The sequence below is a fragment of the Mycobacterium sp. pR1184 genome, from assembly GCF_041287235.1.
GTDB lineage: Bacteria > Actinomycetota > Actinomycetes > Mycobacteriales > Mycobacteriaceae > Mycobacterium.
Genome location: NZ_JBGGKR010000003.1, coordinates 114,987 through 230,329, shown reverse-complemented (window position 1 = coordinate 230,329; position 115,343 = coordinate 114,987). Strand labels below are relative to the sequence as shown.

General features: G+C 66.3%; 85 protein-coding genes and 4 pseudogenes (2 of these 89 cut by a window edge). 36 read left to right on the top strand and 53 right to left on the bottom strand.

The window, feature by feature from the left end; translation table 11 throughout:
• From ACAG21_RS06890 to hrcA, 9 genes and pseudogenes are all read right to left on the bottom strand, one after another.
• Positions 1-712, bottom strand: partial view of a hemolysin family protein gene (locus ACAG21_RS06890; protein WP_370495210.1) — the 5' portion only. Its footprint begins 593 nt before the window's first position; only the first 712 of its 1,305 coding nucleotides appear in the window; it begins with the start codon at positions 710-712; its stop codon lies off the left edge, out of view.
• 5 nt (positions 713-717) lie between these two features.
• On the bottom strand, positions 718-1,908 hold the full coding sequence (locus ACAG21_RS06885; RefSeq protein WP_370495478.1) for a hypothetical protein: 1,191 nt from the start codon (positions 1,906-1,908) through the stop codon (positions 718-720).
• 74 nt (positions 1,909-1,982) lie between these two features.
• Positions 1,983-2,516, bottom strand: coding sequence for an rRNA maturation RNase YbeY (gene ybeY, locus ACAG21_RS06880; RefSeq protein ID WP_096289128.1), 534 nt, complete (start codon positions 2,514-2,516; stop codon positions 1,983-1,985).
• A gap of 18 nt (positions 2,517-2,534) precedes the next feature.
• Positions 2,535-2,873: pseudogene (locus tag ACAG21_RS06875) on the bottom strand (PhoH family protein); the annotation flags it as partial.
• A gap of 264 nt (positions 2,874-3,137) precedes the next feature.
• Positions 3,138-3,440, bottom strand: a pseudogene (locus ACAG21_RS06870) (LAGLIDADG family homing endonuclease); the annotation flags it as partial.
• 504 nt (positions 3,441-3,944) lie between these two features.
• Positions 3,945-4,664, bottom strand: a pseudogene (locus tag ACAG21_RS06865) (PhoH family protein); the annotation flags it as partial.
• Between the two features lie 55 nt (positions 4,665-4,719).
• A complete protein-coding gene (locus ACAG21_RS06860) occupies positions 4,720-5,526 on the bottom strand; it encodes a 16S rRNA (uracil(1498)-N(3))-methyltransferase (RefSeq protein WP_370495209.1) in 807 nt (268 codons plus the stop codon).
• A gap of 24 nt (positions 5,527-5,550) precedes the next feature.
• A complete protein-coding gene (gene dnaJ / locus ACAG21_RS06855) occupies positions 5,551-6,693 on the bottom strand; it encodes a molecular chaperone DnaJ (RefSeq protein WP_370495208.1) in 1,143 nt (380 codons plus the stop codon).
• A gap of 59 nt (positions 6,694-6,752) precedes the next feature.
• Positions 6,753-7,784 (bottom strand): heat-inducible transcriptional repressor HrcA, encoded by a 1,032-nt coding sequence (gene hrcA / locus ACAG21_RS06850; protein WP_370495207.1) that lies wholly within the window; start codon positions 7,782-7,784, stop codon positions 6,753-6,755.
• A gap of 157 nt (positions 7,785-7,941) precedes the next feature.
• Here hrcA and ACAG21_RS06845 point away from each other — a divergent pair, with 157 nt between their 5' ends.
• From ACAG21_RS06845 to ACAG21_RS06835, 3 genes are all read left to right on the top strand, one after another.
• Complete coding sequence (locus ACAG21_RS06845; protein ID WP_370495206.1) at positions 7,942-8,283, top strand: type II toxin-antitoxin system VapB family antitoxin; 342 nt, start codon at positions 7,942-7,944, stop codon at positions 8,281-8,283.
• 82 nt (positions 8,284-8,365) lie between these two features.
• Positions 8,366-8,962 (top strand): carboxymuconolactone decarboxylase family protein, encoded by a 597-nt coding sequence (locus ACAG21_RS06840; protein WP_370495205.1) that lies wholly within the window; start codon positions 8,366-8,368, stop codon positions 8,960-8,962.
• Positions 8,959-9,819: a sigma-70 family RNA polymerase sigma factor gene (locus tag ACAG21_RS06835; RefSeq protein ID WP_370495204.1), complete on the top strand. Its 861-nt coding sequence runs from the start codon at positions 8,959-8,961 to the stop codon at positions 9,817-9,819. The genes ACAG21_RS06840 and ACAG21_RS06835 overlap by 4 nt, the downstream gene beginning before the upstream one ends.
• Here ACAG21_RS06835 and ACAG21_RS06830 read toward each other — a convergent pair.
• The 11 genes from ACAG21_RS06830 to ACAG21_RS06780 all read right to left on the bottom strand — a co-directional run bounded on the left by ACAG21_RS06830 (position 9,816) and on the right by ACAG21_RS06780 (position 30,586).
• On the bottom strand, positions 9,816-10,328 hold the full coding sequence (locus ACAG21_RS06830; protein ID WP_370495477.1) for a hypothetical protein: 513 nt from the start codon (positions 10,326-10,328) through the stop codon (positions 9,816-9,818). The genes ACAG21_RS06835 and ACAG21_RS06830 overlap by 4 nt on opposite strands.
• A 62-nt stretch (positions 10,329-10,390) precedes the next feature.
• Positions 10,391-10,906, bottom strand: a complete 516-nt coding sequence (locus ACAG21_RS06825; RefSeq protein WP_370495203.1) for a hypothetical protein — start codon at positions 10,904-10,906, stop codon at positions 10,391-10,393.
• 160 nt (positions 10,907-11,066) lie between these two features.
• Complete coding sequence (locus tag ACAG21_RS06820; protein WP_370495202.1) at positions 11,067-11,294, bottom strand: MbtH family protein; 228 nt, start codon at positions 11,292-11,294, stop codon at positions 11,067-11,069.
• The gene (gene mbtG, locus ACAG21_RS06815; RefSeq protein WP_370495201.1) at positions 11,291-12,574 is read right to left on the bottom strand and encodes an NADPH-dependent L-lysine N(6)-monooxygenase MbtG; all 1,284 of its coding nucleotides are present in this window, start codon (positions 12,572-12,574) and stop codon (positions 11,291-11,293) included. Before mbtG ends, ACAG21_RS06820 begins: the two co-directional genes overlap by 4 nt.
• A complete protein-coding gene (locus tag ACAG21_RS06810) occupies positions 12,571-16,965 on the bottom strand; it encodes an amino acid adenylation domain-containing protein (protein WP_370495200.1) in 4,395 nt (1,464 codons plus the stop codon). Before ACAG21_RS06810 ends, mbtG begins: the two co-directional genes overlap by 4 nt.
• A complete protein-coding gene (locus ACAG21_RS06805; RefSeq protein ID WP_370495199.1) occupies positions 16,962-23,540 on the bottom strand; it encodes an amino acid adenylation domain-containing protein in 6,579 nt (2,192 codons plus the stop codon). The genes ACAG21_RS06810 and ACAG21_RS06805 overlap by 4 nt, the downstream gene beginning before the upstream one ends.
• 1 nt (position 23,541) lies before the next feature.
• The gene (mbtD, locus tag ACAG21_RS06800; RefSeq protein ID WP_370495198.1) at positions 23,542-26,595 is read right to left on the bottom strand and encodes a mycobactin polyketide synthase MbtD; all 3,054 of its coding nucleotides are present in this window, start codon (positions 26,593-26,595) and stop codon (positions 23,542-23,544) included.
• Positions 26,595-27,920, bottom strand: a complete 1,326-nt coding sequence (locus ACAG21_RS06795; RefSeq protein WP_370495197.1) for a polyketide synthase — start codon at positions 27,918-27,920, stop codon at positions 26,595-26,597. Before ACAG21_RS06795 ends, mbtD begins: the two co-directional genes overlap by 1 nt.
• Entirely contained in the window at positions 27,907-28,665 is a 759-nt protein-coding gene (locus ACAG21_RS06790; RefSeq protein WP_370495196.1) for a thioesterase II family protein, read from the bottom strand. Before ACAG21_RS06790 ends, ACAG21_RS06795 begins: the two co-directional genes overlap by 14 nt.
• On the bottom strand, positions 28,652-28,888 hold the full coding sequence (locus tag ACAG21_RS06785; RefSeq protein ID WP_370495195.1) for a hypothetical protein: 237 nt from the start codon (positions 28,886-28,888) through the stop codon (positions 28,652-28,654). The genes ACAG21_RS06790 and ACAG21_RS06785 overlap by 14 nt, the downstream gene beginning before the upstream one ends.
• Positions 28,889-29,137: 249 nt before the next feature.
• Positions 29,138-30,586, bottom strand: a complete 1,449-nt coding sequence (locus tag ACAG21_RS06780; RefSeq protein WP_370495194.1) for an FAD-binding protein — start codon at positions 30,584-30,586, stop codon at positions 29,138-29,140.
• Positions 30,587-30,794: 208 nt separating this feature from the next.
• On the opposite strand from ACAG21_RS06780, the gene ACAG21_RS06775 reads away from it, so the two are divergent.
• The 3 genes from ACAG21_RS06775 to ACAG21_RS06765 all read left to right on the top strand — a co-directional run bounded on the left by ACAG21_RS06775 (position 30,795) and on the right by ACAG21_RS06765 (position 34,802).
• The gene (locus ACAG21_RS06775) at positions 30,795-31,220 is read left to right on the top strand and encodes a hypothetical protein (RefSeq protein ID WP_370495193.1); all 426 of its coding nucleotides are present in this window, start codon (positions 30,795-30,797) and stop codon (positions 31,218-31,220) included.
• A gap of 352 nt (positions 31,221-31,572) precedes the next feature.
• Positions 31,573-31,971 carry an MmpS family transport accessory protein gene (locus ACAG21_RS06770; protein ID WP_370495476.1) on the top strand — a complete coding sequence of 133 codons (399 nt, stop codon included), beginning with the start codon at positions 31,573-31,575 and terminating at the stop codon, positions 31,969-31,971.
• Positions 31,968-34,802, top strand: coding sequence for an RND family transporter (locus ACAG21_RS06765; RefSeq protein WP_370495192.1), 2,835 nt, complete (start codon positions 31,968-31,970; stop codon positions 34,800-34,802). Before ACAG21_RS06770 ends, ACAG21_RS06765 begins: the two co-directional genes overlap by 4 nt.
• Positions 34,803-34,806: 4 nt before the next feature.
• Here ACAG21_RS06765 and ACAG21_RS06760 read toward each other — a convergent pair whose 3' ends face one another.
• Together ACAG21_RS06760 and ACAG21_RS06755 are read right to left on the bottom strand one after the other, a co-directional pair.
• Complete coding sequence (locus ACAG21_RS06760; RefSeq protein WP_370495191.1) at positions 34,807-35,589, bottom strand: 3-hydroxybutyrate dehydrogenase; 783 nt, start codon at positions 35,587-35,589, stop codon at positions 34,807-34,809.
• 278 nt (positions 35,590-35,867) lie between these two features.
• Positions 35,868-36,338, bottom strand: coding sequence for a DIP1984 family protein (locus tag ACAG21_RS06755; RefSeq protein ID WP_370495190.1), 471 nt, complete (start codon positions 36,336-36,338; stop codon positions 35,868-35,870).
• 242 nt (positions 36,339-36,580) lie between these two features.
• Between ACAG21_RS06755 and ACAG21_RS06750 the strand changes: the two genes are divergently transcribed.
• The 9 genes from ACAG21_RS06750 to ACAG21_RS06710 all read left to right on the top strand — a co-directional run bounded on the left by ACAG21_RS06750 (position 36,581) and on the right by ACAG21_RS06710 (position 45,895).
• On the top strand, positions 36,581-37,033 hold the full coding sequence (locus tag ACAG21_RS06750; protein WP_370495189.1) for a nitroreductase family deazaflavin-dependent oxidoreductase: 453 nt from the start codon (positions 36,581-36,583) through the stop codon (positions 37,031-37,033).
• 135 nt (positions 37,034-37,168) lie between these two features.
• Positions 37,169-38,251, top strand: a complete 1,083-nt coding sequence (locus tag ACAG21_RS06745) for a diguanylate cyclase domain-containing protein (RefSeq protein ID WP_370495188.1) — start codon at positions 37,169-37,171, stop codon at positions 38,249-38,251.
• A gap of 96 nt (positions 38,252-38,347) precedes the next feature.
• The gene (locus tag ACAG21_RS06740) at positions 38,348-39,358 is read left to right on the top strand and encodes an alpha/beta hydrolase (RefSeq protein WP_370495187.1); all 1,011 of its coding nucleotides are present in this window, start codon (positions 38,348-38,350) and stop codon (positions 39,356-39,358) included.
• 2 nt (positions 39,359-39,360) lie between these two features.
• Positions 39,361-40,221 carry an SDR family NAD(P)-dependent oxidoreductase gene (locus ACAG21_RS06735; RefSeq protein ID WP_370495186.1) on the top strand — a complete coding sequence of 287 codons (861 nt, stop codon included), beginning with the start codon at positions 39,361-39,363 and terminating at the stop codon, positions 40,219-40,221.
• Positions 40,222-40,247: 26 nt separating this feature from the next.
• A complete protein-coding gene (locus tag ACAG21_RS06730; RefSeq protein WP_096289176.1) occupies positions 40,248-41,168 on the top strand; it encodes a reductase in 921 nt (306 codons plus the stop codon).
• The gene (locus ACAG21_RS06725) at positions 41,165-42,667 is read left to right on the top strand and encodes a flavin-containing monooxygenase (protein ID WP_370495475.1); all 1,503 of its coding nucleotides are present in this window, start codon (positions 41,165-41,167) and stop codon (positions 42,665-42,667) included. Before ACAG21_RS06730 ends, ACAG21_RS06725 begins: the two co-directional genes overlap by 4 nt.
• Positions 42,668-42,681: 14 nt before the next feature.
• Positions 42,682-43,626 carry a MerR family transcriptional regulator gene (locus tag ACAG21_RS06720; protein ID WP_370495185.1) on the top strand — a complete coding sequence of 315 codons (945 nt, stop codon included), beginning with the start codon at positions 42,682-42,684 and terminating at the stop codon, positions 43,624-43,626.
• Between the two features lie 548 nt (positions 43,627-44,174).
• Entirely contained in the window at positions 44,175-44,381 is a 207-nt protein-coding gene (locus ACAG21_RS06715) for a hypothetical protein (protein WP_096289182.1), read from the top strand.
• Between the two features lie 281 nt (positions 44,382-44,662).
• Positions 44,663-45,895, top strand: a complete 1,233-nt coding sequence (locus ACAG21_RS06710) for a sodium-dependent bicarbonate transport family permease (RefSeq protein ID WP_370495184.1) — start codon at positions 44,663-44,665, stop codon at positions 45,893-45,895.
• Positions 45,896-45,900: 5 nt separating this feature from the next.
• On the opposite strand, the gene hemW is transcribed toward ACAG21_RS06710, so the two are convergent.
• On the bottom strand, positions 45,901-47,073 hold the full coding sequence (gene hemW / locus ACAG21_RS06705) for a radical SAM family heme chaperone HemW (protein ID WP_370495183.1): 1,173 nt from the start codon (positions 47,071-47,073) through the stop codon (positions 45,901-45,903).
• 508 nt (positions 47,074-47,581) lie between these two features.
• Here hemW and ACAG21_RS06700 point away from each other — a divergent pair.
• Genes ACAG21_RS06700 through ACAG21_RS06685 form a run of 4 tightly spaced genes read left to right on the top strand, consistent with a single transcriptional unit; the run spans position 47,582 to position 51,161 of the window.
• Positions 47,582-49,252, top strand: a complete 1,671-nt coding sequence (locus ACAG21_RS06700; RefSeq protein ID WP_370495182.1) for a nitrite/sulfite reductase — start codon at positions 47,582-47,584, stop codon at positions 49,250-49,252.
• Positions 49,249-49,992, top strand: coding sequence for a phosphoadenylyl-sulfate reductase (locus ACAG21_RS06695; RefSeq protein WP_370495181.1), 744 nt, complete (start codon positions 49,249-49,251; stop codon positions 49,990-49,992). The genes ACAG21_RS06700 and ACAG21_RS06695 overlap by 4 nt, the downstream gene beginning before the upstream one ends.
• Before the next feature lie 28 nt (positions 49,993-50,020).
• Entirely contained in the window at positions 50,021-50,779 is a 759-nt protein-coding gene (locus tag ACAG21_RS06690) for a sirohydrochlorin chelatase (RefSeq protein ID WP_370495180.1), read from the top strand.
• 55 nt (positions 50,780-50,834) lie between these two features.
• Positions 50,835-51,161: a hypothetical protein gene (locus ACAG21_RS06685; RefSeq protein WP_370495179.1), complete on the top strand. Its 327-nt coding sequence runs from the start codon at positions 50,835-50,837 to the stop codon at positions 51,159-51,161.
• 3 nt (positions 51,162-51,164) lie between these two features.
• Here ACAG21_RS06685 and ACAG21_RS06680 read toward each other — a convergent pair whose 3' ends face one another.
• The 5 genes from ACAG21_RS06680 to ACAG21_RS06660 form a co-directional block, all read right to left on the bottom strand.
• Positions 51,165-52,238, bottom strand: a complete 1,074-nt coding sequence (locus ACAG21_RS06680) for a sulfate/molybdate ABC transporter ATP-binding protein (protein WP_370495178.1) — start codon at positions 52,236-52,238, stop codon at positions 51,165-51,167.
• A 15-nt stretch (positions 52,239-52,253) separates the two neighbouring features.
• A complete protein-coding gene (gene cysW / locus ACAG21_RS06675) occupies positions 52,254-53,072 on the bottom strand; it encodes a sulfate ABC transporter permease subunit CysW (protein ID WP_370495177.1) in 819 nt (272 codons plus the stop codon).
• Positions 53,069-53,950, bottom strand: coding sequence for a sulfate ABC transporter permease subunit CysT (cysT, locus tag ACAG21_RS06670; RefSeq protein ID WP_370495176.1), 882 nt, complete (start codon positions 53,948-53,950; stop codon positions 53,069-53,071). The genes cysW and cysT overlap by 4 nt, the downstream gene beginning before the upstream one ends.
• A complete protein-coding gene (locus ACAG21_RS06665) occupies positions 53,947-54,984 on the bottom strand; it encodes a sulfate ABC transporter substrate-binding protein (protein ID WP_370495175.1) in 1,038 nt (345 codons plus the stop codon). The genes cysT and ACAG21_RS06665 overlap by 4 nt, the downstream gene beginning before the upstream one ends.
• 319 nt (positions 54,985-55,303) lie before the next feature.
• Positions 55,304-55,498: a hypothetical protein gene (locus ACAG21_RS06660; protein WP_370495174.1), complete on the bottom strand. Its 195-nt coding sequence runs from the start codon at positions 55,496-55,498 to the stop codon at positions 55,304-55,306.
• A gap of 37 nt (positions 55,499-55,535) precedes the next feature.
• Between ACAG21_RS06660 and ACAG21_RS06655 the strand changes: the two genes are divergently transcribed.
• Positions 55,536-56,780, top strand: a complete 1,245-nt coding sequence (locus ACAG21_RS06655; RefSeq protein WP_370495173.1) for an FAD-dependent oxidoreductase — start codon at positions 55,536-55,538, stop codon at positions 56,778-56,780.
• Between the two features lie 203 nt (positions 56,781-56,983).
• Positions 56,984-58,894 (top strand): annotated as a pseudogene (locus ACAG21_RS06650) (glycoside hydrolase family 15 protein); the annotation flags it as partial.
• Positions 58,895-58,953: 59 nt separating this feature from the next.
• Here the strand turns inward: ACAG21_RS06650 and ACAG21_RS06645 are convergent.
• Together ACAG21_RS06645 and lepA are read right to left on the bottom strand one after the other, a co-directional pair.
• A complete protein-coding gene (locus ACAG21_RS06645) occupies positions 58,954-59,655 on the bottom strand; it encodes a sensor domain-containing protein (protein WP_370495172.1) in 702 nt (233 codons plus the stop codon).
• 42 nt (positions 59,656-59,697) lie between these two features.
• On the bottom strand, positions 59,698-61,695 hold the full coding sequence (lepA, locus tag ACAG21_RS06640) for a translation elongation factor 4 (protein WP_370495474.1): 1,998 nt from the start codon (positions 61,693-61,695) through the stop codon (positions 59,698-59,700).
• Here lepA and ACAG21_RS06635 point away from each other — a divergent pair.
• The gene (locus ACAG21_RS06635) at positions 61,672-62,274 is read left to right on the top strand and encodes a type II toxin-antitoxin system PemK/MazF family toxin (RefSeq protein WP_370495171.1); all 603 of its coding nucleotides are present in this window, start codon (positions 61,672-61,674) and stop codon (positions 62,272-62,274) included. The genes lepA and ACAG21_RS06635 overlap by 24 nt on opposite strands.
• A gap of 91 nt (positions 62,275-62,365) precedes the next feature.
• Here the strand turns inward: ACAG21_RS06635 and ACAG21_RS06630 are convergent, their stop codons facing one another.
• Positions 62,366-62,794, bottom strand: a complete 429-nt coding sequence (locus tag ACAG21_RS06630) for a CBS domain-containing protein (protein ID WP_370495170.1) — start codon at positions 62,792-62,794, stop codon at positions 62,366-62,368.
• Positions 62,795-62,943: 149 nt separating this feature from the next.
• Here ACAG21_RS06630 and ACAG21_RS06625 point away from each other — a divergent pair, with 149 nt between their 5' ends.
• The 3 genes from ACAG21_RS06625 (at position 62,944) to ACAG21_RS06615 (ending at position 66,964) form a co-directional block, all read left to right on the top strand.
• A complete protein-coding gene (locus ACAG21_RS06625) occupies positions 62,944-63,786 on the top strand; it encodes a ribonuclease Z (RefSeq protein WP_370495169.1) in 843 nt (280 codons plus the stop codon).
• A gap of 4 nt (positions 63,787-63,790) precedes the next feature.
• Positions 63,791-64,828, top strand: coding sequence for a glycosyltransferase family 9 protein (locus ACAG21_RS06620; RefSeq protein WP_370495168.1), 1,038 nt, complete (start codon positions 63,791-63,793; stop codon positions 64,826-64,828).
• 198 nt (positions 64,829-65,026) lie between these two features.
• A complete protein-coding gene (locus ACAG21_RS06615) occupies positions 65,027-66,964 on the top strand; it encodes a secretion protein EspK (protein WP_370495167.1) in 1,938 nt (645 codons plus the stop codon).
• 27 nt (positions 66,965-66,991) lie between these two features.
• Here ACAG21_RS06615 and ACAG21_RS06610 read toward each other — a convergent pair whose 3' ends face one another.
• From ACAG21_RS06610 to ACAG21_RS06575, 8 genes are all read right to left on the bottom strand, one after another.
• A complete protein-coding gene (locus ACAG21_RS06610; RefSeq protein ID WP_370495165.1) occupies positions 66,992-67,354 on the bottom strand; it encodes a YbaB/EbfC family nucleoid-associated protein in 363 nt (120 codons plus the stop codon).
• 9 nt (positions 67,355-67,363) lie between these two features.
• Positions 67,364-67,978, bottom strand: coding sequence for a hypothetical protein (locus ACAG21_RS06605; protein WP_370495164.1), 615 nt, complete (start codon positions 67,976-67,978; stop codon positions 67,364-67,366).
• A gap of 41 nt (positions 67,979-68,019) precedes the next feature.
• Positions 68,020-68,337: a type VII secretion target gene (locus ACAG21_RS06600; RefSeq protein WP_370495163.1), complete on the bottom strand. Its 318-nt coding sequence runs from the start codon at positions 68,335-68,337 to the stop codon at positions 68,020-68,022.
• Positions 68,338-68,364: 27 nt separating this feature from the next.
• Positions 68,365-69,594: an EspA/EspE family type VII secretion system effector gene (locus ACAG21_RS06595; RefSeq protein ID WP_370495162.1), complete on the bottom strand. Its 1,230-nt coding sequence runs from the start codon at positions 69,592-69,594 to the stop codon at positions 68,365-68,367.
• Positions 69,595-69,787: 193 nt separating this feature from the next.
• Entirely contained in the window at positions 69,788-71,227 is a 1,440-nt protein-coding gene (locus ACAG21_RS06590; RefSeq protein ID WP_370495161.1) for a hypothetical protein, read from the bottom strand.
• Positions 71,228-71,384: 157 nt separating this feature from the next.
• Positions 71,385-72,224, bottom strand: coding sequence for a transglutaminase domain-containing protein (locus ACAG21_RS06585; RefSeq protein WP_370495160.1), 840 nt, complete (start codon positions 72,222-72,224; stop codon positions 71,385-71,387).
• Positions 72,224-73,201: an alpha-E domain-containing protein gene (locus ACAG21_RS06580; protein ID WP_370495159.1), complete on the bottom strand. Its 978-nt coding sequence runs from the start codon at positions 73,199-73,201 to the stop codon at positions 72,224-72,226. Before ACAG21_RS06580 ends, ACAG21_RS06585 begins: the two co-directional genes overlap by 1 nt.
• Complete coding sequence (locus ACAG21_RS06575; RefSeq protein ID WP_370495473.1) at positions 73,201-74,916, bottom strand: circularly permuted type 2 ATP-grasp protein; 1,716 nt, start codon at positions 74,914-74,916, stop codon at positions 73,201-73,203. The genes ACAG21_RS06580 and ACAG21_RS06575 overlap by 1 nt, the downstream gene beginning before the upstream one ends.
• Before the next feature lie 151 nt (positions 74,917-75,067).
• Here ACAG21_RS06575 and rpsT point away from each other — a divergent pair, with 151 nt between their 5' ends.
• Positions 75,068-75,328, top strand: a complete 261-nt coding sequence (gene rpsT / locus ACAG21_RS06570) for a 30S ribosomal protein S20 (protein ID WP_025736070.1) — start codon at positions 75,068-75,070, stop codon at positions 75,326-75,328.
• Between the two features lie 8 nt (positions 75,329-75,336).
• On the opposite strand, the gene holA is transcribed toward rpsT, so the two are convergent.
• From holA to ACAG21_RS06555, 3 genes are read right to left on the bottom strand one after another with little or no spacing between them, the layout of a single operon-like run.
• Positions 75,337-76,305, bottom strand: a complete 969-nt coding sequence (holA, locus tag ACAG21_RS06565; protein WP_370495158.1) for a DNA polymerase III subunit delta — start codon at positions 76,303-76,305, stop codon at positions 75,337-75,339.
• Positions 76,302-77,864: a ComEC/Rec2 family competence protein gene (locus ACAG21_RS06560; RefSeq protein WP_370495472.1), complete on the bottom strand. Its 1,563-nt coding sequence runs from the start codon at positions 77,862-77,864 to the stop codon at positions 76,302-76,304. The genes holA and ACAG21_RS06560 overlap by 4 nt, the downstream gene beginning before the upstream one ends.
• Before the next feature lie 40 nt (positions 77,865-77,904).
• The gene (locus ACAG21_RS06555; protein WP_370495157.1) at positions 77,905-78,747 is read right to left on the bottom strand and encodes a helix-hairpin-helix domain-containing protein; all 843 of its coding nucleotides are present in this window, start codon (positions 78,745-78,747) and stop codon (positions 77,905-77,907) included.
• Positions 78,748-78,944: 197 nt separating this feature from the next.
• Between ACAG21_RS06555 and ACAG21_RS06550 the strand changes: the two genes are divergently transcribed.
• The 3 genes from ACAG21_RS06550 to ACAG21_RS06540 are packed head-to-tail and all read left to right on the top strand — an operon-like array spanning position 78,945 to position 81,657.
• Positions 78,945-80,105 carry an acyl-CoA dehydrogenase family protein gene (locus tag ACAG21_RS06550; protein WP_370495156.1) on the top strand — a complete coding sequence of 387 codons (1,161 nt, stop codon included), beginning with the start codon at positions 78,945-78,947 and terminating at the stop codon, positions 80,103-80,105.
• A 7-nt stretch (positions 80,106-80,112) separates the two neighbouring features.
• Positions 80,113-81,231 (top strand): acyl-CoA dehydrogenase family protein, encoded by a 1,119-nt coding sequence (locus tag ACAG21_RS06545; RefSeq protein WP_370495155.1) that lies wholly within the window; start codon positions 80,113-80,115, stop codon positions 81,229-81,231.
• 3 nt (positions 81,232-81,234) lie between these two features.
• Positions 81,235-81,657: a PPOX class F420-dependent oxidoreductase gene (locus tag ACAG21_RS06540; RefSeq protein WP_370495154.1), complete on the top strand. Its 423-nt coding sequence runs from the start codon at positions 81,235-81,237 to the stop codon at positions 81,655-81,657.
• Between the two features lie 7 nt (positions 81,658-81,664).
• Here the strand turns inward: ACAG21_RS06540 and ACAG21_RS06535 are convergent, their stop codons facing one another.
• Positions 81,665-92,671, bottom strand: coding sequence for a type I polyketide synthase (locus tag ACAG21_RS06535; protein ID WP_370495153.1), 11,007 nt, complete (start codon positions 92,669-92,671; stop codon positions 81,665-81,667).
• Between the two features lie 301 nt (positions 92,672-92,972).
• On the opposite strand from ACAG21_RS06535, the gene ACAG21_RS06530 reads away from it, so the two are divergent.
• The 7 genes from ACAG21_RS06530 (at position 92,973) to ACAG21_RS06500 (ending at position 105,137) form a co-directional block, all read left to right on the top strand.
• The gene (locus ACAG21_RS06530) at positions 92,973-94,394 is read left to right on the top strand and encodes a condensation domain-containing protein (RefSeq protein WP_370495152.1); all 1,422 of its coding nucleotides are present in this window, start codon (positions 92,973-92,975) and stop codon (positions 94,392-94,394) included.
• A gap of 141 nt (positions 94,395-94,535) precedes the next feature.
• A complete protein-coding gene (locus ACAG21_RS06525) occupies positions 94,536-97,523 on the top strand; it encodes an RND family transporter (RefSeq protein ID WP_370495151.1) in 2,988 nt (995 codons plus the stop codon).
• Positions 97,524-97,580: 57 nt separating this feature from the next.
• Entirely contained in the window at positions 97,581-98,696 is a 1,116-nt protein-coding gene (pe, locus tag ACAG21_RS06520; protein WP_370495150.1) for an acyltransferase PE, read from the top strand.
• 10 nt (positions 98,697-98,706) lie between these two features.
• On the top strand, positions 98,707-100,446 hold the full coding sequence (locus ACAG21_RS06515; RefSeq protein ID WP_370495149.1) for an AMP-binding protein: 1,740 nt from the start codon (positions 98,707-98,709) through the stop codon (positions 100,444-100,446).
• 70 nt (positions 100,447-100,516) lie between these two features.
• Positions 100,517-101,575 (top strand): dihydrodipicolinate reductase, encoded by a 1,059-nt coding sequence (locus ACAG21_RS06510; RefSeq protein WP_370495148.1) that lies wholly within the window; start codon positions 100,517-100,519, stop codon positions 101,573-101,575.
• 200 nt (positions 101,576-101,775) lie between these two features.
• The gene (locus tag ACAG21_RS06505; RefSeq protein ID WP_370495471.1) at positions 101,776-102,204 is read left to right on the top strand and encodes an MmpS family transport accessory protein; all 429 of its coding nucleotides are present in this window, start codon (positions 101,776-101,778) and stop codon (positions 102,202-102,204) included.
• Entirely contained in the window at positions 102,201-105,137 is a 2,937-nt protein-coding gene (locus tag ACAG21_RS06500) for an RND family transporter (protein WP_370495147.1), read from the top strand. The genes ACAG21_RS06505 and ACAG21_RS06500 overlap by 4 nt, the downstream gene beginning before the upstream one ends.
• Here the strand turns inward: ACAG21_RS06500 and ACAG21_RS06495 are convergent.
• The 10 genes from ACAG21_RS06495 to ACAG21_RS06450 all read right to left on the bottom strand — a co-directional run.
• On the bottom strand, positions 105,120-105,956 hold the full coding sequence (locus ACAG21_RS06495; RefSeq protein ID WP_370495146.1) for a DegV family protein: 837 nt from the start codon (positions 105,954-105,956) through the stop codon (positions 105,120-105,122). The genes ACAG21_RS06500 and ACAG21_RS06495 overlap by 18 nt on opposite strands.
• A 3-nt stretch (positions 105,957-105,959) precedes the next feature.
• Positions 105,960-106,697 carry a diglucosylglycerate octanoyltransferase gene (gene octT, locus ACAG21_RS06490; RefSeq protein WP_370495145.1) on the bottom strand — a complete coding sequence of 246 codons (738 nt, stop codon included), beginning with the start codon at positions 106,695-106,697 and terminating at the stop codon, positions 105,960-105,962.
• Complete coding sequence (gene gpgP / locus ACAG21_RS06485) at positions 106,687-107,361, bottom strand: glucosyl-3-phosphoglycerate phosphatase (RefSeq protein ID WP_370495144.1); 675 nt, start codon at positions 107,359-107,361, stop codon at positions 106,687-106,689. Before gpgP ends, octT begins: the two co-directional genes overlap by 11 nt.
• Positions 107,358-107,747, bottom strand: a complete 390-nt coding sequence (gene rsfS, locus ACAG21_RS06480; protein ID WP_370495143.1) for a ribosome silencing factor — start codon at positions 107,745-107,747, stop codon at positions 107,358-107,360. Before rsfS ends, gpgP begins: the two co-directional genes overlap by 4 nt.
• Positions 107,744-108,424, bottom strand: a complete 681-nt coding sequence (nadD, locus tag ACAG21_RS06475) for a nicotinate-nucleotide adenylyltransferase (RefSeq protein WP_342928158.1) — start codon at positions 108,422-108,424, stop codon at positions 107,744-107,746. The genes rsfS and nadD overlap by 4 nt, the downstream gene beginning before the upstream one ends.
• Positions 108,425-108,724: 300 nt before the next feature.
• Positions 108,725-110,173: a VWA domain-containing protein gene (locus tag ACAG21_RS06470; RefSeq protein ID WP_370495142.1), complete on the bottom strand. Its 1,449-nt coding sequence runs from the start codon at positions 110,171-110,173 to the stop codon at positions 108,725-108,727.
• Complete coding sequence (locus tag ACAG21_RS06465) at positions 110,173-111,048, bottom strand: AAA family ATPase (RefSeq protein WP_370495141.1); 876 nt, start codon at positions 111,046-111,048, stop codon at positions 110,173-110,175. Before ACAG21_RS06465 ends, ACAG21_RS06470 begins: the two co-directional genes overlap by 1 nt.
• Before the next feature lie 24 nt (positions 111,049-111,072).
• Complete coding sequence (locus ACAG21_RS06460; RefSeq protein ID WP_370495140.1) at positions 111,073-112,320, bottom strand: glutamate-5-semialdehyde dehydrogenase; 1,248 nt, start codon at positions 112,318-112,320, stop codon at positions 111,073-111,075.
• A gap of 59 nt (positions 112,321-112,379) precedes the next feature.
• Positions 112,380-113,783, bottom strand: coding sequence for a mechanosensitive ion channel domain-containing protein (locus ACAG21_RS06455; protein WP_370495139.1), 1,404 nt, complete (start codon positions 113,781-113,783; stop codon positions 112,380-112,382).
• Positions 113,783-115,343, bottom strand: partial view of an adenylate/guanylate cyclase domain-containing protein gene (locus ACAG21_RS06450; protein WP_370495138.1) — the 3' portion only. Its footprint extends 653 nt past the window's final position; the window shows 1,561 of its 2,214 coding nt (coding positions 654-2,214); its start codon lies beyond the right edge, outside the window; the stop codon is at positions 113,783-113,785. Before ACAG21_RS06450 ends, ACAG21_RS06455 begins: the two co-directional genes overlap by 1 nt.

Sequence of the window (115,343 nt, the reverse complement as noted above, 5' to 3'; positions counted from 1 at the left end):
CGATCACCGGAATTCGCGAATGTCCGCTGCGCACCGCCAAGTTGGTCGCCTGGCTGGCGAATTTGTCGCTCTCGATCCAGATCATCTCGGTGCGGGGCACCATCACCTCACGCGCCGGAGTGTCGCCGAGTTCGAACACCGACTCGATCATCCGGCGCTCGTCGGCGGCGACGACGCCGCGCTGCTGGGCCAGGTCGACCACTTCGCGCAACTCGATCTCGGACGCGAACGGACCGTTTCGCAGGCCGCGGCCGGGGGTGAGCGCGTTACCGATGACCACCAGCAGGCGACTGACCGGCATCAGCAGCGACGAAATCACCTGCAGCGGAATGGCCAACGCCAGTGAGATCGTGTACGCGTGCTGACGGCCGAGCGTGCGCGGGCCCACCCCGATGACGATGAAGCTGGTCAGCACCATGATGGTGGCGGCCCCGAAAACCGCCCAGCTCAGGCCGAAGTTGTCGTACAGAAAGACCACCAGCAGTACGGTCGCGGTGACCTCGCACGTGATGCGCAACAGCACCACCAGGTTGATGTAGCGCGGCCGGTCGGCCATCACCTTCGACAACGATCGCGCGCCGGGCCGCTCGTCGCGCACCAGCTCGGCCACCCGGGCCAGCGACACCGTGCTGATAGCCCCGTCGATGGCCGCGAAGACCCCACCGAGAATTATCAACGCGAGCGCACCGAGGAGCTGAGATATCCCGGTCAACGGTGCTAATGCCTTGGCTCGGACGCGGACTCTTTCTTGGCCTCGTCGCTCTTGGCTCGACGATTGAGCAAACCGGCGATGAGCACCACCGCCAGCACCAGCAACCCGTACCGCACCGCCCACGGCCACCAGGCTTGGGACGGCGGGGCGGGCATGGCCGGTTGGGTTTGGTCCCCGTGCACGGCCAGCGTCACCAAGAAGTCGCCGTTGTCGGTCGGCCCGAAGCCCGGCAGGGACTGGGTCTTGCTGACCCTGATCTGCACGCCGCTGGCGGGATCGGTGACCTGGCCCCAGGCCACCGTGGTGTCGTCGAGCAGGAAGCTGTCCTGGCTGCCCGCGGGTTGACTTTCGTCGCGGCCTAGCACCGCCACCTGCCCGACCTGCACGATCTGGTTGTCGGCAGGGACTTCGGCCAGGACATTCTGGTACAGCGTCGGGGGCGCGGGCGCGGCGTACTCCGGCGGCGGCGGGCCCTGCGAGTTGGGCGGCGGCACGAAGGCGCCGCCGTAGAAGCTGCCCGCGACCAGATAGCTCTCACCGACAGCGGTGAACGGGACCAGGCCCGCGGTGCCGGCATCCAGCACGATCCGGCCACCGGCCGGCAGGTACGCGTCCCGGGACGCGCCGTCATAGGTGTAGCGGAAGGTCATCGCCTGGCTGAGCGGGTTGTACAGCGTCGGACGGTGATCCTCGTCGTAGTCGACGAAGTCCCAGTGCCGCGGCCGGACCAGCACCTTGTTGTCGGCCCTGACCTGCTCGATGTTTTCGCTGTGGTTGGTGATGACGTTCTGTACCTGCTGATTGAAGTCCGTCGAGGTCGGCGGCTTCGGCGGGTCGGCGGGATTCAGGCGCGCCACCGGTGCGGCCTTGGCCGCCGCGACCGCCTGCGGGGGTGCATCCAGCTTCTTCGGCGGTGCCACCACCCCGACGTTTCGCGGCGCTCCCGGGGCCGGCGGATTGATCTTCGGGGTCTGCACCGGCGTCGGCGCCGGGCGCGTGGGACTCGGTGGCAGGGGCAGCGGCGGCGGCTCCGGGATATACACCGGGGTACTCGTCGGTGCCGGGGCCGGCCGCGGCGCCGGGGCGTTACACACGTTCGCGGTGTGATACGCCTCGACATAGAACATGCAGTGCTGGCAGGACACGGGGTTTGCCCCCTCGCCGGCGCACGGCGACGCCGCCGCCACGCCGGGCATGCTCACCAGCACCACCGCGGGTGCAAAAGCTATCGCGGCCGAAACCGCGATCCAGAGTGCTCGCTTCAAAAGGCTCAATTGTCGAAATACCTTGACTTGTCCAGCAACCGGCGGTCTCGCTCGTCCTGCCGGTCGTAGTGGTACGCCTCGACCTGGTCGGCTACCCACTCTTCGAGAAGCCGCCCCTGTAGGGCGAACATCTCCTTCTCTTCGTCATGCTCGGCGTGGTCGTAGCCGAGCAGGTGCAGCACGCCGTGAATCGTCAACAGCGCCAACTCTTGTCCGAGACTGTGGCCCGCCGCCGCGGCCTGCTCGGCGGCGAATTCCGGGCATAACACGATGTCCCCCAGCATCGACGGCCCCGGCTCCGGCGCGTCCGGACGGCCACCGGGCTCGAGCTCGTCCATCGGGAAACTCATCACGTCGGTCGGGCCGGGCAGGTCCATCCAGCGCATGTGCAGGTCGGCCATCGCCGCGGTGTCCAGCAGCACCATCGACAGCTCGGCCCCCGGATTGACGTCCATTTTGGCGATGACGAAGCGCGCGACGCTCACCAGCTCTGCTTCGGAGATGTCGATGCCGGACTCGTTGGACACTTCGATCGTCATGGCCTGCTCACCGCCCCCTCATCGGCGAGTTCGGGTTCCGGATGCCCGCCGAGCCGCCCGATTCATGCCCGAGTCGGGTTCCTCAAACCTCGCATAGGCGTCGACGATCTCCGAAACGAGCCGATGGCGCACCACATCGGCGCTGGTCAGCTCGGCGATGTAAATGTCGTCGACGTCGTCGAGGATGTCGACGGCCGACCGCAAGCCGGACCGGGCGCCGCCCGGCAGGTCGACCTGGGTCATGTCCCCGGTCACGACGATCTTGGACCCGAAGCCAAGCCGCGTGAGGAACATCTTCATCTGTTCGGCGGTGGTGTTCTGCGCCTCGTCCAGAACGATGAACGCGTTGTTGAGGGTGTTATGGGTAAGCAGAAAGTCCTCGGTGACGTACAGCGAATCTGCGGCCGCGACCCGGATGCACACGGCTTCCTCGGTGCCCGCGGATTCGATCCGATCGACGAAGCGTTTCGGCTGTCCCCCACCAGTTTCGTCGTACTTCGCCGCCTTCCGTGAGAGCCGGAACGGGACTAATCCTTCTGGCAGGCGTATGTCGAGGATGTGTGCGTCAGACCGGTGGGACACCGCTCGCCCCCTGGCCAGGCCCGGCGTGCGGCCGGCCGCAGGCCTGGTGCGGCAGTAGACGACACCGCCCAATGACTGGACAAGGAACACCACGTCGTCACGCAGCCGGTCCGAGACCGTCGTGAACTGAATGCGGCACGTCCGGCCTTGCTGAGTCACCGGACCACCATCTGAATCGAGCAACCCTTGCAACAGCGCCAGCCGCACACATGACGAATTGAGAAGATAATCCTGCGGAATGAACTTCGTGTCCGATCGCAGGCCCGCCAGCCCCAGCTGACGCAGCGCGGCCGTGACAGGGTTCACTCCCGCGCCGCGGGGACGGTTGATCTGGTTCAGCATATAGTCGACAGCCGACTTGCGTCGCACTTCGATCCCGGGAATCAGACGTCCAAGGGCTTCGGCCAATTCCGGATCAGCGGTCGCAAATGAGGGCGTCGTCGAACATGTCAGACAACCGTCGCCCAACAGTAAGCCCAGCCCATAGGGGTCAAGGGGCACGGGTTGCGATTCAAAACTCACCGGGGCGCTCAACAGTGGCAACTCGTAGCGGTGGTAATGGGCCGCGCGCAGGTTGCCAATCATCTGCTTCGTCTGCAGCACCCGCGCAGACTTGCCCCGCCGCCGGTCAGAGCGGGTGTAGACCGACCACAGATGATCGCCGGTGGCTAAGGTCGACGAATCGTCTTGCGTCCATACCCGATAGATTTCTTTGAACCCCTGCGGATACACGCCAAGAACTTCCGTCGGCTGACCATCGGAGCCGACAACGTAATCTCCCACTCGGAGTTCGCCGATAGGACGAAATCCGTTGGGGGTCAACACCCCGGTGGAAATCGGCTGCGCCCTACCCCGCATGTAGGCCAGCGGCGCCACCTCGATAACCCCGGCGGACATCAGCTTCGGAATCAGCTCGGGGTCCATCATGTCGTACAGCGCGTCATACAACGGTCGCAGGTACGGATCGATCTTCTCGCTCAGCGTGCCCGGCAAAAATCCGAGACGTTCACCGGCTTCCACCGCGGGCCGGGTCAGGATGATCCGGCTGACCTGCTTCGACTGCAGCGCGTGGACCGCCTTGGCCATGGCCAGGTAGGTCTTGCCGGTACCGGCCGGACCGACCCCGAACACGATGGTGTGGGCGTCGATGGCGTCGACATAACGCTTCTGGTTCAGCGTCTTGGGCCGGATGGTCTTGCCGCGGCGCGCCAGGATGTCGAGAGTGAGCACCTCGGCGGGTGACGCGTCGCCGGTGCCGACCAGCATCGCGACACTGTGGCGCACCACCTCGGGGGTCAGGGACTGGCCGCTGGCCACAATCGCGATCAGTTCGGAGAGCGCGCGCTCGGCCAGCGCGACGTCGGCCGGCTCACCCGAGAGGGTGACGGCGTTGCCGCGAACGTGCAGGTCCGCGGCAAGGATGCGTTCGAGGGCGCGCAGGTTCTCGTCCGACGAACCCAGCAAGCCCACGACGAGATCAGGAGGGATGTCGATGCTGCTGCGAACCTGAGCGTCGGCCTGCAGGGCCCCAGCTGCGTCAGCAGCGTTGGTCTCGCGTGGCGTCACGTGGTTTCCGGTGCCTGCCTTCTCGGCTCGTCAGGGTTTGATCGGATGTCTCAGTCTACGCCGAGGGCTCCGTCTGGTCAGCTCCGAGCGGCTCCGCCGACTCGACCTCGGCGGTTTGCTCCCATCGCGCGGTGAGCACGCCGAGTGCGCCCAACGCCACCGCGGCGGCCGTCGAAGTCCGTAGCACCTGTGGGCCCAGCCGGATCGCGACGGCGCCCGCTTCGGTCAGCAATGCGAGCTCATCCGGCGCGATACCTCCTTCGGGACCGACCACCAGTAGCAGCGAGTTCGCCCCTGCCACCGCGGCGTCCGCGATCCGCTCGGTGGCCGACTCGTGCAGGACCGCGACGGCCGCGCCGGCGGCCACCTCGTCGCGGATCCGCTGGACCAGAGCCGCCGTCGACAACACCCCGTCGACGGGTGGGACGTAGGCCCGGCGCGATTGCCGGGCCGCCGACCGGGCTACCGCACGCCAGCGGCGCAGCCCCTTCTCGACGCGGGCGCCCTGCCAGCTGGCCACGCAGCGGGCCGCCTGCCAGGCCAGGAACGCATCCGCACCGGCCTCGGTGGCCAATTCGATCGCCAACTCCGAGCGCTCGGATTTGGGCAGCGCCTGCACCACCGTCACCGGCGGCTTGCCGGGAGCGACGGTCCAGCGGTCCAGCACCCGGGCCCGTAACCCGTCGCGGCCGGATTGTTCGACCACGCAGCGGGCCAGGCTTCCGGCGCCGTCGCCGAGCACCAATTCCTCCCCGGACCGGATCCGGCGCACCGTCGCGGCGTGGAATCCCTCGTCACCGTCGACGACGGCCATCCCACCCGTGTCGGGCAGTGCTTCGACGTAGAACAGCGTCGCCACCATCTGCGGGGGCCCCTCGGATCGTGGCTAGCGCCCGGTGAAGGTCTCGCGCAGCCGGCTGAACAGCCCGCCGCCGGCGTGCGTCGAGCGGACCTCGGGCACGTCGCGGCTGCGGCGGTTCTTCAACTCGCGCAGCAGTTCGCTGTCGTGGCCGTCCAGCCGGGTGGGAACCACCACCTCGACGTGGACGTGCAGATCGCCTCGGGTCGCCGAGCGCAGCTGGGGCATCCCGTGGCCGCGCAGCGTGATGACCGAACCCGGTTGGGTGCCGGGCGGAATGGTGATCTCGCTGGTGCCATCGAGAATGGCGTTGACGCTGACGGTGGCGCCGAGCGCGGCGTCGACCATCGGCACCGAAACCGTGCAGTGCAGGTCGTCGCCGTCACGCACGAAGATGTCGTGGGCCTGCTCGTGCACCTCGACGTAGAGGTCGCCGGCCGGCCCTCCGCCGGGCCCGACCTCGCCCTGGGCGGCGAGCCTGACCCGCATGCCGTCGCCGACACCGGCGGGAATCTTGACGCTGATCTCGCGGCGGGCCCGCACCCGGCCGTCGCCCATGCATTGATGACACGGGTCGGGGATGACGACGCCGACGCCGCGACAGGTGGGACACGGTCGCGCCGTCACCATCTGGCCCAGCAGCGAGCGCTGCACCGATTGCACCTCGCCGCGACCGCCGCAGGTGTCACAGGGGATCGGCGCCGAGTCGCCGTTGGTGCCCTTGCCCTGGCACCGGTCGCACAGCACCGCGGTGTCGACGGTGACCTGTTTGGTCACGCCGGTCGCGCACTCCTCGAGGTCCAGCCGCATCCGCAGCAGCGAGTCCGAGCCAGGCCGGACCCGGCCGATCGGACCGCGCGACGTCCCGCCCCCGCTGAAGCCACCGCCGAAGAACGCCTCGAACACGTCACCCAGGCCGCCGAAGCCGCCGAAGCCGCCGCCGGCGGCGGCGTTCTCCAGCGGGTCCCCGCCGAGGTCGACGATCCGGCGTTTCTCGGGATCGCTCAGCACTTCGTAGGCGGCACTGATCTCCTTGAACTTGGCCTGCGCAGCCTCGTCAGGGTTGACGTCCGGATGCAGTTCGCGCGCCAGCTTTCGGTATGCGCGTTTGATCTCCGCGTCGCCGGCGTTTTTGCTCACGCCCAGCAGCCCGTAATAGTCGCGTGCCACGCCTGACCTTTCTTGTGCCGCGCTCTACGCGGCTGTCCACAAAACCTGATGGTGCGCGATCATCGAGCACCCAGGACTTCGCCAATATAAAGAGCAACCGCGGCCACGCTGGCGATAGTTCCCGGGTAGTCCATTCGGGTGGGACCCAGCACACCCATCCCGCCGTACACGGTGTCCATCGTGCCGTACGCGGTCGACACCATCGAAGTGCCCGCCATCTGCTCGACCGCCGTCTCGTGGCCGATGCGCACCGTCACCTTGCCGGCCTCCTGCTGAGCCGCCAGCAACCGCAGCACCACCACCTGCTCCTCGAGTGCCTCCAGGATGGAGCGCAGCGATCCGCCGAAGTCCGCGGAGTTGCGGGTCAGGTTCGCCGTACCGCCCATCAACAGGCGCTCTTCGGTGTGCTCCACCAGCGACTCCAGCAACACCGTCGCCGAGCGGCCGATCGCGTCGCCCAGCCCGCCGGCGCCGCCCAGCTGCTGAGCCAGGTCGGCCACCGCGACCGAGGCCGCGGACAGCTTCTTGCCTTCCAGCGCCTGGCCCAGGATCTCGCGCAGCTGCGAGAGCTGATGGTCGTCGATGACGTCGCCGAGCTCGACGATGCGCTGATCTACCCGCCCGGATTCGGTGATGACCACCATCAACAGCCGGGCCGGCGTCAGCGCGATCACTTCCAGATGCCGAACCGTCGAGGTCGACAACGTCGGGTACTGCACCACGGCCACCTGGCGGGTCAGCTGAGCCAACAGCCGCACCGCCCGGCGTAATACGTCGTCGAGGTCGACGCCGGATTCCAGGAAGCTCTGGATCGCCTTTCGCTCCGCCACGGACAACGGCTTGACGTCATCGATCCGGTCGACGAACTCGCGATAACCCTTCTCGGTGGGCACCCGCCCGGAGCTGGTGTGCGGCTGGGTGATGTAGCCCTCGGCTTCCAGCACCGCCATGTCGTTGCGGATGGTGGCGCTGGACACTCCGAGGTTGTGCCGTTCGACGAGCGACTTCGACCCGATGGGTTCCTTGGTCGCGACGAAGTCGGCGACGATGGCACGCAGCACCTCGAAGCGACGCTCGTCAGCACTGCCCATCGGTTGCTACCTCCTTGATCGCGTCCATTTTACGGTCTCACACCGACGCGCCGACCGCGCTGCGCGAGCGTCCACCGCGCACGTCCGGCAACTTTGCGGTTAGCCTGTTCAGCAGGTATCGGCAGGGCCTCGACGACGCATCGGAGAAGATCTACCAATGATTTTCAAGGGCGTACGAGAAGGCAAGCCCTACCCGGAACACGGGCTCTCCTACCGGGACTGGTCCCAGATACCCCCGCAGCAGATCCGGCTCGACGAATTGGTCACCACGACGACGGTCCTGGCGCTGGACCGGCTGCTCTCCGAGGACTCCACCTTTTACGGCGATCTTTTCCCGCACGCGGTGCGGTGGAAGGGCATCATCTACCTCGAGGACGGCCTGCATCGCGCGGTCCAAGCCGCGCTGCGGAATCGCACCGTGTTCCATGCCCGGGTGTACGACATGGATGTGCCGCTGAGCCAGCAGACCCAGGGATCGGGGTCGACGTTCGGGCGCTAGCCCGGTCACGTTTGTGCGCCGCCGGGTGTCGACCTAGTGAGGCCCAAACGGGTCTGCACTAGGACTATTCGGGAGGTTCGCCATGTCCCGGCTTCAGGGAGTCTCCGACCACGACGCCAGTCTGGGCGCCAAGATCGCCTTCTACTTCACCAAACGCAAGCTCGGGCGGATGGCCGGACTGGAAACGGCCGGCATGCTCGAGCCGCTGCGGATGTATGCCCACATCCCCGCACTGCTCAGCGCGATCGGCAAGCTGGAAATGGCCGAATCGAAGCTGGACATCCTGCGCCCGCGCCACCACGCGCTGGCCGAACTGAAGGCGGCGACGACGGTGCGCTGCGAGTACTGCATCGACCTGGGCTCGCAGATCGCCCGCCAGTGGGGCATCACCGACGAAGAACTGCTGGGTATGGCGAGTTACCGCGACGCCGCGTGCTTCGACGACGTCGACAAGCTGATCCTGGAGTACGCCACGGCGATGAGCCGGACCCCGGTCGAGGTGACCGACGAGCTGTTCGACGCGCTGCGCGCCCACTTCGACACCCCGCAGCTGGTCGCCCTGACCCACGTCATCAACCTGGGCAATCTGCGTGCCCGGTTCAATGTCGCGCTCGGCATCGGCTCGTCCGGCTTCTCCGGCAACCGGGTGTGCGCCCTGCCCGAATCCGGTCGCGCGTGACGGCATCACTGACGGCACGTTTCGAGGCGGCCCGGCCGCAGCTCAGCGCCATCGCCTACCGAATGCTGGGTTCGATCGACGATGCGCAGGACGCCGTGCAGGAAGCCTGGCTACGGCTGGACCGCAGCTGCGCCGAAGACATCGTCAACCTGGACGCGTGGCTGACCACGGTGGTGGCCCGCATCTGCCTGAACACGTTGCGCGACCGCCATGGCCGGCATCGCGAGGAACTCCTCGCCCAGCTGCCCGATCCGATTGTGGACACCCAGGGTGAGTTCGACCCCGAACATCGCGCGATGCTGGCCGACGCGGTGGGCCTGGCGTTGTTCGTCGTGCTGGACACCCTGGCGCCGGCGGAACGGCTGGCCTTCGTCCTGCACGACGTCTTCACCGTGCCGTTCGAGCAGATCGCACCCATCGTCGACCGCACCCCGGAAGCGACCCGCAAGCTGGCCAGCCGCGCACGCCGTCGCATCCAGGACGCGCATCCGTTTCCCGACGTCAACATCGCCGCGCAGCGCGAGGCCGTCGACGCCTTCTTCGCGGCCGGGCGCTCCGGTGACTTCGACCGGCTGGTGTCGGTGCTGCATCCCGACGTCGTGCTCCGGGGTGACTTCGGTTCCGGCGCCGGGCTTTTCCGAGCCGAGGGCGCGTCGTCGGTAGCCCGGCTGGCCGGCGGCTACGCATCCCCCGAGCGCGAGGCCCGTGCCGCCACCGTCAACGGTGCGGCCGGCGCGGTCGTGTTCGTGACCGGCCGGCCCACCGCGATCATGGCGTTCGTGGTCCGCGACGGCCTGGTCGCCGCCATCGACGTCCTGGCCGACCCGCAGCGCGTCGCAAAAGCCGTGCCCGACTAGTTGACGGCGGTCGCGGCCTGCAACAACGCCAGTGCGGCGTCGTGCTGTAGCACCCAGTTGCCGCCCTGTTGGACGAACACCAGTTGCTTGTTGACCGGTCCGGCGAACTTCGGACCCGCGATCGCCACCTGGGCGGCCGCCATATTGGGCCCGGCCGGAACGATGTTCGTCACGGTGAACGTCTCCGGGAAGTTGCCGTTGCGGTAGGCCTTACGCAGGTCGTGGTCGGCAACGTGGCCCTCGTCGGGATTGATGCCGTTTTCGACCAGGCCGACCTTGGTGGAGTAGCCGACGCCGGGGTCGGTGGCCTGGATGCACAGGTTGCTCAACTGCTCCGGCGTCGGCAGGCCCGGTCCGACCGGCGCGGGCGCGGGCGGGGGCGGGGGTTCCTGCGGCAGCGGTGCCAACGGCGCACCCACCGCGGCCAGCCGCACCTCGGTCACAGGCGCTGCCACAGCAGCGATGCCGACGGCCGCGCCGCCGAGGACGGCCAGCGCCGCCGCGCTCATAGCTACGGATTTCACATTTCCCCCTTTAGAGGCCCGGTCCAGGCCAACCTGACGGATGCTACTCACTGTCCGGCGGCTTGCAGCAGCTCCATCGCCGACGAGCGCGACAACATCCAGCTGCCCTGGTTGACGAACGTGACGTTCTGCATCACCGGGTTCGGCAGCTTGGGGCCCGAAACCGCGACATCCGCCGTGACCGATCCCGCGGCAGCCGGTGCGATGTTGGTGATGGTGAACGACAACGGCAGGTCGCCGTTCTTGGCCGCCTTCTGCAGCTTCTTGTCCGCGATGTGGGCCACGGTGCCGCTCACGCCGCCTTCGACCAGATTGCCCTTGTTCGAGAACGACACGCTGGGGTCGGCGAGGGTGTTGAGCAGCCCGGTCAGCTGGTCGGCGGTCGGAACGTCGACGGCGGGAGCCGGTACCGACGGTGGGTCCTGCGGCAACGGGGCACCGAAAGCGGCCAGCTGGACCGCGCTAACCGACGGAATGGAGGCGACCGAGGTGACGCCGGTGGCCGCGGCGCCGACGGCGCCCAGGGCTGCCACACCCGTGAGAATGGCTTTCAGAGATTTCATGATTCCCCCTTCGACGTGCAGCAACGTGACGGAATGTCACCCCACACCGCCACCTGGTGTAGATGGTGTGGTTGTGCACCTTGTGACAGATGCTACGCGGGATCACGTTGACTAATCTGTGCGCAACCTGTGTAGCAGCCCAGAATCTAGGCTTCGCGGCTTACCCCGCCGAACGGCTCCCCGAGATGGAATCACGCAGGCTCTTCGGACGGATGTCGGGCCAGTTCTGTTCGACATAGTCCAGGCATTCGGCGCGGGTCGCTTCGCCGAAGACCACCTGCCAGCCGGCCGGGACGTCGGCGAACACCGGCCACAGGCTGTGCTGTTGTTCATCGTTGACCAGCACCAAGAAGGTGCCGTTGTCGTCGTCGAACGGGTTAGTACTCATCGCTTCTCCACCATCGTCGGAAATCGGGACAGGCCAGCCGCCGGACCGACCCAGGACCCCAACACCCGGTCCGACAACAAGCCCAGACAGCTCAGGTTCGGAAAACCGGGCCCTTGGGTGAGGCCGGACAGGTTGGGCAGAAACAGCTTTGGGCTGACGTCGCTGACCGACAGGTCGTAGCCGATCCCCTCCTGCAGGCGATCAGACGCCAGCGGTCCACCCAAACCCAGCTCGAGTAGATCGAGCGCGTCCTGGCTGAACAGTGAGGTGAACCAGAGCGCGTCCGCGCCGGAACCGTCGATGACGAGATCGAATCCGTGCACCGTCTCCAGGTTTTCGCTGAACCGGTTGGTGGACAGCGTCAGCCGGATCTGCCCGTCGCGGCCCACCGCGTGGGCGACCCGGCCGCGCAGGTGGTGGATGCGGTCATCGGCCAGCAGCGCTTCCTGCACGTTCGCCGAGAAGACGCCGCGGTCGGTGCGGGCCAGCGCGTCGCGGCGCTCGTCCAGCGTCAGGGCGGTCCAGTCGGTGGGGTCGGAAAACAACGAGTTCTCGAAGAAGCTCTCGCCCCGCGTGAACAACGTCACCTGCGGCGAGATCACCGTGATCGTCGAAACCCGGTGCCGGAAAAGCTCATTGAGCATCGAGGCGGCCGTCTCACCGCCGCCGATCACCGCGACCCGCTCGGCGTTGATGCGGTCGTGCCCGGCGGCGCGATCCCAGAACTGCGCGATCGACATCATGCGCGGGTTGCCGGGCAGCAGGGACTTCTCGGCCTGACCTGGCCCGGTGATCATCAACGCGTCCGCGTGCACGGTGGTCTCGCGGGTGTGCAGCGCCCACCGGTCGCCGACGATGCCGAGCCCGTCGACCTCGCCGTGCACCACGTGCATGCCGACCTGGTCGGCGACCCAGCCCAGGTATTGGCTCCATTTGCGATGTGGCGGAGCGGGTCTGCCGCGGTCGATCCACTCGGCGAACGACGCGGTCGCGATCAGATAGGACTGCCAGCTGTACCGGGTCATCAGCTCGTCGAGCTCGCCGTTGCGGCGCGGCACCAACGCCGACCGATAGGGAAAGCCGACATCCTTTTCCGGGCTGGTTCCGAGCCGGTGTGCTCCGTCGGTCCAGCCGCCGCTCGCCTGCCAGTTCGCTCCGACTCCGGTGCGCTCGACGGCGATCACGTCGGGGACCTCGACCCCCATGTCGCGCAATGCCTTGGCCTTGGCGGCCACCGCTACCGCCTTGGCGCCGGCGCCGAGGATCGCCAGGGTGCTCATGCCACCACCTCCCGCAGTGCTTCAATCCAAAGTTGTTGCAACGCAGAGATATCCGCGTCATCGAGAATGGCGGGCAGCGCGCGCCACTGCGCGGCCAGAACACGCTGGGAATCGAAGGGCAGCACAGTGGCCATGATCGTGAGTTCGTGGCGCACCGCCAGATCGGGCTCCGGCTGCGGCGACACCCCGGCCAGCAGTTCGCGCTGCAGCTCCAGCACGGTGCCGCCGCCGGTGTGGGCCGCGCCCAGGTAGTTCAGCAGCACCTGCGGGGCGGGTAATGGGGCCAGCCGTTCAGCGGTGTCGGTGCGCAGATAGCGCAGCAGGCCGTAATCGAGTCCGTCGCCCGGAATGGCCGCCAACTGCTCCCCGACCTGCCGCGGGTCGGTGGAGGTCACCCGCACCGGATAGATCGAACTGAGCAGTCCGATCGTGTCGCCGGTGTCGGTGGTGTCGTCCACCAAACTGTCTGCGCGGCCGTGGGTTTCCAGCGCTAGCAGTGGCGGCGGCGTGGCCTGGTTTCTCAGCTGACGCCAGCGTGTCACCATCGCCGCGGTCGCGGCCACCAGCAGACGTGGCAGCGGCAGCCCGGAATTTAGCAGCCGGTGGGTGGTGTCCGCATCGGCGGCGACCATCCGGACGATCAGATCGCCGGCCCGGTCGCGAGTCGGATCCACCCGGCGGGCACCGAGATTGGGATCGTCCCCTTCGAGCTGCGCCGTCCAGAACTGCGTGGTGTCCAACTTCTCGGCACGCTCGGTCAGCGCCTCGGCCCAGCGCCGGTAGCTGGTGTGCTCCCGGATGGGCGCGGGTGCGTGACCGGTGGCCAACGCCCGCAGCGCGGCGTCCAATTCGCCGAGGACGACCCGCCACGACGCCGGATCCATTGCCAACACGTGGGCAACCAGGAGCAGCACGCTCGGTCCGGTCGGGGGGCGAAGCCAAACCGCTGCCAGCAGCACGCCGCGCTCGGGATCCAGACGTTCGACGGCCGCCGCGACGTGTCCGGGGACGACGGCCGGCAGATCACCGGAGACGGCTACCTCGTGGACGAGAGTCGCGGTGGCCTCGGTCGCAACCATCGTCATCGTGGCGCGGTCCAGTCGCGTGCGCAGCACTTCGTGCCCGGCGACGATGCTCGCCAGCGCGGCATTCAGGTGTTCGGCGCTGACATCCTCGGGCAGCCGGATGGCTTCGGTCTGCGCCAGCCGACGGGGTTCGCCGTATTCGTAGAGCCAGCGGCCGTTGGGCAGCAACGGTATCGGCCCGGCGGCTTCTTCGACATCGCTTGCGGCAGAAGAACTCTCGGCATCGATTTCCGCAGCCAGTTCCCGGATGTTGACGCAGTCGAGGATCAGTCTGGCACGCAACGCGAGCCCCCGCGCCCGCGCCGCCTGCACCACCGACAACGCCATGATGCTGTCCAGACCCAGCTGCAAGAAGTCCGCGGTGACGTCGACCCGAGGCAGGTGTAGCAGCTCCGACAGTACTTCTGCCAGAACGGTTTCCGTCGGTGTTCCGGGCTCTTCCCAGGGGGTGCTCGCGGTGTCGGCCGCATCGAATGCGCTCAGCGCGGCTTCGTCGAGTTTGCCGTTGGCCGTCAACGGGATTTCGTCGACTCCGATGATTCGTTGCGGAATCATGTAGCGCGGCAACCGGGTAGCCAGCATGGCGCGCAGCTCCACGGTCGGCGGTGTGTGCCCGTCCGAGCACACCACGTAGGCGCTCAGCCGCGCTCCGGTCTGCAGGCGCCGCACCAGAACACCGGCGTGCCGTACTGCGGGGTGCGACTCGAGCGCGGCGGCGATCTCACCCGGCTCGACCCGATAGCCGCGGATCTTCACCTGCGCGTCGGCGCGCCCCACGTATTGCAGCGAGCCGTCGGGGCCCCGGCGCACCACGTCACCGGTGCGGTACATCCGCTCGCCGGCGACGAATGGATCGGCAACGAAGCGGTGGCTCGTCTCTCCCGGGCGGCCCAGATAGCCGCGGGCCAACTGCGCGCCGGCCAGGTAGAGCTCGCCGGTGGCCCCGACGGGCACCGGACGCAGCGCGGAGTCAAGCACGTACCCGCGGGTGTGGCGAGTCGGCCTTCCGATCGACGGCTCGTCGTAATCCGCGATCGCGGCCACCACCGCCTCGACCGTGGTTTCGGTCGGGCCGTAGCAGTTGTACGCGCGCAACCGGGTTCGTGCGCACTCGCTGCGGATCAGGGTCCATGCGGACTTACCCAGCGCTTCCCCGCCCAGCGCCAGTACGGCAAGCGGAACCGTCGTCAGCAACCCGCAGGCGGTGAGTTGGGCGAACATCGACGGCGTGGTGTCGATCATGTCGACGCCGTGCTCGGCGATCGCGGCTACCAGGGCCTCGGCGTCGGTCTGGGTCCGCTCGTCGACGACGTGCACGCCGTGGCCGTCGAGCAGCGCGACCAGGGGTTGCCACGCGGCATCGAACGCGAACGACCATGCGTGCGCGATGCGCAGCGGCCGGCCCAGCCGCGCCGCCGCGGGCCGCAACACGCCGTCCAGATGATCGTCGGCATACGCGCCGAGCGCTGCGTGCGTTCCGATGACGCCCTTCGGTTCTCCCGTGGTCCCTGAGGTGAAGACGACGTACGCGGCCTGATCGGCGGACACCTCGACGGCGCGGAAATCGCCGGCCTCGTCGGCCCGCATCAGGTGTTCGTCGACAACGATCGACGCCCCGGTTTGGCGCAGAATCGACTCCACCCGCTCGGGCGGCAGCCCTGGCTCCATCGGCACGCACATCCCGCCGGCCTTGAGCACCGCGAGCACCGCGATGATGTACTCCGGGCCGCGGAAAAGCCGTATGGCCACCGGGGTTTCGGACCTCACCCCGCGCTCGGCGAGCCGGGCCGCCAGCCCGTTGGCGCGACCGTCGAGCTCGCGATAACTCAGCGTGCCGCCGGCCCAGCTGACCGCGGCGTGATCAGGCGTTGTCGCCGCGATCGCGGCGAACCGGGTGTGGATGCCTACCGCACGCGGAGCCGCTGCGCGGGCGGCCGTGACGACCTCGTCGTCGAAGAGCACGCTGACCTCACGCAACGGCCGACCCCAGCCCTGCAGCAGTCGCTCGGCGGTGGCCATCACCCGCCGGCCCAGCCGCTCGGCGGAGGTGACGCCCAGCGCGCCGTCCACCACTTCGACCAGCACCACCAGTTCGCGGCCCTCCATGTGGGCGGCGATCGCGATCGGGAAGTGTGACAGGCTCTCCAGCGCGGATGGCCGGAATGTCGCACTGCCCGCGGTCAATTCGCCCCCGGCGACCAGCCCGTCCATCGGGAAATTCTCGTAGACCAGCAGGGTGTCGAACATCTCGCCCACCCCGCCCAGGGCGCGCAGCTGTGCGTGCCCGAGATAGCCGTGTTCGCGCAGCAGCGCGGCATCGCGTTGCACGGCGCGGCATTGATCGCCTACGTCGGCGGCCGGGTCCAGTTGGACCCGCATCGGCACGGTGTTGATGAACAGACCGATCATCGTCTCGACACCGGCAAGTTCGGGCGGGCGGCCGGAGAGGGTGACTCCGAAGACCACGTCGTGGCTGTCGGTCAGCCGCGACAACACCAGGGCCCACGCCATTTGCATCAAGGTGTTGACGGTGATGCCGCGCGACCGGGTGCCTTCGACGAGCCGCTCGGCGACTTCGGGCGCCAGCCGCAGTTCGGTGGTGCGCGGCAGGCCCGCCGGCCGGCCCTCGGCCGCCTCGGCCGAGCCGAGCGCCGCGGCCAGCAGGGTGGGGCCGGCCAGGCCGGCCAGGTGTTGGCGCCAAACCTGTTGGCTGGCCTCGGGATCGCGGCTCGCGAGCCACCCGATGTAGTCCCGGTACGGCCGCGGCGCCACGGGCAGCGCCGCAGGGTCTCCCCCGGCCGCGTACAGGATCATCATCTCGTTGACGAACACCGGCAACGACCATCCGTCGATCACGATGTGGTGGGCGGTGATCACCAAACGCCATTGTGGACCGGGCAATTCGATCAGCAGGAAACGGATGGCCGGCCCGCGTTCCAAATCGAACGGTCGCCGGCGTTCGCCGACCTCCAGCGCCGGTAGTTCCCCGGGTGTGGCCGTGACAGATCGCCACGGCAGCTCGACTCGGGACGGCACGATCTGCACCGGGCGCGCAATGCCGCGACTGAAGAAGCTGGCCCGCAGGTTCGGGTGTCGGGCCAACATCTTTGTCGCACAGTCACGTAACAGCTCGACGTCGAGTACGCCGGTGATGTCCGCGGCCATGCCGATCATGTAGGGATCGTCGGCCGCTTCGCCTGCGACGAATTCGGTGAGCGTGCTCAGCGAATACAAGCCCTCTTGCAGAGGACTCAATGCCATCACGTCCTCGATGTCGGGTGCGACATCGGTTTTGGTGGCGGTCATGACGTGCCGTCGCGCGACGAGGCCCACAGCTGCGACACGGCGGCCAGGTCGTCGGCCGACAGTCCGGACGCGGCCATCGGCTCGAAGCGGGCGTCGGCCGGCGCATGGGCCTGCCCGGCGTCGGCCTCGCCTTCGCCCGCCGCGTCCACGGCGGCGGCCAACTGCGCTACGGTCGGATGCTCGAAGACCATCCGCGGGCTGACCGCCAGGCCGGCCGCGCGGGCCCGGGAGGACAGCTGAACGGACAGAATGCTGTCGCCGCCGAGGGTGAAGAAGTCGTCGTTGCGGCCGACCTCCCCCGTGGCGAGCAGTTCGGCGAACACCGTCGCCAGCGCCCGCTCGGTGTCGGTGCGCGACGGTTCGATCTGTCCGCCGGTGCTGACCGCCGGCTTCGGCAGCCCGGGCCGGTTCAGCTTGCCCGAGTCGGTCTTGGGCATCGCGTCCAGCACGGTCAGCGACGAGGGCATCATGTAGCCGGGCAGCGTCATCGCGATCCCGGCACGCACCGCGGCCGCGAAGGCGGTCTTCTCGGCATCGTCGACGATCGGCCGTTGCGGCACAACATAACCGGCCAGCGAGAGACCTCCGCGCACCTCCCAGGTACGGGCCGCCGCCGCGGCGACGCCGTCGACGGCCGCCAATGCGGATTCGACCTCGGCCAGCTCGACGCGGAAGCCGCGCACATGAACCTGGTGGTCTGCTCGGCCGACGAACTCCAGCTGACCGTCCTCGGTCCACCGGGCCAGGTCGCCACTGCGATACAGGCGCGAACCGGGTTCGGCCGCATAGGGATTGGCGATGAACCGCGTCGCGGTCAGACCGGGTCGCTTCCAGTAGCCACGGGCCAGCTGGTCACCGGCGTAATACAGTTCGCCGACGACACCGACCGGCACCGGGCGCAGCCCGTCGTCGAGCAGGTAGGCCGCACTACCCGGGACCGGCTTGCCCACCAGCGGATTCGGCAGATTAAGCGGCCCGCGCGACACCGCACCGGAGGTCTCGGTAGAGCCGATGTTGTTCAACAGCTGGATTTCCGTATTGCCCGCGCACGCGGCCATCAGGCGCTGCAGCAGCGACGTGCTCACCGGCTCGCCACCGCACACCAGCCGCGACAGGGATCGCACCACATCGGGCCGAATGTCCACCAGCGCCCAGACCAGGCTGGGCACCGCGGTCACCTGGGCCACCGAATGCCGATCCATCAGCGCCGCCAGTGCTTCGGCGTCCCGGTGCTCGGCATCGTCGGCCAGAATCATCGTGGCGCCGGCCGCCAGCCCGGCCAGCATCTCCATACCGCCCTCGAGGAAGGTGATCGAGGCCTGAGCCAAACGAATGTCGTTGGCGCAGGGCGGGTAGTGCCGCAACTGCCAATCCAACCGGGCCGACATCGATCGATGCGTGCCCACCGTACCCTTCGGCTTGCCGGTCGAGCCGGACGTGAACACCAGATACATCGGGTCGTCAGGATGCGGCACTGGTAGGTCGGGACGAGCCGTGCCGTTCTCCAGCACCGTGCGCACCTGCGGATCGTCCAGCGAAATGACTTCTACCCCAGCCACTTCCGGCGTGCTGTCCACGGCCTCCGATGTCGCCAGCACCACCGGCGGCACCACATCGTCGAGCATGAATTGCTTGCGTGCCAACGGGTAGCCCGGATCAATCGGGAAGTATCCACCACCGGCTTTCATGATGGCCACCAGCGCCACCACCATGTCGATGCCGCGCCGCGTCGAGAGCCCGACCAGCGACCCGGGTGCCACCCCGTGTTCGGCGAGCAGCGCCGCCAGGTTGTCCGAACGGCGGTGCAGCGCAGCGTAATCGAGCTGCTCGCTGCCGCAGCGCACCGCGATCCGATCGGATCCCCAATTGCGGCTGGGAGCGAGCAGCTCCGCAATGGTGCGCGGCCGGTCGGGTGGCGCCGGGGCACCGCGGCTCCACTCCTCCAGGATGCGGTGCTGCTCTTCCTCGTCGATCACCGCAACGTCGCGCAGGGTTTGATCGACGTTCTCGGCGAACTCGGTGATGATCCGGGCCAGCCAGCCGGCCAGTCGCTCGATCGTCGACCGGCTGTACAGCTCGGTGCGGTAGATGACGTCGCAGTCGTATCCGGCGCCGTCAAGACCGTCGGTGCCCAGGAAATTGACGCTGAGGTCGGCGTGCGCCATGTCGAAGATCGGGTCCAGGGAGGTACACACCGTGTCCTCGCCGTCACCGGTGGCGGGTCCCGAATCGATGACCCGGGTGGCCGGCAGGTGGTCGCGCACGTGCACGACGACCTGGAACAGGGGGTTACGCGACAGCGAGCGCACCGGGCTCACGCTGTCGACCACCCGGTCGAACGGCAGGTCCTGGTGGGCGTAGGCGGCCAGCGCCGTCTCGCGCGCCCGGGCCAGCGCTTCGCGCAGCGTCGGGTTGCCGTCCAGGTCGTTGCGCAGCACCAGGATGTTGACGAAAAAGCCGATCAGCTGGTCCAATTCGGCCTCGGTACGTCCGGCAACCGGGGTGCCCAACGGAATGTCCACGCCGCCACCGGCCTTGTGCAGCACCACGGCGACGGCCGTTTGCAGCAGCATGAATTCGGTGATGCCCATCTCGCGGCACAACTCGGCAAGCTTGGCGCGAGTGGCCGAGTCGATGCGGAACGCCACGGATTCACCCGCCCCACTGGGCACCGGCTGGCGAGCGAAGTCCGGCCGCAGCCCGGTGTCCTCGGGCATCCCGGCCAGCTGACGGGTCCAGTACTCGCGCTGTTCGGCGGCGATGGCGGATTCCTGGCCGCTGGAGTCACCCAGGAACGCGCTCTGCCATGCCGCGTAGTCGGCGTATTGCACCGGAAGCGGTGCCCAGGACGGAACCTCCCCGCTGCGGCGGGCCCGGTAGGCGGTGAGTACATCGGTGAACAGCACGCCCGCCGACCAGTGGTCGGAGGCGATGTGGTGGACCACGAACGACATCACATAGTCGCCCTGAATACCGTTGTGCAACAACGCAATCCGAATCGGCCGTTCGGCGTCGAGCTCGAAGCAGTGCTGGCGCTCTTCGTCCAGCTGTTCTTGCAGCCAGGCCTCGCTGTCCTGCTCGGCGCCATCGAAGGACGCGCGGCGGATCGCCAGATCACCGGTCGGGTTCACCACTTGGTAGGGCACGCCGTCGATTTCGATGTAGCTGGTGCGCAGGATTTCGTGACGCGCGACGACGTCGCCGATAGCGGCGATCAGCGCCTCGATATCCCACGGACCACTCAGTCGCGCGGCGAACGGAATGTTGTTGACCCAGCTGGGACCGTCGACGCGGTAGGCGAACCAGCTGCGCAGCTGCGACGCCGACAGCGGCAACGGCTCGTCGTGCGCGGTCGCGATCAGCTTGGGTCGGGATTCGACGAGCTCGCCGGACCCGAGCTGGTCGACCCGCTCGGCCAGCCGGCCCACCGTCCCCAGCTCGAAGACGTCGCGGATACCAAGCTCCACACCGCAATCCGAGCGGATCGCGGTGACCAGTCTGGTGGCGACCAGCGAGTGGCCGCCCAAATCGAAGAACGAGTCGTCGACACCCACTCGGTCGTGGCCGAGCAGCGCGGCGAACAGCGCGGCGATGCGGCGTTCGGTGGGCGTCGTCGGGTCACGATATTCGGCGGCGGCAGCGATCTCCGGTTGCGGCAGCGCGACGCGGTCGATCTTGCCGTGTGCGGTGATCGGGATCTCGTCGAGCACCACGTAGCCGGCCGGCGTCATATAGTCCGGCAGAGCGGCGGCCACTCGGGCCCGGATGCGTTCGACGTCAACGGATTCGGTGTCGCGGTCCGGCGCCGGGGTCACATAGCCGACCAGACTCTTGCCCAGTCGGGGCAGATCCACGGCGAGCACCACCGCCTGCCCGACGCTGGGGTCCACCGAGATGGCGGCGGCGATTTCACCGAGTTCGATACGGAAACCGCGGATCTTCACCTGCTCGTCGGCGCGGCCGACGAATTCGATGTCTCCGTCGGCGTTGCGGCGGGCCAGGTCACCGGAGCGGTACATCCGCCCGCCCGCGGTGTTCGGATCGGCGACGAAACGTTCGGCCGTCAGTCCCGGCCTACGGTGATATCCGTGCGCGACGTGCGTTCCGGCGATATAGATTTCGCCGATCACGCCGACCGGGACCGGCTGCAGCGCATCATCGAGCAGATACACCTGCGTGTTGATCTTCGACCGGCCGATCGGCACGATACGGGTGCCTTGGGTGCCCTGCACGGGGTAGCTGGTGCAGTTGACGACGGTCTCGGTCGGTCCGTAGAAGTTGTACAGCAGCGCATCGAAGGTGGCATGGAACTTGTCGGCGATCTCGCCCGGCAGGGCCTCGCCGCCGATCGGGACCCGCCGCAGGGTACGCCATTGGTTGACGCCCGGCAGGGAGAGAAACAGCCCGAGCAGCGATGGCACGAAGTGCATCGAGGTGATGCCTTCGCGGCGCAGCAGTTCGGTCAGGTAGCCGATGTCGCGCAGCCCGTCGGGCCTCGGAATGACAAGCCGGGCGCCCATGATCAGCGTGCCGAAGATCTCGCCCATCGACACGTCGAAGCTGGGCGAGGCGACCTGAAGCAGCGATTCCGTTGCGTCGACCTGGTATTCGTCGCCGAACCAGACGAAGTACTCGGCGATCGGCGCGTGCGGGACCGGAACGCCCTTGGGCAGCCCGGTCGAGCCGGAGGTGTAGATCAGGTAGGCCGTGTTGTGCGGGCTCAGTGGCCGAATCAGCTCGGGCGCGCTCACCGGGTAGTTCGACAGACCGGTAACCGGTTCGCGCAGCATCAGTTTGGCGTCCGCATCACCAAGGATGAACGCGATGCGATCCTGCGGGTAGGTGGGATCCACCGGCAGGTAGACACCACCGGCTTTGAGGATGCCCAGCGCCGTGACGACGAGTTCGGGCGACTTGTCCAGCAGCAGCGCGACCCGGTCCTCGGTGCCGATCCCTTGGTCGATGAGCCAGTGCGCCACTCGGTTGGACTCTTCGTCAATCTCCCGGTAGCTGTAGTCGCGGCCCTCGTAGCTGACCGCGATGGCGTCGGGCGCGGAACTCGCGCGCCGACTGACCAACTCCGGCAACGTCGCCGCCGTGGTGGTGAACTCTTCGCCCGTCGACACTCGGCGCAGCCATTCGGCGTCTTCGCCGCTCATCAGCGCGCATGCCGACAGCGTCGCGTCGGGGTTGCTCAGGACGCTGTCCAGCAAGACGACATAGTGCCGCAGCAGCTGTTGGACCAGCGGTCGATCGAGCACCTCCACGAGGTATTCGGCCTCGAGGAGTCCGCCGCCGTTCCCCGATCGCTGCAGCTCCACCATGAAACTCAGTGGCAGCTGGTTGAAGTGACCGCGCAACTCGGCGCGCGTGCATTGCACCCCCGGCGGGCAGAAGCCGGCGCCGTCGGGGTCTCGCTGCCCGAAGCTCACCCGGGTCATCCGGTCCGCGCCGTGGCGGCGATCGGGGTTGGATTCGCGCACCAGCCAATCCAGGTCGGCGCGTGAATGCGCGAAGGCACCCACGGCGCTGTCGCGGGTCTGGGCGAGCAGTGCGCGGAACGTCTGGTGGGAGTGCGGTTGGAGCCGAATCACCACGGTGTTGCCGTAGTAGCCAATGGCATCCTCGGTCCCGACGCCGCGATTGAGCACCGGGACAGCGACCAGAAAGTCGCTCGACTGCGTGTAACGCTGGACCAGTGCCGCGAAGGCGGACATCAACACCATGTACGGCGTGGCGCCGGTTTCCCGGGCCAATTCCGCAACCCGATCGACCAGGTCGGCCGGCAACCGCGTCGTCGCGCGCTGCGCACGCCAGGTGCTGGGTACCACCGAACCGTTGGGCCCCGGAAGCTCAAGTGGCTCAGGCAGGTTCGTGATCAGCGGACGCCAGTAGTCCGCGTCCTCGTCATGGCTCGCAGCGTCGGCGAAGGCCGGCTCGACCGCGGGGGTCGGCGCCGCCGGCGCGGCGGCGAATCCGTCCGGGTCGGTGTATGCGTGCGTCAGATCGGTGAAGAACGGCGTCCATGACCCGTCGTCCCACGCGATGTGGTGGGCGGTGAACAGCAGCATCAGTTCGTCGGCCGACAAGCGCGCCACGGTGACCCGCAGCGGCGAATCCTTGGCCAGGTCGAAGGGGCGGCAGAAGTCCCGCTGCGCCAGCACGTCCAGCCGCAACCGCCGCGACTGATCGGACAGATCCGACAGGTCGTGCTCGGCCCAGTCCGGCCGAAGATCCTCGCGGACCACCGGATACGGAAAGCCGTCGGCGTCGGTCTCATAGGTCGTGTGCAGCACCTGATGCCGCGCGGCCACGGCATTGACGGCGTCCCCCAGCCGCGCTACGTCGACCGTGCCGGTGACACGGTAGGAGACGCAGACGTTGAGCAGCGCGCTGTCGGGGTCGACCGACTGCACGAACCACATCCGGTGCTGACCACCAGACATGCGCGGCCCGTCGACGGTCGCCACCGGCCCCTCGGCCTCGGGCCGGGTCAGGCCGCGCTCAGCGAGCTTGCGGCGCAACAATTCCAAGCGCTTTTCGTCGAGCTGGGCACTGGCATTGGTTTGAGTCACGCTAGGAGTCCAACCTTTCTAGCATCGCGAGCGTCGAATGTTGCGCCCCGATCGCAGCGGCACCGGCATCCAACGTCGGCGGAGCTTTCGGCCCGCTGGTCGAGCCGGCGCCCAACGCATCGATCAATTCGTGGACGGTGATGCCGCCGAGCATGCGGGCCACCGGAACCGAGTTCCCCACCGTCCGGCGCAGCCGCTTGCGCAGGTCCAGCGCGAGCAACGAGTCCACACCCAGGTCGATCAGCGAGGCACTCGGGTCAATCGACGACGAATCACCCAGGTGCAACGTGGCGGCCAGCTCAGCACGCACCACGTCGGCGACCGGTTGCACAGCCGATCCGTTGTCATGCACCGAGCTTTCGCCGCCGGGGCCGCTGAACGGCGTTGGCATTCCCTGGCTTTCGAAGAAGACCGCGAGCCGGTCGAAGTCCGCGTCGAAAATCAGGGGATCGCCGTGGTAACGGTACAGACTGGCTTCGATCGCCGATTCGGGGTCCATCGCAATCAATCCCGAGCGCTCGGTGCGGGTGATCTCGTTGGCCGCCACCACACCGGCGGTCTGCCATAGGCCCCATCGAATCGCCGTGCAGTCCCGGCCGCTGGCCCGCAACTGGGCGGCCAGCACGTCGAGCATCCGGTTGGACGCCGCGTACGCCGCATGGTGGTAGCCGCCCCACACGCCAAACACCGACGAGCAGGCCAGAATCCGGCAGTCGGGCCGCGCCGGCCAGACCTCGGTCAGCAGCGCCAATCCGCGAACCTTCGCCTCACATACCTCGGCTACATCCGTGCCGGTGAGATCTTCGCGCACAACCACTTTGGCGATGCCCGCGGTGTGTATCAGCAACGATGCACCCGAGCCGGCATATTCGAGCGCGGCGGCGGACAACGCGACGCGGTCGGTGATGTCACAGCGCGGTGCCTGCACCACCGCATCATGGTTTTCGGCGAGCCGTGCCAACGTGTCGGTGTCAACGCCGTTGCGGCTCAACAAGGTCACCGTGCGTGCGCCGTGCTCGATGCAGTACCGCGCGTACCGCAGGCCGATCGCTCCGCTGCCGCCGGTGATCACCACGTTGTCCAGTGCGGCGCCGTCCAATGGCCGGCTGATTGCGGAGTCGCGGCACTCCCGGAACGTCCGAGCATAGCGTCGGGGCGGTTCGGTCCCCCGCACCGCGATCTCGGCCCCCTCGCCGATCAGTGCTTCAACGACCGCGAGCGCGGTTGCGGCGTCGACATTGCGACTGGGCAGGTCCAGGTGCCCGAAGATCTGGTCCGGGAACTCGAACCCGACGCTGCGGTGCATCGCCGCCAGGGCGGCCTGTGCGGGCGAGACGTTCGGATCCTCTCGCTCGACCTGCTCGGCACCGACGGTCAGCAACCACACGACCCGGCAACGTGGGCCGGTGATCGCGGCGTAGTCGGGCAGGCCCGCGTCGGATCGCCCGGCGATCTGCTCGATTGCGGCGAGCGCATCCAGCCGGTCGAGTTCCGGGGCGACCACCACGACGATTTCGGCCTCGCCAAGCGGTACCGCCCGGCAGCCGTCGTGCGTGGCGACGGCGTCGATCAGTTGCCGCGTCAACGCGCCCGCGGCGGCCTCGCCGAAAAACCCGATGCTGCAACCGGTTGCACCCGTCGTCGATGTCACCTGCTGCCAATCCTCGACGGCAGCGGTCAGCGTCGGCACCGCGATCGTGTCGGTCAGCGGTTCCGGCGTCGCCCACAGGTGCACCGCCCGCATCGGCGCGTTCGGGAACCTCGGCAGCGGCGCCCGGATACCGCTCGGGATGGTGTTGGCCCACGGGCTACCGGGGTCGGCCGTCGCGACGGCGGCGATATTCGCCGAAAGCGCCTCGACGATGGGTTTGTCGCGATGCCCCGACCCGACGACCACCGCCGACTCCTCGTCAACGATGGCGGCCAGCGGATAGAGCAGCGACGGGTGTGCGGACAGTTCCACGAACGTGTCGACGCCCAGCTTCTGCGCATGTCGCACCGCCCGGTCGAATCGCACCGTGCCACAGAGGTTCTCGTACCAGTACTCGGAGAAGTCGATGCCCTCGTGCACCTCGCTGCCGAACGTGGAGCCGACGAAGCGCGCCTCGCCGCGCTGGAAGCCCGAATCGGGCATCAGCTCGATCAACGGAGTCCGCAACGGCCGCAGTGCGCTGGTGTGCCCCGGATAGTCAACGGACAGTTGATGATTGAAGATGCCGCGCCGTCCCGCCAGTTGCACCGCCGCGGCCACCGCGTCGTGCTCACCGGAGACCACGGTCGACGACGGGCCGTTGACCGCGGACACTTCCAGCCAGCCGGGCGCATCGGCCAGCACGGACTCCGCCTCTTCGAGGCCGACGCCCAGCACCGCCATCGCGTACCGGCCGGTCAGCCGGTCGACGACGCTCGCGCGAGCGCCGACCAATCGGACCGCGTCGGGCAATCTGATCGTCGCGGCCACATACGCCGCCGCTACCTCACCGAGGCTGTGCCCGATGGTGACCTCGGGAACCACCCCGTAGTTTCGCCATGCCGCGGCCAGACTGACCGCGTGGGTGAACTGCGCGCCCTGGATCTGCGTGCGCGACCAGTTCTGCTCCTGCTCCTCCACCAGGTAAGGCAGCGGCGAGGGCAACCCGGCCGCGACGAACGCCTTCCCGCACTCGTCCGCGGTTTTTCGGTACGCCGGCAGCACCCGGTAGGCGTCGGCTCCCATCGCCTGCCATTGATTGCCCTGGCCCGGAAACACGAAAGCGATGCGCGGCGCCGAGCTTTTCGACGACCGGCTGATCAGGGGGTGCTCGTCGTCGCGGGCCAGCGCCGACAAGGCGTCGACGAGCTCGGCCCGGTCGGCTGCCCGCACCACCGTGCGGTGACGTCGCAGCCGCCGCAGCCGCAGCAGGGTCGACGCGACCGACGCCGCCAGATCCGGCGCGGCGTTGCCGCTGCGGTCCAAGTAGTCCAGGATCGCCGCGGCATCCCGGCGGATCAGCTCTTTGTCGTGCGAGGTGAACAGCACCGGGACACGGCCGTCGGGCAACAGGTGATCGAGCACTATGCCACCTCTGGCATGGAGACGATCAGATGCGCGTTGGTACCCGCGATCCCGAAGGCCGACGCCACGGCCGTGCGTTGTCCGGCAATGGCCGGCCACGGAGTCAGGGTCTGCGCCAGGCGTAAACCTTGCCCTTCCCAATCGATTTCATGGCTGGCCTCGTCGGCGTGCAGGGTGGCCGGTATCGCGCCGTGTTCGGCCGAGACGAGTACCTTGGCCAGCCCGAGCGCACCGGCGGCGGCCAGCGAGTGACCCAGGTTGGACTTGACCGAACCCAGCAGCGCCCCGGCGCCGGGGTCGGTGTTCCCGTAAGTTTTTGCCAGCGAACGCAATTCGGTACGATCGCCGAGCCGGGTACCGGTGCCGTGTCCCTCGATCATGCCGACTTCCTCGGGCATGATCGCGGCCCGGGTGATCGCGCGGCGGAACAGCCGGACCTGCGCGTCCTCGCTGGGGGCGGACAGGCCGGCGCTGCGACCGTCCTGGTTGACGGCGGTGGCGCGGACTTCGGCGATGATCTGCCGGCCGGCCCGCAGCGCCGCGGATTTGCGCTGCAGCACAAACATTGCCGATCCTTCGGCCCACACCGTCCCGCTGGCCTGCGCGCTGTACGGGCGGCAGTAGCCGTCGTCGGAGAGGGCGTGTTGCTTGGAGAACTCGACGAAGAAGCCCGGCGAGCCCAAGACGTTGACCCCCCCGGCCAGCGCCAGGTCACAGTCGCCGTCGTGCAGGGCGCGCACCGCGACGTGGAAGGCCACCAGCGCCGACGCGCACGAGGAGTCGAGGGTGAGCGCCGGGCCGGTCAGGCCCAGCGTGTAGGCCACCCGTCCCGAGATCACGCTCAGCGCCGTCCCGGCGAGCAGATGGCCGCTGTGCCGAGAGAACTCGGCCATCTCGGGCCCGTACCCGGTCATGGACGCGCCGACGAAGCAGCCCACATCGTGGCCGGCCAGGTCGTCGGGATTGATGCCGCTGTTCTCCAGCGCGCGCCAGGACACCCGCAGCGTCACCCGCTGCTGTGGGTCCATCGCGATTGCTTCGCGCGGTGAAATCCCGAAGAATTCGGGGTCGAATGTTGCTGCCCCGCTGAGGAATCCACCGCGGTCGTGGATCTGTTTGAATCCGCTGCGGCGCGATCCGGCGAGCAGCTCGGCGACCGACCAGCCGCGGTCGGTCGGAAACGGGCCCAGCGCCTCGCGGCCGTGGGCCAGCAGGTCCCAATAGCTGTCGGCGGTGTCGATACCGCCGGGTGCTTCGACGGCCATCCCGACGATCACCACCGGATCGGTGTCGGCGGCTTCGACCCCGTTGTCAGACATCGGCATTCACCTGTGCGGCGATCGCATCGACATGGTCGTAGAGGTAGAAGTGGCCGCCGTCATACAGCGACAACTGGAAGGACCCGGCGGTATGCCGTTCCCACTGGCGCAGCACATCGATCGCAATGCGGTGATCGTCGCGGCCGCCCAGGACGTGGATGTCGGTGCCGACGCGGATATCGGGACTGGGGTCGTAGCGATTGAAGGCCTGATAGTCGGCGCGCATCGCGGTAGTGAGCAGCTCGGAGAATTCCTCGTCGGCCAGCAGTTCGGGATCGGTACCGCCCAGGTCGGCGATCTCGGCGAGCACGCCGTCATCGCTGGTCGGCAACTCGGGCATGTCGGCGACGACACACGGCGGCGGACCGGCGGACGCCCAAAGCTTCTGCACGGCGACGTCGCGCTCTTCGGCCACCCGGGCAAACTCGAACGCCACCACGGCACCCATGCTGTGCCCGAACAGCCGCAACGGCGCGACGCTGCGCCACGGCCCGGCCTCAAAGAGCCCGAGGGCAAGGTCGTGCACGGTCTCGTGGGCAGGTTCGGCGAGCCGGTCGGCGCGTTGCGGGTACTGGACGATGTAGACGTCGCCCCCGGCAGCCAGTGCGGCGGCCAGCAGCCGGTAGCTCACGGCGGCCGCTCCGGCGTGCGGAAACACCACCGTGGCGCCATCGGTCGACTTGTGCCCGGGCACCAGCTTGACCCAGGACGGAAATGTGGAAGGCATGCTGATCAGGTCACGGAACGTCATGATGCTCACCGGATCCATGGGCGGCGTTGCCGAGGGCGATGGCCGAGTGGGCCTGGGACCCTGCCGCCACTCGCCGCGACGAGCCCGCCGGCGACGTCACCCGGAGCGAGCCCAGGCCCCGACACCGCGGGTTGCAGGCGTGCTGAACAGCATCAACACCGATGCCGACCAGTTCGGCCACCTCCGCACGGATGCTCTCCGAGTCCGCGGGGGCACGCACCACGAAAACCTCCCTGAATTAGCACAGGCTGCCCTAATTTTGTTTGGTTACCCTATCCTCTCTCCATGCGCTGTTGCTACTAAGCCCCCTCCAAGGCACCTGGGTGATCCCGGACACAGCACGGTCCCGCCGAAGGCTTTGGTGTTAGCGAGTCGCGGCGCAGCCGGCGTTTGCCCGCCGACCGGCATCCGAGTGCGGTGGCCCTGGCGTGGCTATGCGTCGTCGAGGGTGGAGTGACGGTCGCCGAAGCGGCTAGTAGTTCAACCCCGAGAACATGACCCGGCCCGGGTCGAATTTCTGCCGCACGGCCGACAGCCGGGACAGGTTCTGCCCGAAGTAGCGCGCCGGCGGCTGGTTGGCCTCGATGTAGTTCACATAGCCGCCGACCGAATACTGTTGCACCGCTTGGTGTGCCGTGCTGAGCCAGTTCGTCGCGGCCGCCGGGTCGCCGGTTTCGACGTACCACTGCACCAGCGCGGCCTGCTGACGCCACGGGTATGCGGTGGCCCCCGGCGCGACAGTCGCCAGCGCGCCGTCCAGCGCGTGCATGATCGCCAGCATCCGGCCCGCACCGCGCGGAAAAGCGTTGACCGCGGCGGCAATTCCCTGCGCGGCGGCCGGGCTGAGCGTCTGGAAGACATCTGAGCCGCCGACATAACCCAGCGGCTGCGGGTTGAGATTGTTGACGGCCAGATACCGGACCAGGTCCATGCGGTTGAAGGTGTGGTTGTCGACCCCGCTCGGCTGTAAGCCGACAGCGTGAGTGATGGCGTTCGCCACGCTGGGGCCCGATCCGGCCGGGCAGGTCGCAAGAATGCGGCACGACGTGCCCATCCCGTCGGTAGTGCTGTCGGCCAGTGCCCAGCTGTTGCGGTCCGCGGTGCGCAACCAGTTGGCCCAGCCGACAAGCACCTGCGCGAACGACTGCGCCGGGAAGTTGAGGTTCACGGCGTCGACGTCGTGGGTGGGGAACGTGTTGAAGGTGAGCGAGGTGGTCACCCCGAAATTGCCGCCCCCACCACCGCGCAGTGCCCAGAACAGATCGGGGTTGCTGTTGGCCGACGCCGTCACCGCCTGGCCGCCAGGGAGCACCACCTGCGCCGAGGTCAGCTGGTCACACAGCAGGCCGGCATGCCGGGAGTCGGCACCCATTCCACCGCCCAGCGCGTGTCCCGCGGCGCCCACCGACGGGCACGTGCCCGTCGGCAAACCCCGGCCGGCACCGGCCAGCGTCTCGTGCATGGAATACAAACTCGTCGCCGGCGTCACCGTGACCTGCCCGGTGGCCGCGTCGTAGTTGACTCCACCGGGCAGCTGACGCAGGTCAAAAACCATGGCGCCGTTAGCCGTCGACGCGCCGATGTACGAGTGTCCCCCACTGCGGGGAGCGACCTTGAGGTGATTGGCGGCGGCGAAGGCCATCGCTTTCTGCACGTCGGTCGCCGACGTCGGAGTGACTATCGCGGCCGGGGTCAAACCGTTGTAGTTGGTGTTGAAAACCTGCTTGGCCGAGCCGAATTGCGGGCTGTCCGGCAGCAGCACCTTGCCGCCAAGCGCGGACGAAAGTCCTTCCCAGCCAGTGGCATTCGGCGCAGCGCTAGCCGGGGCCGAACCGAGTCGGCTCGTCCCGAACACCGCTCCGGCGGCTAGTGCTCCGGCGGCACCACGCAGAAACGTCTGCCGCGAGATTTCACGCGCCATCGTCGGACTCCCGCGATTGCGTCATGCCCGCATTGTTAAACCGCGCGATCCGCGGCGGCGTCCGACGTGCGGCGGCATGACCGAAACGAGCTCGAACCGTTACCGGCGCCTGACCAAAGGCTGGCAGCGATTCCCCACGCCCCGGGTTCGGGCCTAAGCTAGTGCTCGGTCGCGTCCACAACGGCTACCGTCAGGCAAGGAGCGAGCAATGGAGCAAGGTTTGTTCGGCCTGCTGACGGTCGTTGCCCTGGTACTGGCTCTGGTGTTCGCCACCATTGCGGCCGTGTACATCAAGCGGCTGGGGGAACGGCCTTCCACTCCGATATCCGACGAAATCGGCATCGCCAGGACGGTCACCGTGAAGGTGCGTAAACGCGAACCGATGTCGCAAGAAGAGCTCGACTACGCGAAGCAAATCGTGGCCGATCGCAGCTCCTTGCTGACGTTCAGCATCCCCGGCGCCTTGTTCTCGGTCGGTTGCTTCTACGTGTTCGGGAGCCTGTACCACTTGCACGGGGCGACGCCGTCGGAGCGGACCTTCCTCGGGGTGTTCCCCATGCTCGCCTCGCTGAACTTCACGACTCAGATCCTGCGCAGCGTGAGGTTGAAAAGACGTTTGCGGAAATTGTCGTGAGCAACGACATGAGTACGGCTCGTGCCGTTGCTGACATGCCTTTTCACGCGCCGGCGGCGCTCTAAGCAAACCGGCATGATCGCAGCGATTCGTGCCGCGATCGGCGTGACTGGGCGCATCCCCGTTGCCGTGAACCCCGGCGGGTGGCAACTTCGGTAGTCATCATGTTCTCGTATTGGCCCAAAGCCGCTACTCTTGACCATCAGTCCACCGCATTGGGCACATGACCGTCTACTATTCGGGCGGCGCGCGGGCGGGGATGAAATGAGAGCGCCAGGCCCGAACCGTAGTCCGAAAAGGTGATCGAGTGAGCCCTCGTTCAGTCGGCAGGACCGTCTTGGCACGAGTCTGGATGCCTTTGGTCGCCGTCGTTGCGCTCACCGTGGGAGGGGTGGCCATGTGGAAGGTGCACGAGTTCTCCAACCCCCCGCCAGTCATCACCGTCAATGAGCCCGCGGCACCGCCGGAGTTCAGTATCAAACGGCTCACCTACGAGTTGTTCGGCAACGTCGGGCAAGGCGGGATGCTCGTGTGGGTGGACGTCAACGGACATCCGCATCGGGTTGATCTCACGACGCTGCCGTGGTCGCACACGGAGTCGACCACACTGACCGTGGTGTCCGGCAGCATCTCGGCGCAGGTTCAGGGCGGCCAGGTCGGCTGCCGGTTGCGGGTCAACGGCGTTGTCCGCGCTGAACAGTCCGATGCCCATCAGGACGCACACGTCTTCTGCCTGGTGAAATCCGCATGAGCGAGCATCGGTCGGAGCCTGTGGCGAAACGACCTTTCGTTCCCAGAATGGTCCGCGTCTTCGCGATACCGATCATCGCCTTCTGGGCGCTTTTGGCCGTGTCGACGAACACCTTCATGCCGCAGGTAGAGCGGGTCGCAGAAGAACTCGCGGGTCCGGTAGTCCCGCACTACGCGCCGTCACAGCGAGCGTTGTTGTCCATCGGCGCGAAGTTCCACGAGTCCAATTCGACCAGCTTGGCCATGATTGTGCTGGAAGCCAATCGGCCGCTGGGCGACGCGGATCATCAGTACTACGACGATCTGATGCGCCGGTTCAAGCAAGACCCCAAGCATGTGCAGTACGCCATGGATCTGTGGGGCAAACCGATCACCGCGGCAGGGGCGCAGAGCCTCGACGGCAAGTGCGCATACGTGCTGCTGCGTCTCGCCGGCGATATCGGCCAGATGCAAGCGAATGAATCCGTTGCGGCCGTTCGGGATATCGTCGCGAAGGACACGCCGCCACCCGGGCTCAAGGTTTACGTCAGCGGCGCCGCACCGCTGGCCTCGGACACCGTAGCTATTGCGAATTCGAGCCTGAACGACATCACGATCGTGACGATCTTTCTGATCATCGGGATGTTGCTGCTGGTGTACCGCTCTGTGGTCACCCTGTTTGTGCCGTTGGCCGGAGTGCTGTTCGAGATGTTGGTCGCGAAGGGAGTTATCGCGACCCTCGGTCATCTTGGGTACATCGAACTCTCGTCATTCGCGGTGAATATCGTAGTCGCGCTGACCCTGGGAGCGGGCACGGACTACGGCATCTTCCTGATGGGCCGCTACCACGAGGCGCGACACGACGGCGAAGGCAGGGAGCAGGCGTTCTACACCGCATACAAAAGCGTCACGCCCGTCATCCTCGGGTCCGGGCTGACGATCGCCGGGGCTTGCTACTGCTTGACTTTCGCGCGCCTCAACTACTTCCACACCATGGGGCCGGCGGTCGCGATCAGCATGCTGTTCACCATCGCGGCAGCGCTGACGCTCGGTCCGGCGTTTTTGACCGTGGGCAGCCTCTTTGGGCTCTTCGACCCGAAAAGCAAGGCCAAAGCGCACCTGTATCGACGGATCGGGACGAGCGTCGTCCGATGGCCGGTGCCGATCCTGGCGGCCAGCACCGCTGCCGTCATGCTCGGAGCGATCTTCGTGCCGACGTACCGCCAGAACTACGACGACCGTCAGTACCAGCCGCACAATTCCCCCGCCAATCTTGGTTTCCAGGCGGCGGATCGGCATTTCCCGAAGAGCAAGCTCTTTTCCGAGATGTTGATGATCGAGTCGGATCACGACCTGAGGAACTCGGCTGACTTCATCTCGTTGGACCGCGCCGCCAAGGCTCTGGAACGCCTTTCCGGCGTCGCGATGGTGCAGAGCATCACCAGGCCGATGGGTCGAGCTTTGGAGCATGCCCACATCCCGTATCTGTTCACCACACAGGGCAGCGGTCTGGGCCAACAGCTCCCGTTCAACCAGCGGCAAAACGCCAATACCAGTGAGCAGGCCGAGATCACGCAGCACACGGTCGCGGTCTTGCGCAAGGAGATCGGCTTCTTCCAGACGATGTCGGACGAGATGCACAAGACGGTCCTCACGATGGAGGACATGCAAAAGGTCACCGACGAGTTGAGGTCGAACCTAGCCAACCTCGAAGACTTCTTCCGGCCGATGCGCAGCTATTTCTATTGGGAGAAGCACTGTTTCGACATTCCCGTCTGCTACGCCTTCAGGTCGCTGTTCGAGTCGATCGACGGTCTCGACAAGATGGCCGACGACATCAAGGACGCCGTAGCCTCGCTCGAGGTCATCGACAAGACCTTGCCGCAAATCATCACGCAACTGAAACTCACCGCCGACGACTCGGAGGCGCTGGCCAATCTCTTGGTCAACACCTACGGTCAGTCGTCTTTGCAAACCACACAGACCGACCAGACATTCGACGACCAAATCAATGTCGGACTCGACTTCGACCAGTCCCGCAGCGATGACTTCTTCTATATCCCCCACGAGGGTTTCGACAACGACGACGTCAAAACCGGTATGCAGCTGCTGATGTCGCCGGACGGCAAGGCCGCCCGAATCATCGTGACCCACGAGGGAGACGCCAACGGCCCGGAGGGTGTGCAGCACGTCGAACAGTTCCCCAACGCGATAACGGTGGCGCTCAAGGAGACCTCGCTGGCCGGCTCGAAAGTCTATATCGGCGGTTCCGGGGCAACCAATAAGGACATCAAGCAATACGCCGCGTCCGATCTGCTGATCGTGGCGATCGCCGCGTTCGTGCTGATCTTCTTGATCATGCTGTTCCTGACGCGAAGTCTGATGGCGGCCTTGGTAATTCCCTTGACGGTGGCCTTCTCTTACGCCGGCGCGTTCGGGCTCTCCATCCTCGTTTGGCAGCATCTCATCGGTCTGCCGCTGCACTGGCTGATTTTGCCGCTTACGTTCATCATCCTGGTGGCGGTCGGTTCGGACTACAACCTGCTGTTGATCCTTCGCGTCAAAGAGGAGCTGCACGCCGGGATCCACACCGGTCTGATCCGCGCGCTCGGCAGCACCGGCGGTGTGGTGACGTCCGCGGGCTTGGTGTTCGCGTTCACGATGCTGGCAATGCTGACAAGCGATCTGAGAACGATCGGCCAGGTGGGTTCCACCGTGTGCATCGGATTGCTGCTCGACACCTTGATCGTGCGGTCGTTTGTGGTGCCGTGCATTCTGCGCATTCTCGGGCCGTGGTTCTGGTGGCCGACCCTGGTGCGCAGTCGCCCGCTGCCGCAGGCGCAAACCACCTAGGGCGTCATTGGGCGGTCCAGCCGCCGTCGATCGAGTAGCTGGCACCGGTGATGGTGGCCGCCGCATCGCCGGCCAGGAAAACCGCAAGTGCCCCAACGTCTTCCGGGCGGGTGAAGCGCGCCATCGGCTGCTTGTCGGCGACGAATTCTTGCTTGGCCTCGTCGAAGGACTTTCCCGCCGACTTGGCGAACGCTTCGATCTGCTGCTCGATCAGAGGGGTCATGATCCATCCGGGACAGATTGCGTTGCAAGTGATGCCGTGCTCGGCGGTCTCGATCGCCGCCACTTTGGTCAGCCCCACAACGCCATGCTTGGCCGCCACATAGGCCGATTTCTCCGCACTCGCGACCAGGCCGTGCGCCGAGGCGATGTTGATGATTCGGCCCCAGCCGCGCCGTTTCATCCCGGGCAGTGCGCAGCGAGACGTGTGGAACACGGCCGACAGATTCGTCGCGATCACCGCGTCCCACTTCTCGACCGGAAAGTCCTCCAGCTTCGCCACGAACTGAACCCCCGCATTGTTGACGAGGACATCGACCGACCCGAAGGTCCGTTCGGCGTCGCCGATCATGTCGGCGATCTCGGCCGGCTTGGTCACGTCGGCGCCCGAATAGGCCGCCGTCACCCCGAAAGTCTCTTCGATATCGGACCGCTGCTGCTCGACAACCTCCGGGTCACCGAAGCCATTGAGGGTCACGTTAGCTCCCTCCGCGGCGAAAGCCCGTGCGATCGCAAGACCTATACCCGACGTGGAACCCGTTACGACGACCGACTTTCCGCGGATCATCAGCGGCTTTCCTTTCCTGGCACATTTGGGATGCTGGAGACGATTATCCGTCGAGTGGGATTCCCAAGGTGGATGCCCCGTGCCCGCCCTCATTGTCACGAATCTGCACGTGGTGATGTGCTGTGTGCTGTGTGCCGTCACCGGTGCGCAATGCTGGGCTGCGATGTGATGAGGGAATCGGACCCTCTGCGCTGCCCTTCGCGCGCCAGGAGAGACCGGACTTCGCCCGCCGATCAGGGCTTGTGCACGCCTTCACGACAACTACCTGCTCCACCTTCTCAATCCAGCAGATCTACCTCCCAATTGGAGCGTTGGATCCGCACGTCTAGCTCACGAAGCTCGCGCGCCAGCACATCGGCCTGCGCGCGCAACTCGGCGACAGGCAACGCGGACTGCATTTTCAGCTCGGACCGCAGCTGCCGCGAGTAGTTGGGCTGGTTAATGCCTGCAGCCGCATCTGCCGCCACGGTCACCACGTAGTGACGGTGGCGCAACGCGTCGCGGCGGGCCAACGCATCGGTCAGGGTGCCGTCCGCGTCGAGGGTGGTGGCCGCGTTGGTGCGATTGATACGCCGGATCAGAGTTTCGAACTCATCGAGCACCTCGCCGACTTCGGTCAACAGGGCCGACGCGTCCTCGGCGGGCTCTTCGCCTTCTTGGTATCGAGCGTTGTTCACGATGCGGGTGCGCAACTGCTCGATCCGCCGCGCCGCAGTCGCGCGTAGCGACAAAGCCTCTGCGAGCTTCACGATTCGGACTCCTTTGTGATCGCCGGCCCGGCCACGTGACCGCGTCGGGCGGCCCGGGCCCCTAGCATCATGAACCCGGCTTGGGCAGCTGGCAATTCACTTTCCCGGGCAGTGCCCACCGGCGCCACGTCCCGGGCAGAAAGTTATGTCTACCAACCGATCACGACTTCTGCCTGACAACCATCGTTTTCCGGCTCCGTGATAAGCCCTCACGCGGCGCAGGGCGCCTTACCCTCGGCGGAGTGCAAGAATTCGACGACCAGCGGTTCCGGACCGACACGGTCGCACTGCAGACGTTCAACAAGCAGATCATCGGCGAATTTCGGCAGAACGCCGGCAAGGTCGGCGGCGTCTTCGAAGAACTCAACGTGCTGTTGATGACCACGACCGGCGCCAAGTCAGGCCTGCCGCGCTTGACCGCGCTTGTGTACTTTCCTATCGATGACGCCCTGGTGATCGTCGGTTCGCGCGGCGGGGCACCGAAAGATCCCGCATGGGTGCACAACTTGCGCGCGAATCCACAGGTGCGCCTGGAGATAGGCACCGAGTCGTTCGAGGCCACGGCCCGCGAGGCCCTGGGCGAGGAGCGCGATTCGTTGTTCGACGAGGTGGTGTCCAGGTCGCCGAACTTCGGGGTGTACCAGACCAAGACCACGCGTGTCATCCCGGTGTTCGCGCTCCGGCGCTGCGATTAATCGGCCTGCACGCCCACCCGCCGATCCCGCTTTGCGCGAAGAGCCCTGCGTTTCGGCAACCGGTAAGTAGCATACGACCGAAGGTTTGGTCGGCGCCGTCGATTTCGACGTCACCGGGGGCGAGGGGCGTCGGTAGTGGGGTGGATCAGCGTGTGGTGGCGGCAGCCCGACCACTACGATTGGCTGTCGGAATACCTTGCCGCGCGCGGACTGAAGCCGTTTGTCCGCTTCCTGCTCGTCGCGATCCTGACCACCCTGGTGGCAGCGACGGTACTGATGCTCAGCAGCCCATCGGGTCCGCACGCACCCACGCAGCGCGCCGGCGCCATGGCGGCCATCGTCATCCTCCTGGGGTTCGCGCTGGCATACGGGCTGCGCTGGCCCACCCGGGCGCAATCCAAGATCTTTTCAGCGGTCGGCGCGCTGGGCATCGCGGTCGCCTGCATCGTGCAGAACGATCCGCGTAACGGAATGCTCGGGTGTGCGGCATTCGGCGGCCTGGCGGGTTACGTCGCGTTCTTTCACTCGGCTCGCTTGTTGGTTTTCACGCTCGGCACCGCATCGGGTGCCGCAGCAATTTGCGCCGCCCGGATCGCCGTGAACAGCGACGCGTTGATCGCAACAGCGGATTGGTTGGTGCTAAGTGCGGGGCTGCTGGCAGTACCGTTCTGCGGACAGGTCCTCGTGCATTGGTTGTCGGTGGACGCCCTGAAGTCCTCGACCGATCCGCTCACCGGCCTGCGCAACCGCCGGGGCTTTTATCGAACGGCGCCGAAGCTGCTCGCCGGGGACGAGCGCCCGCTGTGCATCAGTGTGATGATGATCGATCTCGACAATTTCAAGCGCATCAACGACACCTACGGTCACGCGACCGGAGACCGAATCTTGGTGGCCGTTGCCGACAACCTGCGCCAGATCCGCGACGGCAAGACGGTGCTCGCTCGCGTCGGCGGGGAGGAATTCCTGGTCGCCGAAAGTATCGGCAAGCAGGAAGCACTCCACGCCGCTGAGGCCGTGCGGGTGGCCATTGCCGCGACCAACTGGTATGTCACCGCCAGCGTGGGTGTCAGCAGCGCTTGTCTGCCGATGGTGGTCGAAAGGCCCGGGCGACAGATCATCGAAAGCCTGGTCGAGGCCGCCGATGCCGCGATGTACGAGGCGAAACGCGCTGGCGGAAACCAGGTTCGGGCTTCGGAGTACCCACACGGCCTGGAGTAGCCGCGCGGCTTCCGGGAGGGGCACCCCATACGCGGATCACCGCCCCACCGAAAGCTGCCATTGACGAATGTCACCATTTACTGTTGACTGCGTTGCATGGCGGACATCGTTCCGGCCCGCGGGTCACTGCGGTCCCGCGGCGCAGCGGCGGTAAGCACCTACACGCTGCGACCGTTCAGCGGGCTGGTGCCGCCCGAGCGCGCGTGGGGAATCTGGCTGTCGCGCCAGCTGATCGCGCGTGTGATGGCCACCTTCGGCCCATCACTGTCGGGCACCCGCGTTGAACTGGTCGACACGAGACTGCCCGACGGTCGCCGGGTCAAGGGTGAATGGGTGTACGGGCCACGGACGCCGACGAGCGAAACCACGCATTCGTCGACAACACACGGCGCGATCTACTACGTACACGGCAGTGGTTATGCCGTATGCTCGCCAAAGACCCACCGGCGGTTGGCATCCTGGCTGTCATCGCTGACCGGCCTGCCGGTGTTCAGCGTCGACTACCGGTTGGCGCCGCGTTATCGCTTTCCGACCGCCGCCGACGATGTCCGGGCGGGCTGGGACTGGCTGGTGCATACGTGTAATGTGCCGACGAAAAACATTGTGATAGCCGGTGATTCGGCGGGCGGTCACCTGACGGTCGACATGCTGCTGCAGCCCGAGGTCGCCACGAACTCTCCTGCCGCGCTGGTGCTGTTCTCCCCGCTGATCGACATGACCTTCGCGCTCGCGCTCGCCCGCGAGAAGATTCGTCCCGATCCCGCCATCCGAGTCGCCGACGCGGCCCGTCTGGTCGCGCTCTACCACCCGGAAATCGATCTCACCCATCCCCGGTTGACACTCGACGTGGCCGGCGGTGCGATGCTGCCGCCGACCCTGGTTCAGGCCGGCGGGGCCGAAATGCTGCAGGACGATGCGCGGCAGTTAGCCGCCGACATCACAGCCGCCGGCGGCCGCTGCGAGCTGCAGGTGTGGCCGCACCAAGTCCATGTGTTCCAAGCACTTCCGCGCATGACGCCCGAAGCGGCAAAGGCCATGGCCTACGTTGCGCGGTTCATCGCCCACTCCTTGCAGGATGCCCGCGCCGTGGTTGACAAGGTGGGCTGACGATGCTCGGACCACTGGACAAACTGCTCGGCACGTCGAAGACCACCAGCCACAGCGCGTTGGCCGTAGTGACCGGGGCCGGCAGCGGGATCGGCGCGGCGTTCGCCGTCGAACTCGCTCGCCGGGGCGGCACGGTGGTATGCAGTGACATCGACGAGGTCGCCGCGCAACAGACCGCGGACGCCGTCGCCGAGCACGGCGCGAAGGCGATCGCGAACCGCTGCGACGTTTCGCGAATCGACGACGTTCGCGCGCTGGCCGAAGAAGCACGGTCCTTCTTCGGAGCCGCTCCCACGCTGATCATCAACAACGCCGGTGTCGGCGCCGGCGGTGCAGCCATCGGCGATGTGCCCCTGGACGATTGGGTGTGGACGCTGGGCATCAATTTGTGGGGCCCGATTCACGGCTGCCACGTGTTCACCCCGATCCTGCGCGAGGCCGGGTCCGCGCACGCCCCACGTGGCATCATCAACGTCGCCTCGGCGGCAGCGTTCGGTGCCGCTCCCGGCATGGCTGCCTACAACGTCAGCAAGGCCGGCGTGCTTTCGCTTTCCGAAACGCTGGCCGCCGAATTGTCCGGTACCGGCATCCGGGTCACGGTGTTGTGTCCGACGTTCGTCAAGACCAATATCGTGGCATCGGGCCGGATCAGCGAGGAGTCCAGCGACCTCGCCAACACGCTGATGCGCTGGACCGGGTTCTCGGCTCAGAAGGTCGCGCGGATCTGTCTGGATGCCCACGATCGCGGTGAGCTCTACTGCATGCCACAACTCGACGCCAAGATCGGCTGGAACATCAAACGTCTTGCGCCGCAGGCCTATACCCGCGTGGTCGGCCTCGTGTCGCGGGCGAACAGGCACTGATAATCGCAATGGGAAGGGGGCTGCTGGTGGCCATCGACATGGAAGCCATGCTTGCCAAGATCAAGGATCGCCAGTGGGCGCTTGCCGACATCGATTGGGACGCGCCGGGGGCCGACACCATCAAGCCCGAGTTTCGGCCCAAACTCCGGGCCTTCATGGCCGACCTGTGCTGGATCGAGAACATCGGCGCCCGGGGATTCGCCGCGCTCGCCAAGAAGGCGCCGAACCCCACCATCGCCGAGATCTACCGGTATTTCCACGCCGAGGAGCAACGGCATGCCAACGCCGAACTGGCCCTGATGAAGCGCTGGGGCATGCTCGACGACGGCGAGATCCCCAAGCCCAACGTCAACATCCGGTTGGCCATCGAGTGGCTGGACACGTTCGCCGACGACATGCCGCTGTCGGTGCTGGGCACCGTGATCCCGATGCTGGAGGTCGCACTCGACGGCGCGCTGCTGAAGTTCCTCCTTGACACTGTGCAGGATCCCGTCTGCCATCAGGTGTTCGAGAAGATCAACAACGACGAATCACGGCACATCGCCGTCGATTTCGAGGTGCTGGAGATGATCGGCAATGCCAGCGCGCGTCGACTCGCCATCGAATTCGTCGGGCGCTTCGCGTCCCCTGGTCTGATCATCGGCGTGCTGATGTACGTGCCGCTGCTCAACCGGGTCCGCAACGAGATGGCCGGCATGGGTATGGATTCGGAGCGGTTGTTCAACGCGGTCAACCGTTTCAAGCAACTCGGCGACCGGGGTGAGCGCACCCGGCGGGTGCCCACCTACAAGTTGCTCAAGCGCCACGGCATGTGGGTGGTCAACCCGAGACACCCCTATCAACTGCTGGCCAATTCCATGGTGTGGCTGTCGGATTTCTATCCCAAGCCGCTGCTGAGGCCGGCGCCGAGCTGGTCGAAGGAACTCACCCACGAGCCGGCAGCCTGACCATGGCCGTCGACCACACCTACGCAACGCTGATCATCGGAGCCGGCTTCACCGGACTCGGTACCGCAATTCGGTTGGCCCAGGCCGGAATTACCGACATCGTCATCCTGGAGCGCGCCGACCGGGTGGGCGGCACCTGGCGCGACACCACCTACCCGGGGGCCAGCTGTGACGTGCCGTCGCTGCTCTACTCCTACTCGTTCGTGAAAAATCCGACGTGGTCGCGGACCTACTCCCCTGCCCCCGAGATTTGCCGCCACCTCGAAGACATGGCGACCAAGTTCGACATCCGCCCGCACATCCGTTTCCAACACGAGGTCAACGATCTGAGCTTCGACGAGGACGCCGGTGTGTGGACGGCGAAGACCAAGAACCGCAAGAAATTTCGCGCCCGCACCATCGTTTTGGCCTCCGGCCCCCTCTCAGATGTCAGCTTCCCGAACATCCGTGGTCTGAACACCTACCGGGGACACAAGATCCACAGTGCCCGCTGGGATCACGATTACGACTTCACCGACAAGCGCGTCGCCGTCATCGGGACTGGCGCCAGCGCGATCCAGATCATTCCCGAACTGGTCAAACGGGCTGGATTCGTCAAGGTGTTCCAGCGCACCCCGGGCTGGGTGCTGCCCCGCCTCGACGTGGCGACCCCGCCGGCCGTGCAAATCCTATTCGCCAAAGTACCTGCCGCGCAACAACTTGCCCGCCAGGCGTTGTTCTGGGGCCACGAAGCCAGCGCCACCGCCCTGGTGTGGGACACCCCGTTGACCTCGCTGGTGGCTCGGCTCGGCCAGGCTCATCTGCGCGCCACCGTCAAGGACCCGTGGCTGCGCCGGCAACTGACCCCCGACTTCGCTCCCGGTTGCAAGCGGATGCTGGTCTCCAGCGACTATTACCCCGCGCTGCAGCGCGACAACTGCAAGTTGATCTCCTGGCCGATCGCGACGCTGAGCCCCGTCGGCATCCGCACCAGCGACGGTATCGAACATCACCTCGACTGCATCGTGTTCGCCACCGGGTACGACGTCCACCTCACCGGCCCGCCGTTCGCCGTCACCGGCCTCGGCGGGCGCTCGCTGGCCGACGAATGGGCCGATGGCGCACAGGCTTACAAGAGCATCAACGCGCACGGCTACCCGAACCTGTTCTTCATGACCGGCCCCAACTCCGGGCCGGGGCACAACTCGCTGCTGGTCTACATCGAGGGTCAACTCGATTACGCGGTGCGCGGCATCCGCACCATCCTCGACGACGACCTGCGCTACCTCGACGTACGCGAAGACGTGCAGCTGCGCCACAACGAAAGCATTCAGCGCCGGCTCACCAAGACAACCTGGATGTCGGGTTGTCGCAGTTGGTATCTCACCAAGGACGGGTTCAACGGCTCGATGTACCCGGGTTTCGCGACCCAGTATCTTCGCCAGATGAGCGATTTCCGCTATGCGGACTACCGGGCAGTTGCGCGCGGGGCGGCCAAGCGCGTCACCTCGTCGGCCTAAGCTGACGCACTGAGATGGCACAGAAACCGGAACCCGGCACGATCGCCAGCGTCCTGTACAACGTGCGGCGGGCGCCCAAACGCGTTCGGCGCCAATCGCGGGACTTCATCGACACCGCGGTGTCGCAGCTGTTCGACGCGGCGGTGCGGCACCCGCATGGCGACGCGGCATCCGGGGAGTACCGGATCGACGACCTGGCCCGGCTGGCCGGCACCACCACCCGCAACATCCGGGTCTACCGGGATCGCGGACTGCTGCCGCCGCCAATGCGGGTCGGGCGCATTGCGTTGTTCAACGACACCCATCTCACCCGGCTGCGGCTGATCACCTCGATGCTCGATCGCGGCTACAACATCGCCCATGTGCGGGAAATGCTGGGCGCCTGGGAAGAAGGCAAGAGCCTCGGCGACGTGCTGGGCCTCGAGACGGCCATCGTGGGCAGCTGGACCACCGAGAAACCGGAGACCATGCCGCTCGCCGACGCCGAGGCGCTCGTCGACGACCCGACCGCGTTCGACCGGCTGGTCGCCCTGCAGGTGATCCGCGTCGACGGCCAGCAGGCCACCGTGACCCGGCCCAAGCTGATCGAGGCGTTCAACGAGATCCGGGGCTACGGCGTCGAATTGGAGAAGCTAGTCGACCTGCACGAGCAGATCGTGCCCGAGATCGACAAGATCAGCGAGCTGTTGGTGCGCGCCGGCGCCGAACACGTCCTCGACAAAATCAAACCCGGCCAGGCGCTGCCCGCCGATGCCGAGATCGCCGAGTTGATCACGATGCTGGTTCGGTTCCGCACCCAGGCGGTGGCGACCGTCACCGCAACGCTCGCGTCCTCGATCGAGTCGAACATCGAGTCGTTGACCAGCCGCATCCTGGCCGATTACCTGGAACGCTCACCGGAGGCCGGAACCGAGGCGCCGCCCGACGAATTGTCGGCACGCCGGCGCAAAGCCAATTAGCGCGCAATCAGATGCGGCGCCTGCGCGGACAGCTTCTCGCAGGTGTGCGATCGGGGCCTCCAGGGGCGCTGCGCGCGGATCGATCGCTCCTGGAATTAATCCGGCGTCGGCTCTTCGCAGTGGCCGGGCGATCGGCCGTCTCAGTTCTGCGCCCGACCCGTTTGCGCAGGCAGCGACCGCGGAACTGATCGCGTGAGGGCCCGTCGAGCGGTCCACCCGGAGGCATCGGCAGGCCAAACGTTTGCCCCTCGTTCACCTGCCCAGCGAATAGGAAAGGGCTAGCATGGCTGTGTTCCCCGTACCATCACTGGCTCCGACGCGGACTGCATGGGGGGCTCGCCAGCCGACCGGCGCGGAGAAGGGGGTAGTTCGGGTGAACCGCTATCAAAAGCATTCGAACCGCCGAAGCATTCCGGGGCCGGACGATCCGCGCCGGACGTTTCCCACGGACCCTGACAGAAAAACGTAACAAAGGTTTAATCCGGCCGGTGCGGACGACCCAGCAAATGCCCGATCGCGATTAACGCCCTTCCACTGAGAGGAACATTATGTTCGTGATCCGGCTCGCGAACGGTGAAGAAGTCCACGGATCCGACGGCGACGAACTCGAAATAAACCAGGAAACAGGCGTGCTTACGGTTTCTCGGGTCGACGGATTCGAAGAAATTACGACGCATTACTCGCCGTCCGCCTGGCTGTCGGTGACCCACCGCAAACGGGGCGCCGGCGTGCGGCCCTCGCTAATTTCCGGTTGAGCGGCGACACGCTAATCCTGACAGTAAATACACAGCCAACTCACACCAGATTCACGTTAACCCCGCCATACCCGGTCCCACCAGCATCGCTGTGACCACCGGTTTTGGGATCCCCAATCATTTCCGCCCGGCTTGGAACGACATGCACAATTCGGGTCAGATCCGAGTGGCGGTTTGGCAGCGGCAGAGCTAAATTTTCCACGGTCTTCGGGATGTTCGTGGTAGCCCCCGCTTGCGGACGGTGCTTCCCCCGGGCCACCGGACGGAAAAGAGAGGCACCAATGCTGCAAGAGTTCTGGCATAACTTCACGCATAACCTGTTCAAACCGCTTCTGCTTTTCTTCTACTTCGGATTCCTGATCCCGATCTTGAAGGTGCGATTCGAGTTCCCCTATGTGATCTATCAAGGCCTCACTATGTACCTGCTGCTGGCTATCGGCTGGCACGGTGGTGAGGAACTCGCCGAGGTCAATGCCTCCAGCGTCGGGGCGATCATCGGATTCATGGTGTTGGGCTTCGCGCTCAACTTCGTGATCGGCATCGTCGCTTATTACCTGCTCGGTTGGCTGACCAAATTGCGCAGGATCGATCGGGCGACGATCGCCGGTTATTACGGGTCGGATTCTGCCGGGACGTTCGCCACCTGTGTGGCGGTCCTGGCCGCGGTGAACATCGCCTTCAACGCGTACATGCCGGTGATGCTGGCCGTCATGGAGATTCCCGGCTGCCTGGTGGCGCTCTACTTGGTGGCTCACCTGCGGCACCGGGGAATTGACGCGGCGGGCAACATGGCCGACGAGCCGGGCTATGCGCCGGTGAAGGTCGGCATCGGGCCTGGCACCGCGGCACGGCCCCCGCAGGGCCAGAGCCTGGAGACCGAGCGCGCGATCGAGGAGGAACTCGAACTCTCGCTGGAAAAGGGCGAGCGCACAGACGAACTCGACGTCAGCCCGGGCGTGCAGCTCACCAAGAAGAAGCCGTCCATCTTCTCCCGTGAGCTGTTCCAGGAGGTGTTCCTCAACCCCGGGCTGGTACTGCTGATCGGCGGGATTGTGATCGGCCTGATCAGTGGTCTGCAGGGTCAAAAGGTCGTGCAGGACGACGACAAGTTCTTCGTGATGGCGTTCCAGGGTGTGCTGTGCCTGTTCCTGCTCGAGATGGGCATGACGGCCTCACGCAAGTTGAAGGACCTTCGAACGGCGGGACCCGGCTTCATCTTCTTCGCGGTGCTGGCGCCGAATGTCTTTGCCACGCTGGGGATCATCGTCGCCTGCTCCTACGCGAGCCTGACCCACACCGACTTCAAGACCGGCACCTACGTGCTGTTCGCCGTCTTGTGCGGCGCGGCTTCCTACATCGCGGTGCCGGCGGTCCAGCGACTGGCAATCCCGGAAGCGAGTCCGACGCTGCCGTTGGCCGCGTCACTGGGTCTGACGTTCTCCTACAACGTCACGATCGGGATCCCGCTCTACATCGAGATCGCCCGCGTCGTCGAAGGGTGGTTCGGCGTTTGACGCCGTCACCCTAGTAGGGTCCGCACCACCCCGTCGGCCAGCAACCGGCCGCGTGCAGTGAGGACCAGCCGGTCGCCGTCTGCCACCAACAAGCCGTCGGCGACAACGGTTTTGGCTCGTTCGCGTTCGACGGCGTTCAGCGCATCCAACGGAAGCCCTTGGCGCATACGGGTTTTCAGTAGCACGTCCTCGGTGTGCAACGCCTCGGCATCCAGCTGCTCGAAGCCCGCCACGGGTAACCTGGAATCCGCCAATATTTCCGCGTATGCGTTGGGGTGCTTGACGTTCCACCACCGCGTTGCGCCGACGTACCCGTGCGCACCCGGTCCCGCGCCCCACCAGTGACCACCGTCCCAGTAGCCCACGTTGTGCCGGCACTGCCCGCCCGGCCGCGACCAGTTCGACACCTCATACCAATCGAAACCGGCCGCGGATAGGCGCTCGTCGAGCAGCTCGTAACGGTGCGCCAGCACGTCGTCGTCGGGTGCGGCCAGCTCACCGGTGCGGACCCGGCGCCCCAGCGCCGTCCCCTCCTCGACGACCAGTGCATACGCGGACACATGGTCGACGCCGGTCGCAATCGCCGTATCGACCGAGCGCAGCAGCTCGTCGTCGGTCTCCCCCGGCGTGCCGTAGATGAGGTCGAGGCTGACGTGTTCGAAGCCCGCCTGCAGCGCCTCGCGGGCGGCGGCAGCCGACCGGTTCGGCGTGTGGATTCGGTCGAGGACACCCAGCACGAACGGGGACACCGACTGCATGCCGAGCGACACCCGGGTGTAGCCGGCCGCTCGGGCGGCCTCGAAGAAGTCCGGCCAGGCCGATTCCGGGTTGGCCTCCGTGGTGACCTCGGCGTCCGGGGCGAGCACGAAGTGTTCACGGACCATGTCGAGCAGCGCGACGATGCGCGCAGGCCCCAGCAGGGATGGCGTCCCCCCGCCGACGAACACCGTATTCACCGTCGGTGCGTCCAGCCGCGCCGCGGCCAGCGCCAACTCGGTGCGCAACGCCTCCAGCCAGGCGTCCGGGTTGACGCCGCCGAGCTCGGCGGGCGTGTAGGTGTTGAAATCGCAATACCCGCAACGAGTTATGCAGAACGGGACGTGGATGTACACCCCGAACGACTGCCCAGGACTGCGCTGTAGGCCGGGAAGCTCAACCGATGCTGCGCGAAGAGCCATGCCAAATGATTGCACGTTCGCCGGGGCACGCCGGCCGCTCGGCCACCGCGGGGGTGAGCAAATTCACCCGGGCCTGCCGCCCCGGGCGTCAGCCACCTCTGTACTACGCTGCGCGGACCGTGTCGACGCCGTTCACCCGGCGGCCTGGCCGATTGACCACGTCAGACGCCGAGCGGACTGGCCTCTCAGGGGTTTCTCGGTTTTGTCTATCCGATTACCCAGGATTACCGGGTAGTTTTGCTCATCGTGAGGGCAAATTTGACCTGGTGGCGCTGGCCGCCTCTATCCATGGCAGAATGGGCGCGTGACCGTCGCCCAGCCCAGCCAGCGCATCGCGCTAGTGGTTCGGCGGCACATCGATCTCAAACGTGTCTGCAGCTGTAGCTGTCCGGCTTGATGTCGTAGACCCGCCCACCTGTACGTCCAGCTGGCGCCGGATCTGCGCCCGCCGCAATTGACCGGTGAGTCGCGCGTCCACGCCTGCACAGCCCGCGAAGGAGATCTTCGAATGACCACAGCCCGTCCCGCCAAGGCCCCTCGAAGCGAGGGCCAGTGGGCACTGGGAGAGCGCGAGCCGCTGAACGCCAACGAGGAGTTCAAGCAGGCCGGCCCCCCGCTGGAAGTGCGTGAACGCATCTTGAACACGTACGCCAAGGACGGCTTCGACAGCATCGAAAAGAATGATCTGCGTGGCCGGATGCGCTGGTGGGGTCTGTACACCCAGCGTGAGCAGGGTTACGACGGCAGCTGGACCGGCGACGAGAACATGGACAAGCTCGAAGCCCGGTATTTCATGATGCGGGTGCGCTGCGACGGCGGCGCCCTCTCAGCCGGCGCGCTGCGCACTCTGGGCCAGATTTCCACCGAGTTCGCCCGCGACACCGCTGACATCTCCGATCGGGAGAACGTGCAATACCACTGGATCCGGGTGGAGGACGTCCCGGAGATCTGGCGGCGGCTCGCCGAGGTCGGATTGCAGACCGCCGAGGCCTGCGGCGACTGCCCGCGCGTGATCCTGGGCTCACCGCTGGCCGGTGAGTCGCTCGACGAGGTGCTCGACCCCACCTGGGCGATTGACGAGATCGTCAAGCGCTACATCGGTCAACCCGAATTCGCCGACCTACCGCGCAAGTACAAGACCGCGATCTCGGGTCTGCAGGATGTGGTGCACGAGGTCAACGACATCGCGTTCATCGGCGTCAACCACCCCGAGCACGGCCCCGGCCTGGACGTGTGGGTGGGCGGCGGGTTGTCCACCAACCCGATGCTGGGCCAGCGTCTCGGCGCGTGGGTGCCTCTGGCAGAGGTGCCCGAGGTGTGGGCCGCGGTCACTTCGGTGTTCCGCGACTACGGGTACCGGCGGTTGCGCGCCAAGGCGCGGCTGAAGTTCCTGCTCAAGGACTGGGGCGTAGAAAAATTTCGTGAAGTTCTCGAGCAGGAGTACCTCAAGCGGCCGCTGATCGACGGCCCGGCCCCCGAGCCGGTCACGCACCCGATCGACCACGTCGGAGTACAGCGGCTCAAGAACGGACTCAACGCGGTCGGTGTCGCCGCGATCGCGGGCCGGGTCTCGGGCACCATCCTTTCCGCGGTGGCCGACCTGGCCGAGCAGGCGGGTTCGGACCGGATCCGGTTCACCCCCTACCAGAAGCTGGTCATCCTCGACATCCCCGACGACAAGCTCGACGGCTTCGTCGCCGGCCTCGAGGCCCTCGGGTTGCAGGCGAACCCCTCACACTGGCGCCGAAACCTGATGGCCTGCACCGGGATCGAGTTCTGCAAGTTGTCTTTCGCCGAAACCCGGGTCAAGGCACAGACTTTGGTGCCAGAGCTGGAACAGCGGCTCAATGACATCAACTCACGCCTCGACGTCCCGATCACCGTCAACATCAACGGCTGCCCGAACTCGTGTGCGCGGATTCAGGTGGCCGACATCGGCTTCAAGGGTCAGATGGTCGACGACGGCGACGGAAACTCAGTCGAGGGCTTCCAGGTGCATTTAGGCGGCAGCCTCGGGCTGGACAGCGGATTCGGCCGAAAACTGCGCCAGCACAAGGTGACCAGTGACGAGCTGGGCGACTACATCGATCGGGTGGTACGCAACTTCGTCAAGCACCGCAGCGAGGGAGAGCGGTTCGCGCAGTGGGCACTTCGCGCCGAGGAGGGCGATCTGCGATGAGCACCGAAACGAAAGACCCGGAATACGCCGCACTGCGTGAGCTGGCCGCCCGGGGCGCGGCCGAACTCGAGGGCGCCAGCGCCACCGAGCTGTTGCGCTGGACGGATGAGAACTTCGGCGGTATCAACGGCCCCCGCGGCTGGGCAACCTGCAATTACATCGTCGCCTCCAACATGCAAGACGCCGTGCTGGTGGATCTGGCGTCCAAGGTGCGCCCCGGCGTGCCGGTGCTGTTCCTGGACACCGGCTATCACTTCGTCGAAACCGTCGGCACCCGCGATGCGATCGAATCCGTCTACGACGTGCGAGTTCTCAACGTCACGCCGGAGCACACGGTGGCCGAGCAGGACAAGCTGAAGGGCAAGGACCTGTTCGCGCGGGACCCTGGCGAATGCTGCCGGCTCCGCAAGGTCGCCCCGCTGAGCAAAGCCCTCAGCGGTTACTCCGCGTGGGTGACCGGGATACGCCGGGTCGAGGCACCGACTCGCGCGAACGCGCCACTGATCAGCTTCGACGAAGCATTCAAGCTGGTGAAGGTCAACCCGCTGGCGGCGTGGACCGACGAGGACATGCAGAACTACATCGACGAGCACGATGTATTGGTCAATCCGCTTGTCTACGAAGGCTATCCGTCGATCGGCTGCGCCCCCTGCACGGCCAAGCCCGCCGAGGGCGCCGACCCGCGCAGCGGACGCTGGCAGGGGCAGGCCAAAACCGAATGCGGGCTGCACGCGTCGTGACGCGCCGGCGACGATGCAGAGCGTAGCGATGAGGTGGGGGCACCTCCCGCTTGCGGGGGAGAGTGGCGCCGTCGACCCCAGCCTCGTCCTGACCGCACATGGGAGCAAGGATCCACGGTCGGTGGCCAATGCACGGGCCGTCGCCGACCAGGTGGTGTGCTTGCGGCCGAACCTCGATGTGCGACTGGCATTCCTGGAACACAGCTCACCGAGCCTGGCCGACGTGCTCATGTCGGTGGATGGCCCGGCGGTCGTCACTCCGTTGTTGTTGGCCAACGCGTACCACGCCCGCGTCGACATCCCCGCCCAGATCGCCAATTGTGTTACGAACCAACAAGTGTGGCAGGCACCGGTGCTCGGCGAAGACGACCGGATGGTGGAGGTACTGCGTCGGCGCGTGACGGAGCTGGGGGTCTCGCGCCGCGACGAGGGCGTCGGTGTCCTCGTGGTGGCGATCGGCACTTCCGACTTGGCGGTGAACGCGCGTACCGGCCGGGTCGCGCCAAAGCTGTTGGCGGGCACGTCCTGGGCGGGGGCAACCACCGCGTTCGCCACTCAGCAGGAACGTTCGCTCTCCGATGCGTTGGGCAGGTTGCGCCGGCAGCGCGCCCAGCGGGTAGTCGTCGCACCGTGGTTCCTGGCGCCGGGATTCATCCCCGATCGGGTGCAGAGATTCGCCGCCAAGGCCGGCATCGAGATGGCCGCCCCGCTGGGAGCCGACCGGTTGGTGGCCGAGACCGTGCTGGATCGCTTCACCGCCACGGCCGCCGACCAGATCGCGGCCTGAGCGGCCTGAGCCGGCTGACCGTACGTCAAATCGCTTGCGGCACTAACATGGCGCAATGGGCGATTACGAACCCCGTGGGCTCGCCGAGCATCTGGCCGGGCTGCCCCACTTCCATGTCGTCGCCCTGAACCGGAACAACGAGGTCATCTACAGCGACGGCCTGACTTGGCCCGGCGCGGAGGGATTCGCCGCGGACCTGATCTCACCGGCGCCGGGCGCCCCCGTCCCGGAAGTCGAACTCGAAGCGGTGTGGATCGTCGAAACCGATCCACGACGGTGCCCATTCGCCCACGGCGACGACACCGCTGAGTCCGACGAGCTGACGGTGACCGAGTACATCGAGCGTCTGACCCAGCAACCGCCCTACTGGTCGCTGCAATAACTTTCAGGCCGAGGTCAACGTGCTCTGTTCTTCGTCGGCACCGCCGGACGGCGCGGCGGCAGCGATGCTGGCGGGCACGCGGGTGGCGCGCACGTAGACGGTGTCCCCGTCCTTGAGAGCCAGCGCCTCGGCGTCGCCTCGGGTGATTTGGGCGGTGAAACTGCCGCCGGTGGCCGCGCTGGTCAACTCGACGCGCACCTCGAATCCCAGTGCCACGACGCGGTCGACGGTAGCGCGGACGACGCCGATGGATTCGGCGGTGCCATCACCGCCCGCGATCGCCATCTCGGGATTGCGACCGACCCGAATGTCATGCGGGCGAACCAAACTGCCGTTCAGCGTCGAGACCGCACCGAGGAACGACATCACGAACGCGTTCGCCGGGGCGTCGTAGACCTCGGTTGGGGACCCGACCTGCTCGATACGGCCCTTGTTCAGCACCGCGATCCGATCGGCGACGTCCAGCGCCTCGGCTTGGTCGTGAGTGACCAGCACCGTGGTGACGTGGACTTCGTCGTGCAGCCGGCGTAGCCAGGCGCGCAGATCCTCGCGAACCTTGGCGTCCAGCGCCCCGAACGGCTCGTCGAGCAGCAGCACCTGCGGGTCGACGGCCAAAGCGCGCGCGAGCGCCATGCGCTGTCGCTGACCGCCGGACAACTGGTTAGGGTAGCGACCCTGAAATCCGCTGAGCCCCACGACTTCCAGCAGGTTGTCGACCTTCTCCTTGATTTCGGCCTTGGGCCGCTTGCGAATCTTCAATCCGTACGCAACGTTGTCGCGGACCGTCATGTGCTTGAACGCGGCGTAATGCTGGAACACGAACCCGATGCCGCGCCGCTGCGGCGGCACCCGCGTGACGTCACGGCCGTTGATCGTGATCGTGCCGGTGTCGGGCTGGTCGAGACCGGCGATGGTGCGCAGCAGGGTCGACTTGCCGGAACCGCTCGGGCCCAGCAGGGCCGTCAGCGAGCCGGTGGGGACCACGAAGTCCACATGCTCCAATGCGACGAAATCACCGTAGCGCTTGTTGGCGTCGCGCACGGTGATCGCCAGGTCGGTGGTTTTGGCGTCGGTCATGTCCGAATCTCCTTGTCAGGCCTTGCTCGCCACTCGTGCCCGGCGGGCATCCAGAATCACCTGGACGACAAGCACGGCCACGGCAACACCCATCAACAACGTCGACAATGCGTAGGCACCGTATTCGGCCCCACGGTTGTAGCGATCCGAGACCAGCAGCGTCAGTGTCTGCGACTTGCCCGGAAGGTTGGACGACACGATGGTCACCGCGCCGTATTCGCCGAGCGTACGGGCGATGGTCAACACGATGCCGTAGGTCAGGCCCCACCGGATGGACGGCAGCGTGATCCGCCAAAAGGTTTGCCACCAGCCAGAACCCAGGGTGGCCGCCGCTTCCTCCTGGTCGGTTCCCAGCTCATGCAGCACCGGCTCGACCTCGCGTACCACGAACGGCAGGGTGACGAAGATGCTGGCAAGAACAATGCCCGGCAGGCCGAAGATGATTTTGAAACCCAGGTCGCGTTCCACGAAGCCGAGCGCACCGGCCGACCCCCAGAGCACGATCAACGCAACACCCACGACGACCGGCGAGACGGCGAACGGCAGGTCGATGACCGCCTGCAGCACACCCTTGCCGCGAAATCTGTTGCGCGCCAAGACAAGTGCGGTGGGAATTCCGAACAAGACATTCAGTGGCACCACGATGGCGACCACCAGCAGTGACAAGTCCAGCGCCGATATCGCCGCCGGAGTGCTGATCCAGTCGACGAACTGGCCGAACCCCGGCGCGAACGTTCGCCACAAGATCACCGCCACCGGGATGATCAGCAACACCGCGACATAGGCCAGCGCGACATACCGAGTGAGGTAACGAACCCAGCGTGACGATGTCACTGCGCGCGCTCCTCGTGCCGGGCCGCCCGCGCGCCGACCAGGCGCAGGGCGAACAGCACCACAAACGAAAGCAACAGCAACACAATCGATATCGCTGCCGCCCCGGTGCGGTCGTCGTTCTCGATCAACGTGCGTATCCACTGCGACGACACTTCGGTCTTACCCGGTACCGCCCCGCCGATCAGGACCACCGAACCGAATTCGCCGATGGCCCGCGAAAACGCCAGGCCGGCACCGGACAGCAACGACGGCAGCAGCGCGGGCAACACGACCGAGGTGAAGACCTTCGGCCCGCTGGCGCCCAGTGACGCGGCGGCCTCCTCGGTTTCCCGGTCGATTTCCAGTAGCACCGGCTGAACGGCGCGCACCACGAACGGCAGCGTCACGAACGCCAGCGCCACCGCCACACCCCAGGCGGTGTGCTGCAGATGTAGGCCGACCGGGCTGTTTTTCCCGTAGAGAGCCAGCATGACCAGGCTGGCGACGATCGTCGGCAACGCGAACGGCAGGTCGATGATCGCGTCGACGAGACGCTTCCCGGGGAAGTCGTCACGCACCAGCACCCAGGCGATCAGCAGGCCGAACAACAGATTGACCACCGTGACCCCGACGGAGATGGTCAGCGTCACCCGAAACGAGTCGATCGCGGCACGCGATGTGACGGCCTCCAAGAACGCCTGCCAGCCGCCGCCGGCGGCCTGCCACACGATGGCGGCCAGCGGCAGCAGCACGATCACCGAGAGCCACAGCGTCGCCACCCCGACGCGAAGCGACGAGGTGCCACCGCGCCCGAACGACCGCGCGACCGGTTGGGTGTTACTGGGCGAGTCGAGCTCGGGCCGAACAGCTTCCGGGCCCGGGGGCGTCGTCACGGTCATCCGGTGGCCTTCGTATAGATCTTGGTGATGCTGCCGTTGCTCTTGTCGAAAAGCTGCGGATCGACCGTGGCCCAACCGCCCAGGTCGGCGATTGTCCAGAGCTTCGGCGGCAACGGGAACTGGTCGGCGAATTCGGCGGCGACCGACGGGTCGACCGGCCGAAAACCGGCCTGGGCCCACAATCTCTGCGCAGCGGCCGTGTATTGGAAGTTGCGGAACGCGGTGGCGACGTCGAGGTGCGGGCTCGTTGTCACCAACGCCAGCGGATTTTCGATCTTGAAGGTCTGCGGTGGGGTGACGTGCTCGACCGGCTTGCCTTGTCGCTCAGTGGCGATGGCCTCGTTCTCGTAGCTGATCAACACGTCGCCGCTGCCCTGGACGAAGACGTCGGTGGCTTCTCGGCCCGACCCGGGTCGCAATTTAACGTGGTCGCGCACCAATTGGCTGATGAAGTCGATTCCCGCTTGGCCATTCCGGCCGCCCTCGCTCTTGGCGGCGTACGGGGCCAGCAGATTCCATTTGGCCGAGCCGGAACTCAACGGGCTGGGCGTGATGACCTCGACACCGGGCCGCAGCAGGTCATCCCAATCCTTGATGTGTTTCGGATTGCCCTTGCGTACTACGAAAGTCACCACCGACCCGAACGGGATGCCCTTGGTGGCGTCGGTGTTCCAGTCCTTGGAAACCTTGCCCGCCTTGACCAATCGGGTCACATCCGGCTCGACAGAGAAGTTCACCAGGTCGGCCGGTTTGCCTTCGGCAACGCCGCGGGACTGGTCACCCGAGGCGCCGTAGGAGGTGATCACCTGCACGCTCTTGCCCTCTTCGGAGTTGTTGAACGCGGGAATCACCTTGCTCCATCCGGGTTCTGGAGCGGAGTAGGCGACCAGGGTGATCGTGGTGTGCGCACCCGAGGGCCCGCTGCCACCAACGACATCGCTGGGGCCGCCGCCGCAGGCCGCGACGACACCGACGATCAGTGCGAGCGCGACAAGAGGCCGCCAGCGCGGTGCGCCGGCGTTGTCGATAAGCATTGACGGCCTTTCGGTGCGGGCTTACGGATTTCGGTCCGTTGCTGCGGAAAGGCAATCAAGACGTCAGGAGAATTCGCGAACTCCCTACCAGACCGCGCACGGGTGGTAGTCAGCGACAACAGTGCACGAAGACATCACATTCCGGGGCTTCGGATGTCAGGTGCATGGCGCGAAGCCTAACAGGAATTCGCTGACCCGCCACCGGACCGGGTGGCATCGCAAGTCGGCGTGCCCGCCTCAGTGCGTCACCCACCAGGCGACGATCACCAACACCACGAGCGTGACCAGAACCAACGTCACGTGCGAACGAGGCATCCGGTTACCTGGGCGTCCCGTCGGTCTGACGCGCGCGCTGCATCAATTCGAGGCCTTTGCTGAGCACGGAGTCCAGGGCCACCGCCGCGAGGTAGGCGACCGCCAGCACGACGGGCATCACCACCATGGCCTGCAGCACGAAGGGAAGTCCGGAAATCCACAGCTCATTTCCGTCCCACCAATTGAGAAACCCGTTCACCCGGCTCACACTATTCGTCCGAGCTGTGGAAACACCAATGTGTCAAGATCTGCGAGTGCCTGTCGCATCCGAGGAAACCACCTGCGTCATCGCCGGCGGCGGTCCGGCCGGAATGGTGCTTGGCCTGCTGTTAGCGCGGGCCGGCGTAAGAGTCACGGTGATGGAAAAACACGCAGACTTCCTGCGTGACTTCCGGGGCGACACCGTGCACGCAAGCACGTTGCGCTTGCTCGACGAACTCGGTTTGGGCTCGCGGTTCAGCCAGCTTCCGCATCGCCTGATCGACAGCATCACATTGGAGATGCAGGGCCAACCGCTGAACCTCGATTTGTCCCGGTTGCCGGGCGCCCACCAGCACATCGCCCTGGTGCCGCAGTGGGACTTCCTGGAGATGTTGGCCACCGCGGCCGAGGGGGAACCCAGCTTCCGGTTGCTGCGCAGCACCGAAGTGACCGGCGTGGTGCGCGACGGCAACCGCGTCACCGGCGTCACCTATCGCGACTCCACCGGCGAAAGCAAGCAGATGCGCGCCTTGCTGACGGTGGCCTGCGACGGGCGCGGATCCACGGTGCGCTCCGCGCTCGGATTCCAACCGCGGCGGTTCGGCGCCCCGATGGACGTGTGGTGGTTCCGGTTGCCTCGTCATGCCGACGACCCGAGCGGGCTTGCCGGCATGTTCGTGGCCGGACACGGGATCATCATGATCGACCGCGGCGACTACTACCAGATCGCCTACATCATTCCCAAGGGCGCCGATGCCGACCTACGCGGCCAGGGCATCGAGGCGTTGCACCGGGTGCTGGTGGACCTGGTGCCCTGGATCGCCGACCGAGTCGGCACGCTGACGTCGTTCGATGACGTGAAACTGCTTGACGTGCAACTCAATCGGCTCCACCGGTGGTACACCGACGGGGCCCTGTGCATCGGCGATGCGGCGCACGCGATGTCGCCGGTCGGCGGTGTCGGGATCAACCTCGCGGTCGCCGACGCCGTGGCCACCGCGCGCCTGCTGGCCGACCCGCTGCTAGCCGGCCGGGTCTCGACCCTGGAGCTGTTGCGGGTGCAGGTGCGCCGTTGGATACCCACGGCGATCATCCAGGCGGTACAGCGGATGATCCACGCCCAAGTGGTCGCCGACGTGGTGACCGGAAGCGATGGCGAAGCGCCCCGGGGCGTGCGACTGGCCGGCCGGCTGCCGTCTTTGCGGCGATTCCTCGCCTACCTGGTGGCGATCGGTCCGCTGCCCGAGCACGCACCGAAGTTTGCCCGGCCGAACGGCTGATCCGCCGAGAACCGCCGCGCCAGGGGCCGGACAAAAAATGGACGCCGGGCGCCTCGACAGATGATGATGGCGGGATGGTCATGCACGCCGAACCCGCCGACCAGCCCGCCAACGGGGAGCCCGCGCAGTCATTTCCCTCCGCGCGCCAATCGCCACAGGCTTCGCCGCTCGACTTCAGCGCGTCGGCGCCCTTTACCTCCAGCAGCTCGCTGCGCAACCCGTTTCCGCCGATCGCCGACTACGCATTCCTGTCCGACTGGGAAACGACGTGCCTGATCTCCCCCGCCGGTTCGGTCGAGTGGCTGTGTGTGCCCCGGCCGGACTCGCCGAGCGTGTTCGGCGCGATCCTGGACCGCAGCGCGGGCCATTTCCGGCTCGGCCCGTACGGCGTCTCGGTGCCCTCGGCGCGCCGCTACCTGCCCGGCAGTCTGATCATGGAAACCACGTGGCAGACCCATACCGGCTGGCTGATCGTGCGCGACGCGCTGGTGATGGGCCCTTGGCATGACATCGAGCGCCGGTCGAAGACCCACCGCCGTACGCCGATGGACTGGGATGCCGAGCACATCCTGCTGCGCACGGTGCGCTGCGTCAGCGGCACCGTCGAACTGGTCATGAGCTGCGAACCGGCGTTCGACTACCACCGCATCGGCCCCGCGTGGGAGTACTCCGCCCATGCCTACGGCGAGGTGCTCGCGCGTGCCAGCAAGCAGCCCGACGACCATCCGCAGCTGCGGCTGACCAGCAACCTGAACATCGGGCTGGAGGGCCGCGAAGCGCGGGCCCGCACCCGGATGAAGGAGGGCGACGACGTGTTCGTCGCGCTCAGCTGGACCAAGCACCCGGCGCCGCAGACCTATGAAGAAGCCGCCGAGAAGATGTGGCAGACCACCGAGTGTTGGCGGCAGTGGATCAACATCGGCAACTTCCCCGACCACCCGTGGCGGGCCTACCTGCAGCGCAGCGCGCTCACCCTGAAGGGCTTGACCTACTCACCCACCGGCGCGCTGCTGGCCGCCAGCACCACGTCGCTGCCGGAGACGCCGCAGGGCGAGCGCAACTGGGACTACCGCTACGCCTGGATCCGCGACTCGACCTTCGCGTTGTGGGGCCTGTACACGCTGGGCCTGGATCGCGAGGCCGACGACTTCTTCGCGTTCATCGCCGACGTGTCCGGCGCCAACAACAACGAGCGTCATCCGCTGCAGGTGATGTATGGAGTCGGTGGCGAGCGCAGCCTGGTCGAAGAGGAACTGAACCATCTGTCCGGCTATGACCACGCGCGGCCGGTGCGGATCGGAAACGGCGCCTACGACCAGATCCAGCACGACATTTGGGGCTCGATCCTGGATTCGTTCTATCTGCACGCCAAGTCACGCGAACAGGTTCCGGAGACATTGTGGCCGGTGCTCAAGAAGCAGGTGGAAGAGGCGATCGCGCACTGGCGTGAGCCCGATCGCGGCATCTGGGAAGTACGCGGGGAGCCGCAGCACTTCACGTCGTCGAAGGTCATGTGCTGGGTGGCACTCGACCGCGGCTCCAAACTGGCCGAGCGCCAAGGCGAGAAGAGCTATGCCCAGCAGTGGCGGGTCATCGCCGAGGAGATCAAGGCCGACATTCTCAAGAACGGTGTGGACTCCCGCGGTGTTTTCACCCAGCGCTACGGGAGTGACGCGCTGGATGCCTCGCTGCTGCTGGTGGTGCTGACGCGATTCCTGCCGCCTGATGACCCGCGGGTGCGCAACACGGTGCTGGCGATCGCCAACGAACTCACCGAGGAAGGCCTGGTGCTGCGCTACCGGGTCGAGCAGACCGACGACGGGCTGTCCGGCGAGGAAGGCACGTTCACGATTTGCTCGTTCTGGCTGGTGTCCGCGCTGGTCGAGATCGGCGAGGTGGCGCGGGCCAAGCGGCTGTGCGAGCGGCTGCTGTCCTACGCCAGCCCGTTGCATCTCTACGCCGAGGAGATCGAACCGCGCACCGGCCGGCACCTGGGCAACTTCCCGCAAGCGTTCACGCACCTGGCGCTGATCAACGCGGTCGTACACGTGATTCGCGCCGAGGAGGAATCCGACGGCTCGGGGATGTTCCAGCCCGCCAACGCGCCGATGTAGCGAAAGCCGTTACCCGGCAAGGTAATACCCTCGACACGATGCGCCGGGGTCGGTCGCCGTCAGTTCGAGCTCGATACCTTGCGCAACATCACCCGGGCGAGATCGATGGCCCGAGTTCCGGCCTCCACGTGCGGCCCGACGGAAACTCTGACGTCGACGATGACATCGGATTCCACCCCCACTGCGTGCTCGTTGGCGCTCTGTGGGGTGTGGTGGTTGTCCCAGCTGATGACGGTCGCCGACAGTATCGGGCCGTCGACCTTCACGTCGGTGACCTTCGAATACAACTCGGTGTTCTCGGTATCGTGCGTGTACATCGTGACGGTGGTGCCGTCGCATCTTTGCCACTGCGGTACGAATGACGCGAAGAATCGCTGTGCATCCGTTGACGACGCCAACCGGACCACACCCGCGCGCACACCGAACACCGGCACACTCAAGTCGGGATTCCAATAGGTCTGGGTAGCCACCGCACGGACCAATCCCTTTTCGTAGACGACGCGCAGCAATGGGGAAGTCGCACCGATACATGCGATAGGTGCGGCGTCGTTGTCGTCGCGAATCCCGTTCGGCAGCACGTCTATAGCGCCGACCTGAGGCGGACCCTCCGGCATCAGCGGGTTACCGGCCGCGGCCGTGACCTCGTCGTCGGTCGGTAGGACTTGCTCGAGCGCGACGACCGGCGAAGCGGGGTGAACGGCGCGCTTCGGCATGCCGACCACGGTGTTGACGCAACCGGCGGTCAGCAGGGCGACAGCCAATAGTGCAATCCCTCGCCTCAACTCGGCCCCCCAAGCCAATCGCTACTTCTTCGCTTTGTCCCCGGCGGCATCGGTGGACAGCGCCGCGACGAATGCCTCTTGCGGAACATCAACGCGCCCAATGGTTTTCATCCGCTTCTTGCCCTCCTTCTGCTTTTCCAGCAGTTTGCGCTTACGGGTGATGTCACCGCCGTAGCACTTGGAGAGCACGTCCTTGCGGATTGCCCGAATATTCTCGCGCGCAATGATTTTCGACCCGATCGCGGCCTGCACCGGCACCTCGAACTGCTGACGCGGGATCAGCTCCTTGAGCTTGGTCGTCATCTTGTTGCCGTAAGCGGAAGCCCCGTCCTTGTGCACGATCGCCGAAAACGCGTCGACGGCCTCGCCCTGCAGCAGGATGTCGACCTTGACCAGGTCGGCCAGCTGCTCACCGGCCTCCTCGTAATCCAGGCTGGCGTAGCCGCGGGTCCGTGACTTCAGCGAGTCGAAGAAGTCGAAAATGATCTCGCCCAACGGCATCGAATAGCGCAGCTCGACACGTTCCGGCGACAGGTAGTCCATGCCGCCCAGCTCACCGCGGCGTGACTGGCACAGCTCCATGATGGTGCCGATGAACTCGCTGGGCGCGATGACGGTGGTCTTGACCATCGGCTCGTACACCTCGCGGACCTTGCCCTCGGGCCAGTCCGACGGGTTGGTCACCACGATCTCGCTGTTGTCCTCTTTGACCACCCGGTATACGACGTTGGGCGACGTTGAAATCAGGTCCAGATCGAATTCGCGCTCCAGGCGTTCGCGGGTGATCTCCATGTGCAGCAAACCCAAAAAGCCGCAACGGAATCCGAAGCCCAGCGCGACCGAGGTCTCGGGCTCGTAGGTCAACGCCGCGTCGTTGAGTTGCAGCTTGTCCAGGGCGTCGCGCAGGTCCGGGTAGTCCGAGCCGTCCACGGGATACAGGCCCGAGTAGACCATCGGCTTGGGTTCCCGATAACCGGTCAGCGCCTCCTTGGCGCCGTTGCGCGCCGTCGTCACGGTGTCCCCGACCTTGGATTGGCGGACGTCCTTGACACCGGTGATCAGGTACCCCACCTCGCCCACACCCAGCCCCGCGCTGGGCTTCGGTTCGGGCGAGACGATGCCGACCTCGAGCAGCTCGTGCGTGGCGCCGGTGGACATCATCAGGATGCGCTCACGCGGCACGATCTTGCCGTCCACCACGCGGACGTAGGTCACCACGCCACGGTAGATGTCGTAGACGGAGTCGAAGATCATCGCGCGGGTCGGGGCGTCGGCGTCGCCCTGCGGGGGCGGCACCTCGCGCACCACATGGTCGAGCAGGTCGGCCACGCCCTCGCCGGTCTTGCCGGAGACACGCAGCACGTCGCCGGGGTCGCAACCGATGATGTGCGCGATCTCGCCGGCATAGCGGTCCGGGTCGGCGGCTGGCAGGTCGATCTTGTTGAGCACCGGGATGATGTGCAGGTCGCGGTCCAGCGCCAGATACAGGTTTGCCAGCGTCTGGGCCTCGATGCCCTGCGCCGCGTCGACCAGCAGCACCGCGCCCTCGCACGCTTCCAGCGCGCGGGACACCTCGTAGGTGAAGTCGACGTGGCCCGGGGTGTCGATCAGGTGCAGGACGTAGTCGGTGCCATCGACTTTCCAGGGCAGCCGGACGTTCTGGGCCTTGATGGTGATGCCGCGCTCCCGCTCGATGTCCATCCGGTCCAGGTATTGCGCACGCATCGACCGCTCGTCGACGACGCCGGTGAGCTGAAGCATCCGGTCGGCCAGGGTGGACTTGCCATGGTCGATGTGAGCGATGATGCAGAAGTTCCTGATCTGCGCCGGCGCGGTGAAGGTCTTGTCGGCGAAACTGCTGATGGGGATCTCCTGGCGGGTGCTGTTGATGCTGCTTGACCGGCGGTTCGCGGGTACGTCCAGGGTATCTATGCAAGCTGGTCGGGACACACTCGGACACAGAGGCGCCCGGGTACCGACGACTATGCTGCGACTATGGCGTCCAGCCGGAAATCGCAGTGGAAGACCTTCCAGCGGTTTGCCCAGAACGTCGTCGTTTACGGGGTTCCGCGTTTCATCCAGCAGGTTCAGACCGCGCACGCGGTCTACCGCGAAATCGAGCAAGTCGTCAAAACGACCGCGAACGCGCGGGCGTCCAGCGGCGACTCGCAGGCGCCGTCGATCACCGAGGGACGGCCGGTGACCAGCGACAGCTTTCCGACCGCGCAACGGGCCCGCAAAGTGGTCTACGCCCCAGACCTCGACGGGCGGGCCGATCCCGGGGAGATCGTCTGGACGTGGGTGGTCTACGAAGACGACCCCACCCAGGGCAAGGACCGCCCGGTCCTCGTCGTCGGCCGCGACCGCGGCGTCCTGCTCGGACTCATGCTGTCCAGCCAGGAGCGCTACGCCGCCGACCCGGATTGGGTCGGGATCGGCACCGGCGACTGGGATTACGAGGGCAGGCCGAGCTGGGTGCGGCTGGATCGGGTGCTCGATGTGCCCGAGGAGGGCATTCGCCGCGAGGGCGCGATCCTGCAGCGCGAGGTCTTCGACGTGGTGGCCGCACGCCTGCGCACCGATTACGCCTGGCGGTAGGCCCTGGCGTTGTGTCGCGAGCGTAAGCGCACGGCCATTCGCGGCGTCGGATTTCGCAGTGCGCCTACGCTCGCGGTGAAATCTCCCGCACTCAGCCTTGGGTGATGTAGGACTGCAGCTGCTGCTGTTCGGCCTCGAGCTCTTCCATGCGCGTCTTGACGACGTCACCGATGCTGACGATGCCGATCAGCTTCTTGCCGTCGAGCACGGGCACGTGACGCACCCGGTTCTTGGTCATCAGCACGCTGATCTCGTCGACCGTGTCGGACTTCGTGCACGTCGCGACCGTCGCGGTCATGATCTTGGAGATCGGGCGAGTGAGCATGCTGGGGCCATGGACGTGCAGTTGGCGCACGACGTCGCGTTCGGACACGATGCCGACGACCCCCTCGTCGCCGACCACCACCATGGCGCCGATGTTTTGCTCGGCGAGGCCGGCGAGCAATTCCCGTACCGTCGCGTCGGGATTGATCGTGGTGACCGCCGCGCCTTTGTTCCGCAAAACGTCCGCTATCCGCATCAAGCCTCCAGCTGGTTGTGATCTGCTTCACACCAGGCTACGGCGAACTCGCGCGGCGGGAAAGCCAACGCGAAAACCGGCGGCTCGATCACCCGTCGATACCGGCGAATGGGCCACAAGCCGCCGACGGGTCTTGAAGGATGAGGGCCATGATCGAGATCACCCTGTTGGGCACCGGCAGCCCCATCCCCGATCCGAACCGCGCGGGACCGGCGACGCTGGTGCGAGCCGGTGGGCAGGTGTTCCTGGTGGACTGTGGGCGCGGCGTCCTGCAGCGCGCGGCCGCTGTCGGGGTGGGCGCCGCCGGGTTGTCGGCGCTGCTGCTCACCCACCTGCACAGCGACCACATCGGCGACCTCGGCGACCTGCTGATCACGCGCTGGATCACCACGTTCACGCCCGATCCGGCGCCGTTCCCGATCATCGGGCCACCGGGCACCGCGGAGACGGTCGAAGCGACGCTGAAGGCGTTCGGCCACGACATCGGTTACCGAATCGCCCATCATGACGACCTGAACACCCCACCAGCGGTCGAGGTACACGAGTACACCCACGGCCCGGTGTGGGACCGCGACGGCGTCTCGATTCGGGTGGCTCCGACCGACCACCGGCCGGTCGCTCCGACGATCGGGTTCCGGGTCGACGCCGACGGCGCCTCGGTGGTGCTGGCCGGAGACACGGTGCCGTGCGCGGGTTTGGACGAGCTGGCGGCCGGGGCGGGCGCGTTGGTGCACACCGTGATCCGTAAGGACATCGTCACCCAGATCCCGCAGCAGCGGCTGCAGGACATCTGCGACTACCACTCCTCGGTCGAAGAAGCCGCGGCCACCGCGGCCCGTGCGGGCGTCGGCACGCTGGTCATGACGCACTATGTGCCGGCGCTGGTGCCCGGGCAGGAAGAACAATGGCGGACACTGGCCGCGCAGGAATTCCGCGGGCGCATCGAGCTCGGCGACGACTTGCACCGGGTCGAAGTCCCGCCGCGGCCGTAGCCGGGTGACCGACGTCGCAATCCACCCGGACGAGAACTGGGCGGACATCGAACCCGGGGCGCTGGCCCATCTGCTCGAGGCACGCCGGCCCGCGTTGTATTTCACCGCCAACATCGGCGACGCCGTCATGACGCTGCCGACGGTGCGCGCATTGGGCGAAATGTTCGACGCCCCACTGACGGTGCTTTCCCCCAAGGTGTCCTTCGACCTGTGTTTCCGGGAGGTGAGCCCCCGCCTTGTCGACGTCACCGGAGTGCCGGAAACGGGGCCGTCCGCTCTTCCCGTGCAATCCCCCGACTATGCGGCCTTGGCCGCAGAGCTCGGCCCCGTCGATGTGCTCATCAACGCCGTAAGCACGAACCTGCCGATGGACGCTTTTCGGGACCTTCAGCGGCGTCGTGCCCCCACCACGACCATCGGCTTCGCCGGCGATTACGCCGAGTACGACGTCACGGTTCCCAAACAGGCGTGGCACGCCTGCGACCTGCTGTTCAAGTTGGCGCGTCTTTTCGATCGGTCGCTGCGGATCGAGGACTACGCCCAGCCGGTGTCCATCCCGTCGTCCGTGCAAACGCAAGCCCGCTCGATGCGTGCCGCGCTGCGGCCCGGAACCAAGGTGCTGGTGGTGCACGCCGACACCGATTGGAGGGAAAAGCGTTGGCCGGTTACACGATTCATCGATCTGCTGAACCGATTCTTGTCGACCCGGCCCAACTTCGTGGCATGGGTCGTCGGGATGGGACGCGAGGACCTCAACGTCGGGCGGGAACGTGATCGCGTCGTCCCCCACCTCGGGCTCCCGCTCGATGTGAGCATGAGCATGGTCGCCCACGCGGACCTTTTCCTGGGCATCGACTCCTGCATGCTGCATGCCGCCGATCTGGCGAGGGTGCCGGGCGTCGGACTCTTCGGCCCGACGCGATCGCTGACATGGGGATTCAGATTCGGGCCGCACCGGCACCTCGATCAACGGCGCATGGCCGACATCAGCGTCGACGAGGTGTTCGCTGCATTGAACGACCTTGCCGACGAATATGTGTAAACGATGGCCACTGCACAGCTCTCGTTAACCGGAATGCGGCTTGCGGCGACGAGTCCGGTGGCGCATTTTCGCGGAAATACCTTGCCCCTACCTCGATTAAGCTTATTGACCAAGCGCGCCAAGCCCGCGATCGTTAGGTTGCTGGCCGCCGCCCCCGATGCGGGGGTTCGGCAATGTGAGAGGACCTAGGTTATGGGCATGGTCAAGCCGACGGGCGGGTTTGCCGAAGCCATGCTCGACGGCGGTGGCTGGCCCGACGTAGCCGAAGACGCCTTCTACGACCGAGCCCGTCAGTACCTGCAGGTGTTGCGGCAGGTAACCGAGGTGCTGGACACCTTTCGTCAGCAGCAGGGCGAGATCTTCGTCAGTGGAGTCTGGTCGGGGAGCGCAGCCGGCACCGCCAACGGCCAGATCGAATCGAATATCGACGAATTGGTGAAGCTGCAAAACGATTTGGCCACCGCGATCACCTGGCAGCGGAAGGTCGCCGGATCGATCGAGCAGGCGAAGTCGGACATCGGAGACAACGTGGAGGCCGCGCACCGGCAGATCAACCTGATCGAGCAGGATTCCAAGCTCGAGCCCGCCGAACGAACCGCCGCCATCAATTCGGTGGTCGCCGCGACGCGTACCGCCAACGTCAGCGTCGTCCAGGGCACCGCGGAACAGATTCTGCAGAGCAAGGACTGGAAGCCGCCCGAGCGTGCACTGCAGGATCTGCTCGATCAGAAAGCACCGCCGGACTCCTCGTCTGCGGACCCACTGCTGGGTGATCGTGACCGGCGCGACCGTTCCTGGGGACAGGGTTCACCCGACGGCACCGCGCAGTCCTCGACCGGGGCTCCCCCGCCCGCCACCACCGCCCCACCGCCGGCAACTGTGATGGCCCCGGCTCCGCCGGCACCGGTAGCGCCGCCAACCACCGGCGGGTCTGCTCCGGCAGTGCCACCGAGCGCGCCGAAACCGTTGAGCCCGGCGGAATCCGCGCCACCCCTCGGCGGCAGCGGCCGCGGCACCGGCATGCCTGCCGCGCCGGCGGCGCCGGCCGCGCAGTGGGCGGGGCCGCGCGACACGGGTCCCGCGATGGCGCCGGCGTCGGCCACCGGCATGCCGTCCGCACCGGCAGCACCGGCCGGATCGCGCGGTGCCGCCGCGGGTTCGGGTGCGGGGTCGGGAGCGCCGATCGGGCAAAACTCGCCCGGTTCATCGGCCGGTATGCGACCGGCCGCGGCGACCACGCAGCACGCGCGTGACGCCGCCGCGGCCCGACCGAAGGCGGTGCAACGCAACACCGAATCGGATTCGGCCGCGGCCGTTCCGGTTTCGGCGGCGCGGGCCGAACGCGATGCCGCCGCCGCCGCAGCGCGCCGCGGCGAGGCCGATCCCCTGGTGCTCGCGCGGCGCATCGCGGCTGCGCTCAATGCACCCGACAGCGGCGGCGCCGGCCATTTGAAGTTCTTCTGGGTGACCGCGGTGACCACCGAGGGCGTCATCGTGGTGGCCAACAATTACGGACTGGCCTACCTCCCCGACAGCGTGCGATTACCCGAACAGGTGCAGATGGCCAGTGCCGAGAAGGCGATTCCGGCCACCGAGCGGGCACGCTGGGCGACCTATCCGGTGATCGCTGTGCAGGGTTGGGCAGGACACCGAAACACTAAGCTGCGGGCGGTGATCGCGACCGAAGAGCAGTTCGGCGATTCCGACCCGGGCGTGGCCAAGATCGTGCTGAAACCCGAGGACATCCCGGAAAGCGGCGCAATGGCCGGCCGGTCCCGGCTGGAGGTGGTTGATCCTTCGTCGGCGCAGCGCTTGGCGGGTACTCCCGATTCGCGGTTGGCCGCCCTGTTGCCGGCACCGCCGGCCAGCGCGCCTATCGACGGGCGCTCGAAGTTGTGGCTGGAGGTGATGCGTCCCTTGGCAAGCCGTGCCAGCGGCCGCGAGAAGGCCCACCTGCGAGCCTTCCGCGGATACGCCGCGCACGCACAAGAAGTGATCCTCGGCGAGGCGCGCGCGTCGGCCGACCCGGCTGCCCAGCGTTGTGCCGTCGCCGACTGGCTTTACTGGAAGCACGTCACCGGATTGCTCGACGCCGCAACCGCGCCGTCTCCGGCGCAGCCCGCGGCCAGTCCCTAACCCCGGCGGCCGTCAAAAGCGCTGCCGCTAATCCGGTTTCGCTTGAATCGAGCTCGTCGCCGCGGTGAGCGAGTCAGCCAGCTGGCCCAGCGACTCGATCAACTGCTCCTGTTCGGCCTCGACCACCGGAGCCGCGGTGGCCTGCGCGTTTAGTATTGCCTCGTTGACCCGCAGCGCCACTGTTTCGATACCCAGTCGCAGCAGGCCGTCGTCGATATGCAAGCTGGTCAGCCATTGGTGCCCGTCGACCGTGGCTCGTACGGTTCCGGTTTCGTCTGAGCCACTGAAGGATTCGGCTTTCAGATTGTCCGTCTGCGCGTCTGCCATCGATTGAATCTGCTGCGCAGTGCGCAGCACTTCGGCCACGACGGGGTGCATCTCGGTACTCATGTGGCGTCCTTACTGATCGTTGCCGTAGCGCGTGGCGAACACATCCGCCTGTGCGCGAATAGCCTGATCCGGCGACCGCAACTGCGTTACGCCGGTCTCCAGTGCTTCGGCAATGAACTCTTCGTCCTCTTGGTCCGTTATCCCCAAATGCCGGAAGGCATCGAGCACGAATGAGTGCTGAATCGACAGTGCCCGTTGCCGAGCGAGGTCCGCGATGGCGAATATCTCTGCCGCAAGCCCGGATTCGGTCATCTTCGCCGCATCCGCCGACAGCTCGACCAGTGAGATTCGGCCGTCCATGGTCGCCGTTACCGAGACGGTCTCGGGGGGATTGGTCACCTTGGCCGTCGGTACGGCATCGTCATCATCGGCGCCGACGGCCTCCAGGTCACCATCGTTGTCGGCCAGCACGTCTATCAATTCGTCTCCGGTGTGCGCGAGCGGGGCCGGCTCCACCAATGCGTCGATCACCGACGGCTCGGCGTTGTCGACCCCGTCCCCGAAATCCAGGAACGCGCCGCTCTCCTGTCCGAAACCGTCACCGCCTTCGGGTCCGGGATTATCGCCGAAATCCCAGGCGGCGTAATTCCCGTCGTCGCCGTGCCCGTGCTGCGTGCTGTCCACTCTGGCGTCTCTCCTTCGAACTGATAACGGTAAGCGGCCGATCAGCCGGGTAGCACCTGCCGTTTGAGGTTCACACCGGTTTGAGTGTCGGTGCTGCCATACGCGGTCGCACTGTCGCGCAACTTTTGGGCCAGGTCCTCGCACACGCTGATCATGTTGGTGCACGCGGCTTCTCGTTCTCGCTCCGTGACGAACATGACGCCCCAGAAGGCCGCCGAGATCAAACCGTGGTCCCAGATCAGCTTTTGCGCCAACCCATTGGCTGTTGCCATCGCGTTGCCGATTTCGACGGCGGATTCATCTTGCTCGACAGCGGCCGCTTCCAGGGCTGCGGGGTCAACTTGCAGATTGTCTGTCATGGATTCTTCTTCCTCGCCCTTGATGTCTCAGCGGACGCGTTCCTGCGCCTGTTCGGCGCCGCCCGCGGGGGTATCGACGGGCGCACGTTCTCCGACGCCGGCGCCCGTGGCCGCGGTTTCGAAGTCCCGACCGAGAACGTCTTCCTCGGCGGCGGCGCTCTGTTGGGCAGCGGACTTCTGCGAGGACGCGGCCGATCCCGACGCCGCCCGCGAGCCCGACTGGCGGCCCGGCACCTGACCGATGGGGGGCACGGCGTACGCCGCCGCGGTAGCGGTTTGTGGGACAGCACGTTCGGACGGCTCGCCGGCCCAACCGCCTTGCAGACTTTCACCTTCGCCGCTGCTCGCCGCGCCCGAGGAAGGTCTCCCGGCGGATTGCGTTGCCGGCCCGTCGAAACCACCCGATACCGCGGCCGAGGACCCCGCGTTGATCTGGTCGAACCCACTCACGCTGGACTTCGGCGCGGGCGCCACCTCCGGCGTCGTCGACTCCGAACCCGTGACAACCGCACTGGCGGCGATCCCGGTGTATTCGACGTTGATGAGCTGGAGTTGATTCGCGTTCTGTCCGGCTTTGAGAGCAGCCAGACCGGTCGTGGGCAGCGCCACCGCCATACCTATCCCGAAGGCCGCCCACTGGAACCAGCGTGAAATCGCTGGGCCGGCCGGGCCGGCGGCCCATCTGAGGGTCGCCGCTATCGGGATACACACGGTGAAAAAGGCCCTGACACTCGTCAGGGTGATCTTGCAATTTCCCAGCATGTCGGAGTTTTGCAAGAGCAGCGCCGCGACCTGGAGATCGAGATCCGCCGCCGTTGACGCCCATTGCATCTGTTCGGCGTTGCGGGCGTTGTAGGCGTCGGCCGATGCGCCGGACCAGGATGCACTGTCCACCGCAGCATCTTTGAGGTTCTGCCACGCGAGGTCGAAGTCTTTGGAAGCCGATTCGTACGTTTGGCCTTGCTCCTTGCCGCTGCCGAGCAGAAGCGTCAAGGCGGTCACAATCTGTATGCCGCGTTCCAGGATGACGGCCTCTACCCCGAAGGCGTCTCTTAATGACTCCTCGCTGCCCCAGTTACCCGAGAGCAAGTCGAGGCCTTTGGATTTGGGGAGATAGTTCTTACCGATCGCATACCCGGATTGACCTAAAGCCAGGAAAAGGTTGAGCGCGCCATCGGCGTAATTGCCCGTCGCGAAGGCTTTGCCCGCTGCGACCGCGCTGAAGCCGGGCTTCCAGGTATCCGAAATCTTGGGCATCGCTAATTTCCTCCGAAATTCACCGGAACCCGGCCGCCGTAATTCGAATGGAGTCTAACAGCGCGCCGGGTGTATCGTGCACCAATTTTGCTGCGTAGCAGGCGCTTTCGCCGCTTGATACCTGCGCGGCGCCCGTTTGTCGGCTGTTGTTCACCTTTGCTGGGCAACGCCATCGCGCGGCGCCGGCACACGATTACTCGGGTGCGTCGTTGCGCCGGCGGACACCGATGACCGACGAGGTCCACGGCCGCTCCTCGGTGTAGATGTCCTCTTCCTCGCCGTAGCGCTTGGCCTTCGAGTCCTTGCCCTGGCCCTGGCCCGCGCCGGCACCCATCGGCATCCCGCCGCCCATGGCGCCGCGGCCGGCCGCCGCGCCGCCCCCACCCGGGCCCGCGCCGATCCCGCCGGCCGCCGGTCGTGTCGAACCACCCGAGCCCGCCTCGGCGTCCGACGAACCCTGCAACGGCATCGACGGCACGCCGCTGCCGCCGAAGGACGCCGGTTTGACCCCGCCGCCCGTCGAGAGTCCGGGCACTCCCGTCGGCAGTGGCGGTGCCGCCTGGGCAAATGGGTCACCGGCCGGGTCGGTTTGGCCGGAGGCCATGTTGCTGAGGCTGCTGACCGTGTCCGCGATGTTGGTGTTGCCCAGCTGCGACGCGAGCGCACCGGGGTTGGCGACACCGGTCCCCGAGTCGACGACACCACCGATAGCGCCACGGATGATTTCCCCGGCGTTATCCGGTATTTGCAGCGGCGCCTTGATCGTGACCGCGGCCGGCGGAGTGGAGGGATACACCAGCGCCAGGGGCAGGGCGGCGCGCTGGTTGTAGTCGGCAAGCACCGTCTCCGACCTTTCCTGCATTTCCACGTACCACGACAGAACCTCGGCCTGCCGGGTGATGTCGCCCCTTTTGCCGTACTCGTCGTACCAGAAGTCGGCGATGGATAGCTCGTAGGACGTGGGGTGGACCGTGACGGCCCATTTGTGGGCGTCCAACACACCTCTGGACTGACCCGTGATCTGATAACACGAGCCGCCGCCCAACTGAATCAAATATTTCTTCTGTTGTTCGAAATTGGCTTCGACCGCGGCCGCGGACTCGCCTTCCCAGTACTCGAATGGCCGGAACCGCTGCATGACGGCAGCGGATTGCAGCACCAAAACATAGTTGTTCCAGTCGGCCTCGAATCTGGCGTATGCGACGCCTTGATCGGGCGCCTCGATATCCGCGATCGCTTTCCTGAGGTCGTAATAACCGTCATATCCCGGTGTTTCCGGCGGCGGCGGGAATTGTTCGTCCCTTCCGGTTTTCTGCGCAGCAGACGTGCTCGCGGCCTCGGGGGTGGTGGATGACCCCGCGGTGAGCGCGTCCGCGGCCGCCTGATCGGCTTCCTCGTAGGCCAGCGCAGCGTTGCGCAGCGATTCGGCCAGCACCAGATATTCCTGCTCGGCACGTTTGATGCTTTCGCGAATCGCGCTGGCGGAATAATCCAGCTGTGTGCCGGAATCCACGACGAAAGAAATGGCGCACGGGGGCCGGGCGTTCTGCTGCGGCGGAATGGGCAGCGGCACCTCGAGTTCGGCCGCCCGGGCCATCAGCTCGTCGTACTCGACCTTCAGCATCTCGGCCATGAACGACTCTCCTTCGGCGCCGAAGCGATCATCACGAGAACCAATCGCCCGGCTGAAACTGCACTCGTCAGCTTTGCTGCGGCGTGCGGGCGAGGCTCATCGTAATGCAGCGAGGTCGGAGTCGCAGCGCGATCGTGCGATCGCCGCTCCGATGCCGCTAGGCCAGGCGGGTGACCTCGACGACGACGTCGAGGTCACTTGCGCCCTGCCCCGAGAAGATGCCCTTGAGCGGGGACACATCGGTGTAGTCACGGCCGACGCCGACGCTGACGTACTGCTCGGTGATCTCGGTGTCGTTGGTGGGGTCGTAGTTCCACCATCCACCCGTCCACGCTTGGAGCCACGCGTGGCTTCTACCGTCCACGGTGTCGCCGACGACGGCGTTGCGTTTGGGGTGCAAATACCCCGATACGTAGCGGGCCGGAATTCCCATCTCGCGCAACAGCATTAGCGATAGGTGAACGAAGTCCTGACAGACGCCCTTGCCCGCCTTGAGCGCCTCAATCCCGGGCGAGTGCACCCCGGTGGTCCCCGGAAGGTATTCCAGCTCGCCGTGCACCCAGTTGGCCGCGGCGATCACGGCTTCCTGCGGCTCATGGCTTTTGATGATTTTCTTGCCGACCGAGCTGAGCCGCTTGCTTGCCGGGGTGTAGTCGGTGGGCTGGAGCAATTCGTCGAACCGATCGATCACCGCCGCCGACTGTAGGTCCGTCCAGCTGACGTCCTTGGCGGCCGGTTCCGGCTGTTCGGTCTCGACGACCGACGACGACGTCACTGTCAGATCGGTGTGCGGCGCGTGCAAGTCGAACGCGGTGACGGCAGTGCCCCAGTAGTCGATGTAGCGGTAAGACCGGGTTGCCGGAATGGTTTCGACGCGGTTGAGGATGACGTTTTGCCGGGTGTCTGAACTCGGGGTCAGCCGGGCCTCGTTGTAGGACGCGGTCACCGCCGACTGGTAGGCGAACCCGGTCGTGTGCACCACGCGCAGCCGCCACATCAGGTATCCCCGTTCCGGGCGACCAGGCTGGCGCTGTTCCCCGCATCCGACCATGCCACCCATGGCGTGACATGAAAGTACTGCAGCGACAACGCATCTCCGACATCTCGGCAGGTGGTCTGCAGGCCGGCCAGCCGAGTCTCGAGCGTGTCGAGCAAAACGCCCGGTGGCAGAAATTCCAGTTCGCTGCGGGCCTGTCCGAGCAGTCGCTGCGCCTCGGCGGTGGCACCCACCCGGCTCATCGGGTTGCGCACCAACTCTTCGATGCTTTCTTCGGCGAGCTTGAGCGAGTAGAACACCGAACGCGGGAACAACCGGTCGAGCATCATGAATTCGACCACCCGGCCGGCGTCCAGCACCCCGCGATAGGTACGTAGATAGGTGTCGTGAGCGCCCGCCGAGCGCAGCAGGGTTACCCAGGCCGGCGAGGACGCGCTGTCCCCCACCCGAGACAGCAAGAGCCGCACCGTCATGTCGACGCGCTCAATGGCGCGGCCCAGCAACATGAATCGGTATCCGTCGTCACGGGAAAGAGTCGAGTCGGCCAAGCCGGCGAACATCGCGGCCCTGCCCTCGATGAACGACAGAAACTCATGGGGCCCAAGGCGTTTGGCGGCACGTTGGCGTTCGGGTAGGGCGTGGTAGGTGGTGTTGAGGCATTCCCAGATTTCGCTGGACGTCACCTCGCGCGCCGACTTGGCGTTCTCGCGCGCCGCAGTGATTGCGTCGACGATCGAGGAACCGCCCTTGTTGTCGGTGCTATAGGCCACCATGTCGGTCAACGACCAGACATCCAAGTCGTGGTCCGGCGCCTCGATGCCGAGCACCCGCAACAGCAGCCGGGAGGCTTGGTCGGGGTCGACGCTGGAGTCCTCCAGCAACTGGTGCAGCGCCACGTCCAGAATCCGCGCGGTGTCGTCGGCCCGCTCAACATAACGGCCAATCCAGTAGAGCGCCTCGGCATTTCGAGCCAACATCAGCGGACCGTCCTCTGCTGTTGTTGCTGCTGCTGTTGCTTTTGCTTTTGCTTTTTCGGCCGCTTCTCCTCCTGCGGCTGCTCACCCTGCAGCGGTTGCTGATGCGACGAGTCGTCCGCCTCGGTATCCGACCTGGACTTCGGCAACGACCGCACGACTTCGGCGGCGCCCAGCTCGCGATCGGCGCCCGACGTGCGCGGCGCCAGCACCCAGGTGTCCTTGGAGCCGCCGCCCTGGCTGGAGTTGACCACCCGCGATCCCTCGACCAAGGCCACTCGGCTCAACCCGCCCGGCAGCACCCACACGTCGTCGCCGTCATTGACCGCGAACGGTCGCAGGTCGACGTAGCGCGGGGCCAGCGCGTTGCCGATCCGCGTCGGCACGGTGGACAGCTCCATCATCGGCTGCGCGATCCAACTGCGGGGGTCGTCGCGAATCTTCTTGCTGACGGCCGCCAATTCTTTTTCGGAAGCGTCCGGACCGAACACGATGCCGTAGCCGCCGGATCCCTCGACCGGCTTGATAACCAGCTCGTCAACCCGGTCGAGCACCTCCTCACGTTCGTCGTCCAGCCAGCACCGGTAGGTGTCCACGTTGGCCAGCAGTGGCTTCTCGCCGAGGTAGTACTCGATCATGGTCGGCACGTAGGTGTAGACCAGCTTGTCGTCGCCGACGCCGTTGCCGATCGCGCTGGAGATCACGACGTTGCCGGCACGGGCGGCGTTGACCAGACCGGCCACCCCCAGCACCGAGTCGGCCCGGAACTGCAGCGGGTCGAGGTAGATGTCGTCGATGCGCCGATAGATGACGTCGACCTGGCGCTCCCCGTCGGTGGTGCGCATGTACACCTGGTTGTCGCGGCAGAACAGGTCGCGGCCCTCGACCAGTTCGACACCCATCTGGCGGGCCAGCAGCGAATGTTCGAAGTAGGCGGAGTTGTAGACGCCGGGGGTCAGCACCACGACGGTCGGGTCGGCCTCGTTGGTGGCCGCGGAATTGCGCAGCGCTCGCAACAGATGCGAGGCGTAATCGTCGACCGCGCGAACCCGGTGGGTGGCGAACAGGTTCGGGAACACCCGCGCCATCGTGCGCCGGTTCTCCATGACGTACGACACGCCCGACGGGGAGCGCAGGTTGTCCTCGAGGACACGCCAGGTGCCCTTCTCGTCGCGGATCAGGTCGATGCCGGCAACGTGGATACGCACGCCGTTGGGCGGGACGATGCCGAAGGCCTGCCGGTGAAAGTGCTCGCAGGAGGTGACCAGGCGACGCGGGATCACGCCGTCGTTGAGGATCTCCTGATCGCCGTAGATGTCGTCGAGATACATCTCCAGGGCTTTGACCCGTTGGACGATGCCGCGCTCGAGCCGGTTCCATTCGGCCGCTGAGATCACCCGGGGCACCAGGTCCAGCGGAAACGGCCGTTCCTGGCCCGACAACGAGAACGTGATCCCCTGGTCGATGAACGCTCGGGCCAGCGCGTCGGCGCGGGCTCGCAGGTCCGACGCGTCCGAGGGCGCCAGCTCGGCGTAGATGCCCTTGTACGGGCCACGCACGTTGCCCTGCGCGTCGAACATCTCGTCGAAGGCCATTTCGTAGGCGTCCGACGAGTTGTACCCGCGGAAGATGCGCTCGGAACGCGCCAGCGCCTGTGCAGCGCCGCGCGATCCCCGCCTGGCTGTTTCAACCTGGTTCGGAAGACTCACTTTTAGGATGCTGCCTCAAATCGACGTTATGGCAGGCCACGAGTTCCCGTTTTGGGAGAAAACGTAACCGACTGCTAACCTGAGCAGTCGCAATCGGGTGTGGAGCGCCCCCCCGAGACGAATACTTGCAAACACCAGAAACGACGAAGGAAAGTTCCGCGTGGCCAACATCAAGTCGCAGCAGAAGCGCATCAAGACCAACGAGCGCGCCCGACTGCGCAACAAGTCGGTGAAGTCGTCGCTGCGCACCGCGGTGCGCGCGTTCCGCGAGGCGGCCGAAGCCGGTGACAAGGACAAGGCCGCGGAGTTGCTGGTGTCGACCAACCGCAAGCTGGACAAGGCCGCCACCAAGGGCGTCATCCACAAGAACCAGGCCGCCAACAAGAAGTCGGCGCTCGCGCGTTCCCTCAACAAGATCTGAGCCCTGGGCTATCGGGCCCGGTCGGCGACCAGCTCCGCCACCTTTCGGACCGCTGACTCCAGCGCGTAATCGGCGTCCGCGGCGGCTCCCTTGACGTCGGCGTTGAGTTCGGCGACCACTTTCATCGCGGTTGCCACACTGTCGCGCGACCAGCGCCTGGCCTGCTTCTGAGCCTTCTGTACCCGCCAGGGCGGCATCCCCAGCTGCCCGGCCAGCCGGTACGGGTCGCCGGAGAGCGGCCCGACCCGACCAATGGTGTGGATGGCCTCGGCCAGTGCGTCCGCCAGCACCACCAACGGCTCGCCGCGCATCATGGCCCACCGCAATGCCTCGGCCGCGCCCGCGATATCGCCGGCTACGGCCTTGTCCGCGATATCGAAGCCCTTCACCTCGGCCTTGCCGCTGTGGTAGCGGCGCACCGCGGCCTCGTCGACCTGACCGCCGGTGTCCGCGACCAGCTGCGAGCAAGCCGAGGCGAGCTCGCGCACGTCGGAGCCGACGGCGTCCAACAACGCGGTGACGGTGTCCTCGTCGACCTTGACTCGCAGCGCGCGGAACTCCTTGCGGATGAAGTCGATGCGTTCGCTCAACTTGGTGATCCGCGCGCAGGGATGAACCTCGGCGCCTAACGACTTCAGCTGGTCGGCCAGCGCCTTGGCGCGCCCGCCGCCCGAATGCACCACCACCAGCATCGTGGCCGGCGGCAGGTCGGCGGCGGCCGCGGCGATCATCGCGACCGCGTCCTTGCCCGCCTCGGCCGCGGCCTCCAGCACCACGATGCGTTCGTCGGCGAACAGCGACGGACTGAGCAACTCGGCGAGCTCGAACGTGCTGACGTCGCCGGCCCGCATGCGGTTGACCGGGATGTCGTCACTACCGGCGCGCTTGCGTGCCGCCCGCAGCACGTCCGCCACGGCCCTCTCGACCAGCAGTTCCTCGTCTCCCAGGACCAGGTGTAACGGCGACGCCTCACTCACCCCACGATGGTGTCACGAAGGGCCGACCAATCCGCTCGGGGATCCAGCAGCTCCGACGCCGACCAGGCCAGCGCACATAGCACCGCGAGCAGCCCGGCTACCCGGGTCGCCGCGCGAAACCAGGGCCGTCGCCACAGCAACACCGCGAGCGCGAGTAGCAGCGCTGTGGCACAGCAAACCAGCAGCACGCCGGCCAGGCCATCGGGTACCGGGATGGTCGCCGCGGGCGCCCCGGCAGCGATGTGCGCCTCCGTGGACACCCACCACACCTCCGGGCCGGTGAAACGCATCAACAGCTGTGCCCCGGGCAGCCACAGCACGCACATGACGGCCGCCGCGCTGCCCAGCACGGTGATGGGTGCGATGACCGGCGCGGCGGCCAGATTCGCGGCCACGGCCACCAGGCTGAACCGACCCGAGATGCCGGCGACCAGGGGCGCGGTGACCAGCTGCGCGGCGACCGCGACAGCGAGGCCATCCGCGAGTGGCTTGGGCCAGCCCTTGGCCGCCAGCCGACGCGACCAGACCGGCGCGATGACCACCAGCGCGCCGGTCGCCAGCACCGACAGCGCGAAGCCGGCATCGACAGCGAGCTGGGGAGCGAGGGCAAGCAATAGCAGCACCGTGGCCGACAGCGCCGGAATCGCTTGCCGTCGGCGTGCAGTCAACATCCCTGCCAGCGCGATCGCGCCCATCACCGCCGCCCGCAACACGCTGGGGGTCGGTTGGACGACGATCACGAACGCCACCAATGCCGCACCCGCGAGCAGCACGGCCGCCCGTGGCCCGATGAGCCTCGCAGAGAACAGCACCGCGGCGCACACGATCGTGACGTTGGCTCCCGAGACGGCCGTCAGGTGCGTCATGCCGGCTGCGCGGAATTCGCGACCGGTGTCGGCGGTCAGCGCCGAGGTGTCGCCCAGGACCAGCGCCGGCAGCATCGCCGCCTGCGCGGCGGGCAGCACTTCGTGCGCGGTGGCGGCAAAGCGGCCGCGCACCACATGCGCGGCCCGCTGCACCGCCCCCGCCCGGCCCGGGACGGGCCGGCCCGCCGCGTTGAGCACCGCAACGGTCAGGTCGTGTCGAGCGGGGCGGCTTATCCGCGCCGAGAACCGCACCGGTTGGCCCACCATCACATCGAAGTCCGACGCCCGCGCGAAAACGATGACCCGGCCCGATATCTCGTCGTCGCGCAGCCGTTGCAGGGTGGCACGAAACATCAGCCGGCCCGCGCCCAACGACAGCGCGCTCTCACTGGGCGTCACGGTCACCGCGGCGACCGTCCCGAACGCCGCGGTGATCGGATGCCGAGCCACCGCGTCGGCGCGCAGTGCGATCGCGAATCCGAATCCCGAGCCGACCACTCCGATCGCCACCAGACCGGCTGCGGCGGCCCGCAATCGCCGGTGCCGGGCGGCTTGTGGCGCCGCTCGCCAGGCCAGTGCTGCGGCCGCGGCGACCAACGCGACGCAGCACCACGCCAGCGCACGCCCAACCGGCCACACGATGCCCGACGCGGTGACGATCCAGCCGGTGAGTGCGGCGGGGACCAGCCGCACATCGAGGCGTGCGAGCTGCGACGGCGCCCGCGGGGGCGCGTCAGACACGGACCAAGGGGCGCAGCTTGTCCAGCCGCGACGGCCCGATGCCGTCGACGTCGGCGAGCTGATCGACGCTGGTGAACTTGCCGTTGGCCTGCCGCCAGCTCACGATCGCGGCGGCGGTGACCGGACCGACCCCGGGCAGGTCGTCCAACTGCTCCACGGTCGCGGTATTCAGGTCGAGCGCCTCGCTCGCCTTCGGCCGCCCGGAGGCCTTGACCGACCCCGTCGGTGCCGGCGTCTTCGCGGACGGCGACGAGCCGGGCGTCACCGAGCTGCCCAGCGCGCTCGGTTGCCCCGACACCGGTGCCAGCCCGACGACAATCTGCTCACCGTCACCGAGCGGGCGGGCCATGTTCAGGCCGATCGTGTCGGCGCCGTCCATGGCACCGCCGGCGGCCTGCAACGCATCGGCGATCCGCGCACCCGGGGTCAACGTCACCAGACCCGGCTTGTGCACCAGGCCCACCACGCTGACCACCACCGGCCCGTCCGGACCAGGAGCCGCTGAGGACCTGGGGCTTGCCGTGGACGCCTTCTCGACCGGCGGCAGCTTTGCGGACATCACCGGCGCGGGATGGTCGCGAACCAGCGTGAATATCGTGATCAGCACGGCCAGGGCGGCAATCACGGCCAACGCGATCGCGCCGGCGCGGCCCGGATCGGCACGCAGCCGGGCCCGCCAGTTCCCGCCGTCGGCCGCGGCGGGGAGCCAACGCGGCAGCAACGAGTTCTGGTCCTCGTCGGGTGCGTCCTGGCCCGGCTGCGCGGCATCCGATTCGATATCGGGGTCGGCGCCCAGGCGCCGGTGTAACCGCTGCGCGGGAAGTTCTGTTCGCATGCGCCGACGGTAGGTGCGCCGACCGCCAGCACGGTTAGGTCCGGCGCCGTCTCAACCGCTCGCTGTGGATTAACCGGAGGCTGTGCACAAGCACAGCCGGGGATGGGTCAAGATGGAACTCGGAGCGCACGACCGGACGGGGGCGCCCATCCGTCGCAACAGCGGTCGCCACGCTCAACCCAGGCAAAGGAGTCTGCATGCAACTGGCGCTGACGCCGGAGGAAGCCGCGTTCCGCGACGAGCTCCGCACCATTTTCACGACCAAGATCCCGCAAGACGCGCGCGACCGGGTCCGCCGGGGCTCGGCGGAGGTGGTGCACGACGATGTAGTGACCAGCCACAAGATCCTGCACGAGCACGGTCTGGCCGTGCCGAGCTGGCCGGTCGAGTGGGGCGGCAAGGACTGGACGCCCACCCAGCACCAGATCTGGGCCGACGAGATGCAGCTGGCATGTGTCCCGGAGCCGCTGAACTTCAACACCAAGATGGTGGGCCCGGTGATCGCCGAATTCGGGTCTCAGGAGATCAAGGAGCGTTTCCTGCCGCCGACGGCCAGCCTCGACATCTGGTGGTGCCAGGGCTTTTCCGAACCCGAAGCCGGCTCCGACCTCGCGTCGCTGCGTACCACCGCGGTACGCGACGGCGACAGCTACGTCGTCAACGGACAGAAGACCTGGACCACGCTCGGCCAGTACGCCGACTGGATCTTCTGCCTGGTCCGCACCGACCCGCAGGCGCCCAAGCGCCAGGCCGGCATCTCGTTCCTGCTCTTCGACATGAAGACGCCGGGCATCACCGTGCGGCCCATCAAGACGATCGACGGCGGCCACGAGGTCAACGAGTTGTTCTTCGAAGATGTCCGGGTGCCCGCCAATCAGCTTGTCGGAGAAGAAAATAAGGGTTGGACCTACGCGAAGTTCCTGCTTGGCAACGAGCGCACCGGCATCGCCGGCGTCGGGCGTACCAAAGTGCGCCTCGCCGAGGTGAAGAAGTTCGCCACCGAAACCGGCATCATCGCCGATCCGCTATTCGCGGCCCGGCTGGCCGAGGCCGAAAACGAGCTGCTGGCACTGGAACTCACCCAGTCGCGAGTGGTGACGGATTCCGCTGACGGCCAGCCCAACCCGGCGTCGTCGGTGCTCAAGCTGCGCGGCAGCCAGTTGCAGCAGATCGCCACCGAGCTCCTTGTCGAGGTCGCCGGACCGGACGCGCTGCCCGCGGACGGGGAAGGCATCGCGTCTCCGGACTGGGCGCAACACAGTGCGCCGCGCTACCTCAATTACCGCAAGACGTCGATCTATGGCGGCAGTAACGAGGTGCAGCGCAACATCATCGCGTCCACCATTCTGGGATTGTGAGGCAGCCATGGACTTTCAGTTGACCGACGAGCAGGGTCTGCTGCGCGACACGACCCGCGATCTGCTGTCCCGCACCTACGACCCGGAGAGCCGCATCAAGGTCATCGACACTGATCTTGGCTGGAGCCGCGAGGTCTGGAGTCAACTTGCCGACACCGGGATCCTCGGCCTGGGTTTCGACCCGGACGAGGCCGGTCAAATCGAGATCATGGTCGTGCTCACCGAGGCCGGGCGCCGGTTGGCGCCCGAGCCGATCCTGCACGCCGCGCTCGCGCCGGGTGCGCTGATCGCCGAAATGGGCACCGACGCGCAGAAAGAACAACTCGACGACGTCGCGGCGGGCCAACGGCTGCTGGCCTTTGCCCACCTGGAGCCGGGGCAGCGCACGCCAACCACCACGGTCACGACTCAGGCTGCGCGACAGGGTGATTCGTGGACTTTGACCGGACGCAAGAACCCGGTTCTTGCCGGTGACTGCGCCGATGCGCTGGTGGTCAGCGCCGCATTGCCGGACGGCGGCACCGGCCTGTTCCTGGTCAACGCCGGCCCAGAAAACACCTCAGTCACCCGCCATCAATTCCGCACCTTCGACGGTCAACGCGGCGCCCAGGTCGATTTGGACGGGGCGGCCGCCGAGCCGTTGGGCGATGCCGTCGACGCATCGGGCGCGATCAGCGGTGCCCTGGTTCGCATCCAGTCGGCGCTATGCGCCGAGGCGGTCGGGGCGATGGAAGAAGCCCTGCGGCTGACCACCGATTACCTCAAGACGCGCAAGCAGTTCGGCGTGACACTCAACAAGTTCCAGGCGCTTACGCAGCGGGCCGCCGACATGTACGTCTCGCTGGAGATGGCACGCAGTATGAGCCTGTATGCGGCGATGTCGATCGCCGACGGCAACCTCGACCCGCTGATCGCGTCGCGGGCCAAGGTGCAGATCGGCCGGTCGGGCCGGCACATCGCGCAGGAGTCGATCCAGCTGCACGGTGGAATCGGGGTGACGGCCGAATATCCGGTGAGCCACTACGCTGCTCGGCTGACCGCCATCGAACACACCCTGGGCACCTCGAGTGATCACCTGCACAACCTGATCGATCACCTCGGCGAGTACGAACTGGCCCGGCTTTAGCAGATGGCCGAGCTGTCCGACAGAGTCGTCGAGTTCCTGTCCGCCGGCACCCGCACCGGGATGCTGGGGTATGTGGCCGCCGACGGCAGGCCGCTGGTGGCCCCGGTGTGGTTCGTCGTCGACGATGGGCAACTGGCGTTCAACACCGGCCGTGACACGTCGAAAGGGCGTGCGCTGGCTCGTGATTCGCGTGTTGCGATCTGTGTCGACGATCCGCACCCACCCTACTCGTTTGTGCAGGTGCAGGGCGTCGCGACGATGAGCGAGGACCCGGCCGACGTACTGGACATCGCGACCCGGACCGGCGGCCGCTACATGGGCGCCGACCGTGCCGAGGAGTTCGGTCGGCGCAACTCCTCGGCCGGCGAACTGGTGGTCAGGGTCCGCCCGACCAAGGTGGTCGCCGGATTCGATATCACGGACTGACCCGGACTCAGCTCGCCTCTGACTCCGCGACCGGTTGCACGCTCGACTCCGCCGCGTCCGGTTCCGTGCCCGACTCCGCTTGTCCCGCCGGCGATTCCGCGTCGGGCAGCTGAGCCACCAGGTACTCTGCGAGACCGCCGATGGTCGGATAGTCGAAAACCGCGGTGGCGTTGATCGTGAACTTGCCGCCGAACTGACTGTGCAATCTGTTGCGCAGTTCGATCGCCATCAGCGAATCCGTGCCCAGGTCCAGGAACCGACTGGTCGCCGCCGGCGGCTGCGCGAGCCGCAGGAAGTGCTGCACCTCGCGTTGCAGGAACTCGGTCACGAAGCCCGCACGCTGCGGCACGGGTATCTCCATCAGCTGCTTGAGCAGCTCGCTGTCACCGGTGACTTCCCCGACGGCACTGGGCAACACGAGGTCGAGAATCGGTGGGCGCGAACTGCCCAGCACCTTCGCGGCACGCTGCCAGTTGGCTTTGAGGACGGTGGCCTGGCCGGTCCCGTTCGCGACGACCTCGGCCAGCGCGCTCAGCGCAGCCGAGGGTTCCAGCGGAATCAGGCCTTGCGCAGTGATATTCGCGACGGCGGCCTCCGATGAGGCCATGCCGCCCTGGGCCCAGGGGCCGAAGTTGGCACCCGTGGCGGGCAGGCCTTGCGCCCTTCGTTGCGCGACCAAACCGTCGAGCAACGCGTTGGCCGTCGCGTAGTTGGACTGACCGGGTGACCCGAACAAACTGGACACCGAAGAGGACACGATGAAGAAGTCGAGCTCGTCGTCCTTCGTCAGCCTATCCAAGTGGAAGGCGCCGAAAGCCTTGGGCGCCAATGTTGTTCGGAATCGCTCTAGACTCTGCTCAGACAGCAGCGCGTCGTCGAGCACCCCGGCCAGATGCGCCACACCCGCGAGCGGTGGCAGTTCCGCGCGGATCCGCTCCAGCAGCTTCTCAACCTCGGACTCGTCGCTCACGTCGGCCGCGAAGACGTGGACGCGGCATTTGAAGCGCTCGGTGATCTCCTCGATTGCACGTTGTGCGTCCACATCGGGTTCGCGCCGGCTGGTCAACACGATGTCACCGGCACCGAGTTGGGCCAGATACGACGCCGTGTGCAGGCCGATGGCTCCAAGTCCGCCGGTGATCAGATAGCTTCGGTCTGGCCGTGGCGCAAGCGGATTCGGTATCTGCACGACGATCTTTCCGATGTGCCGGGCCTGCTGCATACGCCGGAACGCGGCCCTTGCTTCGGTCAGCGGGTAGATCTCGGCGGGCAATGGCGCCCACTCCCCCTTGCCCAGCCCTTCCGACACCTCGGTCAACAAGCCGCGAATACGCTCGGGCTCCTGGAAGGTCACCGTGTCCAGAGCCACGATCTCATAGGCGATGTCGGGGCGGACCTGCGCCATCTGCTCGGGCGTCCAGATGTCACGCTTGGCGATCTCGGCGAACCGGCCATTCTGCGCGGTGGCCCGCACGGTCGCTTCCAGGAATCCTTCGTTCGTCAGGCTGTTGAGCACAACGTCGACACCGGCACCGTCGGTGTCCGCGAGGATCTGATCGGCGAAATCCGTAGTGCGCGAGTCGTACACGTACTGCACACCCAGCTTGCGCAGCGTCGCGCGCTTGTAGGTGCTGGCCGTGGCGAAGACCGTGGCGCCGCACTGCTGTGCCATCTGGATCGCTGCCAGACCGACACCACCACTGGCCGCGTGGATGAGCACCCGATCGCCGGGCTGCACCTGCGCCCAGTCGAAAGCGAGCCGGACCGTTAACGCCGCAGCGGGAATCGTCGCCGCAGCCACCGCCCCCACCCCGTCGGGAATCGGCGCCAGCAATTGGGCCGGCACATTGAACCGGCTGGCGAACGCACCCTGCATGAAGCCGTAGACGCGCTGGCCCACCGCAAGACCGGTGACGCCGTCGCCCAATTGGGTGACCGTTCCGGCGAAGTCGCCGCCGATCGGGCCCGGATCACCGGGGTAGAGGCCAAGGACGTTGAGCACATCCCGGAAGTTGAGGCCGGCGGCCTCCACCCGGACTTGCACGTAGCCCTCGTCCGGTGCCGGTACCTCCGCCTCGGTCAGTCGCAGGTTGTCGATCGCGCCGCGTTCGGTGGGCGCCAGGATGTAGTCCGACGAGCGAGGCACCGTGAGATGACCGCTGCGCGACCATGGCAACAACCGAGACGCCAGCAGCTTGCCCTGTCGCAAAGCGAGCTCATGCTCCTCGAGGGACGAGCCTGGGGAGGCCAACAGACCGGCCAACGCTTGCACCGCTTCCTCGGATCCATCGCAGTCGACGAGCTTGCAGCGCAGAGCCGGTTCCTCGTTGATGGTGGTGCGCCCGAAGCCCCATAGCGCCGCCTGGACCGGATCAACCGGCTCACCGGATTCGGTGGCCACGCCCCGTTCGGTGGTAATCCACAGTCCGCCAGGAAGTTTCACCTCGCCACGTTGCACCGTGTGTACGGCGCTGAGCAGGTTGGCGATCTCGGTCTCGACCCGCGCCGCGCTCTCGGTACTCGACTCCGCTCCGGTTGAGGCGGCGCTGCGCCAGACGACTCCGGCGAACGGCAGACCACGCTCGTGGGCCTGTGCCAACAGCTCACCCAACAGCTCCGGATCAGTGTTGCGGTCGAAGGGAATGCAGCCCGCGACTTTGGCCGCCAGTTCTTCGAAGCCGGCGATCAGCCAGGTACCGCTGACACTGCCGTCGCTCGGCGCCGGCAGCGGCACCTCGTGCCAGCCCAGGGTGTAGAGCAGCCGAGTGGCATCGCCGCCAAGACCGCGCAGCAAGGCCTCGCGAGGTGCCCGTTTGACCGTGAACTCGCGAATTCCGCCCAGGTACCCGCCATCTCGGTCGAGGTACTCGAGGTCGAATACCTGGGTTTCGCTATCCAGCGCGCTGGCATGCCACTTCGCCCGGCAGTAGAACCGCCGCGGCATCTTCTCCCGCAGGGTCACCTGCCCGTACCGCAGCGGCAGGAACAGATCGTTGACACCCTGTTCGGCCGCGAGAAGTGCCGGGAACGCCGGGAAGGCGACGCCGGTGCACAGGTCCATCAGCACCGGGTGCATCGGCTCGGCGCCGAGTTGTTCGGCGAGCTCCTCGCCGACGACGATGTCGCCGATCGCCTCGCCGTCACCGAGCCACAGCGACTTCAGCGAACCCGACCACGTTGGGCCCCAAGACAATTCCAGGTCGGCGAAAGTCTCGAACAGCTCCTGCGGCCGCATCCGGTTCAACCGCTCGAGCGCTTCGTCGACCGGATCATCTGCGGATTCCGGCTCGCCGTCAGCGCCGGTGACTACCGTGCCTTCGGCGTTCAACGACCATTCGGCGCCGCGTTCACCGTACGGTCGGCTGTGTACCTGGAATTTCCACCCGTCGCCGTCCTCCTGCGGGTGCAACGTCAGCTGGACCTCACGAGAACTCTTCTCCGGCAAGATAATCGGCTCGTAGAAGAAGACATCCTTCGCCCGCGCCGGAGTACCGACCGCGGCCAGGGCCATCGCGGCATACGTCGCGCCGGGGACGACGACGGTGCCGTAGATGACATGGTCGGAAAGCCACGGCTGAGATTTGACCGACAACCTGCTGGTGTAGACGGAGTCACCGGAGGCGAGATCTTTTGCACTACCCAGGATTCCGGACATCGCCGGTCCGTCTATGGCGATTCCGGACGACTTGGGCCAGAACCGGCGGCGCTGGAACGGATAGGTGGGCAATTCGAGTCGGCGACCGATCTGACGATGCAGCGCAGCGAAATCGGGGCGGTGACCGCCGACGTACGCCGCGGCCAGCGCATCAGCGATCTGGCGCCGGTCGGCCACGCCCTTGCGCAGCGAGACGATCGCGCGCGGCGCGGCCAGGTGCTCCGGCCAGACCTGCACCGCAGCGGCGGTCAACACCGGTTGCGGGCCGATCTCCATCACCACCGAGCAGCCGAGCGCCGCCACGGTGCGCACGCTTTCGGCGAACTGCACCGGCTGGCGGGAGTGCCGCCGCCAGTACTGGGCATCGAGTGGGGTCTGGGCCGTGAGCACGGCGCCGGTGCGGTTGCAGACCAACGGCAACGTCGGTGCGGCAAAATCGAATTGCGCTGCATACGACTCGAATTCGTCGAGCACCGGATCCAGCAGTTCGGAGTGGAAGGCGTGGCTGGTGTCCAACCAGGTGCAGCGGACCCCCTCGTCACTGAACGTAGCGACGATCTGTTCGAGATCGTTGCCCGGACCCGAGAGCACCGTGTTGGGTCCGTTGTAGGCGCCGACCGACACACGCGGGAACTCACCGGCGATCTGCTCGACCTGCTTGGCGTCGGCGAACACGGCCACCATTCGCCCGCCTTCGGGCAAACTGCCGAACATCCGGCCGCGTTCGGCCATCAGCCGTGCGCCGTCCTCGAGGCTGAATACGCCGGCCACGCAGGCCGCCGCGTACTGGCCCACGCTATGCCCCAGCACCACGTCAGGCTCGATGCCCCAGGACTGCCATAACCTCGCCAGGCCCATCTCGATGGCGAACAGCGCCGGCTGGGCGAACGACGTGTGCCGCACCGCTTCTCCGGCTTCCCGATCCGCGGCGAACAGCACCTCCAGCAAGGGGCGCGCCAGCATGTTCTCGACCGCGTCGGCACACCGTCTCACGGTGTCAGCGAAAACCGGCTCGGTGTCGAACAATTCACGCGCCATCCCGGGATACTGGCTGCCTTGCCCGGTGAACAACCACGCCGTCGTCGGGTGGTGAGCGTGCTCACCACGGACCACGCCGGGCCGCAAGCGGTTCTCGGCCAATTCGGCCAGGCCCGCACGCGCGCCCTCGATCGAATCGACGACCAGCGCGGCGCGGTGCTCGAAATGCGAACGACCGGTGCCAGCGGTGAGGCACACCTCGGCGAGATCCACCTCCGGGTGTGCGCTCAGCCAAGCGTCATAGCGTTGCGCCAACGCCACCAGCGCTTCCGGTGATCGGGCGGACAGCGCGAGCACATTGACCTCGCCGGTGTCGACGGCCGCGGCATCGTCTGCCGAGTCCGACGGATCCTCGGCGGGTGATCCCGTGCGGGCCGGCGCCTCCTCGATCAACACGTGTGCGTTGGTGCCGGTGAACCCGAAGGAGCTCACACCGGCGCGCCGCGGCCTGCCGTTGGCCTGCCACGGGGTCGACTCGCCCACCACCCGCACCGGCAGCGAGTCCCATGGGATGTGCGGCGACGGTGTGTCGAAATGCAGGCTCTGCGGCAGCAATTCGTGCTGAAGCGACAGCACGACCTTGATCAGACCCGCCGCGCCCGATGCCGACTCGGTGTGCCCGATATTGGTCTTCACCGATCCCATCAGCAACGGCCGGTCCGCGCTGCGCGAGTCCCCGTACACGGCCGCGGCCGCCTGCACCTCGATCGGATCGCCCAGCGGGGTACCGGTTCCGTGTGCCTCGAGGTAGTCGACATCCCCGCCCGCCAGACCGGCGCGGCTCAGCGCCACCCCGATGAGCCGTTGCTGCGCACCGCCATTGGGCACCGTCAGACCACTCGAAGCGCCATCGGAGTTGACCGCGCTGCCGGGAATGACGGCGAGGACCCGATCGCCGTCGCGCTCCGCGTCGCTGAGCCTCTTGAGCACCAGGATTCCGCAGCCTTCACTGCGCACGTAGCCGTCGGCGGAGGCATCGAAGGTCTTGCATCGACCGACCGGCGACAGCATCCGGGCGCGCGAGGCCGCAATCACCGTCACCGGGGAAAGCAGCACGTTCACGCCGCCGGCCAACGCCAGGTCGCAGTCACCGGCATGCAATGCCTGGCACGCCTGATGCACGGCCACCAGGGCCGAACTGCATGCGGTATCGACCGCCACCGCCGGCCCTTCGAGCCCGAGCGCGAAGGCGACCCGGCCGGCAATGGCATTGAGCGCATTGCCGGTGATGAAGTACGGCTCGATCTTGTCGATCGGCTCCGCGGACAGCAGGTGCGCATACTCGTTGGCTGCCACCCCCGCGAAGACGCCGGTTCGGCTGCCGCGTAACGCACCCGGCGCGTACCCGGCGCGTTCCAGCCCCTCCCATACGGTTTCGAGCATCAGCCGCTGCTGCGGTTCGATCCATACCGCCTCGCGCGGTGAGATGCCGAAGAATTCCGGATCGAATCCGTCGATCTCGTCGAGGAAGCCGCCGAAGCGCGTGTAGGTCTTGCCCGGCATCTCGGGGTCCGGGTCGTAGAACTCGTCGATGTCGAAGCGGTCCTCCGGGACTTCCCGGATCGCATCGCCGCCGCTGGACAGCAGCTCCCAGAACGCCTCCGGGTCGGGCGCGCCGGGGAACCGGCACGACACCGCCACGATCGCGATCGGTTCGTCGGTGCGCGTCGTCACCGCCGCCACCGGCCGCGGCGCCGCCTGCGCACTGAGCTCGAGAACATCGCCGAGCAGATAGTCGGCCACGTCGGACAACCGCGGGTGATCCATCACCAGGGTGATGGGGATCTCCCGGCCCACTGCGTTCTCGATGCGGCGCCGCAGTTCGACGGCCATCAGTGAGTCCATGCCGAGGTCGAAGAAACCCGCGTCCTCGCGGATCTCCGCGACATCGACCCGCGTCACCTCGGCGACCGCGTCACGCAGGTGATCGGTGAGCAGCCGCTTACGTTGCTGCACTGGGGCGTTGGTCAGTTGCTCCACGAGCTGGGTCTTCCCCGACGGCGTCACGGGTGGCACCGCATCGGGCACCTCGCGCTCCAATTCCGTCAGGAACGCCCGTCGACCGGCCTGCTCGTAGAGCGGCAGGAAGCGGGCCCAGTCGATCCGGGCCACCACGCCCTGAGCCGACGACGACGCGGCGGCATCGGCCAGCCCCGCCAGCGCATCGGCGGGTGACAGCGTACGGATCCCGCGCTTATCCAGTCGCGAACGGGACTCCGCGTCGGCCATACCCGCCGACCAGGGACCGAAATTGACGCTTGTCCCCGAGACGCCTCGTTCGCGCAAGCGCCAGGCCAGGCCGTCCAGGAATGCGTTGGCAGCGCCGTAGGCGGTCTGACCGTATCCGCCCCACACCGACGCGATCGAGGACGTGCTGAGGAAGAAGTCAAGCCGCAAGTCAGCCGCTGCCTCGCTCAGATGCCAAGCACCCCAGACTTTCCCGGCGAAGACGCGATCGACTTCGGCGTCATCGAGGTCGCTCAGCGGCGTGGTGCCGATCTCACCGGCGGCGTGCACGATGCCGGCCAACGGCGGCTGCAGACCGGCCAACAGCCGGGTGACGTCGTGCGCATCGGCGACATCGGCGGCGATGGCCCGAATCTCGCAGCCATGCTGGGCGGCCAGTGCGTCGACGCGCTTTTGTGCGGCTTCGCCGGGCGAACGACGGCTGGTCAGGACAAGATGCTTGGCGCCCTGGGCGGCCAGGTAGCCGGCGATTTCCAGTCCGATCGACCCCAGCCCGCCCGTCACTAAATACGTTGCCTCAGAACGTATTTCCAGCGGACTTCCGCTAGGTCGTCCCTCCCGTCGAACCAGCCGCGGTACGTAAACGGTCTGACCGCGCAGCGCCACTTGATCTTCACGCGACGCGCCGTCGTGCGACGTCGAGATCCGGCAGATGAAGCGAGCCCACTCGTCGGCGGTGCCGTCGGCCAGATCCGCCAGTCCGCCCCACAGCTGCGGATGTTCCAGCGACGCGGCACGCCCGAATCCCCACAGCGCGCTCTGCTCCGGCGCCACACTGTCCCCGTCAGTGACCCGCTGCGCGCCGCGCGTTACCAGCCAGATCGGGGTGCGCAGGTCGGCGGCGACCGCGGCGCGGAAAAGCCGCCGCGTTCCGCCCAGGATCCGGTGTTGCATCCGCAACAGTGACTGCATCGACGGCGCGGCCTTCCCATCGAGGTCCACGTCCACCGCCGCGACGCTCACAATGCGCAGCGCCGAATCCGCTGCCGCCGCGACGCGCAACGCATCGGCAAGCTGATCCTCGTCGGCGTCGGACATCGGCAACCCGAGGAACCGATACCGCTGTCCGCGTGCGACGAGTTCGTCGACCAACGGCTGCAGCGCCGCAGAATCCTCGCCGATCAGCAGCAGTCCCTCGCCGGCTTGTGCGCGGGCAGGCGCAGCAGTTGCTTTCTCCCACCGGATCTCGTAGCGATCGCTGGCGATAGACCGGGTCGTCTGTTCTTGATTATGTTGTGCCGCAAGCTTGGTCAGCACGCGCATGTTTTGAGGGTCGTCGCCGTCGGCGTCGAGCAGGGCCGCGAGTTCCTCGATCCGGCCGTCCTCGAGCAGACGGACGGCTTCGGTACGTGGGCCGCCGGTCCGCTGTTGTTGGTCGGGGCGCTCACGATCGTCCCGGAACCAGTACTGGCGACGCTCGAACGGATAGGTGGGCAGGTCCAGTTTGCGGGCCTGCGCCTGCCGCAAGGCACCGAATTCGGGCAGGTGGCCCAACACGTACGCCTCGGCAACGGCTTCGCTGACCTGTCGGTGGTCGGCGGTGTTGCGCCGCAGCGATGCGATCGCCCGCGGTGCGGTGGCCGGGTCGGGCCAGCAGCTCAGCGCCGCGGCGGTGAGCACCGGCCGAGGGCCGACCTCGAGCAATACCTTGCAATTGAGCCCGGCGAGGGTGTGCACGCTCTTGGCGAATTGCACTGGTTGGCGTGCGTGCCGGCGCCAGTAGGCACCGTCGAGCTTCACGCTGCGGCCCAGCGCGGCGCCGGTTCGGTTGTCAATCAATATCCGTTGTGGTGCACCGTAATCGAACCGATCTGCAAACAACTCGAACTCGTCCAGAATCGGGTCCAGCAGCGCCGAGTGGAACGCGTGGCTGGTTTCCAGCCAGTCGCACCGCACACCGTCGGCGGCCAGTCCCGCAATCGCCCGCTCCAAATCCTCCGCGGGCCCGGACAATACGGTGTTGGCGCCGTTGTAGGCGGCGACCGACAGGCTCGGGAAGTCATTGGTCAGGTTCTCGACGCGCTCGACGGTGGTGAACACCGCGACCATCCGGCCACCCGCGGGCAAGCTGGCGAAGAGGCGGCCGCGTTCGGCCATCAACACCGCGCCATCCTCGAGACCGAGGACGCCCGCGACGCAGGCCGCCGAATACTGGCCGACGCTGTGGCCCAGCACGATATCCGGCTCGAAGCCCCACGACTGCCACAGGCGGGCCAGGCCCATCTCCACCGCGAACAAGGCGGGTTGTGCGTAAGAGGTCTGCCGCAGTGTCGCTTCGCCATCGGGGCCGTCGATATCGAAAACAACGTCCAGTAGCGGCTTTTCGAGAATCGAAGCGACCGCTGCCGCGCAGCGATTCAGCGTCTCGGCGAACACCGGCTCGGTGTCGAACAACTCCCGGGCCATGCCGGGGTATTGGCTGCCCTGCCCGGTGAACAACCACGCGGTCTTCGGGGTGTCATGGGATTCGCCGCGGAACAAGCCGGGCGCCGGCCGGTCGTCGGCGAGTGCGCCGAGGAGCTCCATTGCGGATTCTCGCGAGTTGACCACCAACGCGGCGCGGTGCTCCAAGTGTGCTCGCCCCGTGCCTGCGGTGAAGCACACGTCGGCCAGGGATGCCTGCGGGTGGCTGCTCAACCAGCTCCGGTATTCGCCGGCGACCCGCGCCAATGCGGCGGGCGTTCGGGCCGAGAGCGGAAGAATGCTGAACCGTCGGTCCCCGGGTTGCTCGATCGGAACCGGCGCGGCGAGGGGCGCTGGCGCTTCGGAAAGAATGACGTGAGCGTTTGTCCCCGCGAATCCAAAAGAGCTGACCCCGGCAATGCGCGGGCGACCGTTGCGTTCCCAGGCGGTGGCCTCGTCGACCACCCGCACCGCGAGGCGCTCCCAGGGAATGTGCGGCGAGGGGTTCTCGAAGTGGAGGTGCTGCGGCAACAACTCGTTCTCGAGCGAGAGAATGACTTTGATCACACCCGCGATACCCGCGGCCGCTTCCAGGTGACCGATGTTGGTCTTCACCGAACCCATCAGCAGCGGTTGGCTGGGTTCGCGTCCGGCGCCGAGCACCTCACCGGCGGCCTGGGCCTCGATGGGGTCGCCCAGCGACGTCCCGGTGCCGTGCGCTTCCAAGTACTCGACGTCGCGGGGTTGGAGGTCGGCGCGCTTCAACGCCTCGGCGATGACCCGTTGCTGGGCAACGCCGTTCGGCACCGTCAATCCACCCGATGCGCCGTCCTGGTTGATCGCGCTGCCGCGGATCACGGCCCGAATCCGGTCGCCGTCGCGAATCGCGTCGTCCAGGCGCTTGATCACGATGACGCCGCATCCCTCGCCCCGCACATAGCCGTCGGCGGCCGCGTCGAATGTTTTGCACCGGCCGTCCGGAGCGAGCATGTGGGCGCTGGAGAACGTAATCATGGTTGCCGGTGTGAGCAGGACGTTCGCACCCCCGGCCAGCGCGAGGTCGCATTCGCCGAGACGAAGCGCTTGGCAGGCCTGATGGATCGCCACCAGTGACGAGCTGCACGCCGTGTCGACGGCGACCGCGGGACCCTGCAGCCCCAGTCGATAGCTGATCCGGCCCGCCGCGGCGGCATTCGATGTACCGATGGCCATGTAGGCCTCGATCTCGGGGTACGTCAGCTCATCGGACGCCATTCCGAGGTAGTCGTGGGTAGCCAGACCGACGAAGACGCCAGTGTTGCTGTTGGCCAGGGCCGTTGGCGCAGTGCCCGAATGCTCCACCGCGCGCCACGCCGTCTCCAGCAAGATCCGGTGTTGAGGGTCCATCAATCTGACCTCGCGTGCCGACATACCGAAAAACGGTGCGTCGAAGCCCGTCACGTCGTCGACGAATCCGGCACGACGGGTCACAACCTTGCCTGGTGCGCCCGGTTCCGGGTCGAAGAATTCGTCGACGTCCCAGCGGTCCGGCGGCACCTCGGATACCGCATCCCGGCCTTGCCGCAACACATCCCAGAACTCGTCCGCATCCGCGGCACCCGGAAAACGAGCGGCGTAGCCGATGATCGCAAAACCCGAAGCCGGCTCGTCCAGTTTTTCGACGGATGCCATTCCGTGACCTCCCCTGCGTTGGCGGATGAAGACTGGATCCCCACGGGCGGTTCACGCTTCAGAGTCATTTTCCGAAGGCCAGCACTGCAATCGCAGCACCCCCACCGCGCAACGACAGCCACTGTGTCCGCCGCTCTGCGTCTTCCGCCCGGCCGTTCGATCGCCACAACCGCACGCCGGATCCGTCAGTGAGTGTAGGCCGTGGACCACGCGTGTCTGCGGAGGCGATCGCCCGGCGGGTTATCTTGGTGGCGCCGCCAGTGGCCGGACCGGGACCGTTTACTCCGAGGGGGACGTAGTTTTGCGCATCGGGAAAATTACGATCGGCGCGCTCGATGATTGGACGCTGACCCCGGGCTCCGTCACCTCGTGGCACCCGACGGATGCGGCAAAAGACAAGGTCCGACAAGCGCCGGTCAGCTCCGTGCCGGTCAGTTACATGCAGCGTCAGCACCTTCGGAACTACTGTGAACGGACGGCCGCGGGGCTGAACTTCTCCCGCCAGATCATCGCGACCTGTGAGTTGGCTGGGACTTGTGATGTCGCGGCGATGAACCACGCCGTCAACTCCTATCTGCGGCGACACGACACGTTCCGCAGTTGGTTCGCGCACACCGACACCGGTGAGTTCGTCCGGCATACCCTGCGCGATCCCGCCGATATCGAGTTCGCGCCAATCGACCACGGCCAGATGACTGTTGACGAGATACACGCCCATGTCGTGGCGATACCAAATCCGCTGGAATGGGCCTGTTTCACTTTCGGGATCATCCAGAACGAGAGCCATTTCACATTTTTTGCCGCCATGGATCACGTGCACGGGGATGCGACGCTGATCGGCACCACGATGATGGAAGCCAACGGCATGTATTCGGCGTTGAGCAGCGGCAGCGAGGCGCTGGCCCTTCCCGATGCCGGTAGCTTCGACGAATTCTGCATCCGCGAACGCGAGTACACCTCGACGTTGACCGTCGATTCGCCCGAGGTGCGCGCGTGGATCGACTTCGCCGACAACAACAATGGCGGTTTCCCCGAATTCCCGCTCCCTCTGGGCAACCCGTTGGAGTCCAGTCGCAGTCAGATGACCTCCGAACTTCTGATGGACGTGGCCCAAACGGAGCGATTCGAATCCGCCTGCACCGCCGCCGGTGCGCGCTTCGTCGGTGGCCTGTTCGCCTGCTTCGCCCTGATCGAGCATGAATTCACCGGCGCCCTGACGTATTACGGGCTCACGCCTAGAGATTCGCGCACCGCCGCGGACAATTTCATGACACAGGGTTGGTTTACCGGATTGATTCCGATCACCGTGCCGATCGCGGCCGCTTCTTTCGGCGATGCGGCTTGGGCAGCTCAGGCCTCTTTCGATTCCGGTCTGGACATGGCGAAGGTGCCTTACTACCGCGTACTGGAATTGGCGCCGTGGCTGCGCTGGCCGCAGCCGAACTTTCCGGTGTCGAATTTCTTTCATGGCGGCGCCGCTCCACTCAATGCGATCCTCGCGGCGGCCGATCTGGGCCTCGCCGACAATATCGGGATCTATCCCGACGGCCGGTACTCGTATCAGCTGACCATTTATGTATTCCGCTACGGCGAGGGGACCGTCATGGCGATCATGCACCCCGACAATCCGGTCGCCCTGAAATCAGTCACCCGCTACATGGCGGCTATGAAGTCCGTGTGCGGCCGGGTCGCTGGCAGTGGGCATTGGGGGCGCGTCGCGTAGCGTGGGTCCATCCGAGGCTAGGGCTTTTCTCAAGTGCGCGAACTGCGGTCGCGCACGGTATGAACGAGCGCGGCGTGGCAGCGCGTCGGCGAGCGTCGCCGGCGGGCGCGCCCGACCGCGCCGACCGGGGGCGAGGGCGATATGCGACGGCTGACCGATTTTGTGGTGCGCTGGCCCTGGATAGTGATCGGGCTCTGGGTCGCGACTGCGGTCGCTCTAGCGGTGACTTTGCCCTCGCTGGGGGAGATGGCCCAGAAGCATCCACTTGCACTCTTGCCCAGTGATGCGCCATCGAGCGTGACCGCCCGCGAGATGACCAAGGCGTTCCACGAATCAGGTTCAGAGGACCTGCTGCTGGTGGTCCTGACCGACGACAAGGGGCTCGGACCCGCCGACGAAACCGCGTACCGCTCCTTGGTGGACACGCTGCGCCACGACACGCGAGACGTCGTGATGGTGCAGGATTTCATCAGCTCCCCGCCGCTGCGCTCGGTGGTGACCAGCAAGGACCACAAGGCATGGGTGCTACCGGTCGGCGTCGCCGGCGAGCTGGGCACGCCACAGTCCTACGCCGCGTTCAACCGGATCAGCGACCTGGTCAAACACTCCGTCGCCGGAACGCCTTTGACCGTCAACCTCACCGGCCCCGCGGCGACCGTCGCCGACCTCACGGTCGCCGGCGACAAGGACCGGCTTCCCATCGAGCTGGCGATCGCCGTCCTGGTGCTGATCGTCCTGCTGGTGATTTATCGCAGTGCCGTCACCATGCTGCTGCCGTTGCTGACGATCGGGATATCGCTGGTCATCGCGCAGGCGGTGGTGGCGGCTTATTCCCTATTCACCGGAGCCGGCGTCTCGAATCAGTCCATCGTATTTCTGAGCGCCATAATGGCGGGCGCCGGAACCGATTACGCGGTCTTCCTGATCAGTCGCTATCACGATTATCTGCGCTCGGGGGCGAATTCCGATCAGGCGATCAAACGCGCGATGATTTCGATCGGCAAAGTCATCGGCGCATCCGCCGCCACCGTGGGCATTACTTTTCTCCTGATCAGCTTCGCCCAAATGGGCGTGTTCAAGACGGTCGGCGCTTCGTCGGCGATCGGGGTCGGCGTGGCCTTCCTGGCCGCGGTGACATTGCTGCCGGCGATTCTGGTGATCGCGGGGCCGCGTGGCTGGGTCAAGCCGCGTCGCGAATTGACCGGCCGATTCTGGCGACGTTCGGGGATCCGCATCGTGCGCCGGCCCAGGGCCAACCTGGTCGCCAGTGTGCTGGTGCTGATCATCCTGGCCAGCTGCGCAGGGCTGGTGCGGTACAACTACGACGACCGCAAGGCCCTGCAGGCGTCCGCTCCGAGCTCCGCCGGGTATGCCGCGCTGGATCGTCATTTCCCGGTGAATCAATCCATCCCGGAGTACATCCTGATCCAATCGCCGCATGACCTTCGCACGCCGAAGGCCCTCGCGGACTTGGAGCAGATGGCAGACCGGGTCAGCCAACTGCCGAATATCGCTGCGGTCAGCGGCATTACGCGACCTACCGGAACCGTGCCCGAACAATTCCGGGCCACCTATCAGGCGGGCGCCATCGGCACCCTGCTGGCCGGCGGGTCCACCATGATCAACGACCACACCGGTGACCTCAACCGGCTGGTCGCCGGGAGCGGCACGCTGGCCAACAGCCTGACCGAGGTCCGCGGTCAGGTCGGCCAGCTCGCGGCCAGCTTGGAGGAACTGCAAAGTGCCTTCTCGTCGGCGAAAAGCCAGTACACCGGCGACGCGCTGGTCAAACAGGTCGACCTCGCAGCCCAGCTCGTCGATCACGTCAACTCGCTCAGCAATGCCATGGGCTGGAACTTCTCGGCGGCCAAGAACGTGTTCGCCTGGATCGGCCCGGTGCTGGCAGCCCTGCAGGGCAACCCGGTCTGCGACGCCGATCAATCGTGCAGCGCGACCCGCGGGACGTTCGAGCAGCTGGTGGGTTCCCGCGATCAAGCGGACCTCGACGCGATCAACGATCTGGCCCACCAACTGCAGGATTACCAGGACAAAAGAGCACTGAAGTCGTCGACGGACCGGGTGCGCGCCGCGTTGGGGAAGCTGACCAAGGTGATGCACTCGATGGGCATGGACAAACCCGGTGGCCTGCAAGCGAATTTGAACAGCGTGCAAGACGGCGCGAACCGCCTCGCCGGCGGCAGCCGGCAAATAGCCGACGCCGTGGCCCAGCTCGTCGATCAAGTCAAGCAGCTCGGTTCCGGGCTCGGCGAGTCCGCGGCATTTCTGTTGTCGCTGAAACGCGATGCGGCACAACCGGCCATGGCGGGATTCAATATCCCGCCACAGCTGCTGCAGCTAGAGGAGTTTCAGAAAGCGGCCAAGGTGTTCATTTCGCCGGACGGCCATTCGGTGCGGTATTTGGTTCAAACCAAACTGAATCCGTTCAGCACCGAAGCGATGGATCAGGTCACGGCGATCACCGCGGCCGCTCGCGGGGCGCAACCGAACACCGCGCTGTCCGACGCTACGGTTTCGATGGCGGGGTACACGGTCGGTTTGAAGGACACCCGCGACTACTACCAACACGACATCAGGTTCATCATCGCGGTAACCCTGCTCGTCGTACTGGTGACCTTGATCGCACTGCTTCGTGCGATCGTTGCGCCGCTGTATCTGGTTGCTTCCGTGGTCATTTCCTATTTGTCGGCGGTCGGTATCGGCGTACTGACCTTTCAATACCTGCTGGGCCAGCAATTGCATTGGAGCGTGCCGCCGCTGGCGTTCGTGGTGCTGGTCGCGGTCGGGGCCGACTACAACATGCTGCTCGTTTCGCGAATGCGTGAGGAGTCCGGACACAGCATGCGCTACAGCATCATTCGCACGCTCAGTTCGACAGGCGGCGTGATCACCGCCGCCGGCCTGATCTTCGCCGCGTCGATGTGCGGTCTGTTGTTCTCCAGCATCGGGACCGTCGTGCAGGGCGGTTTCGTGATCGGGGTGGGAATCTTGCTGGATACCTTCTTGGTGCGCACCGTCACGGTTCCCGCCATCGCTGCACTGCTTGGGCGCGCGAACTGGTGGCCATCGCGGGTGGGCGTGCGCCGACGCGCCGAGCCACAACCCGGTTAGGGGGTACGCATGATCTATGTGAGACTACGAGACGAATCCGAGCGGTCAGGATCTGGAATGAAGAAGCTACTCGCAGGAGTTTCAGCGCTGGTAACTGTCAGCGCCACAGGCTATTTCGGCGTGGCAACCGCCTCGGCTGACGACACGCCCATCGGCGGACCGCCGACTCCCGGCGCCCCGGGCGACCAGACCGCATTCGCACTCGGCGGTGCTCATGTGCTGGGTATCCCCTATGACGAATACATCCGTCAAGAGGGCGCGCAATGGTTCCCCGGGCAGCAGCGCGAAATCGTCCGCTACCCGGCGGGCCAGGTGCAGGGCCACGTGCTGGAGCGACTCTTCCCCGGCATCGGCCGCTTCGATGAACTATTCCCGGGCCTGGGTCTGGACGGTCCCAGCGTCGGCGAGTCGGTCGACGTCGGAGTGAACAACCTCGATGCGGCGATCCGCGCCGGGCGCCCCGGCACCGCGATCGGCTTGTCCGAGGGCGGGTTCGTGGTCGACGGCGAGCAGGCACGGCTGGCCAATGACCCGACCGCTCCCCCGCCGGACCGGCTGAACTTCGCCACCTTCGGCGACCCGATCGGGCGTCATGCCTTCGGTCAGAGCTTCCTGAGCGCCATGTTCCCGGTCGGCAGCACCGTCCCCGCTCTCGACTACACCATGCCGCCGCCGTACGAAAGTCAGTACGACACAAACAGGTTCGTGTCCGCGTACGACTCGATCGCGGACTTCCCTGACCGGCCCGACAACCTGTTCGCGCTCGCCAACACGCTGCTGGGCCTCGCTACCGGTCACACCGCGGTGGCCTTCACGAATCCGAGCATGGTGCCGCCACAGAACATCAGGACGACGATCAACTCCCGGGGCGCCAGGGACACGACGATCATGGTCCCGGAAAAGCATCTGCCGCTTGTGATGCCGCTGAAATACGTCGGGATCGACGAAGACACGCTCAACAAGCTCGACGCGATCCTGATCCCCCGCGTGAATGCCGGGTACTCGCGCAACGACGACCCGGCGACCGCTCCGGTTCAGGTTGACCCGGTGCACGGGTTCGACCCGGCCGAAGTCACGGCACCGGCCAACCAGGCCACCTTCGGCGGCGGCGCCGATCCGCTGTCTCAGATTCTCGCCGGTGCCACGTCCGTGTTGTCCCACGGCACCGGCTGACCACGCGCCGATGTCCGGATCATCGATTCTCGCCATGCTGCATGGGCGGGCCAGCCTGCGACCGCATGACGTGGCGTACACGTTCACCAGCTACGAGGGCAACCCCGACGGTGCACGCGAGAGCCTCACCTGGGCGCAGACCTCGCGCCGAACACTCAATGTCGCGCGCGATCTCGGCCTGCACGGGTCGGTCGGAGACAGGGCGGTCATCCTGGCTCCGCAGGGCCTCGACTACATCGCGGCGTTCTTGGGATCCATGCAGGCGGGGCTTATCGCCGTTCCACTTCCGCTGCCACATCGCGGCTCGAATCACGAGCGGGTGAGCGCGGTCCTCGCCGACACGTCGCCTTCGGTGGTTCTCACCACATCCGCCTTCGCCGAAGACGTCGCCGAATTCGTCGACCAAGCCCACCTGCACGATGTGCCGAAGATCATCGAAATCGATTCGCTGAATCTGGATGCAGACGTCGAAAGGAACACTCCGACAGCCGATTTGCCGAGCATCGCGTACTTGCAGTACAGCTCCGGTTCGACCCGGACGCCGACCGGCGTGATGATCTCGCACCGAAACCTCGAGGCCAACTTCGAGCAGCTGATGCACAGCTTCTTCGCGGCCGCGCGCATCACCATCCCGCCGGACCTCACCCTCGTGTCGTGGTTGCCCTTCTACCACGACATGGGTTTGGTGCTGGGAGTCTGCGCCCCGATCCTGAGCGGCCATCGTGCCGAGCTGACCAGTCCGGTCGGATTCTTGGAGCGACCGGCCAGGTGGGTCCGAGCGCTGGCCGAAAATCCGCACACCTGGTCGTCGGCGCCCAACTTCGCCTTCGACCTGGCCGCTCGCAAGACCACCGACCAAGACCTGGCCGGACTCGACCTCGGCGGTGTGCTGGGCATCATCAGCGGTGCCGAGCGTGTCGAGCCGGCCACCTTACGCCGCTTCGTAGATCGGTTCGCGCACTTCAACTTTCAAGACCACATGATGCGCCCGTCCTACGGCATGGCCGAGGCCACGGTCTTCGTCACCACCGGCACCTGGAGTGAATCCTCGCCGGCGGCCCACTTCGACGCCGAAGCGCTGGGCGCGGGCCGGGTTGAGCCCTGCCCGGCCAGGAAGGGCACGGCGCTGGTCAAATACCGGATACCGCACTCCCCTACGGTGCGCATCGTGGACGGTGAGACGAACCGGGAATGCCCACCGGAGCTGATCGGCGAGATCTGGGTGCATGGCGAGAATGTCGCCGACGGTTATTGGCGCAAGCCACCTTCCGAGCAGCGCTGCTTCGGCGCAACACTGGTCGACCCGTCGCCCGGCACGCCGGATGGGCCGTGGCTGCGAACCGGCGACCTGGGTTTCATCTACTCCGGTGAGCTGTTCATCGTCGGGCGCATCAAAGATCTGCTGATCATCCGCGGGCGCAATCACTATCCCGAGGACATCGAGACCACGGTCCAAGAGATCACCCGCGGCCGGGTCGCGGCGATTTCGGTTCCGACCGACGGTACCGAGCAACTGGTCACCATCGTCGAGCTCAAGAGGCGAGCCGACTTCGACGAGGATGCTAAGCGATGGCTCAGCGGGGTCAAGAGCGAGGTCACCTCCGCGATATCCAATGCACACGGTCTCAATGTCGGGGATCTCGTGCTGGTAGCTGCCGGGTCGATCCCCACCACGACGAGCGGCAAGATCCGCCGCGCCGCCTGCGTCGAGCAGTACCGCCAGGACCAATTCGTCCGGCTGGACGCCTAACACCCCGACCGGTACCCGGGTTGCCCGCTTCGCATAATGGTTCCACCCCCGCAGCGGCAAAGGAGCCACGATGAGCACAGCCAGTCCAGACCATCCGTTACGTGTCATTCAGTGGACGACAGGCAACATCGGGCGGCGCTCGCTGCACGCCATCATCGGCAGGCCCGACCTGGAACTGGTCGGGGTGTACGCGCACGGCGCGGACAAGGTCGGCGTCGATGCCGCCGAGCTCTGCGGCTGGCCGGAGCCGACCGGGATATCCGCCACCAACGACATCGACTCGCTGATCGCGCTGGGCGCCGACGCGTGTTGCTATAACCCGTTGTGGCCCAACATCGACGAATTGGTGCGGCTCCTGGAGTCAGGGGTCAACGTGTGCACCAGCGCGGCCTGGATCACCGGCGGCAAACAGACCCCGCAGGACCGCAAACGCATCGAAGATGCTTGCCAGAAAGGCCAATCGACGATCTTCGGCAGCGGCGCGCATCCCGGCATGACGAACATGGTCGGCATGGTGCTCTCGGCCTCCTGCGAGCGCGTGGACGAAATCCGGATCACCGAATCGGTGGACTGCTCGACCTACGAATCCGCCGAAACCCAGACGGCGATGGGGTTCTCACAAGACCCCGACACGCCGGGGCTGGCCGAGAACGTCCGTCGGGAAAGCGAAGTGTTCGCCGAGTCGGCGGCGATGATGGCCGACGCGATCGGCGCCAAGCTGGACAAGATGACCTTCGACGTCACGTTCACCGCGGCCACCGGCGACTCCGATCTGGGCTTCATGAAGATCCCCGCCGGCACGGTCGGCGGTGTGTACGGCTTCCACCGCGGCTGGGAAGGCGACCGCAACGTCGTCAGCGTCGGATTCAACTGGACCATGGGTAACCACGTTGTCCCGCCCAAGCCGCTGGAGCACGGCCACGTCATTCAGGTCTTCGGCATGCCCAACATGCGCACCGTCCTGCATTGCCTGCCGCCGAAGGATTGGACCGAGCCCGGGTTCATGGGGCTCGGCATGATCTATACCGCGATGCCGGTCACCAACGCGGTCCCTGCGGTGGTGGCCGCCAGGCCCGGAATCGTCACCCTCGCCGACTTGCCGCCGGTGACCGGCCGCCTGGCGCGCTAACCATATGACTTTGGCCATAGACAGGGGCCCCCGGAGGAACGGTTCCGTCCTCTAAGGTTTAGAGTACTTAGCCGAGCAAAGGTTCCGCCGACAATTAAGGTTGTCGACACGGTGGCGAGCTTTCCGAAGCAGGACGGCGGGCCCCCGCAGCGGTGAGCGGAAGGGCGGTCAAGGTGAGCGGTTCGCCGAACTCGGATGCCATATCCCAGGTGCTCAAGCGGGCGTGGATTCCGCTGCTGCTGATTGTGGTACTGGCAGTCTCGGCGCTGGTCGTGTCGCGGCTGCACAAGATGTTCGGCTCGCAGGACCTCAACGCAAACGCCGGCAAGGGGATCGAGATCGTGCAGTTCAATCCGAAGGTCGTCGTCTACGAGATCTCCGGCCCGCCGGGTGCTACCGCGAACATCAATTACTGGGATGCGGACGCCAACACGCATCAGATCGACAACGCGCCGCTGCCCTGGACAACCACGATCTCGACCACGCTGCCGTCGGTGAGCGCCAACATCATGGCGCAAAGTGACGGCAGCCGAATCGTCTGCAAGATCACCGTGGACGGCGTCGTCCGCGACACGCAAAACTCCGATGGCCACAACGCCCAAACCTTCTGCTTGGTGAAGTCCGCATGAGCGATCTCAATAGCAAGAGCCACTTGGGTGTCGACGACGCCGCCGACACCGGGCCGATCGGCACCCAGGGTTCGGGTAAGCCCGAGCGCGGGCACCGGCCCTACCTCCCCCACACCATCCGTATCTTCGCGGTGCCGATCATCCTGATCTGGGTAGCCGTGACGGTCCTGGTCAACGTCATCGTTCCCACCCTGGAAGTCGTCGGCGAGGCGCACTCGGCGCCGATGACGCCCCTGGACGCACCGTCGATGAAGGCGATGATGCGCATGGGCCACAACTTCCACGAATTCGATTCCAACAGCACGGTGATGATCGTGCTGGAGGGCCAGCAACCGCTGGGCCCGGAGGCACACCAGTACTACGACAAGCTGATTCGGCAACTGCGCCAGGATCCTAAGCATGTCCAGCACATTCAGGACTTCTGGGGAGACCGGCTGACGGCGGCGGGCGCCCAGAGCGCCGACGCCAAGGGCGCCTACGTACAGATCAACCTTGCGGGTAACCAAGGCACCACGCTGGCCAACGAGTCCGTGGATGCCGTCCGCAAGGTGATCGACGAGAACAAGGCACCGCCCGGGGTGAAGGCCTACGTCACCGGTCCCGCAGCGCTGTCCGACGACATGCACTTGATCGGTAACGCCAGCCTGGCGACGATCACGCTGTTCACTCTGGGCGCGATCGCGATCATGTTGCTGCTGGTCTACCGGTCCATCGTCACCACGCTGGTCCAGCTGTTCATGACGTTTGTCGCGCTGGCCTGTTCACGTGGCGTGGTCGCGGTCCTGGCCTACCACAACGCATTCGGGCTCACGACGTTTGCCGCCAACATCCTCACCATGCTGGCGATCGCGGCGGGAACGGACTACGGGATCTTTCTCGTCGGCCGCTACCAAGAGGCCCTGCGCGCCGGCGAGGATCGAGAATCGGCCTACTACACCACATTCAAGGGAGTCGCGCCGGTCGTCTTAGGGTCGGGCCTGACGATTGCCGGGGCGACCTACTGCCTGAGTTTCTCGCGGCTGCCCTGGTTCAACACCATGGGCGCACCCGTGGCGATCGGCATGCTGGTCGTGGTCTTGGCCGGCCTGACGCTGGGTCCCGCGGTGATCTTCATCGGCAGCCGCTTTCACCTGTTCGAGACCAAGCGCGCGGCCAAACAAGGGCGACTCTGGCGCCGAGTGGGCACTGCCGTAGTACGTTGGCCCGCACCCATTTTGGCCGTCAGCGCCGCGGTGGTGCTGGTCGGCATGATCGCCCTGCCCAGCTACGTGACGAGCTACAACGACCGCTTCTATCTGCCGCTCTCGGCGCCGTCCAACCAAGGACAGGAGGCCGCCAACCGGCACTTCTCCGAGGCCCGGATGAACCCCGACCTGTTGATGGTCGAGTCCGACCATGACATGCGCAACACGGCCGACATGCTGGTGTTGGACCGGGTGGCCAAAAACGAGATGCGCACGCTCGGCATCGCCATGGTCCAGGACATCACCAGGCCGCTGGGCATTCCGATTCAGCACAGCTCGATTCCGTTCCAGAACAGCATTCAAAGCCAGACGACGATGCAGAACATGGGCTTCCTCAAAGAGCGTATCGCCGACATCCTCAGGATGGCCGACGACCTGCAGACCCAGATCGACACCACGCAGCGCCAGTATGAGGTGTCGAAGGACCTGGCCAATGCCGCCGAGGACAGTGCGAAGACGACTGAAGTGACGTCACAGATCACCGACAGCTTGCGCGACCACATCGCGGATTTCGACGACACCTTCCGGCCGGTGCGCACGTACTTCTATTGGGAGAAGCACTGCTACGACATTCCGTTGTGCTACAGCTTCCGGTCGCTGTTCGACACGCTGGACGGCTTCGACCAGCTCGCCGAGCAGTTTCACTACCTAACGACCGACATCAAGCACACGGCCAAGGCCTCGCGCGACCTGACCGAGCTGTTCCCCACGTTGATCACCACCCTGAAGACCACCCGGGGCATCACGCTGACGCTCTACCAGACGTTCAAGGCGATGATCAACCAGATGGAGGCGATGAGCAACACCGCCATCGTGATGGGGCAAAGCTTCGACCAGTCGAAGAACGACGACTTCTTCTATCTGCCACCGGAGGCGTTCGACAACCCGGATTTCCAGACGGGACTGCGCATGTTCCTGTCGCCGGACGGTAAGTCGGCGCGGTTCTTCATCACCCATCAGGGCGATCCGATGACGCCGGAAGGGATTTCGCGGGTCGACGCCGAACGCACCGCCGCGCAGGAGGGCTTGAAGCAATCCTCGCTGTCCGACGCCAGGGTGTATCTCGGTGGAACCGCCGCGACCTTCCGGGACATGGCCGACGGCGAGAAATACGACCTGATGATCGCGGTGGTATCCGCACTGACGCTGATCTTCATGATCATGTTGCTGCTCACCCGCAGCGTGGTCGCCGCGCTGGTCATCGTCGGCACCGCGGCCAGTTCCATCGCGGCGTCATTCGGTCTGTCCGTGTTGATTTGGCAGGATCTGTTCGGTATCAAGATTCACTGGATCGTCGCCGCGCTCTCGGTGATCATCCTGTTGGCCGTCGGATCCGACTACAACCTGCTACTGGTCTCCCGATTCCGAGAAGAGATCCACCACGGACTCAAGACCGGCATCATCCGGTCGATGGCCGGCACCGGCGGCGTGGTGACGGCCGCGGGTCTGGTATTCGCGTTCACGATGGCGTCGATGCTGGGCAGTGACCTGCGAGTGCTGGGCCAGTTCGGATCCACCGTCTGCATCGGTCTGCTGCTCGACACGCTGATTGTGCGAACGCTGTTGATGCCGTCCATCGCGACGCTGCTCGGACGCTGGTTCTGGTGGCCGCAAGTCGTGCATCCGCGCGGCGACTACGGTCTGCCACCGGCCCGGGTGGCGCCGACCGCGTCAGCTGCCAGGAGCTAGGTCCAGGCACACCGCGACGGCGCCGGGGCCGACATGCACGCCGAGCACCGGCCCCAGCGGGGTGACGATGGCGGGCTCGCAGGCCGGTAGCCGCTGAGCCAACGCGGCCGCCACTTCGTTCGCCCCGTCGGGGTTGACGACGTGGTGCACCGCAACGGCCGCGGAATCGTCGCCGACGATTTCGCAGACCCGGTCCAGCATCGCCGTCGTCGCCTTGCTGACCGTCCGTACCCGTTGGGCCAGGACGAGTTTGCCGTCATCGATGCGTAGCAGCGGCTTCAGCGACAATGCGGTGCCCAGCCACGCCTTGGCGCCACCGATCCGGCCGCTGCGCCGCAGATTGTCCAAACCGTGCACCACGATGAAGGCGTGACCGCGGTGTATCGCCGAGTTCGCAGCGGCCACAACGGCTTCCAGGTCCGCACCGCTGGCCGCGGCCCGTGCGGCGGCCAGTGCGACGAAGCCGGTGCCCATCGCCGCCGACCGCGAGTCGATGACGCGCACGGCCGGACCGATTTCAGCTGCGGCCCGTTCACCCACGGCACAGGTGCCCGACAGCGCCGACGAGATATGCACTGCCACCACACCATCGCCGCCGGAGTCGGCCAGCGCCTCGCGGTAGGCGGCGCCGAGTTCGGCGGGGGTGGCCGCCGCGGTCGTGGCGTGATGCGCGTAGACGTCGTCGGGGATCTCGTTCACACCGTCGCGCAAGTCGACGCCGTCGAGCAGGACGTGCAGCGGGACGACGCGTATCGCCCACTTTTCGAGCAGATCGGCCGGGAGACGCGACGAGGCATCGGTCACCACCACGACTGTCATTGCTTAGCCGCGTGACTTCTCGGCCGATACGCCGGCCTCGGCCAGTGCCTTGAGCATCAGCTCCGCGACGGCTTGGTGGGCTTCGAAATTCCAGTGGATGCCGTCGGGATTGCCGCGTCCACTCATCACCTGTTCCGCCACGGCGGCTTTGAGATCGACCAGCGGAATGTCGTGCTGTTGCGCCCATTGTGTGATCGCCGCCACTGTGCCGGCGCGACCGTGGTGGGCCTTGCCGTAGGTTTCGGCGATGTGGACCGACGGCAGCGACGCTACGATCGGGATACCCGGCCGGTTGAAATCGATTGCGCCGCGGGTCTGTTCGAGATACTCCGCACTCAAGTGCGCAGGCAGCGCGGGCCGGGCCACCGGTGAGAGCCGGGGTTGCAGCCAGCCGTAGCCGTCGCGCACCCAGCGCCGCAACCACGGCGGCCGGACATATCGGATCAACTCGCGCAGCGCGGTCGGCAACACCGACGGCAGCGAATCCATCCCACCGGTCGCGAAGATCACCGCGCCGGCTCGAGGCAGCGCCGCCCATGCCCGCGGGTCCTGCGTGGCGGCCCACCACACGTCGCGGCACGTCCAGCCGATCCGCCCGATCAACTCGACATCCCAACCCAATTGGGTGGCAACAATATTCGGCCAGATCCTGGGGTCGTCAGCGGGCAATCCCCCGGTGGGGCCGTAGTAGGCCAGCGAGTCGGCGAAGACCAGCAGCGTGGGCCGTACCTCAGAGGACATCGTTGGAGACCTGCGCCGAAGCGTTCCACACGTCGAGGCGCCAGCGGATGCTGTCGAATTCGCTGGCGGACTCCTGGGAGTGACCGGAGAGCTGCACCCAGCTGGCATTGCCCATCCCGCCGAGCACCGGCCAGTCGGCGACCGGAAGCTTCAGCAGCGCAGCCGATAACGCCGCGATCAGACCGCCGTGGGCCACCAACACCACCGGTCGTCCCGGCTCGTCGGCATCTCCCCACTCCGGTTCACCGGCCACCAGCTCGGCGACCAGCGGCACGCTGCGGGCGGCGACGTCGACCCTGCTTTCCCCGCCGTGCGGCGCCCAGGTGGCGTCGTCGCGCCAGGCGAGCCGGGCACCCGGGGCCTGCCCGTCAACCTCGTTGTGCGTCAAGCCCTGCCACTCACCCAGGTGCGTCTCACGCAGCCGTTCGTCGACCCGTACCCGCAACCCGGTCCGCTCCCCCAGCTTGACCGCGGTGTCGTAGGCACGATGCAGATCCGAGGACACGATCAGCAGCGGCTGCATCTTGCCCAGTACCTCGGCCGCGGCAGCCGCCTGCGCATGGCCCAGTTCGGTGAGCGCGGAGTCCAGCTGCCCCTGCATCCGGCTGCCCGCATTGAAGTCAGTTTGCCCATGGCGCAACATCAGCAGCCGACGGATACTCATTGCGCGCTCGCCGAATCCTGCGAACCATCCGACAAATCCACGGGAATGACCGGACAGTCACCCCACAAGCGGTCGAGGGCGTAGAAGTTGCGGTCGTCCTGGTGCTGAATGTGCACGACGATGTCGCGGTAGTCCAGCAGCGTCCAGCGTCCCTCCCGGGCACCCTCGCGGCGTGCGGGTTTATAGCCGGCCTTCTGCATTTTCTCCTCGACCTCGTCGACGATCGCGTTGACCTGTCGCTCGTTGGACGCCGAGGCGATGACGAAGCAGTCGGTGATGACCAGTTGTCCCGAAACATCGATCACCACAACGTCATTGGCGAGCTTCGAGGCCGCGGCGTTCGCCGCGATCGTCGCCATGTCGATAGCTTCCTGCGTGGCGCTCATGAGTTGTTCCCCGCGGACAGGCTGGACTGCGTTGGGCCTAGCGTCGCCTTGGCCTCTCCCTCAACGGGAGCGCGATAGAGCCGGCGTTTGGAGACGTATTGCACGACGCCGTCGGGCATCAGGTACCACAGCGGGCGGCGTTGGGCGGCACGCTGGCGGCAGTCGGTCGACGAGATCGCCAGCGCCGGAACCTCGACCAGGGTCAGCGCATCCTTGGCCAGCTCGCCGAGTACTTCGGTGATGTGTTCGTGACGCAGCTCGTAACCCGGCCGGCTGACGCCGATGAACCGCGCCAACTCGAACACCACTTCCCAGCCCTGCCAGGACAGGATGGACGACAGGGCGTCAGCTCCGGTGATGAAGAACAGCTCGGACTCCGGGTTGAGGGCGTGCAGGTCCTGCAAGGTGTCCTTGGTGTACGTGGGGCCGGCACGGTCGATGTCGACCCGGCTGACCGAAAACCGGGGGTTGGACGCGGTGGCGATCACCGTCATCAGGTACCGGTCCTCGGCGGCGGAGACATTGCGGGTCTTCTGCCACGGCTGACCGCTGGGCACGAACACCACTTCGTCGAGGTCGAACAGGTCGGCCACCTCACTGGCGGCGACCAGGTGCCCGTAATGGATGGGGTCGAATGTCCCACCCATCACTCCCAGCCTGCGACGGCGCTTTTGCACGATTTGCCAGCTTACCGGGCCGCTCGAGGCGGGCAGTCGCCGCGCTGCGGTCACATACGCCTCATCAGCCGCCGCATCTGGCGTTGTGCCCGCCTCCGAGCGACAAACCGATGTCGTCGTGGGTGCACTCGCTACGCGTGCGGGCGTTGTCGCTCGGAGGCGGGCACTGCGAGTGCCTCCCCGGCGGGTTCAACTCTGCGCGGAGTTCCGCAGCGAGCTGGCCGACGACGCTTTCCCGATCGTTGGTGAGATGAGAGCCCGGTCGAGATGCGCTGGCTCGTCTATCGGAAGACGACGTGATCAGACCGGCAGGAGCTGGTCGATCACCGTGGCGAGCTGCTTGGCGGACCGGCATTCGTGCATGGTGATCACTTCTTCGTAGCGTGGCACCGCCGAATCTCCGCTGCCCCAAAGGTGTCTGGGCTCGGGGTTGAGCCAGTGTGCGTGCCGGGCGGCGTTGACCATGTCGGACAACACGTCGATGGCCGGATCACGGTAGTTGGTGCGCCCGTCGCCGAGCACCAGCAGCGAGCTGCGCGGCGACAACACATGCGGATTGGCCTGCAGGAACGAGACGAACGCATTGCCGTAGTCGGAGTGGCCGTCGCGGCTGTAGACGCCGGCTTCGCGGGTGATCCGCTGGATCGCCACGGCCAGATCGCATTCCGGGCCGAACATGTGAGTCACCTCGTCGGTGGTGTCGATGAAGGCGAACACCCGAACCCGCGAGAATTGTTGGCGCAACGCATGAACCAGCAGCAGGGTGAAGTGACTGAACCCGGCCACCGATCCGGACACATCGCACAGCACGACCAATTCGGGCCGGGCCGGACGGGGTTTGGCCAGCACCACATCGATCGGCACTCCGCCGGTGGACATCGATTTGCGCAGCGTCTTGCGCAGATCGATCGTCCCGGCCCGGCTGCGGCGCCGCCGTGCGGCCAGTCGGGTCGCCAGCGTACGGGCCAGTGGCGCCACCGTGCGCTGCATCTGGCGCAGCTGGTCGCCGGAGGCCCGCAGGAACTCAACGTTTTCGGCAAGCTGTGGGATGCCGTACATCTGGACGTGGTCCCGGCCGAGCTGCTCGGCGGTGCGTCGCTTGGTCTCGGCGTCAACCAGTTTGCGCAGCTGAGTGATCCGTTGTGCGGCAAGGGCTTTGGCGATCTGCTCTTGTGTGGGACTCGGCTCGTCGCCGTAGGGCGCGAGCAGGCCGGCGAGCAGTTTGCCCTCCAGCTCGTCCAGCGCCATCGCCTTGAGCGCCTGATACGACGAGAACGACGGGCCCCTGCTGGAACTGTATTTGCCGTAGGCCTCCACGATTCGCGCGATCATCGCGACGAGCCGTTCGTCCATATCGGCCAGATCTTCGTTCTGGGTTAGCAGATCGAGCAGCATCTGCCGCATCGCGTCGACGTCGTCGGCGGGAAGAGCGTCGTTGTCTTGGCCGGACCCACCTTCGTCTTCGACGACCACCGCCCGCGCACCCATCGCCGCGGGAAACCACAGGTCGAACATCGCGTCGTAGGTGTCGCGGTGATCGGGCTGACGCAGCACCGCACACGCGATGCCTTCGCGCAGCACCTCGCGATCACTCAAACCCAAGGTGGCCATCACCCGGCCGGCGTCCACCGTCTCCGACGGACCCACCGAAATCCCGCTTCCGCGAAGCGCTTCCACGAAGCCCACCAAGTGGCCCGGCAACCCGTGCGGGGCGAGTGGCCGTCTGGGGCGGACGCGGCGCGGGGGCATCAGTTGAGCCTGAGTTCCCCGGCCGCGCGTTGCTGGTCGGATTGGTGTTTGAGGACCACGCCGAGCGTCTGGGCAACGACCGCGTCGTCAATGGTGTCCAGCCCCAGCGCCAGCAGCGTGCGGCCCCAGTCGATGGTCTCGGCGATGGACGGCACCTTCTTCAGCTGCATGCCACGCATGACGCCGATGATGCGCACCAGCTCCTCGGCGAGATGCGCGGGCAACTCGGGCACCCGGGACAACAGGATGCGCCGTTCCAGATCGGGCGTCGGGAAGTCGATGTGCAGGAACAGGCAGCGACGCTTGAGCGCCTCGGACAGTTCACGGGTGGCGTTGGAGGTCAGCACGACCAACGGCGTCCGCTCGGCGGTGATCGTGCCCAGCTCCGGCACGGTCACCGCGAAGTCGGAGAGCACCTCGAGCAGCAGGCCCTCGATTTCGATGTCGGCCTTGTCGGTTTCGTCGATCAGCAGCACGGTCGGTTCGGTGCGCCGGATCGCGGTCAGCAACGGACGCTGCAGCAAGAACTCCTCGCTGAACACGTCGTCCTTGGTCTGGTCCCAGTCGCCGGTGCCGGCCTGGATGCGCAGGATTTGCTTGGCGTGGTTCCACTCGTACAGGGCGCGGGCCTCGTCGACGCCCTCGTAGCACTGCAGCCGGACCAGGCCCGAGCCGGTGGCCTGCGCGATGGCGCGCGCCAGCTCGGTCTTGCCCACGCCGGCGGGACCCTCGACCAGTAGTGGCTTGCCCAGCCGGTCGGCGAGGAACACCGCGGTCGCGGTGGCCGTGTCGGGCAGATAACCAGTCTCGGCCAACCGTCGCGAGACGTCGCTGATGTCCGCGAACAGCGGAGTGGGCCGGGCGGGCACGCTCACAATCTCAGTTCTCCTAAAGCTAGGTCAGGCGGGACGAATCTGGCCGTCACCCCATGCGATCCATTTTGTCGAGGTCAGTTCGGGCAGGCCCATCGGACCGCGGGCATGCAGCTTCTGTGTCGAGATGCCGATCTCGGCACCGAAGCCGAATTGCTCGCCATCGGTAAACGATGTCGATGCGTTGACCATCACGGCGGCCGCGTCGACGCCGTCGGAAAATCGTTGGGCCGCAGCCATATTGGTGGTCACGATGGCTTCGGTGTGGCCGGTGCCGTATTCGTTGATGTGCGCGATTGCGGCGTCGACGCCGTCGACGACTGCCACCGCGATGTCCATCGACAGGTACTCCCGACGCAAGTCGTCCTCGTCGGGGTCGAGGTGCACCGTCACGCCGGCATCTTGCAAAGCGCCCACCAGCCGGGGCACCGCGGTTTCGGCGATCGCGGCGTCCACCAACAGGGTCTCGGCGGCGTTGCAGACGCTGGGCCGTCGTGTCTTGGAATTCAGCAGAACTCGTTCCGCCACATCCAGGTCGGCGCCCCCGTCCACGTAGACGTGACAGTTGCCGACACCGGTCTCGATGGTGGGTACCTGGGCATCGCGGACCACCGCGTCGATCAGGCTCGCTCCCCCGCGCGGGATCACCACGTCGACCAGACCGCGCGCCTGGATCAAATGGGTGACCGTGGACCGGTCGTCGGCCGAGAGCAACTGGACCGCATCGGCGGGCAAGTCCTCGCTGACCAGCGACGCCCGCAACGACTCGACCAGCGCCTGGTTGGATCGCGCCGCCGACGAACTGCCGCGCAGCAGCACGGCATTGCCGGACTTGAGCGCCAACCCGAACGCGTCGACGGTGACATTGGGCCGGCCCTCGTAGATCATGCCGATCACGCCCAGCGGAACCCGCTGCTGGCGCAGCTGCAACCCGTTGGGCAACGTGTAGCCGCGCAGCACCTCGCCGACCGGATCCGGCAGTCCCGCAACCTGGCGCAGACCAGCGGCGATCCCCTCCACACGCTTGGTGTCCAGCGCCAACCGGTCGAGCATCGCGTTCGACGTCCCGGCGGCCCGGGCGACCTTCAGATCCTCGGCGTTTGCCGCCAGGATCCGGCGAGTGTCGGCGATGATCGCCGCGGCGGCGGACTGCAGCGCCTGGTCCTTGGCCACCGTCGGCAACAACGCCAACACGCGGGACGCGGCGCGGGCCCGGCGGGCGGCGTTGTGGACCTCCTGACGCAAGTCAGGACGCGATGGCGCTTGCAGACTCATTGAACCAGGGTATCGGGCTTGAGCTGGCCAAGTAAGGCGGCCTGGGTGGGCGATCGGGCTCAACCGACGCGCTCACCACGTTCGGCTTGCCGCACCTTGCTCTGCCGCTCTTCCAGGATGTTGCCAAAGTCCTGCAGCAGCAACGGTTCACGCATGACCAGGTGCTCGAGGTGATCGCGATCGATGATCAATGCGGTCACCTCTTCCAGGGCATACGCGCTGGCGAGGTTGGGTTGGCGGGTGAGCGCGGTCAGGCCCAGGAAGGAGCCCGCCTCCAGCGTGCTGATCGGCACCACCGACCCGTCCTCGGCCGTGGCCATCATCTGCACCCGCCCGGCGATCACGAACGTCATCCCCGCCGGAACCTGCCCCGCGTACTCGACGATTTCGTCCGCGCCGTACAGGACGATTCGCGCCGAGGAATGCAGTGCCTGCTGATCGGCAACGCTGAGCCGCAACGCCGGCGCCACCACGGTTCGCAACGCGTCTTCGACCCGTTCCCTGGTCGAGTAGTCGTCGTCGGCGTCGTCGAGGTGCAGTTCTTCGCGCCGGGCCGCGTACCAGATCCAGCGCAGAAAGGTCGATCGCGCGGCGCCGTCCTCCGCGGGCGAATTCAGTCCGAGGCTGGTCGAGTACTCGCCCTTGCCGACGGGAACCGATCGGGGAACGCTGCCGGTCTTGAGTTGCGGCAGCTCGCTCGCGACACGCGTCAGCATTGCGCAGACCCGATCGGGCGGGTCCGCGGCCGCAAACGTCGTCTTGATCGACAGCTTGTGGGTGCCTTGCGGGCGGCTGAGGTTCGTGAACGAGGTACTGGCCAGCATCGAGTTCGGCACGACCCGTATCCCGCTGCCGGTTTGGATGTGCACAGCCCGCCAGTTGACCTCGACCACGCGGCCGCGCTCGTTGGACGCGTCGAGCCAGTCGTCGATGCGGAAGGGCTGCTCGAACAACATGAACAGGCCGGACACGATCTGGCCGACGGAGTTCTGCAGCATCAAACCGAGGACGACCGACGTCACCCCCAATGCGGTGAACAGACCGCCGACCCGGACACCCCAAATGACGGACAAGATGACGGCCAGGCCGGCACCGATCAGCGCGAACCGGGCCACGTCGAGGAAAATCGTGGGCAGTCGTTTGCGCCAGCTGTTTTGCGGTGCGCCCTCGAATACGGTCGCGTTGAGCCCGGACAGCAACATGACCAGCACCAGGAAACCGAACAGCGTGGACAGGATGCGTACCAGACCGTCTTCGGCCGAGACCTGTGCGGCGTTGACCAGCAGCACCAACAGCGCGCCCAGCGGCAGCACAAAGTTGCGCAGCAGGCTGATCTGGCGGGCCAGGCGATTGTTTCGGCGAAGCAGTGCGTGGTGCAGCTCGGTCAGCAGGATCAGCATGACCGGGAATCCGATCGCGACGCCGATGGCCCAGTAGAACCACGTTGACTGGAATGCGTTCATTACCGCTCCGACAGCCGATAGATCGCCTGATCTAATCCGGCGACCGAGATCGTGCCGGCCGGCGTGAATTGCCGGGTGTCCCGCATCGCCTCGTAAACTTTCGAGGTGACGTAGATGCCGGGTTGCGGTGCACCACTGTGCATTTGGTAGGCCAGGCTCACCGCCCCACCCCACATGTCGTAGACGAGGCTTGATCGTCCCACTAGTCCGCTGATCACGTTGCCGGTATTGATGCCGACGCGCAGCTTCAGCTCGTGTGAGCTCTGGCTGTTGAACCGATCGATGATCTGACGCATCTCCAGGGCGAAGTCAAGGCTTCGGTAGATGCTGTCCAGTCGCGGCGTCACGACCCCGCAACTGGCCAGGTAACCGTTGTGGAAGGTGCGAATCCGTTCGACGCCGAGCGATTCGGCTGCCGCGTCGAACTGGCGGAATAGATCGTCGACGATGCCCACCAGTTCGTCGCCGGACAGGTCGATCGAAATCTCGTCCAGGCCAACGATATCGGCGTAGATGATGGCCACGTCCTGGTGCTTTTCGGCGATGGTCTCCTGACCTTCGCGATAGCGTTGCGCCACCGACTCCGGCATCAGTGCCAGCAGCAGGCGGTCGTTTTCCTTGCGTTGCTCGTTGAGCAGCTCGTCCTTGATCGCCAGGTTCCGGCTCATCTCGTTGAAAGCCTGGGTGAGGTCCCCGATTTCGTCACGCGAGGTGACCGGGATATTGACTTCATAGTCGCCGGAGCTGATCTTCTGGGTACCGGCCTGTAGCCGCCGGACGGGCCGCAGCATGATCTGGGCAAGCAGCATCGAGGCGACACACACGACGAAGATCATCGATGCGACACCGACCACCAGTGTTTGGCTGAATCTGCCCAGCCGCGCAAAAGCATCCGAGTCGTCGCGTGTCACCAAGATCGACCAGTGCAGATCGGAATTGGGCACGTTGAACGGGGTATAGGCCTCCATCTCGCTGTTGCCCGTGTAGTCGGTGCCGGTGACGGTTCCGGTTTGCCCGCGTTGAGCGGCACGAAAGCCCGCCGTTTGCGCGGGCTGCACGAGGATCGTCGTCCCCAACTGAACCGCCTTGTTAGCGACGTCGGGTGGCGTTCCGGCCGCGATCGCCTCCTTACGATATTCGTCCGGATCCTCCAGGAATATCCGGGAATCGGAGCGCATCAGGCCGTCAGGACCCACCAAATACGATTCGGTCGACGGACCCATGCCGGCGGCTTGCCACTGTTTGTCCGCGGTCATGATCCGATTGATCTTCGGAGTTGGCAGCGGCCAAGCCATTACGCCGTCGATCTTGCCGTTCATGCCGATCGGCGACACCACCCAGCCGGTGGGAGCATCCAGCGCCGGTTGATACGTCTGGAAGTCGGTGATCCAGACGAAGTCGACATCGTTGGAACGCAAGGCTTTTTGATAGGCATCGCGCAGATTGGATTCGCGGTAGGGGCCGGTGAAGATGTTGGTGCCCAGGTCGGGACCCTTGGCCACGGAGTAGACGACATTGCCGCCGTTGTCGAGCAACAGCACGTCTCGATAGTCGAAGCGA

Coding starts and splice junctions, on each gene's coding strand:
- ACAG21_RS06715 (WP_096289182.1), top strand. CDS start 44,175: ATGTTCGTGATCCGGCTCGCGAACGGTGAAGAAGTCCACGGATCCGAC.
- ACAG21_RS06555 (WP_370495157.1), bottom strand. CDS start 78,747: ATGCGAACAGAACTTCCCGCGCAGCGGTTACACCGGCGCCTGGGCGCC.
- ACAG21_RS06535 (WP_370495153.1), bottom strand. CDS start 92,671: ATGGCATCCGTCGAAAAACTGGACGAGCCGGCTTCGGGTTTTGCGATC.
- ACAG21_RS06625 (WP_370495169.1), top strand. CDS start 62,944: ATGATCGAGATCACCCTGTTGGGCACCGGCAGCCCCATCCCCGATCCG.
- hrcA (WP_370495207.1), bottom strand. CDS start 7,784: ATGGGCAGTGCTGACGAGCGTCGCTTCGAGGTGCTGCGTGCCATCGTC.
- hemW (WP_370495183.1), bottom strand. CDS start 47,073: ATGGCTCTTCGCGCAGCATCGGTTGAGCTTCCCGGCCTACAGCGCAGT.
- ACAG21_RS06455 (WP_370495139.1), bottom strand. CDS start 113,783: ATGAACGCATTCCAGTCAACGTGGTTCTACTGGGCCATCGGCGTCGCG.
- ACAG21_RS06525 (WP_370495151.1), top strand. CDS start 94,536: ATGCGACGGCTGACCGATTTTGTGGTGCGCTGGCCCTGGATAGTGATC.
- ACAG21_RS06680 (WP_370495178.1), bottom strand. CDS start 52,238: ATGACCGACGCCAAAACCACCGACCTGGCGATCACCGTGCGCGACGCC.
- ACAG21_RS06590 (WP_370495161.1), bottom strand. CDS start 71,227: ATGGCCGAGATGCTGAAGGTCGAGTACGACGAGCTGATGGCCCGGGCG.
- ACAG21_RS06770 (WP_370495476.1), top strand. CDS start 31,573: ATGCCTTTGGTCGCCGTCGTTGCGCTCACCGTGGGAGGGGTGGCCATG.
- ACAG21_RS06810 (WP_370495200.1), bottom strand. CDS start 16,965: ATGACCGCCACCAAAACCGATGTCGCACCCGACATCGAGGACGTGATG.
- pe (WP_370495150.1), top strand. CDS start 97,581: ATGAAGAAGCTACTCGCAGGAGTTTCAGCGCTGGTAACTGTCAGCGCC.
- ACAG21_RS06510 (WP_370495148.1), top strand. CDS start 100,517: ATGAGCACAGCCAGTCCAGACCATCCGTTACGTGTCATTCAGTGGACG.
- ACAG21_RS06740 (WP_370495187.1), top strand. CDS start 38,348: ATGGCGGACATCGTTCCGGCCCGCGGGTCACTGCGGTCCCGCGGCGCA.
- ACAG21_RS06665 (WP_370495175.1), bottom strand. CDS start 54,984: ATGCTTATCGACAACGCCGGCGCACCGCGCTGGCGGCCTCTTGTCGCG.
- ACAG21_RS06790 (WP_370495196.1), bottom strand. CDS start 28,665: ATGACGTTCCGTGACCTGATCAGCATGCCTTCCACATTTCCGTCCTGG.
- ACAG21_RS06885 (WP_370495478.1), bottom strand. CDS start 1,908: ATGCCCGGCGTGGCGGCGGCGTCGCCGTGCGCCGGCGAGGGGGCAAAC.
- ACAG21_RS06775 (WP_370495193.1), top strand. CDS start 30,795: ATGGAGCAAGGTTTGTTCGGCCTGCTGACGGTCGTTGCCCTGGTACTG.
- ACAG21_RS06840 (WP_370495205.1), top strand. CDS start 8,366: ATGTCCCGGCTTCAGGGAGTCTCCGACCACGACGCCAGTCTGGGCGCC.
- ACAG21_RS06515 (WP_370495149.1), top strand. CDS start 98,707: ATGTCCGGATCATCGATTCTCGCCATGCTGCATGGGCGGGCCAGCCTG.
- ACAG21_RS06655 (WP_370495173.1), top strand. CDS start 55,536: ATGTGTCAAGATCTGCGAGTGCCTGTCGCATCCGAGGAAACCACCTGC.
- ACAG21_RS06495 (WP_370495146.1), bottom strand. CDS start 105,956: ATGACAGTCGTGGTGGTGACCGATGCCTCGTCGCGTCTCCCGGCCGAT.
- ACAG21_RS06845 (WP_370495206.1), top strand. CDS start 7,942: ATGATTTTCAAGGGCGTACGAGAAGGCAAGCCCTACCCGGAACACGGG.
- ACAG21_RS06820 (WP_370495202.1), bottom strand. CDS start 11,294: ATGAGTACTAACCCGTTCGACGACGACAACGGCACCTTCTTGGTGCTG.
- ACAG21_RS06550 (WP_370495156.1), top strand. CDS start 78,945: ATGCAACTGGCGCTGACGCCGGAGGAAGCCGCGTTCCGCGACGAGCTC.
- ACAG21_RS06695 (WP_370495181.1), top strand. CDS start 49,249: ATGAGCACCGAAACGAAAGACCCGGAATACGCCGCACTGCGTGAGCTG.
- ACAG21_RS06610 (WP_370495165.1), bottom strand. CDS start 67,354: ATGAGTACCGAGATGCACCCCGTCGTGGCCGAAGTGCTGCGCACTGCG.
- ACAG21_RS06860 (WP_370495209.1), bottom strand. CDS start 5,526: ATGGTGGCGACGCTGTTCTACGTCGAAGCACTGCCCGACACGGGTGGG.
- ACAG21_RS06595 (WP_370495162.1), bottom strand. CDS start 69,594: ATGCCCAAGATTTCGGATACCTGGAAGCCCGGCTTCAGCGCGGTCGCA.
- ACAG21_RS06470 (WP_370495142.1), bottom strand. CDS start 110,173: ATGCCCCCGCGCCGCGTCCGCCCCAGACGGCCACTCGCCCCGCACGGG.
- ACAG21_RS06825 (WP_370495203.1), bottom strand. CDS start 10,906: ATGAAATCTCTGAAAGCCATTCTCACGGGTGTGGCAGCCCTGGGCGCC.
- ACAG21_RS06720 (WP_370495185.1), top strand. CDS start 42,682: ATGGCACAGAAACCGGAACCCGGCACGATCGCCAGCGTCCTGTACAAC.
- octT (WP_370495145.1), bottom strand. CDS start 106,697: ATGTCCTCTGAGGTACGGCCCACGCTGCTGGTCTTCGCCGACTCGCTG.
- ACAG21_RS06540 (WP_370495154.1), top strand. CDS start 81,235: ATGGCCGAGCTGTCCGACAGAGTCGTCGAGTTCCTGTCCGCCGGCACC.
- ACAG21_RS06760 (WP_370495191.1), bottom strand. CDS start 35,589: ATGATCCGCGGAAAGTCGGTCGTCGTAACGGGTTCCACGTCGGGTATA.
- ACAG21_RS06795 (WP_370495197.1), bottom strand. CDS start 27,920: ATGCCGATGTCTGACAACGGGGTCGAAGCCGCCGACACCGATCCGGTG.
- ACAG21_RS06685 (WP_370495179.1), top strand. CDS start 50,835: ATGGGCGATTACGAACCCCGTGGGCTCGCCGAGCATCTGGCCGGGCTG.
- ACAG21_RS06585 (WP_370495160.1), bottom strand. CDS start 72,224: ATGTGGCGGCTGCGCGTGGTGCACACGACCGGGTTCGCCTACCAGTCG.
- ACAG21_RS06615 (WP_370495167.1), top strand. CDS start 65,027: ATGGTCAAGCCGACGGGCGGGTTTGCCGAAGCCATGCTCGACGGCGGT.
- ACAG21_RS06630 (WP_370495170.1), bottom strand. CDS start 62,794: ATGCGGATAGCGGACGTTTTGCGGAACAAAGGCGCGGCGGTCACCACG.
- ACAG21_RS06765 (WP_370495192.1), top strand. CDS start 31,968: ATGAGCGAGCATCGGTCGGAGCCTGTGGCGAAACGACCTTTCGTTCCC.
- ACAG21_RS06690 (WP_370495180.1), top strand. CDS start 50,021: ATGAGGTGGGGGCACCTCCCGCTTGCGGGGGAGAGTGGCGCCGTCGAC.
- gpgP (WP_370495144.1), bottom strand. CDS start 107,361: ATGAGTATCCGTCGGCTGCTGATGTTGCGCCATGGGCAAACTGACTTC.
- ACAG21_RS06460 (WP_370495140.1), bottom strand. CDS start 112,320: ATGAGTCTGCAAGCGCCATCGCGTCCTGACTTGCGTCAGGAGGTCCAC.
- ACAG21_RS06700 (WP_370495182.1), top strand. CDS start 47,582: ATGACCACAGCCCGTCCCGCCAAGGCCCCTCGAAGCGAGGGCCAGTGG.
- ACAG21_RS06735 (WP_370495186.1), top strand. CDS start 39,361: ATGCTCGGACCACTGGACAAACTGCTCGGCACGTCGAAGACCACCAGC.
- ACAG21_RS06580 (WP_370495159.1), bottom strand. CDS start 73,201: ATGTTGGCTCGAAATGCCGAGGCGCTCTACTGGATTGGCCGTTATGTT.
- ACAG21_RS06635 (WP_370495171.1), top strand. CDS start 61,672: ATGGCGTCCAGCCGGAAATCGCAGTGGAAGACCTTCCAGCGGTTTGCC.
- rsfS (WP_370495143.1), bottom strand. CDS start 107,747: ATGAGCGCCACGCAGGAAGCTATCGACATGGCGACGATCGCGGCGAAC.
- ACAG21_RS06500 (WP_370495147.1), top strand. CDS start 102,201: ATGAGCGATCTCAATAGCAAGAGCCACTTGGGTGTCGACGACGCCGCC.
- ACAG21_RS06600 (WP_370495163.1), bottom strand. CDS start 68,337: ATGACAGACAATCTGCAAGTTGACCCCGCAGCCCTGGAAGCGGCCGCT.
- mbtG (WP_370495201.1), bottom strand. CDS start 12,574: ATGAGCACCCTGGCGATCCTCGGCGCCGGCGCCAAGGCGGTAGCGGTG.
- ybeY (WP_096289128.1), bottom strand. CDS start 2,516: ATGACGATCGAAGTGTCCAACGAGTCCGGCATCGACATCTCCGAAGCA.
- ACAG21_RS06710 (WP_370495184.1), top strand. CDS start 44,663: ATGCTGCAAGAGTTCTGGCATAACTTCACGCATAACCTGTTCAAACCG.
- ACAG21_RS06545 (WP_370495155.1), top strand. CDS start 80,113: ATGGACTTTCAGTTGACCGACGAGCAGGGTCTGCTGCGCGACACGACC.
- ACAG21_RS06780 (WP_370495194.1), bottom strand. CDS start 30,586: ATGGCGCGTGAAATCTCGCGGCAGACGTTTCTGCGTGGTGCCGCCGGA.
- cysT (WP_370495176.1), bottom strand. CDS start 53,950: ATGACCGTGACGACGCCCCCGGGCCCGGAAGCTGTTCGGCCCGAGCTC.
- ACAG21_RS06830 (WP_370495477.1), bottom strand. CDS start 10,328: ATGAGCGCGGCGGCGCTGGCCGTCCTCGGCGGCGCGGCCGTCGGCATC.